This window comes from Microvirga pudoricolor, assembly GCF_016892705.1.
Classification (GTDB): Bacteria; Pseudomonadota; Alphaproteobacteria; order Rhizobiales; family Beijerinckiaceae; genus Microvirga; species Microvirga pudoricolor.
The window spans coordinates 957,275-1,072,617 of the sequence record NZ_JAFEMB010000001.1 but is presented as its reverse complement, the minus strand read 5'-3'; the positions used below and the strand labels follow the sequence as shown (position 1 = coordinate 1,072,617).

Sequence of the window (115,343 nt, the reverse complement as noted above, 5' to 3'; positions counted from 1 at the left end):
ACGAGGACGTGCTGCTGAGCCGGAACGCGGACTACTTCGCGCGCCGGTTCCGAGAGAGCTGGCCCAGCCTGACGGTCGCGTCCGACGAGGGATGGATTCTGGGTTTCTGCCTGCTGACGGACGGCCATGTCGACATGCTGTTCCTGGCCCCGGAGGCGACGGGGCGCGGCGTCGGGGCCCTGCTCCTGAAACACGCGGAAAAAAACGGCGCGAAAAGCCTCGAGTGCTTCCGCGACAACCGCCGCGCCCGTGCCTTCTACGAGCGCGAGGGTTGGACGCTCGCCCGCAGCTACGAGCGGGACTTCGCGGGAAAGCCGCATGCCTTCGTGTTCTACGAGAAACCGCGCTGAGATCGGCTTGCCGATTCAGGCCGCCCGGCCACCGATCCAGGTGCCGTGGACCTGCAGATCGTCATCCAGCAAAACGAGATCGGCGCGGTAGCCGGGCGCGATGCGGCCGAGCTCACGGTCCAGTCCCAGGAAGGCGGCGGGAGTCAGGGACGCCATGCGCAGGGCATCCCGCAGGGGCAGGCCCAAGCGCCCGACGGCGTTGCGCACGGTGCTGGCCATGTCGATGTCGGAACCCGCCAGGGTGCCGTCGGCGGTCGTGAGCCGGCCCTCGGCCCGATAGACCGTGCGGCCCATCAGGTCGAAGCGGGTCATGTCCGAGCCCACCGACGACATGGCGTCCGTGACCAGCATGATGCGGTCCGCACCCTTCGCCGCGATGGCCACCCGCAGGGATGCGTCGTTCACGTGATGTCCGTCCACGATGATGCCGCACCACGCATCCGCCGCGTCGAGAGCGGCCCCGACGGGCCCCGGCTCGCGTCCAGCCATGGGCGGCATGGCGTTGAACAGATGCGTGAATCCGCGCAGTCCGTTGCGGTATGCCTCCATGATCGTGGCATGGTCGCCCGCCGTGTGGCCCGCGCTCACGAGGATTCCGGCGGCCGCGAGCTTCGCCACGGCCTCGATGCCCGTCCATTCGGGCGCCACCGTGACGAGGGTTTTGCCCTGCGTGAGGGACGTCATGATGGCGTGATCCTCGTCCTCGATCCGGCGCATGTGAGCGGGATCGTGGACGCCCTTACGCTCGGGGTTGATGAAGGGGCCCTCGAGATGGATGCCGAGCACGCCCGGCACGCGCTCCCGCAACGCCTCTCCGGCCGCCCGGAAGGCCTCGGCCATGCGCTCGCGGGTATCGGTGATGAAGGTGGGCAGGAACCCGGTCGTGCCGAAGCGGCGATGGGCCTCGCCGATGGCGCGGATGCCCGCGACGCTGCGCTCGTCGTTGAACAGGACGCCGCCGCCGCCGTTCACCTGCGTATCGATGAAGCCGGGCGCGAGCAGGCCCTCGACGTGCTTCGTCTCGATCCCGACGCCGAGGTCCTTCTGGTCCGGAACACCGGCAATGCGCCCGCCGTCAATCACGACGGCACGGCCGTCGATCATGTGATCGCCGTCGAAGACTCTTGCGCCGACGAGAGCGAACGCCATCAGACCGTCTCCGTCACTTTGCGCAGGCGGGGCGGGCTGTCCGGATTGCGGCCGCGAGCGAGCGCAATGGCATTCACGAGGGGATAGAAGCTCTGGATCATGGCGATGGGCGCCAGGTAGGGATGCACGTCCTCCAGGGAGGGCAGCATCGCCGTGGCGGGGCCGTCGGCCGCGCCGGCCACGACGACGGGAACGCCCTGGTCTCGGAGCTTCGACACAAGGTCGGTGACGCCGCCCAGCGTCTCGTCGCGCTGGCTCAGCACGAGTACCGGGAAATGATCGCCCGCGAGCGTCCAGGGGCCGTGCATGAGTTCGGCGGCGCTCATCGCCTCCGCGTGGACCCCGGAGGTCTCCTTCAGCTTGAGAGCCGCTTCCTGAGCGACGGCAAAGCCCACGCCGCGTCCGACCACGAAGAGATTGTCCGACCCCGACAGCAAGGGCAGAGCCGGCGAACAATCGAGATGAGAGGCCCGGGACAGAACATCCGGCAGGCGGTCGAGGGCGTCCAGCAGGGCCCGGTCCTGCGACCAGTGCGCGATGAGCTGGACACCCGCCGCCAGAGCCGCGATGAAGGATTTCGTCGCCGCGACGCTCTTCTCCGGTCCGGCATGAAGCGGCAGGACGATCTCGCAGGTGGAGGCGAGAGGAGAGGTGGTGTCGTTGACGAGGGCGACCGTCAGGGCTCCGTCATCGCGCCCGGCCTGAGCCAGATGCAGGATGTCGGGACTGCGGCCCGACTGCGAGACGGCCAGGAACAGGGCATCGCGCATGCGCGGCCGGGCCGCGTAGACGGAGGTCACCGAGGGTCCGACGGAGGCCGTCACCAGGCCCGAATGAATCTCCAGCAGGTATTTGGCGAACGTCGCGGCGTTGTCGGAACTGCCGCGCGCGCACGTCACCGCGAATGGAGGCGGGGATGCGCGCAGCCGCTTGCCCAGATCGGCGCAGAGTTTTCCGTTGGCGCCGAGCAGGCGCGCCACGACCTCGGGCGCTTCCCGGGCCTCTCGCAGCATGGCGGTGGTGGCATTCGTGTCGGGGTGGTTCATGGCGTGTCCGTTTGCGGCTGGCCGATGGTCAGCTCGGCGACGAAATCGTAGGCGTCGCCGCGATAATAGGAGGAGGTGAACTCGACGGCCTCGCCCGCCGTCGTGAAGGATCGCCGTTCGATGTAGAGCGCTGGGGTGAGCGGCGGGACCTTCAGGAGCTGGGCCTGTTCGTCGCTGAGCAGGACCGCGTGCAGCCTCTGAAGGGCCCGGACCGGCATGTAGCCCCCCTCGTGCAGCACGGCGTACAGCGATTGCTTCACGAGCGAGGGATCGGGCAGATACCGGGTCGGTACCACCGCGTGCTCGATGGCGAGGGGTGTGCCGTCCGCCATGCGCAGGCGGTTGACCCGGCTGACGGTCTCACCGGGAGAAAGCCCCAGCGCCATCAACTCGTCGGTCGAGGCGACGCCGACCGAGCGGCTAAGCAGAACCGCCGAGGATTGCATCCCGCGGGCCGACATGTCGTCGGTGAAGCTCGAGAGGCGCGACAGGGGCTGCTCCAGGCGCATCTGCTGCGCCACGAACGTGCCGGACCCCCAGCGCTGGATCAGCACGCCCTTCTTCACGAGGCCCATGATGGCCTTGCGCACCGTGACGCGGGAAATGCCGAGCTGCTTGGCGAGGTCGCGCTCCCCCGGCAGGGCCGCATCCATCTTCAGGGAGCCGTTGCGCACGGCCTCTTCGATGAAATGCTGGAGCTGGAGATAGAGCGGCGTGGGGTTCGCCTCATCCAGGGTGCCGAACGGCGGAAGGGCAGCGGCTTGATCGGTCATGGGTCACATCCGCTGGTCGGCTTGGCGCGCGAGGAGAATGGCGCCGTCCATCGCGTCCGCGGCAGGCGGCGCGATGGCGTCGCGGACGACCGGCGGCAGCCAGGGCCGCAGGGGTTCCGACAAGCCGCCGAACAGACAGATCGCGGGCGCCCCGAGATCCAGGAGCCGGAGCGCGATGCGGCCGAGCCCCGACGCAGCCTCCTCCATGAGGGCGATGGCGAGGGGATCGCGGCTTCGGGCATGGCTCAGCACGGCCGGCGCGAAGCGCGCGTAGTCGCTGGGGCGCGCCTGCCCGACCCAGTCCACCAGAACCTCGGGGTCGCCCTTGAACTCGGCCCAGACCTCGTTCGACAGGGCCGTGCCCGCGATGCGGCCGTCATGAGCCCAGATCAGGCGGCGCAGCAGGTCCCGGCCGATGGCCGCCCCGCTGCCCTCGTCCGAGATTTCATAGCCCCAGCCTCCCACATAGATGAGGCGGTCCCCCACGAAGCCGTAGCCGCAGGAGCCCGTTCCCACGATCAGGATCGCGCCGTCCCGCCCCCCGAAAGCGCCGAGCCAGGCCGTATGGGCATCGGTCTCGACCTGGAACGACGCAAAGGGGTGCGGCCGAGCCAGGAGACGCTCCACGGCGCTGCTCTGCCCGGCGCCCGCCGCTCCCAGGCCCGCACGAACGCGTTTCAGGTCGATCTCCGAGAGGCCGCCTTCCGCAACGGCCATGCGGGCGGCCGTCAGGATGGACGACCAGACGAGATCCGGATCCAGGCGGATATTCGCCGAACCTCCCACGCCCTCGCCTAAAAGCCGCCCCTCGCCATCGCGCAGGCGCGCACGGCATTTCGTGCCGCCGCCATCGATGCCGAGATACAGGAATTCGCTCATGAAGGATCGTCGGGTTGACTTGGGCGGGATTGCGCTTGTCGGACCGGTACAATGCCACTTAATAGCCACTTCGTGAAGGGCCTTGCCCGGTGCCCGCTCGCACGCAGCGGGCACTCGGTCTCTGCGCCTCTGACGCGAAGTGCCGGGAAGAGGTGGCGGAGAGGCCGGGGACAGGGTCGGTTCCCGGACATACCAGTATAAGGTCACTTGCCGGACGATTCGGTCCCGGATGCTCAGGCCGACGAGGGCGCGGGATCGGGCAGCCGCAGGCGCTCCCGCCCGAGATACTCCACCACCGCCTCGGCCCTGAGCGGGAGCGAGTAGAGGTTGCCCTGGACGAAGGGGCAGCCATGGTCCCGCAGGAAGAGAGCCTGCTCCACGGTCTCGACCCCTTCGGCGATCACGTCCATGCAAAGACTCTTGCCCAGGTCGATCACCGCCACCACGATGGCGGCGCTCTCGCTGTCCCGGTCCACGTCCCGAATGAAGCTCTGGTCGATCTTGATGTCGTCGACCGGAAACTGCTTGAGATGGATGAGGGAGGCGTAGCCGGTGCCGAAATCGTCGAGAGCGATGCGGATGCCGTGTTCGTGGAACTGCTGCAAGGCCGTCATGACGTGGACGGACGCCCGGCCGAGAAAGACCGTTTCGGTGATTTCCACGTCGAGGTAATGCGGCGGAACGCCCGCCGCTTCGAGGATGTCGAGGAAGCGCCTGGAGAGGCCGATCCAACTGAACTGGGACGTGGACAGGTTGACGGCGACGCGCCCGCACTTCACGCCCTGGTCCAGCCAGCGGCGAATGTCGGCCGCGACCTGGCGCACGATGTGCTCGCCCATGAGGGCCGACAGCTCCGGATCGTTGAAGGCGAGGGGGAAGGCGGAGGGCGACAGCAGGCCCTGCTGGGGATGGTCCCACCGCGCCAATGCCTCGAAGCCGATGACCTCTCCGGTCACCAGATTCACCTTCGGCTGGTAGAAGGGAACGATCTGTCCCTCCTGCAGGGCCTCCTGAATGTCCCGCGTCATGGTCGCGCGATGCTCGACGAGGTTGCGCATGTCCGGCGAGAAGAGAACCGCCCGGTTGCGGCCCTGGGCCTTGGCCGAATAGAGGGCGAGGTCCGCGTCCTTCATCAGCTCGGCGGGCTTGCTGTCGTGATCGGGATAGACCGCGATGCCGATGCTGGCGCCGCTTTCGATCGGCTCTCCCTTGAAGACGAAGGGGCGGCGCATCTCGTCCAGGATCCGGTTCGCGAGGGCGCCCGCGTGCTCCATGCGCAGGGGCGGGCCGACGATCACCACGAACTCGTCGCCGCCCAGCCGGGCGACGGTGTCCTCGTCGCGCATCATGCGGCGCAGGCGCTCGGCCATTTCCTGGAGCAGGGCGTCGCCGGCGTCGTGCCCTCTCGTGTCGTTGATGGCCTTGAAGTCGTCGAGGTCGATCAGGAACAGGGTGAGGGTGTTGCCGGTATGGTTCGCGTCCGCCAGGGCGAGCTCGAACCGGCTCTGGAACAGGGCGCGGTTGGGTAGGTCGGTGAGCGGGTCGTGGCTCGCCGCGCGCCAGATCCGCTCCTCGGCGGCCTTGCGGTCCGTGATGTCGATGACGGCGGAAATCACCGCGTCGGCGCCTTCGACCTCGACGAGGGTAGCCGCGACGAGAACGTTGCGGATGGACCCGTCGGCCAGGCGCACCATGGTCTCGAAATCGTTCACCCGGCCCTCGCGCTTGAGGGCCGTGATCAGGTCGACCCGGTCTTCCGGATGAATGTAGATCTCGTCCACGGAGCGAATGCCGAGGACGTCGCGGTTCGCCCCGAAGAACGTCACGGCGGCATCGTTCGTGTCCAGGATTCCGCCATCGGTCTTGACCACCACGAGGGGCAGCGGAACGGTTCTGAACAGGCGCTCGAACATCGCCCGGCTTCGGGTCAGCTCCTCCTTGGCGCGGCGCTCCGCCTGCGTGGCGGCCCATTCCAGGCGCCGCAGGCGGTTGGACCGCGTCACCACCAGGACGAGGGCGAAGTTGAGCACCAGGACCGCGAGGACGAGACCGGTGGCTGTCGCCCGCGTGTCGTCCCCGGACAGGTAGCCCACGAGCATCAGGATGCTGCACCCGGCGCCGGATATGACGGTCCACCGGAACGGATTGGGGACCACGAGGTAATAGATCGACGGCAGCATCACGACGACGAATAGGGCGAGATCGCTGTGGGAGCTGACCAGCGCGCCGACCGCCAGCGCGGTCACCCACTGCCAGACCAGCATCGTGGCCTGGGCCTGGCGGAACGTAGCCACGCGGGAGATGGCCAACCAGCACCCCAGGGACACCGCGACGACCACCGCGCGGGCCGGGAATGCGACGAGAAAGTGCGGCTGGCCGTAGAAACGCCAGTCGCTGATGAAGAAGAGCGTGTTCAGGAGGGCCGAGAGGAGGAACAGAAGGCGGAGGTGGCGAACCGTCTCCGGCATGCGCTCCGCCTGGAAGGCCCTCTCGCGCTCGGAATCGATGAACTCACCGCCGATCGCCGAGAGTCGCTGTGTGGATGGGTCGGTCATTGGGCCTGGGAAGCAGCTTAAGCTTCACTCAACGACATTCCGGGGCGGGATGGCAAGCCGTGCGGCGCGAGAAAACCGCGCGGGCGGACGATCCTCCCCCGGCAACGCTCCATGACGGCCCGGACCCCGGCCTCCTCGGCTAGTGACAGGGTGTGATCGGCGGCGGCAGGTGTGGGGCCAGTACAGGGGGCACCAGGCGATCGCCCACCCATGGCTCCCGGGCCTCCTCGAGCTTTCGGCTGAGCTTCTCGAGGACGGTGTCGGGCTCGCCTGCCGCAGGACCTCCTGCACCGTGGGCGATGGACTGGAGGCAAGATCCGGCCTTGTCCACCGCGAGGCCGGCGAGGTTGGCGCTGCTCGCCGCCCGCCCGGCGGATCCAGGCCCGTCCGCGGACCCGGCGCGCTCCACGAGACGGCGCGCCGTCTCAACCGCCACAGCGGCCTCGCCGAGCCGGGCCAGCCGGTGTGGATCGTGCTCCTGGCCCACGGCTCTCTGGTGCTCGCTCAACTCCTCGAGCACGCTCTCGATCAGGCCCAGATGCACCGCAGCCGATCCTCGGATCGATGCCGACAGGACAGGGTCGAGGCCGTTCGGAGGCAGGATGCCCACCAGATCCCCGGCGGACAGCCTGACATCCGCCAGGCTGATGCGAGCGGCCCCCTCCCGGCGCTCGACGGGCTGGCGGATCAGCCGCCACGGCGAGATCAGCACGATCTCGCCCGATCGGACGCGGGCCGCCGCCAGGGGGCGGTTCACAAGGCTCGATCCCGTGGCGCAGAACCCAGGGCCCTCGACGATGGTGTCGCTCCCCTGACGGGTCGTCACCAGCGTATCGGGGCAATCCTCCAGGTGCCAGAAGCCGAAGAGCTGTCCCGCCCGCACATCCACGGCGAGCTGCTCGGTCTGCTCGCGGGTGCCGTGGGCGCAGATCAGATGGATGACGTTGACGTGGTGATCGTAGAGCCGTCCGAGGGCGAGACTTCCCGAGCCCAGAAGACGCAGGATGGCGCAAAGCCGGCTGCCGGCCTCGGCCGGCAGGCCCAGACCGACGCCGCCCAGGGCCCGGGGCAAGGGAGCGGCCAGCAGGCCGCTGCGGCGCAGGGATCCCACCGCGTCAGCGAGGGTCCTGTCGGAAGGCGAAACGTCGTTTTCGGGGGCGGCGCGACGGGCCGTCGCGTTGGCGGCCGCCAGTAGGCCGTCCGTGCGGCAGGATTGCCTGAGGGATTTGACACCTGCCATCTCCCGCCTCCCTCGTCCCCGGAGACCGCGATGTCACGGCCCAGCTTCCCGAGAGGGAACAACCGCTAAGGCCCGATAAGGTTCAGCCGGTTCCACAAAAAGCGCCAATGCGGGGGTCGTCGTATTGTCGCAGGACCCTCCCCGGCGGGCCGGAGGCGATGACGGACCCATCGGCCACGAAGGCCATCTGGTCCGCGACCTCCATGACGTCCTCGGGCGTATGAATCGTCATCACGACTGTGATGCGCCTGCGGCGGCGCAGGGCGTCCACCAGTCCGATCATGCCCCGGCGCAGGCCCGGGTCGAGGCTGCTGAAAGGCTCGTCCAGGAGGATGAGCGGGCGGTGAGACACGAGGGCCCGCGCCAAGGCCACGCGCTGGCGCTGGCCCCCGGACATCTCGCCCGGCTTGCGCGCCTCGAGCCCGTCCAGCTCGACCGCATCGAGCGCCTCGGCCACGGCGGTCCTCTCGGCGTCCGTGAGGCGCAGGGACGGGCGCAGCCCCAGGGCGACGTTCTGGGCGGCGGTGAGGTGCGGAAACAGGTTGTGGTCCTGGAACACGATGGCCACCGGCCGCCGCGCCGGCGGAAGGGGCAGGAGGCTGCGCCCGTCCAGGGTCAGGGCGCCGCTCTCGGGCTGTTCGAAGCCGGCGATCATATGCAGCAGGGTGGTCTTGCCTCCACCGGACGGACCCACCACGGCGCACAGGGCGCCGGTCTCCACGGCCAGGGTGTACTCCGCCCGGAAATCGGGCCAGGTCAGGCGGCATCGGTCAATCAGCAGCATGGGACAGGCGACCCGACAGGAGGGCGAGGACGAAGGACACCAGGACGATGAGCAGGCCGATGGAGGAGGCTTCCTCCAGCCGGTAGGCTCCCAGTCTTTCGTAGAGCAGATAGGGCAGGGTCTGAAGCTCCGTGCCGCCGAACAGCGCCACGACGCCGAAGTCGCCGAACGACAGCGCCATGGCAAGGGCGAAGGCCGCCCCGAGGGGCCGGGCGAGGATGGGCCAGTCCATGATCTTGAGGCGGTCGAGCCCCCTCAGGCCGAGGGAGGCCGACAGGCGGCCGTATCGCTCGCCCGCGATCATGATCCTCGGTCCGATGAACCGGTAGGCGAAGGGCAGGGCGCCCAGGCCATTGATCAGAGGCAGGAGGATGTATCCCGCCGTGGCAGGGTCGACGAAGGGGCGGATAGCGAGAAACAGGCCCGCCGTCAGGGCGAAGGGCGGGACCGCCAGGAGCGTGTTCGGCAGGGCGTCGTAGAGCGCCGCCAGCCGGGGCATCCTGGCGGCGAGGCGAAAGCGCCGCGCCGCACCGCCGAGCGCCAGGGCCATCAGGCAGGCCATGAGGGCCGCCAGGGCCGCGATGACGATGCTGGTGGCGAAGGCGCGGGCGAAATCCGCGTCCAGCACGGCCGCCACGTGGGCGAGACCGGCCAGCACGCTCAGGAAAGGCGGTGCCAGGAACAGGAGGCCCAAGACGAGCACGAGGCTGTCCCAGGCCAAAAGGCCCCGGTCGGTGCGATCCGGCCGAACCGCGAGCGCCCGAACGGTCTGGGCGGCCGGCGGGCGGGCGATGGCCCAGTTCAGCGCAAGGGTGAGGGCAAGGCACAAAGCCGTCTGGATGAAGGCCAGCCACGCGGCGCGCCCGAAATCGAGATCGATCTTCAGGGCCTCGTAGATCGCGACCTCCAAGGTCGCGCGGGCCGGGCCGCCACCGAGCGCCAACACGATGGCGAAACTTTTGAAGCAGACCAGGAACACGAGCCCTGCCAGGCCCGGCACCTCGCCCCGCAGGGCGGGCCAATCGAGGTGGCGGAGAATCTGGGCGGGCGAGAATCCCAGCGTCTGCGCCAGCCGCCACTGTTCGGCCGGAACCGTATTGAGGGCGTCGAGCATGATCCGCGCCACGAAGGGAGCGTTCAGGAACACATGGGCGATGAGAATGCCCGGATAGCCGAAGATGCTGATCTCGACCGGGATCCCGATCCCGTGCAGGCCGGCGGCGAGCCAGCCCGAGCGGCCGTAGACCGCCAGCACGGCGAAGACCGCCACGATGGTGGGCATCACCATGGTGAGGCCGAGCGCCGACACGACGAGATTGCGCCCCGGAAACCGCCGCCGCGCCAGGGCGAGCGCGAGGGCGGCTCCGAAGACCAGGGAGAGCAGGCTGGAGAGCGCAGCCTGGACCGTGGAGAAGATCAGGACGCGGACGAGGTAGGGCCCGATCGCCAGGAGCGCCGGCTTCTCGCCCCCGGCCAGCACCAGGGTGGCGAAGCCGCCCACCACGAGAGCCAAGATGGCCAGGGCCACGAGGCTCCCGGGATGGGACAGGCTTCGCATGGGGCGTCTAAAGCATCGGACCAAAAAGTGGACTTGCACTTTTTGGATCGGTTCCGATGCTTTCTCTATGAACCAGAGCATCGTTCGCGCGCAAAACCGGGTCCACTTTTGCGTACGATGCTCTAGCGGGAGGTGGCGTTGAGCCATCCGTCCGTGAAGGCGCGGCGGTTCTCCAGCACCTCTTCGGGCGTGAAGATCAGCGCCTTCGAGGGCTGCACCATGTCCTTGAAGATCGCCGGCGTGCCCGAGGCCGGGTTCTTGGCCGGATACATCCAGTTGGTTTCGGGGATCGCCGACTGGAAGGGCTCGGTGAGCACGAAGTCGAGGAAGCTCTTGGCCAGCTCCGGCTGCTTCGTGGTGCGGGTCCGGCCCGCCAGCTCCACATGCAAGTAATGGCCTTCCGAGAAAGCGGCGGCCCGGTAATTGTCCTTTTTCTCGGCCACGACGTGGTACGCGGGCGAGGTGGTGTAGGACATCACCATGTCGGCCTCGCCCTTGAGGAACAGGCCATAAGCCTCCGACCAGCCTTTGGTGAAGGTGACGACGCGCGGCTTGAGCTGCGCCCAGGCCGCGTCGGCCCCGTCGCCGTAGACCTTGCGCATCCACAACAGGAAGCCCAGGCCCGGCGCGCTGGTGCGCGGATCCTGCAGCACGACCTTGGGACCGTTGGGGTTCTCGACCAGTTCCTTCAGGCTCGCGGGCGGGGTCTTGAGCTTGTTGGAATCGTACACGAAGGCGAGATAGCCCCAGTCGAAGGGAATGAAGGTGTCGTCCTCCCACTCGACCGGCACCGCGACACCCTTGGTGTCGACCCCGTGCGGCGCGAAGAGCTTCAGGTTCCGGGCCTCCGCCGCGAGGTTCATGTCGAGGCCCACGACCACATCGGCCTTGGTGCTCTCGCCCTCCAGGCGCAGGCGACCCACGAGGCTTCCGGCATCCTCCGCCGTGACCCATTGCAGGTCGCAGTTGCAGGTCGCCTCGAACCGCTCCTCGATGGTCTTGGCGGGTCCGTATTTTCCCGAGAAGGAACTGTAGGTGTAGACCGTCAGGACGGGCTTCGACTGTGCCAGGGCGGCGCCCGTCGCCAATCCGAGGGACAGGAGGGTGAGACCCAAACGTTTGAACATCAGCGGCGCTCCCATGCGCAGGGCAGGGTGGACCGGCGTCGCAAATCGCACGGCGCGCAGCATTGTGGGCTGAATCGCATGCTCATTCCCTCCGCCGGCATGACCCGGATCAGGTTCGACGGGTCGATGGCCCCATGCCATCTCTCAGCCCTGTGCGGGCCCCCCGTGAGACGGCTTCCCTTCTAGGACAGAACCGGGGACGTAACAAGCAGGATCCGCTCGCCCGGGCGGCCACAAATCCGTATGGTGGCCCCTGCACATGGAGTGAACCGATGGCTGACACACCCTCTTCCTGCGACGTCGCCGTGATCGGCCTGGGCGCCATGGGGGCGGCGGCCCTCTATCAATTGGCGCGCCGGGGCGTGAAGGCCGTCGGCATCGACCGGTTCTCGCCGCCCCACGATCAAGGGTCGACCCATGGCGAGACGCGGATCACCCGGCAGGGCATCGGTGAGGGGGCGCAATATTCGCCGCTCGCGTTGCGGTCCCACGAGGTCTGGCGCGAACTGGAGGCCGAGACGGGGCGCAGCCTTCTCGTCGCCTGCGGCTGCCTGGTGGTCGCCTCCAAGGAATTCGCGCGCCCCACGGGCCTGCGCGCCGATTTCCTGACGCAAACCCGCCAGGCTGCCGAGCGATACGGCATCGCCCACGAGATGCTGAGCGCGGACGAGATCCGCCGCCGCTTCCCGCATTTCGCCCCGCGCGACCACGAGATCGGCTATTTCGAACCCGGCGGCGGCTATGCGCGGCCGGAGGAATGCATCGCGGCGCAGCTCGATGTCGCCGGGAGGATGGGAGCGCGCACGATCCTGGGCACCGTGGTGCGCGAGGTTCGCCCCGAGGGCGGAAGCGTCCGGATCGTCACCGACCGGGGCGAGATTCTCGCCGGACAGGCCATCGTGGCCGCCGGGGCCTGGGCCCCGGGCCTGATGGGCGAGGCCTTCGAGAAGGTGCTCACGCCCATGCGCCAGGTCATGCATTGGTACGCCCTCGACCCTGCTTGGGAGAACGCCTGGGAGAGGGGCCCGGTCTTCATCTGGCAGCACGGCAAGGGCGCAGGCCAGAGCTTCTACGGCTTCCCGTCCATCCCTGGCAGCCACACCATGAAGACCGCCACCGAGCAATATGAGGCGAGCGTCGATCCCGACCGGGTGGAGCGGGCCATTGATCCGGAGGAGCCCCGTCTGATGTACGAGCGCCACGTGGCCGGACGCTTCAACGGCGTGCGGCCGGAATCCGCAAAATCCCTGACCTGCCTTTATACTGTCACGCCCGATTCCGACTTCGTCATCGACCGCCACCCGGATCACGACCGGATCCTGGTCGTGTCGCCCTGTTCCGGACACGGCTTCAAGCATTCCGCCGCCATCGGCGAATCCGCTGCGGAGGTGGTGGCGGAGGGCCGAAGCCGGATCGACCTGTCGGGCTTTGCGATGAAGCGCTTCGATAGCTTGGCTCTGGCCGGCGGCGTCTTCAATCCGGCTATGCAGGCCTGACGACGAACCCTCGGACCGAACCCCTCCCTGAGCCCATTGTCCCAAGGGATCACGGGAATGGAACGACGCGCCTCCCACTTTAGAAAGGTTTCACTTTAGAAAAGATATAAGTTATTGAATTCGTTAATCTTTTATCTTGCTCGTCCTTCGGAAATCCGCGATAGCACGCTAGCGTGACAACGCGGGTTTCAAGAGCGTAAGGACGGGACATGATCGAGGCGTCGACGGCAAGCGAAGCACGGGGACGGGATACGAAGGGGCGGTCCCCCGGATCCTCGAAACGGGCGCGGGCCTTCCTCAACCTGATGCTGGTGAGCACGGGCCTGAGCTCCGGGCTGGTCCTGCCGGCCCTCGCGCAGACCGCGCCGGCAGCCAATGGCGCGACGCAGCTCGAGACGATCACGGTCGAGGGGCAGGGCGAGACCGCAACCGGACCCGTCAACGGCTACGTGGCGACCCGCAGCGCCAGCGGCTCCAAGACCGACACGCCGGTCATCGAGACCCCGCAGGCGATCTCGGTCGTGGGACGCCAGCAGATCGAGGACCAGAGGGCGCAATCCGTGGTGGAGGCGACCCGCTATTCCCCCGGCATCCGGTCCGAGAGCTTCGGGTCGGACCCGCGCAACGACTGGTTCCTGATCCGCGGCTTCCCGGCCCAGACCTCGGGCTACTATCTTGACGGCCTGCAGCTCTATTCGACCTCGTTCGCCACCTTCAAGCTCGAGCCCTGGGGGCTGGAGCGCATCGAGGTCCTGCGCGGTCCGTCCTCGGTTCTCTACGGCGGCGGCAATCCGGGCGGCCTCATCAACGCCATCAGCAAGAAACCCACCACCACGCCGCAGGGCATGGTCGAGTTCGGCATCAACAATTACGGCAACGCCTACGGGGCCTTCGACGTCAGCGGCCCCCTGGCGGTCGGCGCGGGCGGCAACCAGCTGTTCTACCGCGTCCTCGGCCTCGGCCGGGTCGGCGGCACGCAGACCGAGTATACCGATGAGGACCGCGCCTTCATCGCGCCGAGCCTGACCTGGAAGCCCAACGACGACACGACGCTGACGATCCTGGGCTCGTATCAGCGCGACAAGACTAACGGCCAGAACTTCCTGCCTTACGTGGGTACGGTGGTGCCGGCCCCGTTCGGCCGCATCCCGACGAAGCTCTTCACCAGCAATCCGGGCTTCGACAAGTTCGAGCGTGAGCAGGCCATGATCGGCTATCAGCTCGAGCACCGGGTGAACGATGCTTGGACCGTGCGCCAGAACCTGCGCTACAATTACCTCAGCGTCGACTTCAACACGCTCTACGGCCTGGGCTACGCCTCGCCGCCGACCGCCTCAGAGGCGCTGCTCTCGCGCGGAAACTTCGTCACGACGCCCCGCGTGGGCCAGTTCACGGTGGACAACCAAGCCGAGGTGAAGTTCTCGACCGGCCCGCTGCAGCACACCATGCTGTTCGGCCTCGACTACAAGCGCTACCGGATCGACGACGAGCAGGGCTTCGAGATGGGCCCGTCGCTCAACCTCGTCTACCCCATCTACACGCCCGCTTTCCCGACGCTGTCGCGCTATACCTTGAGCAACATCGTCCAGAACCAGCTCGGCGCCTATGTGCAGGACCAGATCCGGTTCGACCGCTTCACCCTCGTGCTCAGCGGCCGTCATGACTGGGTGAACACCGACTCGAAGAACTATCTCTTCCCGGCGAGCAGCTTCGACGGCGACGAGCGCAAGTTCAGCGGCCGCGTCGGACTCATCTACAACACCGATTTCGGCCTGGCGCCGTACGTAGCCTATTCGAAGTCGTTCGATCCGCAGATCGGCCTCAACAGCGCCACCCAGCAGCCGCTGGCACCCGAGACCGGCGAGCAGATCGAGGCGGGCTTGAAGTACCAGCCTGTGGGCATGCGCAGCTTCGTCAGCGCCTCGGTGTTCAACCTGAAGCGCCAGAACGTCCTGACCACGGATCCGGCCAACATCCTCAACCAGATCCAGACCGGCGAGGTCCGCTCGCAGGGCATCGAACTCGAGGCGAACGCCAACCTTCTCGACGGCCTCGACCTCGTGGGGGCCTACACGGTCTACGACCTGGAAACCACGAAGGACCTGAACGTCGCCAATATCGGCAAGGTGCCGGTGGGCGTGCCGGAAAGCTTCGGGTCCCTGTGGCTGAACTATACGGTGCAGGACGGCACCCTGAAGGGCTTCGGCGTCGGCGCGGGCGTGCGCTTCGTCGGCCGTTCCTTCGCGGACCAGGCCAACACGTATCGCGTTCCGGGCTACACGGTGGCGGACGCGACGATTCACTACGAGCGCGACAATTGGCGCGCGGCCCTCAACGTGTCGAACCTGTTCGACGAGGTCTATGTCGGGTCGTGCTCGTCCACGAGCGCCTGCTTCTACGGCGACCGCCGCAAGGCGACCGTCAGCGTGAGCTATAAGTGGTAGCCGACACCGCGACATATCATGACGCGAAGCAGGACAGGCGGGGGCGCGATGCCCCCGCCGATCCTGTTTTCGAGGTGCGTGATGCAAGCTTTTCCATCGAAGGACGCACGCTCCTCGCGCCCACGAATCTCACCCTGGCGCGCGGCCGGGTCTACGGCATCATCGGCCATAACGGATCGGGCAAGTCGACCCTCCTGAAGCTCCTGGCGCGCCAGATGGCGCCCACCACCGGCCACATCGCGTTCGGCGGGTTGCCGCTGGACCGGCAGGGCGCGCGGGCCTTCGCCCGTCAGGTCGCGTACCTGCCGCAGACCGTCCCGGCCGCCACGGGCCTCACCGTGCGCGAGCTCGTGGGCTTCGGGCGCTATCCCTGGCACGGACCCTTGGGCAGGATGGGGCCGGAGGACCGGGCCCAGGTCAAGGAAGCCCTGCGCCTGTCCCAGGTCGAACCCCTCGCGGATCGCCTTGTCGACACCCTGTCGGGCGGTGAGCGCCAGCGCGCCTGGATCGCCATGCTGGTCGCCCAGAACAGCGCGTTCATCCTGCTCGATGAGCCGACCTCGGCCCTCGACCTCGCCCACCAGATCGATGTGCTGCGCTTACTGCGCGATCTCAGCCGCGAGCGGCGTCTGGGCGTCGTCGCGATCCTGCACGACATCAACATGGCGGCCCGGTTCTGCGACGAGCTGATCGCGCTGCATTCGGGTCGGATCCGGGCTCAGGGAGCACCGGACGACATCATGCACGGCGAGGTGCTGGAGCGGATCTACGGCATTCCCATGGGGGTTTTTCCCAACCCCGAGACCGGCGCTCCGATCGGCTACGCGCGATGACGGCAACCCGGCGCGGCATCCTCGGGGCGGCCCTGGCGCTTCCGGTCCTGATCGGGCGCGCCGGCGCGCAAGGCGCCGTTCCCACACGCGTCGCCGTGGTGGATTGGGGCCTGGCCTCGACCATGGTGAGTCTCGGGCTCGTCCCGGCCGGCGTCACGGAGATCGACCTCTACAACCGGTGGGTCTCCGAGCCCAAGCTCCCGGCAGGCGTCCAGGATCTGGGCCTGCGCACGGAGCCCAATATGGAGGCACTGGCGTCCCTGCGGCCCGACCTCATCGTCACCACGCCGTTCAGCGCGTCCGTCATCCCCATGATGGAGCGCATCGCCCCGACCCTGTCGCTCGGCACCTTCATGCCGGGCGCCGAGCCGCTGGAGCGCTCGCGTGTGGTGACGCGCGAACTGGCCAAGCGACTTGGGGCCGAAGCCCAGGCCGGGAGCCTTCTCGACCGGATCGAAGGCTCCTTCGATTCCTTGCGCCGCCGCCTCGGCGACCGGCCCCGCAGGCCGATCCTGCTCGCGACCTTCTCGGATGCGCGCCATGCCCGCGTCTACGGGACGAACAGCCTTTTCGGCAACGTGCTGGCGCGGCTCGGCCTCTCCAATGCATGGCAGCGCCCCACCACGTTCTGGGGCTTTTCGGTGGCCGACACCGAGGCCGTCGCGGCCTACCCGGAGGCTCAGCTCTTCTATCACGATCCGACGTCGCCCGATGTCCTGCGCGGGTTCGCGGGGGATGGCCTGCTCGGGCATCTGCCCATCGTGCGGGCCGGCCGCGCATACCGCCTGCCGGCCGTATGGGCCTACGGCGACGTGGTGGCGGCGGAGCGGTTCGCAACCGTCCTCGTCGATGCGCTCGTGGCACGGGACGGCTCCCATGCAGGCTGAGTTGCGTGCGCATCGCGCCGTGCTGCTCACCGGCGCCGTCATGGCGCTGGCGGTCGGGCTCGTGCTCGTTCGCGCCGCCGGGTATCTTCCGCCCTCGTCCTGGTTCGCCGCGGCGTTTCATCCGAACGCCGAGAATGTGCGCGAACTGATCTTCCACTACAGCAGCCTGCCGCGTCTCGTGACGGCGCTTCTGTGCGGGATGGGGCTCGGCCTCGCCGGCGCCTTGTTCCAGCACATCCTGCGCAATCCCCTCGCGTCGCCCACGACGCTCGGCGTGGAGGCGGGCGCACAACTCGCGCTGACGATCGCCACGGTCTGGGCGCCCTTCCTCCTGGGCGGCGGTCGCGAGATGGTGGCTCTCGCGGGCGGTCTCGCGAGCACGGGGGTGATTTTCGCGGTCGCTTGGGCGCGGGGTTTCTCATCCCTGTCCCTCGTGCTGACCGGTCTCATCACGGGGCTCTTCTGCGGCTCGCTGACGGTGGCGATCCGGCTCCTGAACCAGGAATACATCACGTCCCTATTCATCTGGGGCGCCGGGTCCCTGTCGCAGCAGGACTGGTCCGTGGTGCTCTACCTGCTGCCGCGGGTCGCCGCCGCGATGGCGGTCACGGCTTTGATCGCCCGGCCGCTGAACCTCCTGACCCTCGACGACACCAGCGCCGGGAGCCTTGGAGTGTCGCTGCCGCTGTTGCGGGGCGGAGGGCTCCTGCTCGCCGTGTTCCTTACCTCCACGGTCACGTCGGCGGTCGGCGTCATCGGGTTCATCGGCCTTGCGGCTCCCCAGGTGGCGCGCCTGTCCGGCGCCCGGCGTCTGCGCGACCGGCTGATCCTTTCGCCCCTCATCGGCGGGTTCCTGCTGGTGATCGTCGATCAATGCGTACAGGCCGCGAGCGGCGAATTCGCGGAGCTCCTGCCCACCGGCGCCGTGACGGCCCTGTTCGGCGCGCCCCTTCTTCTCTGGCTCCTGCCCCGCCTTCGCCTGGCAGGCGCCGGGTGGCTCGCCGAAAGAGCCACCGCCCCGGCGCGCAGGGCGCGGCAGACGCCCCTGTTCGCCATATTGAGCGGCCTCCTCATCCTGGCCGTCATCGTGGCGGCGGTCGTCGGGCGCGGGCCGGATGGCTTTGCCGTTGCGGACGCGGACACGTTCGCGCTTCTGGCGCCCTGGCGCCTGCCCCGGGTGGCCGTGGCGCTCATGGCGGGCGCCATGCTGGCGGTCGCCGGGGTGCTGATCCAGCGGCTGACGCAGAACCCCATGGCGAGCCCCGAGATCCTGGGGATCGGAACGGGCGTCGCCCTGGGGCTCATTGTGGCCATGATCCTGAGCCCGGCGCCAAGTCGGAGCTTGCAATTCGCCACAGGGTCGGCGGGCGCGCTCGCCGTGCTGGCGCTGCTGCTGTGGAGCGGCGTCCGGTCCCGGTTCTCGCCCGATTTCCTTCTGCTCACCGGCATCGCGCTCAGCGCCTTCATGGACGCGCTGGTGGTCAGCTTCCTCGCGGTGGGCGATCCCCGGGCTTCGCAGCTCCTGGCCTGGATCGCGGGCTCGACCTATCGGGCCGATGACGGCTCGGCCGGGATGACGCTGGCGGTGGCCATGCCGCTCCTGGCCGCTGCCCCGCTCCTGTCGCGCTGGCTCGACATCCTACCCCTCGGCGAGGATGCGGCGCGGGGTCTCGGGGTCGACCTGCGCTTGGCGCGCTTTTCCCTGATGCTGCTCGCGGCGCTTCTCACGGCGGCGGCGGTCCTGGTCACGGGACCGTTGAGCTTCGTCGGACTCGTCGGCCCTCACCTGGCCCGCATGCTCGGCCTGAACCGGGCGCTGCCACAGCTCGCCGCCGCCGCTCTGATCGGCGCCGTCCTCATGGTGAGCGCGGATTGGGTCGGACGGCTCGTCATCTACCCGCTCCAACTCCCCGCCGGCGTCGTCGCGGCGCTGATCGGGGTTCCATACCTCATCTGGCATCTCATGCGCCGCGAGAGGTGACGGTCATGTTTCGAGGATATTTGCCATGTCACGCGTGAAGTCCGCCCCCGCCCGCAAGCTCGATCTGCTGGTGCTGCACGTCCTGCGCGTGCGCGACCTGACGCCGAACATGCGTCGCGTCGTGCTGGGCGGCGAAGGCTTGGCCCGGTTCGACGTGCCCCGGAATGCCCTCGGGCCCTACGTGAAGCTGCTGATCCCGCCCAGGGGGCTGGACACGCCGGCTTGGCCGATCCTGGAGGCGGACGGCCGCCTCACCTGGCCGGAACCGGACCGACGCCCGGTCATGCGAACCTACACCGTTCGCCACCTCGACCCATCCACCCGCGAGCTGCACATCGATTTCGTTCTCCACGGCGATTCCGGGATCGGCTCCCGCTGGGCCGCCGACGCCGCACCGGGTACGCCGGTGGGGATCTGGGGGCCGGGCTGCGTGACGGCGCAGAACATCGACTGGTACTTGCTGGCAGGCGATCACACGGCGCTTCCCGCCATCGGGTTCATTCTTGAGAACCTGCCCCCGGACGCCAAGGGGCAGGCCTTCATTCAGGTGCCGAGCCGCGCGGACGAACTGCCCCTGGTCGGCCCGAAGGGGCTTTCCGTGACCTGGCTTCACGGCCATGGGCGCGGCGAGGCCCAAAGCCTGCTCGATGCCGTGCGGTCGGCCGCCTGGCCCGAGGGGCGCCCGCTGGTCTGGGCCGGAGCCGAGGCGTCGCTGGCCCGGGCGATCCGCCTCTATGCCCGCAAGGAACGCAGGCTCGACCGGGATCAGTGCCACATCCTGAATTACTGGAAGAGCGGCGCCCCGGAGGGGTCATTCGACTATGGGGGCTGAACCCCGGCCGCCGGCTCTCGAGGTCTCAGGAACACAGGCCTCTCCCGTCCGTTTCCAGGAGCGAATTTTCGGGAGCAAGGCTTGTCTGACCTACGGCACGGACCTCTTTCATCCAGCACCATCCACCTGTGCGTCGACATGCAGAAGCTGTTTTCCTCGGAGGGGCCCTGGCCGGCTCCCTGGATGGAGCGCGTGCTGCCGACGGTGACGAGGATCGCCGAGCGCTACGCGGACCGGACCGTCTTCACGCGGTTCATCCCGCCCGAGAAGCCGGAGGACATGCCGGGCCAATGGCGGGCCTATTACGAGCACTGGCGTCAGGCCACACGGGCCGTTCTCGATCCGGACCTGCTCAACCTCATGCCGTCCCTGGCGCGTCTCACGCCGCCGGCCGCGGTGCTCGACAAGCCGGTCTACTCGCCCTTCACGGGCCACAGGCTCCTGAATCTCCTGCGGTCCCAGGGCACGGACACCCTGGTGATCACCGGCTCGGAGACCGACATGTGCGTGCTCGCGACCGCTTTGGGCGCGGTGGATCACGGGTACCGGGTCGTACTGGTCTCGGATGCCCTGTGCAGCTCGTCCGACGAAGGGCACGATAGCCTGCTCAGCCTGTATTCCAAGCGGTTCAGCCACCAGATCGAGACCCTCGACAGCGAGCGGCTGTTCTCCGAATGGAGGGCCTGAGCCGTCAGGCCTCCGACGCCTCCGTCGCGACCACCCGGTTGCGGCCCTGGTTCTTGGCCTCGTAGAGCATCTCGTCGGCCCGCGCGATGACCGGCGTGATGGCGGTCTCGCCGGGTTGCTGAATGGCTACGCCGAAGCTGGCCGTCACGGTGCCCTTCGCCAGGGGCGAGACGCTCAGGGCCGCGATCCCGCTCCTCAGCTTCGAGGCGATTTCGGTGGCCTCGGTCAGGTTGATGTTCGGCAGTACAATGCAGAACTCCTCGCCGCCGGTGCGGGCAAAGCTGCAGGCGGACGGGATCGCCTCCCGCACGTGCCGGGCGACCGAGATCAGGGCCGCGTCCCCGACGGCGTGGCCCCAGTGATCGTTGATCGATTTGAAGCGGTCGAGGTCGAACAGGATGACGGAGAGCGGCTCTCCCGTTTTCGCGGCGCGCCCCAGGTGCTCGTTGGACCGGTTCATGAGCCACCGACGGTTGCCGATCCCCGTCAGCGCGTCGGTGTCGGCCGCGCGGGCGAGGTTGTAGATGGCCTTGTCGAGATCGACGAGAGTGTCCTGAACCTGCGCGAGCATCACCCCGGCCTCGTCCGTGAACCCCGTGGGGAGCGCCGGAAGCGACCGCTGCTCGCGATAGGATCGGAGCGCCGAAGATGTCAGACGAAGCGGCGCCAGCATCCCATGGACCAGGTAGAGGGTCATCCCCGTGCCCGCCAACGTTGCCAGCAAGAGGATCAGCAGCTCGATCCAGAACGTCTGGTCGAAGCTTCCTCGGACGAAGAGCATGAAGACGCAGAACGCGATCAGCGGAACATGCGTGCCGACGAAGCAAATCAGCAGGATCCGCCCCCGATAGCCGCGCGGCCACGGCAAGCGGTTCATCAGGGAATAAATCTGGAGCGATGGGCGATTGGGTGCAAACATATCGAAAGCTCGGGAGACGGAAACGCCATTACCAAAACTCAAAGGAAAAGTCAGTGCAAAAGAAATGACTCACGGGATACAGCAAAGTGATCGACATATACTGAGTTTTGTTATAACATACGATATATTTATATCGAAATTGCTCTGATCTTGTGTCGAAAGCCGAAATAAGACTTGGCAGAGGTCGCTTCGAGACGAGTGTAAGCCTTCAGGCAAATGAAGTTACATCCGGGCCGATGAATGCTAAGACAGGTGGGATAAACCTGGCCCAACCGAGACAGCGGAAGACGGACGACAAGAGATGGTGCGCAGGCTCTCCCTCCGGTCCCAGATTACCATCCTGGTCGGTCTCCTGTGCTTCGGCCTGGCCTGCGCGCTCGCGCTCAGCTCGGCTTATATCGCGCGCGAACGGGCGATCGGGCGGATCACGCAAGCGTCGACCGTGGCCGCCCAGACCCTCGCCAACATCCTGGATCAGGGGATGGCCGAGCGATACCGGGAGGTGCGCAACATCGCCCAGCTCCTGCCGCTGCGGGAGATCTGGAACCGGGACCCGGCGGAGATCCGTCCGGTCCTGGAGCAACTGAAGGTCTCGTTTCCGGCCTATGCCTGGATCGGCTTCGCCAGGCCCGACGGCACGGTCCATGCCGCCACCTACCGGATGCTGGAGGGCCAATCCGTGGCGGCCCGTCCCTGGTTTCAGGACGGTCTGCATGGTCCCGCCGTGGGCGATGTCCACGAGGCCAAACTGCTGGCGGGCATCCTGGGTCCCTCTCCGGACAACGAGCCGTTCCGTTTCGTGGATGTGGCGGCACCCGTCCATAACCGGGACGGTACCTTGGCGGGGGTCCTCGGCGCCCATCTGAGTTGGAGCTGGGCAAGCGAGATGCGAGGCGACCTGTTGAACCAGTCGCGCAACCCGGATCAGGAGATCTGGATCCTGTCCGGGGACGGCACCGTGCTTCTGGGACCCAAAACCGGCACCAAGCCCTTCACCGAACCTCAGGTGCGGGCCATGCTCCGCCAGACGTCGGGTGCCTTCGAGGACACCCGGGACGGCCAGGTCTTCCTGACGGGCTACGCCGTGGCGGACGGGTACCGGGATTATCCCGGATTCAACTGGATCATTCTATCCCGGCAGCCGAAGCAGGTGGCCTTCGCCTACGCCCAGCAGATTGCCGCCACCATCCTGGCCCTCGGCTTCGCGGTGGCGCTTATGGGGATCCTCGCGACGTCTCTGATCGCCGCAAAACTGGTCAAGCCTCTGCAGATTCTGACCGATGCGGCCGACCGGATCGGCCGCGATCCGAGCGTGCGCGCGTTCCCACGGGTGGGTGGATCGCGGGAGGTCGCCCGTCTGGCCTCGTCCCTGCGCTCTCTGATGCGGCGGGCGGGCCTCGCCGAGCGGCGCGTGCTGGAAACCGAGCAGCGGTCGCAAGCCGCGCACGCCCAGCACGAGAAGGATCTGACGGCGCTGCGCAGCTTGGCCGAGACCGACGCATTGTCGGGACTTCTCAACCGTCGTGGCTTCGACCTTTTCAGCCAGGATGCCGTGGACCAGTTCCAGCGGTACGGCCGGAACTTCGCGGTCCTCATGGCCGACATCGATTTCTTCAAGAAGGTGAACGACACCTACGGTCACGCGGCCGGCGACGAGGCGATCCGCGCCATTGCCCGCACCTTGAGCGAGCACCTGCGCCCCACCGACAAGGTCGCTCGCTTCGGAGGCGAGGAGTTCGTGGTCCTGATCCGCGAGATCGGCCAGGAGGGGGTTCTGACGGTCGCCCAGAACCTGCGCCGGGCCGTGGAGCTGCAGGATATCGTGTCCGGCGAGCATCGTTTTTCCGTAACGATCAGCATTGGCGGAGCGTTGATCGGCCCCGCCGACCGCGATGTCCAAGACCTGATCGAGCGGGCTGACGTAGCCCTCTACGGGGCCAAGACCAGCGGCCGGAACCGGGTCGTGATCGATGGGCTCGGGCCTCGGCTGGCGAGCTCTGCCGCCTGACGCCAGATCCGCTTCTGCAACAATTTCATGCAGCCTCATTATTAGGCATCAGCCGTTTTTGTAGCCGATGAGCCTGCGCCCACGCTGCTTTCCGGCCTAGGCCATACTGGCCGGCAGGCTCGCACGCCGCCTCCGCGGCGCCAGCCGAGCCCAGCTGGCACGGGCCTTGCATCGTCTCCTGCGCCGCACTGGGGGCAGCCCAGGCAAGGGGAGACATCAGGATGTCGATGTTAGGCAAGGCAGTGAAAGGCGCGCGGTGGCTCGCGGCCTCGGCGTTGATCGCCGGAACCATGGCCGGCGCCGCGCAGGCGCAGGAGACCATCAAGGTTGGAATTCTTCATTCGCTCTCGGGCACCATGGCGATCAGCGAGACCACGCTGAAGGACGCCATGCTGATGCTCATCGAAGAGCAGAACAAGAAGGGCGGAATCCTCGGCAAGAAGCTTGAGGCGGTCGTCGTCGACCCGGCCTCCAACTGGCCGCTCTTTGCCGAAAAGGCCCGCGAGCTCATCAGCAAGGACAAGGTCGTGGCCGTGTTCGGCTGCTGGACGTCGGTGTCCCGCAAGTCCGTGCTGCCGGTGTTCAAGGAGCTGAACAGCATCCTGTTCTACCCGGTCCAGTACGAGGGCGAGGAGAGCGAGCGGAACGTGTTCTACACGGGCGCGGCTCCCAACCAGCAGGCCATCCCGGCGGTCGACTACCTCGCCAAGGAGGAAGGCGTCCAGCGTTGGGTGCTCGCGGGCACGGACTATGTCTATCCGCGCACGACCAACAAGATCCTTGAGGCCTATCTCCTGGCCAAGGGCGTGAAGCCCGAGGACATCATGATCAACTACACGCCGTTTGGTCATTCCGACTGGCAGACCATCGTGGCCGACATCAAGAAGTTTGGCTCGGCGGGCAAGAAGACCGCCGTGGTGTCCACCATCAACGGCGACGCCAACGTGCCGTTCTACAAGGAACTCGGCAACCAGGGCGTCAAGGCGACCGACATCCCGGTCGTGGCCTTCTCGGTGGGCGAGGAAGAACTCGCCGGCATCGACACCAAGCCCCTCGTCGGCCACCTTGCCGCCTGGAACTACTTCCAGTCCGTCGATACGCCGGACAACAAGGCCTTCATCGAGAAGTGGAAGGCCTTCACGAAGAACGACAAGCGCGTCACCAACGATCCGATGGAAGCGCATGTGATCGGCTTCAACATGTGGGTCAAGGCCGTCGAGAAGGCCGGCACCACCGAGCCCGACAAGGTCATCGACTCCATCGTGGGCATCCAGGTCCCGAACCTGACTGGCGGCGTGTCGGAGATGCTCCCCAACCACCACATCACCAAGCCCGTCCTCATCGGCGAGATCAAGGACAACGGCCAGTTCGACGTGGTGTGGAAGACCGAAGGTCTCGTTCCGGGCGACGCCTGGTCGAAGGAGCTCGATGGTTCCAAGGACCTCGTGGCCGACTGGAAGACCCTCAAGTGCGGTAACTACAACACCGTCACGAAGAAGTGCGGCGGCGCTTAAAATCGCCTGATGACCGAGGGCGGCATTTGCCGCCCTCGTTCCCTGTCTCATTAAAGTTCATGTCATGATGATCTTACGCGACAGCCTGCGGGCCCTTCTCGTGCTCCTCGCCCTGTCCTGGGCCTCTGTCGCCATGGCGGGTCCTTACGAAGACGCGCTGCAGAAATTCACCACCGACAGCTACGCCGACACGGACACGGCCATCGTGGGCGTCGCATCGAGCGGCAACCCTCAGGCCTTGGCCGTGGTCGAGGCCCTGCGCGACGGCCGGTTGTTGGCCGGGGCAGGGCGCGTCGTCATCCGTGATGCCTCCGGCGCCATGACCGATGCGGCGACCGGACAAGCGATCGCCGGGGCCGCGCCCGCCGACCTCAAGCCCGTGCGGGTCAACAACCGGGTGCGCCGGGCGATCGAGGCGGCGCTCGGCAGCATGACCCTGATGAGCCCCGATGCGGGCAAGCGCCTCGATGCGGCCAGGGCCGTCTTCCGCTCGAAGGACGCCGCCGCGCTCCCGATCCTCGATCAGGCGCTTGCGCAGGAAAAGGACGCAACCGTCAAGACGATCCTCGAAGAGGCGCGCGCCGCCATTCTTCTGAGCGCTCCCGACATTTCATCCGCAGACCGGATCGCCGCCATCGGCGTGCTCAAGGCCCGGGGCAACCAGGATGCGCTGGCACTCCTGTCGTCCGTCACCGGCGCGCCCGAGGTTGTCGAGGCGGCTCAAGCCGCCGCCGCCGGTATCCGCTCACGGCTCGAATTGTGGAACGCCCTGCAGAATGTCTGGTACGGCATTTCGCTCGGATCGGTTCTGTTGCTGGCCGCCATCGGGCTTGCCATCACGTTCGGAACGATGGGCGTCATCAACATGGCCCATGGCGAGATGGTCATGATCGGCGCCTACACCACCTTCGTGGTGCAGGAGATCATCCGCACCCAGATGCCGGGGTTGTTCGGCGCTTCGCTGTTCATCGCGCTTCCCCTGGCCTTCGTGGTTGCGGGCGGCATCGGCATTCTCATCGAGCGCACGGTGATCCGTTTCCTCTACGGTCGCCCGCTGGAGACGCTGCTCGCCACTTGGGGCCTCTCGCTCATGCTGCAGCAGGCGGTGCGCTCCATCTTCGGGCCGACGAACCGGGAGGTCGGGACCCCGGCCTGGATGAGCGGCGCGCTCGAACTCGGGGGCTTGAGCCTCACCTATAACCGCATCGCCATCGTGATCTTCGCCTTCGGGGTTTTCGCGGCGCTGCTCCTCGTGATGCGCTACACCTCGCTCGGCCTCTTCGTGCGCGCCGTGACGCAGAACCGCCGGATGGCGGGCTCGATGGGCATCCGCACCAACCGTATCGACGCGCTCGCCTTCGGCCTGGGCTCCGGCGTCGCGGGGATTGCCGGCGTGGCGCTCTCCCAGATCGACAATGTGAGCCCCAATCTCGGCCAGGGTTACATCATCGACAGCTTCATGGTGGTGGTGTTCGGCGGCGTGGGCAATCTCTGGGGCACATTGGTGGGCGCCATGACGCTCGGCATCGCCAACAAGCTGCTGGAGCCTTATGCGGGTGCGGTTCTGGGCAAGATCGTGCTGCTCATTGCCATCATCCTGTTCATCCAGAGACGGCCGCGAGGGCTCTTCGCCCTCAAGGGAAGGGCGGTGGAAGCATGAGCCAGGTTTTCGACCGCCGCACCATCGTGGTTCTCGTGCTGCTCGCCGCTGCCGCGATCCTCGTGCCCGCCATGAACATGCTGGCGGCGCCGGGGTCGGCCTTCCATCTGTCCGATCACCTCGTGCCCCTGCTCGGCAAGTATCTCGCCTTCGCGTTGCTGGCGCTCTCCGTGGATCTCGTGTGGGGCTATTGCGGCATCCTCTCCCTCGGCCACGGCGCGTTCTTCGCGCTCGGCGGCTATGCCATGGGCATGTATCTCATGCGCCAGATCGGTGCGCGGGGCGTCTATGCCAACCCGACCCTGCCGGACTTCATGGTGTTCCTGAACTGGAAGGAACTGCCCTGGTTCTGGTACGGCTTCGACTGGTTTCCCTTCGCGATGCTCATGGTTCTCCTGGTGCCGGGGCTGCTCGCCTTCGTGTTCGGCTGGTTCGCGTTTCGCTCCCGCGTCACGGGCGTGTATCTGTCCATCATCACCCAGGCCATGACCTTCGCGCTCATGCTGGCCTTCTTCCGGAATGACATGGGGTTTGGTGGCAATAACGGCCTCACCGATTTCAAGGACATCCTGGGTTTTCCGATCCAGGCCGCCTCGACGCGGGTCGTCCTGTTCGTCGCATCGGCGGTGGCGCTCGCGGGCGGCTACCTGCTCTGCCGCTGGATCGTCACCTCCAAGCTCGGCAAAGTGCTGGTGGCCGTGCGCGATGCGGAAAGCCGGACCCGCTTCCTCGGCTACCGGGTCGAGCATTACAAGCTGGCGGTCTTCACCCTGTCGGCCATGCTGGCGGGCGTGGCGGGCGCCCTCTACGTGCCCCAAGTCGGCATCATCAACCCGGGCGAGTTCGCCCCCGCCAATTCCATCGAGGTCGTGATCTGGGTGGCGGTCGGCGGGCGTGGCACCCTGGCAGGCGCGATCCTGGGAGCTCTCGTTGTGAATGCGGGCAAGACGTGGTTCACCGGTGCGTTGCCGGAACTTTGGCTCTTCGCGCTCGGCGGCCTTTTCGTCTTCGTCACGCTCCTGATGCCCAAGGGCATCCTCGGCACGGCGGAGGAATGGTGGGAGCGCGCACGGCGGAAACCGAAGGCCGGGGTTGCTCCCGATGCGCTTCCGAGCGCGGCGGAGTAGGGTCATGAACGCACCTGTCACCCCCACGCTGCTCTATCTCGACAACGTCACGGTCTCGTTCGACGGCTTTCGCGCCCTAAACGCCTTGTCGCTGGCCATCGACCACGCGGAGATGCGCGCGATCATCGGTCCGAACGGCGCCGGCAAGACCACCATGATGGACGTGATCACGGGCAAGACCCGTCCCAATGAAGGCACGGCGCTCTTTGAGGGATCCTACGATCTCACGAGCCTGGACGAGGCCGACATCGCCCAGCTCGGCATCGGCCGCAAGTTCCAGACGCCCACGGTCTTCGACATGCATTCCGTCGAGGACAACATCCTGCTGGCGCTCAAGGACGACCGCAGGCCGTTCCCGACCCTGTTCTCGCGCCGAACCAGGCTGGAACGTGAGCGGATCGATGCTCTGTTGGAGCGGGTGCGCCTCACGGGACATCGGCACCGCAAGGCATCCGAGTTGTCCCACGGACAGAAGCAATGGCTCGAGATCGGCATGCTGCTGGCGCAGGAGCCTAAGCTCCTGCTCGTGGACGAGCCCGCGGCCGGGATGACGGATCAGGAAACCGCCGATACCGCCGATCTTCTGCGTGACATCGCCAAAACGCGCGCTGTGGTCGTTGTTGAACACGACATGACCTTCGTGCGGGACCTGGGCGTGAAGGTCACGTGCCTGCACGAAGGCTCGGTCCTGGCGGAAGGGTCGCTCGACGCGGTGAGCGCGGATGAGCGCGTAATCGAGGTGTATCTGGGCCGATGACAGCTCTCTCCGTCGAAAACATCTCTCTCTATTACGGTGCGGCCCAGGCGCTTCGCGGCGTGTCCGTAGGCGCCGAGATCGGTGAGGTCACCTGCGTGCTGGGACGCAACGGGGTCGGCAAGACGTCGCTCCTGCGCGCCATTGCGGGTCATCGCCCTATCGCGGGCGGCGCAATCCGTTTCGAGGGCCACGACATCACGAAGCTCAAGCCCTTCGAACGCGCCGCGCTCGGCATCGCGTACGTGCCGCAGGGGCGGGAAATTTTCCCATTGCTGACCGTGAAGGAAAACCTGGAAACAGGTTTCGCGCCGCTCAAGCGAGGGGAGAAGACGATTCCCGAAGAGATTTTCGAGCTGTTCCCGGTCCTGAAATCCATGCTCGGACGGCGCGGGGGCGATCTTTCGGGTGGGCAGCAGCAGCAACTCGCCATTGGGCGCGCCCTCGTGACGCGGCCCCGCCTTCTCGTGCTCGACGAGCCGACGGAAGGCATTCAGCCGTCCATCATCAAGGATATCGGCCGGGCGATCACCTACTTGCGCGAGCGCAAGGATATGGCCATCCTGCTGGTCGAGCAGTATTTCGATTTCGCGCGGGATCTGGCCGACCGCTTCGTGGTGATGGAGCGCGGCGAGATCGTCCACCAGGGCGACCGCGCGGCGCTTGAGGGGGACGATGTACGTCAGCGCCTGGCCTTCTGACGGCCTTGCCCGCACGACGAGCCTGACCCGGCAACGGGCGATCGGCCGCGTCGCGTTCAGCGCCCAATATTTCAGCGGATACACCAAGCCCGGACGGATCTCCGAGAGCGGATCCATGCGCGTGCGCATGCCCCGCCATGACGGGAAGGGGTTGGAGGCGGTTCTCGTCAACACGGCGGGCGGCATCGCCTGCGGCGACCATTTCTCCATCGCGGTCGCGGCCGGTCCTGACGCCTTCGTGACGGTCGCGACGCCCGCCGCCGAGAAGGTCTATCGCTCGGATGGGCCCGTGGCCGAAGTATCGGTCGACCTGACGCTGGGCCCTGGCTCCCGCATGGACTGGATGCCGCAAGAGACGCTTCTGTTCGATCAGGCGCGTCTGGCGCGCAAGCTTTGCGCCGCCATGCCGGACGACGCTTCCCTGTCGGTGTTCGAGGCCGTCGTCTTCGGCCGCGCGGCGCGACGGGAGGTCATCACGGACGGCCTATTCGAGGATCGCTGGCGCATCCAGCGCGGCGGGCGGCTGATCTACGCCGATACCTTGAAGCTCAGCGGCCCGATCTCCGAACTCCTCGCCCGGCCGAGCGTCGCGGGCGGGCGGCATGCCCTCGCCACCTTCCTCCACGTGGCGCCCGATGCGGAGGCGCGGCTGGAGGAGGCCCGGCAATATCTTGTCTCCACGGATGAATGCGAGGCGGCCGCCAGCGCCTGGAACGGCATGCTGGCCGTGCGCTTCTGCGCCGCTGGCGTTGAGGCCTTGCGCCGATCCGCCTGCCCGTTTCTTGTCTCCTTCCGCCATGCGCCCCTGCCGCGCGTGTGGCTCAGCTAAGGCTCGCCCATGAATTTGACGCCCCGAGAGAAAGACAAGCTGCTCGTCGCCATGGCCGCCATGGTGGCCCGCCGCCGCCTGGAGCGCGGCGTGAAGCTCAACCACCCGGAGGCTGTGGCCCTCATCACCGACACGGTGGTGGAGGGCGCGCGGGATGGGCGCTCGGTGGCGGATCTCATGGAGGCCGGCGCGCATGTGATCTCCGCCGACCAGGTGATGGAGGGCGTTGCCGAGATGATCCACGACATCCAGGTGGAGGCGACGTTCCCGGACGGCACGAAGCTCGTCACGGTGCATCATCCGATCCGAGGGCGGCCATCGGCCGATATCCCGGGCGAGGTGATCACGCCGGAGGGCGAGATTGTGTTCAATGAGGGCGCTGATCGCACCGTTCTCACGGTGGCGAATACGGGCGATCGGCCGATCCAGGTCGGCAGCCATTACCATTTCTTCGAAACCAACCCAGCGCTTGCCTTCGAGCGGGATAAGGCGCGCGGCATGCGCCTCGATATCGCGCCCGGCACGGCGGTGCGGTTCGAGCCCGGCGCCACGCGGGAGGTCGCCCTGGTGCCGCTGTCGGGCAAGCGCGAGGTCTACGGTTTCCGCCAGGACGTGATGGGAGCGCTCTGATGCAAAACGACCGCAAGCCCTCGTCGCTTCCACGCGCCGCCTATGCGGGCATGTTCGGCCCCACCAAAGGCGACAAGGTGCGCCTCGCCGATACGTCCCTCGTCATCGAGGTCGAGCGCGACTTCACCACCTATGGCGAGGAGGTGAAGTTCGGCGGCGGCAAGGTAATCCGCGACGGCATGGGGCAGAGCCAGGTGTCCCGCCGGGAAGGTGCCGTCGACACCGTGATCACCAACGCGGTCATTCTCGACCATTGGGGGGTCGTGAAGGCCGATATCGGCATCCGGGACGGGCGTATCCTGGCTATCGGCAAGGCCGGCAATCCGGATGTGCAGCCGGGCGTCGACATCATCATCGGTCCGGGCACGGAGGTGATCGCGGGCGAGGGCAAGATCATCACGGCGGGCGGATTCGATTCGCATATCCACTTCATCTGCCCGCAGCAGATCGAGGAGGCGCTGGTGTCCGGCGTCACCACCATGCTCGGCGGCGGCACGGGCCCGGCGACGGGCACCTTCGCCACCACCTGCACGCCCGGCCCCTGGCACATGGCCCGGATGATCGAGGCGGCGGAGGCCTTCCCGATGAATCTTGCCTTTTCGGGCAAGGGGAATGCGTCCAAGCCGGCAGCCCTCGAGGAGATGATCCTCGCCGGAGCCTGCGCGCTGAAGCTGCACGAGGATTGGGGCACCACCCCCGCCGCCATCGATTGCTGCCTCGGCGTCGCCGACGAATACGACATCCAGGTGATGATCCACACGGATACGCTCAACGAATCCGGTTTCGTGGAAGATACCATCGCGGCCTTCAAGGGCCGCACCATCCATGCCTTCCACACGGAGGGCGCGGGCGGCGGCCATGCGCCGGACATCATCAAGGTGGCGGGGCTGCCCAACGTGCTGCCGTCCTCCACCAACCCGACGCGGCCCTACACAATCAACACCATCGACGAGCATCTCGACATGCTCATGGTGTGCCACCATCTATCGCCCTCGATCCCGGAGGATCTGGCTTTCGCCGAGAGTCGCATCCGCAAGGAGACCATCGCGGCGGAGGACATTCTCCACGATATCGGCGCGCTCTCCATGATGTCGTCCGACAGCCAGGCCATGGGCCGGGTCGGCGAGGTGGTGATCCGCACCTGGCAAACCGCCCACAAGATGAAGGTGCAGCGCGGCCCGCTGCCCGGCGAGACCGGCGACAACGACAACCTGCGCGCCCGCCGCTATATCGCCAAATACACCATAAACCCGGCCATCGCCCACGGCATCTCGGCCCATGTGGGCTCGGTCGAGAAGGGCAAACTTGCCGATCTCGTGGTGTGGACGCCCGCCTTCTTCGGGGTGAAGCCCGATCTCGTGATCAAGGGCGGAGCCATCGCGGCGGCGCCCATGGGCGATCCCAACGCCTCGATCCCGACCCCGCAGCCGGTGCATTATAGGCCCATGTTCGGCGCCTTCGGCCGGGCACTCGCCACCACGTCCGTCACCTTCGTGTCGAAGGCCTCCATCGATGCGGGGCTCGCGGCGAAACTCCATGTGCAGAAGCCCTTAATCGGTGTCGAGAACGTGCGCGGCGGCATCGGCAAGAAGGACATGGTGCTCAACAACGCGACCCCGCATATCGAGGTCGATCCCGAAACCTACGACGTGCGCGCCGACGGGGAGCTTCTGGTCTGCGAGCCCGCCCAATCCCTGCCCATGGCGCAGCGCTATTTCCTGTTCTGAGATGATCCGCGCCACCACCATCCTTCGTCACGATGCTGTCGAGCCCGACCGCATCGTCGATGTCATCACCCTCGATCACGGCGACCGGCACCGCCGTCGCATCGCACTCACGGCCGATGGCGGAACACGCTTCCTGCTCGACCTCGACCGTGCCGATGTGCTGGAGGACGGCGACGCCATCGCGCTCGACACCGGCTGGCTCGTGGAGGTGAGGGCCGCGCCTGAGAAGCTCGTGGAGATCACGAGCGCCGATCCTCTGCACCTGCTCACCCTCGCCTGGCATATCGGCAACCGCCACGTGCCCGCCGAGATCGGCCGCGACGCGATCCATATCGGCTATGATCATGTCCTGGTGGAGATGCTGGAGGGTCTCGGCGCGACGGTGAGGATCGTGGAGCGGCCCTTCCGCCCCGTGCGCGGCGCCTATCACCATCACGAGTCCGGTGGCCATCACGATCATGGCCACCATCACCAGGGGCACGGCCATGGCTGACCGGTCCTCTGATCTCCAAGCCGTGCTACCACTCTTCGCGTGGCTGTCGCCGTCCTACCCCGTGGGGTCGTTCGCCTACTCGCACACCTTGGAGTGGGCCGTTGAGGTCGGCGACGTGACCCGGGACGACTCGCTCATCGCGTGGCTGACCGATTTCATGACTCTCGGCGCGGGCCGCACCGATGCCATCCTCCTCTGCCATGCCTGGCGCGCGTCCGCCATGGGCGACAGGACGATGCTGCGGGAGGTCAACGACCTCGCCCTTGCGCTGTCGCCTTCCGCCGAGCTGCATCTCGAAACCAGCCAACAGGGCCGTTCCTTTCTCGATGCCACGCTCGCGGCTTGGCCCACCCCCGGGCTCATGGACATCGAAAGCGAGGTTGCCTTCCCTGTTTCTGTCGGTATGGCCGCTGCGGCTCACGGCATTCCATTGCCCGTCACGGTGCAGGCTTACCTGTTCGCTCTCGTACAGACGCTCGTTTCCGCCGCGATTCGCCTCGCGCCCATCGGCCAGACGGCGGGGACTCGCGTCACCGCCGCCATGGGGGCGGTCGTACGGGAGGTCGCGGGCGTGGCCGAGCGCCTGTCCCTCGACGATGTCGGCGGCGCAACCTTCCGGGCCGATCTCGGCTCCTTCCACCACGAAAACCAGTACACGAGGCTTTTTCGCTCATGACCTCCTCCACCGGACCACTCCGCGTCGGCATCGGCGGGCCTGTCGGCTCGGGCAAGACGGCACTCATGGAAGCCCTGTGCAAGGCCTTCCGCCAGCGCTACGACATCTGCGCTATCACCAACGACATCTACACCAAGGAGGACGCGCGCCTGCTCACGGTGGCCGAAGCGCTGCCCGAGGAGCGCATCATGGGCGTGGAGACCGGCGGCTGCCCGCACACAGCCATCCGCGAGGACGCGTCAATCAACCTGGCCGCCATCGCCACCATGCGCAAGCGCTTCCCCGCCCTCGACATCGTGCTGGTGGAATCCGGCGGCGACAACCTCGCGGCGACTTTCTCGCCCGAACTCGCGGATCTCACGATCTATGTCATCGATGTAGCGGGCGGCGAGAAAATTCCCCGCAAAGGAGGTCCCGGCATCACGCGGTCCGACCTGCTCGTAGTCAACAAGATCGATCTCGCCCCCTATGTAGGCGCGGATCTCTCCGTTATGGAAGAGGATACCCGGCGCATGCGCGGGCAGCGTCCTTACGTGTTCAGTAACGTGCGCGGCGGCATCGGGGTCGATGCGGTCGCTCAATTCATCGAGGAGGCAGGCGGCCTGAAAGCCGCCGCTTGAGAGGAAACCCCATGAAGCGCATCGTTCTTTCAGCCGCATTGTCGTTCGCAGCCGCTCCCGCCTTCGCCCATACGGACGTCGGCACGGTATCCGACTTCGCCCACGGTTTCCTGCATCCCATTGGCGGGCTCGACCACGTGCTCGCCATGGTGACGGTGGGCTTGTTGGCGGCACTGCTCGGTGGGCGCGCCCTGTGGGCCGTGCCCTTGAGCTTTGTCGGCATGATGATCGTCGGCGGCGCGCTCGGCTTCATGGGCGTCGAGGTGCCGGCGGTCGAAACCGGCATCCTGGCCTCCATCGTCATCCTCGGCGCGGTCGTCGCCCTCGGCAGGCCGCTACCGGTCGGGCTCGCCATGGCCCTCGTCGGCGTCTTCGCGATCTTCCATGGCTATGCGCACGGAGCCGAGATGCCGATGGAATCCGGCGCCATCGGCTACAGCATCGGCTTCGCGCTCGCGACGGCATTGCTGCACGGCGCGGGCATCCTGGCGGGGCTTGCAGCCTTCGGTCACCGCAGCCTCATCCGCTTCGCGGGCGGCGCGGTGGCGGCGACCGGGCTAGTGTTGGCTTTGGTTTGACTCGCGTTCATCCTCCCCTCAAAGATCGGGTTTGCCCGATCTTCGCTTCCAGGTGCGCAAGTCGAGAACACCCGACTTGCGGTGGGGGAGGATCGGCCAACGGCCGAGGTGGGGTGAAATCACAACGCTGATCGATGCCGCGCTTCCCACCCCATCCAGCCGCTTTCGCGGCGACCTTCCCCCTCGAGGGGAAGGTGTTGTGGTGGTGCTACCTTTTCTTCCCAGCATCCATGCCCGCCTTGCGGAACGCGTCCGCGAAGGCGTTGCCGCCCGATGCGCCGCCTTTCGCAGGAGCGCTCTTCGGCGCGGCGCGCGAAAGATCCTTGCCCGTGCCGCGCCCGTCCTTGGCCGCCATCGCGGCCTGCCGGTTCGTCGGATCATCCAGGCGCATGGTGAGCGCGATGCGCTTGCGGGGCTTGTCGACTTCCAGCACCTTCACCTTCACGATGTCGCCGGGCTTCACCACGGTGCGCGGGTCCTTCACGAAGGTGTTGGACAAGGCCGAGATGTGCACGAGGCCGTCCTGGTGTACGCCCACATCCACAAAGGCCCCGAAGGCAGCGACGTTCGTCACGACGCCTTCCAGGAGCATCCCGGCGCGCAGGTCGTCGATCTTCTCCACGCCGTCCTTGAAGGTCGCGGTCTTGAATTCCGGACGCGGGTCGCGGCCCGGCTTTTCGAGTTCGCTCAGGATGTCCTTGACGGTCGGCACACCGAACTTGTCGTCCGTGAACTGCTCCGGCCGCAAGGGTTTGATGAGGCTGCCGTTTCCGATCAGCACCTTGATGTCGCTCTTCGTGGCCTCGATGATCCGCCGCACCACCGGATAGGCTTCCGGGTGCACGCCGGAGGAATCGAGCGGATCGTCGCCGTTGGGGATGCGCAGGAAGCCCGCCGCCTGCTCGAAGGTCTTGGGGCCGAGGCCGGTGACGGCCGAGAGGCCTTTGCGAGTCTTGAACGGGCCATTGCTGTCCCGGTGGGACACGATGTTTTGCGCGACCCAGTCGCTGAGGCCCGACACGCGGGAGAGCAGCGGCGCGGAGGCGGTGTTGAGGTCGACGCCCACGGCGTTCACGCAATCCTCCACCACGGCGTCCAGGGAGCGCGAGAGCTTGTGCTCGGCCAGATCGTGCTGATACTGCCCGACGCCGATGGATTTCGGGTCGATCTTCACGAGCTCCGCCAGGGGATCCTGCAGGCGGCGCGCGATGGAGACCGCGCCGCGCAAGGAAACGTCGAGGCCCGGAAGTTCCTGGCTCGCGAAAGCTGAGGCCGAATAGACCGAGGCGCCCGCCTCCGACACCATCACCTTCGTGAGCTTGAGGTCAGGGTTCTTCTCCACCAGTTCGGCCGCGAGCTTGTCGGTCTCGCGGGAGGCGGTGCCGTTGCCGATGGCGATCAGCTCCACCTTGTGCACGCGGCACAGGCGCGAGAGCGCGTTCAGCGAATCGTCCCACTGGCGCTTCGGCTCGTGCGGATAAATCGTGTCCGTGGCCACGACCTTGCCGGTGGAATCCACCACCGCCACCTTCACGCCGGTGCGGTAGCCGGGATCGAGACCCAGCGTCGCGCGGGTGCCGGCGGGGGCGGCCAGCAGCAGGTCGCGCAGGTTCCCGGCGAACACCTTCACGGCCTCGTCCTCGGCGAGCTGCCAGAGCTTCATCTTCATGTCGAGTTCGGTGGAGAAGCGCAGCTTCGTGCGCCAGGCCCAGCGCACCGTGTCCATCAGCCACCTGTCGCCGGGGCGGCCCTTGTCTGTGACGCCCGCCGCCAGCGCGATGCGGCCTTCATAGGGGCTGATGTAGCCCGGCTCGGCGCTGTCCTTGTCCTCTTCCATCTTCAGGTCGAGGATTTCCTCTTTTTCCCCCCGGAAAAGCGCCAGGATCCGGTGTGAGGGTAGTTTGGGAAGCGGCTCGGCGAAATCGAAGTAGTCGGCGAACTTGGCGCCGTCCGTCTTCTTGCCGTCGCGCACCTTGGAGGTCAGGCGGCCGCGCTGCCAATAGCTGTCGCGCAGCGCGCCTAAAAGCTCCGCATTCTCGGCGAAGCGCTCGACCAGGATCGAGCGAGCGCCCTCCAGCGCCGCCTCCGGCGTCGCCACGTCCTTGTCGGGATTCACGAAGGCGGCGGCCTGTTCCTTGGGATCACGCTCCGGTGACGCCAGGAGCGCGTCGGCCAGGGGCTCGAGCCCGGCTTCCCGGGCGATCTGAGCCTTGGTGCGGCGCTTGGGCTTGTAGGGCAGGTAGAGGTCTTCCAGGCGGGCCTTCGTGTCCGCCTGATTGATCTGGGCCGCGAGCTCGTCCGAGAGCTTGCCCTGCTCCCGGATGGAATCAAGTACGGTCTTGCGGCGGTCCTCCAGCTCGCGGAGATAGCGCAGGCGCTCCTCCAGGGTACGCAGCTGGGTGTCGTCCAGGGTGCCGGTCACTTCCTTCCGGTAGCGGGCGATGAAGGGCACCGTGGAGCCGCCGTCCAGGAGATCGATGGCGGCCTTGACCTGCCACTCCTGGGCGTTCAGCTCGCCCGCAATGCGTTGACCGATGGATAGCATGACAAACCTCGCCTCACGTCCGGGCGGCGCTTCTACGGTGCGCTTCGGGGTCGGGTCAATCGCGGGGGCGGGATCGCAGCGCCGCACGGGCGCGATTCCTGGGATTTCCGGGCGTGGCCGGGCAGGGGCTTGGCGCGGCGGCCTCGACCCTATAGACCGTCCGGCCCCCGCCCGCCCTGATTCTCCCAGCATTTTTCCAAGGATCCGCCATGCCGTCCCGCGCGAACGACATATCCATCGGCATCGACTTCGGCACCAGCAACACGGTGGTGGCGGTCGCCGACGGGTCGGGGCGGGTCGAGGCCATCACCTTCGACCATGCCGGTGAGCGCCTGAAGGTCTTCGTCACGGCCCTGTGCTTCTGGGACGAGCGCCACGGCGGCAGCCTGCGGACGCGGGTGGAGGGTGGGCCCTGGGCGATCGAGCAGTTCCTGGAGGGGCTGACGGCGCACCGGTTCATCCAGTCCTTCAAAAGCTTCGCGGCGAGCGCCAGCTTCCAGGAGACCCGGATCTTCCGGGAGCGCTTCCGCTTCGAGGACCTGCTGAGCACGTTCCTGCGCACCCTCCGCCGCCACGCGGGCGATGCCCTGGACTTCCAGGCTCCCAACATCGTGGTGGGCCGCCCGGTCGCCTTCGCGGGGTCCAACCCCAACGACGCTCTTGCCATGGAGCGCTACCGCACCGCCTTCGGCAAGCTTGGCGCGGATCGGGCGCATTACGTCTACGAGCCGGTGGGCGCGGCGTTCTTCTACGCCCGCACACTGAACCGCGACGCTACCGTCCTGGTGGCCGATTTCGGCGGCGGCACGAGCGATTTCTCCGTGATGCGCTTTTCCCGGGACAGCGGGACCTTACGGGCGGAGCCCCTGGGACATGCGGGCGTGGGGGTGGCCGGCGACGCCTTCGATTACCGGATCGTGGACCACGTGGTCTCGCCGCGGCTGGGCAAGGGCGGCTCCTACCGCTCCATGGGCAAGGTGCTGTCGATTCCCAATCACTACTATGCGAATTTTGCCCGCTGGAACCACCTTGCCCTGATGAAGGGCAGCGGCGACCTCAAGGAGCTGCGCGAACTCGCCAGGGCGGCCCTCGACCCGGCACCCCTGGAGACCTTCATCGAGATCGTGGATCTCGATCTGGGCTTTGCCCTCTACCGGGCCATCTCGGCCGCGAAGGTCGAGCTGTCCTCGAAGGACGAGACCCTGTTCCGATTCGAGGAGGACGGCATCCGCATTGAGGCGCCGATCCGGCGGCGCGATTTCGAGGCCTGGATCGCCCCGGACGTGGCCCGCATCGAAGGAGCGCTGGACGAGGCGATCGCAAAGGCCGGGGTGAAACCGAACGAAATCGAGAAGGTCTTCCTCACCGGCGGCACCTCCTTCGTGCCCGCTATCCGGCGGCTGTTCACCGACCGGTTCGGGGAGGAGCGCCTGACCTCAGCCGACCAGTTCGAGTCCATCGCCTACGGACTGGCCCTCATCGGCCAGACCGGCGAACCAGCCCGCTGGAGCGCCTGAGGTCCGAAAGCGGCTTGCAAGGTGCCGGGATCGGGTCTTTATTCGCAGGTGCAACATATTTCAGTCAGAGCCCCGCCGTGACCGCCATCAGCCTCGAGACACCGGACAAGGACCTGCCCCTGCGTGACGATATCCGGCTGCTGGGCCGGCTCCTGGGCGATACGATCCGCGCCCAGGAGGGCGAGGCGGTGTTCGACATCGTCGAGCGCATCCGCCAGACTTCGATCCGCTTCCACCGGGACGAGGACGAGATCGCCCGCAAGGAGCTGGAGACCACCCTCAACAGCCTGTCGCGGGGACGCTCCAACCAGATCATTCGGGCGTTCAGCTATTTTTCCCACCTGGCCAACATCGCGGAGGACAGCCACCACGTCCGCCGCTCCCGCGCGCACGCCATGGCCGAATCCGCGCCCCGCGAGGGCACCATCGCCCGGGCGCTGAAGCTCGCCGGAGAGGCCGGAATCTCGCAAGCAGACCTGCAGGCTTTCTTCGCCCGCGCCCTCATTTGCCCAGTGCTTACCGCCCATCCGACGGAGGTTCGGCGCAAGAGCACCATCGACCGAGAGATGGAGATCTCCCAGCTCCTCGCCCTGCGCGACCGGCAGCGGCTGGTTCCGGTCGAACTCTCGGAGAGCGAGGAGGCCCTGCGGCGGGCGGTGCTGACCCTCTGGCAGACCAGCATCCTGCGGCGCAACCGGCTCAAGGTCATCGACGAGGTCAATAACGGCCTGTCCTATTACGACTATACGTTCTTCAAGGAGCTGCCTCGGGTCTATGCGGCGCTGGAGGACCAGCTCATCGCCATCGACCCGTCCTGGGAGACCCTGGAACTGCCGCCCTTCCTGCGCATGGGAAGCTGGATCGGCGGCGACCGGGACGGCAATCCGTTCGTGACGGCGGATGCGCTGCGCCAGGCGCTCTCCCTCCAGAGCGCGCGGGCGCTGAGCCATTACCTGGACGAGCTGCATTGCCTGGGCGCCGAGCTGTCCCTGGATGGGCGCTACGTCAATATTTCCGACGAGGCCCAGGCCCTGGCGGATGCCTCGCCGGACCACTCGCCCCACCGGCAGGACGAGCCCTATCGCCGGGCCATCGTGGGCATGTATGCGCGCCTTGCCGCCACCGCGTCGGCCTTCGGCCATCATGACATCGCCCGTCACCAGGTCGGCGAGGCGTCGCCCTACACGGATCCGGAGGAGCTGAGCGGCGATCTCGCGATCATTCACCGCTCCCTCTTGTCCAACGGATCCGGCGCCCTGGCGCGGGGCCGCCTGCGGCGTCTGCGCCGGGCCGTGAGCGTGTTCGGGTTCCACCTGGCCAGCATCGACCTGCGCCAGAATTCGGACGTGCATGACCGGGTGGTGGCGGAGCTCTTCGAGAAGGCCAGCCCGGGCACCGACTACACGGCCCTTTCGGAGGAGGAGCGCGTCGCCCTCCTTTTGGAGGAGCTGCGCACGCCGCGCCTTCTGACCACGCCCTATCTCGCCTATTCCAAGGAGACCGAGTCGGAACTCGCCATCGTGCGCGAGGCGGCGGCCGCGCGAAAACGCTATGGCCGCGCAGCCGTTCCGAACTACGTCATCTCCAAGGCGAGCGATCCCTCCGACATCCTGGAAGTGGCGTTGCTCTTGAAGGAGGCCGGGCTCCTGCGGCCGCGCGAGGGCGAGATGGACGTCAACATCGTCCCGCTTTTCGAGACCATCGGCGACCTGCGCAATGCCAGCCGCGTGATGGGCGACCTCTTCGGCCTGCCCGATTACATGCGCCTCCTGCGCAGTCGTGGCCAACAGCAGGAGGTGATGCTCGGCTACTCGGACAGCAACAAGGACGGGGGCTTCCTCACCTCGGGTTGGGAACTCTACAAGGCCGAGATCAAGCTGGTGGAGCTGTTCGCCGAGCACGGCGTGATGCTGCGCCTGTTCCACGGCCGGGGCGGGTCCGTGGGCCGGGGCGGCGGACCGAGTTTCCAGGCGATCCTGGCCCAGCCCGGCGGTGCCGTGCAGGGCGCGATCCGCATCACCGAACAGGGCGAGGTGATCGCGGGCAAATACTCGAACCCCGATCTCGGCCGCCGCAACCTGGAGATCATCGCGGCGGCGACCCTGGAGGCCTCGCTCCTTCACACGGGCCAGCCGGCCCCGCGCCCCGAATATCTCGACACCATGGAAGAGCTGTCCGACAGCGCCTTCCGGGCCTACCGCAACCTCGTCTACGAGACCGAGGGCTTCGAGCGCTATTTCTGGGACTCGACCGTGATCGGCGAGATCGCGAACCTCAACATCGGCAGTCGCCCGGCCTCCCGCACCAACTCGCGCCGCATCGAGGACCTGCGCGCCATCCCTTGGGTGTTCGGCTGGGCCCAGTGCCGCCTCATGCTGCCGGGCTGGTTCGGCTTCGGCACGGCGATCCGCGAGTATCTGGAGAAGCATCCTGGTGACGGCCTGAAACGGCTGCAGGAGATGTACCGCGAATGGCCCTTCTTCGAGGCATTGCTCTCGAACATGGACATGGTGCTGGCCAAGAGCAACATCGCCATCGCGTCGCGCTACGCCAACCTCGTGGAGGACGAGGAGCTTCGCAGCGCCATCTTCCCGCGCATCCGCCGGGAGTGGGAGGAGACGATCCGCCAGCTTCTCGACATCACGCAGCAGGACACACTCCTCGACCGCAACCCTCTCCTTGCGCGGTCGATCCGCAACCGCTTCCCGTATCTCGATCCTTTGAACCACCTGCAGATCGAACTGCTGAAGCGCCACCGCGCCGGAGATGCGGATGAGCGGGTGGTGCAGGGCATTCATCTCACCATCAACGGTGTCGCGGCAGGCTTGCGCAACAGCGGCTGAGGACGGCGCGATGTGCCCGGAACAACGCCCTACCGGTCCGGTTGTCGAGGGGTAGACGGTTTCCATCGGAAGGCGCGTCTCGCGCGGTGGGAACGGTCCCTCAGCAGGTCCATCGGACAGGAGTGCACGTCATGCCGCGCGGAGATAAATCAGCGTATACGGACAAGCAGAAGAGGAAAGCGGATCACATCGAGGAATCCTACGAGGATCGCGGTGTTCCCGAGAAGGAGGCCGAACGCCGGGCCTGGGCGACAGTGAACAAGGAATCCGGCGGCGGCAACAAGAGCGGATCGGGGCGGGGCAAGGCCGACACGAAGGTCTCATCGAAGAAGGGTGGCGACCTTGGCGGTTCGGCTTCCGCATCGCGTCCGGCCTCGGCGCGTTCGGCCTCCGCCAGGAAGGCGGCTGCGAGCCGGTCGCCGGCGGCCCGCTCGGCGTCCGCCAAGAAGGCCGCAGCCACCCGCAAGCGCAACGCAAGCTGACACCAAGATTGCAGGAACGCGGCCGGACCGTGAAACCCAGGCCGCGCACTCCTGTTTTCTAGAGTCATTCCAGGAACCGGAGCCTTCCGCTCCGGTTAACGTCCGGCGAGGGTCGGAGCCGACCGGTCGGAGGTCGCTCATGGCCCTGGCTTCCCCGCCTCGTTCCACCAGCTCTCGGGGACTCGGGATGGATACCTTCTCACCACTCAAAACGACGCCCGCTGCCCACCGCACGGGCGGCCTCGATGTGACCTTGTCCGTCAATGGGCGCGACCACCATCTCACCCTCGATCCCCGGGTGACATTGCTCGATGCCCTGCGGGAGCATCTCGGCCTGACCGGCTCCAAGAAGGGCTGCGACCAGGGGCAATGCGGGGCCTGCACGGTTCATGTGGACGGAGAGCGGCATCTGGCCTGCCTGACCCTCGCGGCGTCGGCCGAAGGCAAGAGCATCACCACCATCGAGGGGCTGGCACCGGAGGAGGGCAGCCTCCATCCGATGCAGCAAGCCTTCATGGATCACGACGCCTTCCAGTGCGGGTATTGCACGCCGGGCCAGATCATGTCTGCAGTTGCCTGCATCCGTGAGGGGCACGCTCGAACGGACGACGACATCCGTGAATACATGAGCGGCAATCTCTGCCGCTGCGCCGCCTATCCCAACATCGTCGCGGCCATCAAGCAGGCCCGGGACCAAATGGAAGGAGCGCGCGGATGAGACCCTTCTCGTACGAGCGCGCCGCCGACATGGCCGGGGCCATCGAGGCGGCATCCGTCGCGTCCGACGCCCACATCCGCGCACCCGTCCAATTCCTGGCCGGCGGAACGACCCTTCTCGATCTCATGAAGATCGACGTGATGCGGCCCGAGCGCCTCGTCGACATCAACCCGCTCGCGCCCGCCCTATCCGGCATCTCGGTGCGTGAGGACGGCCTGCGTCTCGGGGCCCTGACGAAGATGAGCGCGGCGGCGGACCACCCTGACGTAATCCGGAACTATCCGGTGCTCGCCCAATCGCTCAAGCTTGCCGCCAGTGCGCAACTGCGCAACATGGCGAGCCTGTCCGGAAACGTCCTCCAGCGCACGCGCTGCCTGTACTTTCGCGACGTGGCCTGGGAGGCCTGCAACAAGCGCAATCCGGGCAGCGGATGCGCCGCTCTCGAGGGCAATACCCGCAAGCACGCGATTCTCGGGGTCAGCCCCCATTGCATTGCCGCCTATCCGGGCGACTTCGCGCAGGCCCTTCTGGTTCTCGACGCGACTGTCGCCATCGCCGGACGCGACGGCGAGCGCACGATCCCGTTCCACCAGCTCCATCGCCTCCCCGGCGATACGCCCCAGGCCGAGACGAATCTCGCCCCCGGCGAGATCATCACGCATTTCGATATCCCCAGCCGACCATGGACCCGGCGCTCGCTCTACCTCAAGGTTCGCGACCGCGAATCCTATGAATTCGCCGTCGCCTCCGCGGCGGTGGCCCTCGACATGCAGGGCGGGCACGTGAGGGACGCCCGCATTGCCCTCGGCGGGGTTGCTACCATCCCATGGCGCGCCTCGGGCGCCGAGGAAGCCCTGAAGGGTGGGACTCTGGACGAGAGCAGCGCCAAAGCGGCGGCGCAGGCTGCCTTCGAACCGGCCCGGGCGCAGGGCGACAATCACTTCAAGATCGAATTGGGGCAGGCCACGCTCGTGCGCGCGCTCCTCGATGCCGCTTCCCTGGAGATCCGGTCATGAATGCTCCCTCCCGCATCGACGGCGGCATGATCGGCAGGTCCGTGCCTCGCATCGACGGTCGTCTGAAGGTCACCGGGGCTGCCTGCTACCCCTCGGACGTCGGCGTGGAGGACGCGGCTCACGCGTTCCTGGTCACGAGCACCATCGCCCGTGGAAGGATCAAGCAGTTCCATCTCGAAGACGCGCAGGCCGTCGAGGGCGTGCTCGACATCCTCACCTACGAGAACACCCGTGGCAAGGTCGGCAAGGCCCGGTTCTTCGCAGGCGGCGGCTACACCTCCACCACCATCATGCCGATGGATTCGCCCAAGATTTGGCATGACGGCCAGATCGTCGCCATGGTGGTCGCCGAGACCTTCGAGGCGGCGCGCGAGGCCGCCCACAAGGTGCGGGTCGACTACGACGTGCGGGAGGCGGTCGCCGGCTTCGGCGACACCCGACCCCAGCCGCGGCAGATGTCGAATCCGCTGTCGGGCTCCGACCCGAAGACGGGCGACGCCGAGAAGGCCTTCCGGGAGGCCGAGGTTCAGGTCGATGCCTATTACGCGACGCCGACGCAGCATCACAATCCCATCGAGCTCTTCACGACCACCTGCGTCTGGTCGGGCGATACGCTGACCGTCTATGAGCCGAGCCAGTTCGTTCATGGCCTCAAGAACGGCTTGGCTCAGCAACTCAACATGAGCGCCGACAAGATCCGGGTCGTGTCGCCTTTCGTGGGCGGCGCCTTCGGGTCCAAGGCCGCCCTGACGCCCCGCACGGCCTTCGTGGCCCTGGCGGCGAAGCGACTCAACCGGCCGGTCAAGCTTGTCTCGACCCGCGCTCAAGCCTTCACGGTGTCCACCTACCGGGCCGAGACCGAGCATCACGTCAAGCTCGGCGCGGATCGGTCGGGGCGCCTGACCTCGTTGTCGCACGAGGGCTGGGAAGTCTCCTCGCGGCCCGACAATTACAAGGTCGCCGGGACAGAAACCACGTCGCTTCTCTACGCCTGCCCGAACATCTACACCAAGGTGAACATCGTGCACGCCGACCGGGGCACGCCCGGCTTCATGCGCTCCCCCGCCGAGGTGCCCTATGTGTACGCGCTCGAATGCGCGATGGACGAGTTGGCCGTGGCCCTGACCATGGATCCGGTCGAACTGCGCCGCATCAACGACACGCAGGTCAATCCCATCGACGGGAAACCCTATTCGAGCCGGGCCCTCATGCAGTGCTACGACCGGGCCGCAGAGGCTTTCGGGTGGTCGAAGCGCAACCCGCTGCCTGGCTCCATGACCGACGGCGACTGGCTGATCGGCTGGGGCTGCGCCACGGCCTGCTACCCCAGCAACGTGGCGCCCGCCGAGGCGCGCGTGACGGTCGCGCCCAACGGCACGGTGCGCGTTCAGACCGCCGGCCACGACATCGGGACGGGCGCCTACACGGCCATCGCTCTCACGGCCGCCGACCTGCTCGGCGTGCCTCTCGAACAGGTCAGCGTCGAATTGGGCGACAGCACCCTGCCGCCGGCGCCCGTGGCGGGAGGATCGAATGCCACCGCGAGCATCTGCAACGCGGTCGCTCAGGCCTGCGAGGACATCCGCGACCGGCTCGCGCAGGCCGCGAGCCACGCGGATGGGCCGCTCGGCGGGGCCGATCACGGGGCGATGCGTCTTCGCGATGGCCGGCTCGTGACCCCCGACGGCCGCAGCGAGCCGCTCAAGGACGCCCTGACGCGCATCGATTTCGGCCCCATGGAATCCTACGTCAAGTACACGCCCGAGATCGCTTCCGGCACCGTGAAGGTCATGGGCCACAAGATGCTGGAAAGCGGCTTGCCGGCCATGACGTCCGGCAGCGCTGCGGGGGATCATATCCAATATGCCTTCGGGGCGGAGTTTCTTGAGGTTCGGATCCACAGGCGCACCCGGGAGATCCGCGTGCCCCGCATCGTCGGCGCCTTCGCGGCCGGCCGCATCATCAGCCCGACCACGGCTCGCAGCCAGCTGCTGGGCGGGATGATCTGGGGCATCGGATCGGCGCTGCACGAGGCCACGGACATCGACCGGCGCGCCGCCCGCTACCTCAACGACGATCTCGCCGAGTATCTGATCCCCGTCAACGCCGACATCCGGGACGTTGACGTGATCTTCGTGCCGGAGGAGGATTACCAGGTGAACGCACTCGGCATCAAAGGTCTGGGCGAACTGGGCAACGTGGGAACGGCCGCTGCCGTTTCCAACGCGGTGTTCCATGCCACGGGTCGCCGCATCCGCGACCTGCCGATCCGCATCGAGGATCTGCTTTGAGGAGCCGCCATGGCTGCTGCTGATGCCGTCAAGGCGGATTGGCCGCTCTTCGGTTTGACGGACGATATCCGGCCCGCGCTGGAAAAGGCCCTGGCGGACCGGGAGCCCTCCGCCCTTGTGACGCTCTACGCGGCCACCGGCGGGTCGCCGCGAGGAATCGGCGCCCAGATGATCGTCACGCAAAACGACGTGTCGGGCTACGTTTCGGGTGGATGCGTCGAGGCCGATGTGGTCCGGCACGCCCTGGACTGCCTCGACGATCACGAGCCTCGGCGCCTGGTTTACGGCCAGGGCGGCCCCATCGACATCCAGCTTCCCTGCGGCGGTCGGATCGAGCTTCTGGTCGAGCGGGTCGCGCCCGGCAACGCCGCCGCCCGGAACCTCGTGGAGGCGGGACGTCATCGTGTCGTCTGGGCGAGCGACGGCCGGGAGAGCACCTGTCTTCCAGCCACGGCGGCCCAAGGCCTTGCAGCCGGCGGCGGCCGGGCAGGCCTGTGTGCCGACGGCGCGAGAATCTACCGCATCCACGACCCCCGGACGCGCCTCATCGTCGTGGGAAGCGACCCCTCAGCCCTCGCCATGGCCATGATGGCCGGGCAGGTCGGATGGGAGGTACACCTCATCCGCCCCAAGGGGCCCGCCACTCCCCCGCCTGTCCAAGGCATCCGCTATTGGCGTGATGCACCGGGGACGGCGCTCGCGGCCATAGGGCTCGATCCCTGGAGTGCCGTCGCGGTGGCGACCCACCAGGAGGAGGACGATCACGACGCTCTCTGCGCAGCCCTGCAGTCGAGCGCCGGCTATGTGGGTCTGCTCGGCTCCACGCGCAAACTGCCGGCCAAGCGAGCGCGCCTTCTGGCCGCCGGCGTCTCGCCGGATCGCTTCGACGCCCTGAGAGCACCGATCGGCCTGCCGTCCGGCCCCCGCTCACCTTGGGGGATCGCGACCGGCGTCATCGCGGAGGTCGGCCAGACCCTGGAGGCCGCAGCCCGCGCACCGGCTCCGGCCTTGCACACCGTCGCGGCCGCTTGAAATCCGTGAGCACCCTCCATGCCCTGGTTCTCGCCGCTGGGGCGGGCAGCCGCTTCGGCGGCCGCAAGCTCCTGGCTCCCTGGCGGGGCGCCCCGCTGATCTACGCCGCCCTCGACGCGGCCGCCACCGCGCCCGTCCGCGGGGTCATCGTGGTCACGGGCTTCGATGCGGGCGAGGTGTCAGCGGCCGTGCGGGGCTGGATGCAGGACCGGAGCGCGCCGATGCCGGTCCTGGTTCAGGCCAGCGATTACCGCCAGGGCCTATCGGCGTCCCTGCGGGCAGGCATCCGCGCCCTCCCCGACGAGGCCGAGGGTGCCTTCGTGTTCCTGGGCGACATGCCCTGCATTCCCCCGGACGTGCCGAACCGCCTGCGGCTTGCCCTGGCGGGCCGTCACGCGGCGGCCGTTCCGGTTTTTCGCGGCAGGCGCGGTCACCCGGTTCTCCTCACGCGCGGCCTTTTTGAGGAGGTCGAGGCCCTATCAGGCGATTTCGGTGCCGGAAAACTCCTGGATCGCCTCGGGAACAGGCTCGCGAGGGTCGAGGTGGAGGAGGATGGGGTCCTGTTCGACGTGGACGAGAAACGGGATCTCGAGGCACAACCCGGCCCGGGAACCCGATAACGAAAGAGTTTTCCGGCCCGAGGGAACGCCAGACGCGCCCGTGGGTTTGCCGCAGGTTGCGTCCCTCACGAAACCCTCCCCATGACACTTCACGTCAGTCTTGCCGACGAGGCTCTCCTCAAAGCCTCGTTGGACGAAGCCCTTCGACGGGCCCCCTTTCCGGTCGCGCACGCGGACATCTGGCTTTTCGTCTACGGCGCCCTGGCGGCCGATCCGCCCTTCCGGCCCGCGGAGCGGCGGGTTGCGACGCTTGCGGGCTACAGCCGGTGCTTCAACATCGCGGATCCTCTCAACCGGGGAACGGCCGAAGCGCCTGGCCTTGTTCTCGGCCTGGAGCGATCCGGCGCCTGCGACGGGCTGGCGTACCGGATCGAGCCCGGCTGCCTCGAGAGGGACCTGATGACCGTCTGGCGCCAGGAGATGCGCCTGCCGGCCTACGTTCCCGTCTGGACCGAGGCCCATGCGAATCTTGGTCCGCTCCCGGTCCTTGTCTTCGATACCCGGCGCGAAGGACCGCTTTACCGCCCTGGCCTTACGGATGCGGCGATTGCCGAATGGATCGCCGGCTCCGCCGGGCAGGCCGGGGCGAATGTCGAGTATTGGCGCGACACCGTCGAGGCCTTCCGACGGGACGGTATCCACGATCCTCACCTCACGGCCGTCGGAGCGCTGATCTAAGGGCCAGCACCGGCCGGATGTGCGCCGCCAGCGTCTTTTCCTGTCGTCGGAACGGCCCGGCCGCTATATGAAGGGCCCACGACGGAGGCGGGCCAATCTCGCGCCCGTCGCAGCTGGTGAGGGCCATGGATCAATTCACTTCTCCAAACCGTATCAAATCCGTCCTGCCGTCGGACGGGCTCAAGGGGGCTCTGGCGGGTCGCGCGTGGCGTCCGGGCATCGGTCCGTCCGTGGTGGCGATTCGGGACGAGGGCGTCTTCGACATTTCGTCCGTCTGCTCCACCGTGAGCGCGCTCGCGGCATCCGCCGACCCCGCCCGGACCCTGCGGGATGCACGGGGAGAGCGCATCGGCGATCTCGACGCTCTCCTGGCGAATGCGGATTCCGAGACCCGCGATCCGTCCAAGCCCTGGCTCCTGGCGCCGGTCGACCTTCAGGTCGTCAAGGCCGCCGGTGTGACCTTCGCGGTCTCCATGCTGGAGAGGGTGATCGAAGAGCGGGCCCGGGGCGACGCCAGCGCGGCTGCCGCCATCCGGGCCGAAGTGACCCGGCTGGTGGGTGACGACCTGAGCCGCCTCAAGCCCGGCTCGCCGGAGGCCATGCACCTCAAGAAGGTGCTCATGGACCAGAATGCCTGGAGCCAGTATCTCGAGGTCGGCATCGGCCCGGACGCCGAGATCTTCACCAAGGCGCCGACGCTCTCATCCATCGGGGCCTTCATGAATGCGGGCTACCATCCCAAGTCCACCTGGAACAACCCGGAGCCGGAGGTCGTGGTGGTGGTGTCGGGGGAGGGCCGCATCGTCGGCGCGACGCTCGGCAACGACGTGAACCTGCGCGACTTCGAGGGCCGCTCGGCGCTGCTCCTGTCCAAGGCGAAGGACAACAACGCCTCCTGCTCGGTCGGACCGTTCATTCGCTTCTTCGACGAGACCTTCTCCCTGGACGACGTGCGCCAAACCACCGTCACGCTGACGGTCGAGGGCGAGGACGGCTTCAAGCTCGAAGGCTCCTCGTCGATCTCCAAGATCAGCCGCGACCCGGAGGATCTGGTCGCCCAGACCATCAACCGCAACCATCAATATCCGGACGGCTTCGTACTGTTCATGGGCACGATGTTCGCGCCGACCCAGGACCGGGACGAGGCGGGGCAGGGCTTCACGCACAAGCCCGGCGACATCGTCACCATCGCGACCCCGCAACTGGGCGCGCTGGTCAACCGCATGCGCACCAGCGCCGAATGTGAGCCCTGGACCTACGGCATCGGCGCCCTCATGGCCAATCTGGCCGGACGCAACCTCATCCAACCGAATCGGGAAGGCTGACCATGACCAAGAATTACATCGCAGGCGAATGGGTGAACGCCACGGAGGCGTCCCCCGACATCAACCCCTCCAACACGGGCGACGTGGTGGGCGAGTTCGCCCGCGCTTCCGCGGCCGAGGCCGAAGCCGCGATCGCGGCCGCCCACGACGCCTTCCCGGCCTGGTCGCGCTCCTCGATCCAGCTGCGCCACGACATTCTCAAGAAGGTCGGCGACGAGATCATCGCCCGCAAGGACGAGCTCGGCCGCCTGCTCTCCCGCGAGGAGGGCAAGACCCTGCCGGAGGGCATCGGCGAGGTGACCCGCGCCGGGCAGATCTTCCAGTTCTTCGCGGGCGAGTGCCTGCGCATGGCGGGCGAGAAGCTGCCCTCCGTGCGCCCCGCCATCGACGTGGAGATCACCCGCGAGCCCGTGGGCGTCATCGGCCTCATCACGCCCTGGAACTTCCCCATCGCGATCCCGGCCTGGAAGATCGCGCCGGCGCTGGCCTACGGCAACACGGTGGTGTTCAAGCCCGCCGAACTGGTGCCGGGCTCGGCTCATGCGTTGTCCGAGATCATCATCAAGGCGGGGATCCCGGCGGGCGTGTTCAACCTCGTTATGGGGCGCGGCTCCATCGTGGGTGAAGCGATGCTGAAGAGCCCGAAGGTGTCGGCCATTTCCTTCACGGGTTCCGTCTCCACGGGCCGCCAAGTGGCGATGAAGTGCGTCACGGGCGACCCGATGAAGAAGGTGCAGCTCGAGATGGGCGGCAAGAACCCCATGGTGGTTCTGGACGATGCCGATCTCAACGTCGCGGTGGAATGCGGCATTAACAGCGCGTTCTTCTCCACCGGCCAGCGCTGCACGGCGTCCTCGCGCATCATCGTGACGGACGGCATCCACGACCGTTTCGTGCAGGCCATGACGGAGCGCATGCGGGGTCTCGTGGTGGACGACGCCCTCAAGAGCGGCACGCATATCGGCCCGGTGGTCGACCAGAGCCAACTCGACCAGGACCTGAACTACATCCGCATCGGCAAGGACGAAGGCGCGACGCTGGCCCAGGGCGGCGAATTGCTCAAGCGCGACACGCCCGGCTTCTACCTGGAGCCGGCCTTGTTCACGAACGTGGACAATTCCATGCGCATCGCGCGGGAGGAAATCTTCGGCCCCGTGGCGACGGTCATCCGCGCCCGTGATTACGAGGAGGCCCTGGATATCGCCAACGACACGCCCTTCGGCCTGTCCTCGGGCATCTGCACCACGAGCCTGAAGCATGCCTCGCACTTCAAGCGCAATGCGGAGGCCGGCATGGTGATGGTGAACCTGCCGACGGCGGGCGTGGATTACCACGTGCCGTTCGGCGGCCGAAAGGGTTCGTCCTACGGCCCGCGCGAACAGGGCCGCTATGCGGAGGAGTTCTACACCACCGTCAAGACGGCCTACACCTTCGACGGCAACGGCCCCTACGTGCCCAAGACCAAGGGCAGCGAATAAGGCCTGATGTCCTTCGGGGGACATCGTGAACCGCGAGAGCCGAAGTCGCTTGGCGATCCTTCGGCTCTCGAGATCCGCCGAGGGCTTCTGGGTGAACCGCACATGGTGCCGCTCGGGGCCTTCGTGCGGGATATCCGGGCCCGGCACGGCTCCGCGCCCGACATGGACCCCCCTCGACGGGGGCATCCGGGCGCGGCTCCTCCTCCTGCTCGAGACGCCGGGACCGCAGGTCTTCAAGACCGCCTTCGTGTCCCGGGATAACCCGACGGGTACCGCCTCCAACCTCTTCCGATACCTGAGCGAGGCTGGCATCCCCAGGCGCGAGACCCTGATCTGGAACGCCGTGCCCTGGGTGATTCAGGTGCCGGGAGCCCGCAACCGGTCGCCCCGCGCGAGCGAGGCCAGGGCCGCAATCCGGGAATTGCCGCCCCTCCTGGATCCCCTGCCCCGGTTGCAGGGGATTCTGCTCGCCGGCCGGGTCGCGGGATTCGCGCAGGACACGATCCGCACCCTCCGCCCGGAGGTCGCGGTGATCGCGATCCCCCACCCAAGCCCGGCCAACGTCTGCACGAGCCCACTCGTGGCCGAAAGGATCCGGGACGGCCTGCGCCGGGCCCGCGGACTCCTCGGGCTCGATCCGGCATAGGACGCGAGGGGCACCCTCATGCGCTTCCAATTCCTCAACAATTCGTGATGGCCGGAATGGTCCTCCTAAAGAGCCACCCGTCTCCCGCTAATGGGACCAAGCCGTTTCCGCCCCTGGCAGGCTAGAATCGATCCCCATCGACCCATTGCGCCAAGTGGCGGCGCAGGGGCTTCGCGAAAGGCTCCGCCGAGCCCTGCACGCGGGCCCGCAGAAGAAGCCGGACAGCGGCGTGGAGGATCATATGACGGACACCGACTTGGAGCGCAGGATCAACTTCTTGCGCCTGCTCCTGATTATCGGGCTTGTGTTCCTTCATTACGGCGCGTTCCCGGGATCCGACCGCTCGCCGTTCCGGGGTTATGGCGATACGGCAACGCCCATCGCGACGTTCGTCAATTCTTTTTTCCTGTTCCTGTTCTTCAGCGCCGTTCCGGTCCTGAGCGCCATCTCGGGTTACCTCTTCTTCAAGAGCATGAACCCGACGCCGGGCTTCTACCTGAAGCGCTATCGCAGCCGGGTCCACTCGGTTCTGCTGCCGATGCTGTCCTGGAATGCCTTCGTGGTTGTTCTCTTCATCGGGATCGCGGCCCTGTGGCCCGATTCTCCGCTGCAATCCATCATCACCTACGATGTCGAGAAGCTCGGCATCGGCTCGACCCTCAACGCTCTCGTAGGCATCACCCGCCACCCGGTCAATTTCCAGTTCTGGTTCCTGCACGACCTGCTGCTCACGGTTCTGATCTCGCCGCTTCTGGGGCTTCTGATCCGCAAGGCGCCCTATGTGGGCCTCGTCGGCATCGGCGCGGCCTGGCTCGTCGATTATGACTTCGTCATCTTCTTCCGGCCCGACGTGCTGTTCTTCTTCTATCTGGGCGGCATGGCCCGGCTGCGGTACTGGAACCTCGACTTCGTGAGCGCCCGCAACGGCGTCGTCCTGATGGCGATCTACGTGGTCCTGATCGGGTTGCGAACCCTCGCGCCCGCCTTCATCCCCGAGGACGGCACGCTGGGCGAGTTCCTCTACGGCCCCGGCACGCGGCTGCTTCGCGTTCTCGGCGTCGCGGCCTTCTGGGGCTGCGCTCCACTCCTGATGAATACCTTCTGGGGGCGCCGGGTGACGGCCTTGGGCGCCGTCGCGTTCTTCCTGCACTCGATTCACTGGCCCCTCAACCAGTTCATCAAGGAAGGCCTGGCGCGGGTCATTCCCGGGAACGGCGATGCGGCCCTTCTCCTGAACTACTTCGCCACCATCGCGATCACGCTCGCCGTGGCGCTGCTGATCGCCAAGCTGATGACGACCTTCACGCCGCGCCTGTTCTCGCATCTCAGCGGCGGGCGCTCCATCAACTGGTCGGCAGCCTCCGAGGCGTCGAAGCGCCGGGATGCCGTCACGCCCGCGATCGGCGGAGCCAGAACTCCCGTTGCGGAAGGGTGAGCATCCTGCCGCAATTTTGAGCAGCACCACGAAGCCCCGCCGCGGTGCCGGCACTCTAGTCTGAAAGTCGTGTTGCCTCACCCCGGAATTCCGGCGACGAGTCGTCATTCGTGGAGAGTTGCCTGTCGCGTCGCGGATGCTCTTGACAGTTCCTCCGCGCGCGGCATGAAGTGAAACTTCATAACGAACCGATCCAGGATGGGAACACGATGAAGCGGCCTTACATGACCTTCGCCGGGCTGGCGGCGGGACTTCTGATTGCCGGCGCGGCCTCGGCGGCCGATCTCAAGATCGCCCTGATCGCCGGAAAGACCGGCGCGCTCGAGGCCTACGCCAAGCAGAGCGAAACCGGCTTCATGATGGGCCTGGAATACCTGACCAAGGGCACGATGACCTGGCAGGGCCGCAAGGTCAGCGTGATCGTCAAGGACGACCAGTTGAAGGCCGACCTCGCCAAGACCCTGCTGGAGCAGGCCTATAACGACGATGGGGTCGACATCGCCGTGGGAACGACATCCTCCGCGGCGGCGCTGGCGATGCTGCCGGTGGCCGAAGAGAGCGGCAAGGTCCTCATCGTCGAGCCGGCGGTGGCCGATGCCATCACGGGCGACAAGTGGAACCGCTTCATCTTCCGCACCGCCCGCAACTCGACCCAGGACGCCTATGCGGCCGCGGCCGCCGTTCCGGACAGCGGGGAGGTCACCATCGCGACGCTGGCGCAGGACTACGCCTTCGGCCGCGACGGCGTTGCGGCCCTCAAGACGGCGCTCGCCTCTATCCGGCCGAACGCCAAGGTGGTGTTCGAGGAATACACCCCCCAGAACGCGACCGATTTCACGGCTTCCGCCCAGCGCATCTTCGATGCCCTGAAGGACAAGCCCGGCCGTAAGATCATCGAGATCATCTGGGCAGGCCCGCATCCGCTGCCGAAGATCGCCGACCTGAAGCCCGAGCGCTACGGCATCGAAATCGCGCCCGGCGGCAACATCCTGCCGGTCATGAAGCTCTACAAGAACTATCCCGGCATGGAAGGCGCGGTTTACTACTATTACGCCTTCCCCAAGAACCCGATGAACGACTGGTTCGTCGCCGAGCATCAGAAGCGCTACGGCACGCCGCCGGACTTCTTCACGGCCGGCGGCTTCGCGGCCGCCTCCGCAGCCCTCACGGCGGTCGAAAAGGCGGGCGGGACCGACACCGAAAAGCTGATCGCCGCCATGGAAGGCATGACCTTCGAGACGCCGAAAGGTCCTATGACCTTCCGCAAGGAGGACCATCAGGCCCTGCAGCCCATGTATCACTTCAAGGTCAAGGCGAACGGCCGGGACGACACGGATCTGCTCGATCTCGTGGCCACCATTCCGGCCGACAAGCTGCCGATTCCGGTACGCAACAAGCGCTGACACCACTCCCTGCCCGAGAGTGTGATCGTGGTTTCGTCCACACCCCCCAAGCCCGCGCTGGAAACGCGCGGGCTCACCATTCGCTTCGGCGGGCACGTGGCCGTCGACGACGTCACATGCAGCTTCATGCCGGGCACGCTGACGGCCATCGTGGGCCCGAACGGAGCCGGCAAGACCACCTATTTCAACCTGATCTCCGGCCAGTTGAAAGCGAGCGCCGGCTCCGTGTGGGTCGACGGGCAGGACATCACGGGAGCGTCCGCCTCCGCCCGCACTCACAAGGGCCTCGGCCGCGCCTTCCAGCTGACGAACCTCTTCCCGCAATTGACCGCCCTGGAGAATGTGCGCCTGGCAGTGCAGAGCCGGGCCGGAGCCGGATGGTCGCTCCTGCGAACCTGGAACACCCGGCGCGACCTCATCGAAAAGGCCGAGTCGGTTCTGGAAACGGTGCATCTCGCCGACAAGCGCCACCTCTCGCCCAAAACCTTGTCTCACGGGGACCAACGCAAGCTCGAAGTCGCGCTGCTGCTCGCCCTGGAGCCGAAGATTTTCATGTTCGACGAGCCGACCGCCGGGATGAGCGTGGACGAGGTGCCCACCGTGCTGGAACTGATCCAGGAGATTAGGGAGCGGGGCGACCGCACGATCCTGCTGGTGGAGCACAAGATGGATGTGGTCCGCTCGCTGGCCGACCGCATCGTCGTGCTGCACCATGGGGCGCTGGTGGCGGAGGGCGACCCCGCCGCCGTGATCGCATCGCCCATCGTGCAGGAGGCCTATCTCGGAATCGAGACGACCCGTCCGGAGGCCGCCCATGGCTGAGGCGATCCTGACGCTCGAGGGCGTCCACACCCATATCGGCCCCTATCACATCCTCCAAGGCGTCTCCTTCGGGATCGCGCGGGGTGAGCTCACGATGCTGCTGGGCCGCAACGGCGCGGGCAAGACGACGACGCTGCGCACCATCATGGGCCTTTGGCAGGCGTCATCCGGCCGCATCACGTTCGACGGACGCGAGATCACGGCCAGCGCCACGCCGGACATCGCGCGCTCCGGCATCGCCTACGTGCCGGAGAGCATGGGGATCTTCACGGGGCTGACCGTGCGCGAGAACATCGTGCTGGCGGCCCGCAGCGGCCCGGTCGATCCCGCGCGGCTCGACTGGATCCTGGGCCTGTTCCCGGCGCTCAGGCGCTTCTGGGACCTTCCGGCCGGCAACCTGTCGGGGGGCCAGAAGCAAATGCTGGCGATCGCCCGCGCCATCGCGGAGCCGCGGCGTCTTCTGCTGGTGGACGAGCCCACCAAGGGCCTCGCGCCGGTGATGATCCGCAGCATGATCGAGGCCTTCCAGGCCCTCAAGGCAGCGGGCGAGACCATCCTGCTGGTGGAGCAGAATTTTCACGCCGCCTCCGTTTTGGGCGACCGGGCTGTGGTGATCGACGACGGCCGCGTGGCCCATCAGGGCCCCATGAGCGAGCTCGTCGCCGACACGGATCTCCAGCAAAGGCTGCTCGGATTGAGCATGGATACGCACCAATGAGTTCGAGCGTCGCCGATACCAAGCCGGGTGACCTTCCCCGCACGCCGCGGGACTGGGTGCCCCTGCTGCTCGTCCCGGCCCTGATGGTCCTGGCCGCGCCCCTGTTCGGAAATGTATCGTCCTGGGTGACGCTCACCACGGCCGGGCTTGCCATGGGCATGATGATCTTCCTGATGGCGTCGGGCCTCACTCTCGTCTTCGGCCTTATGGACGTGATCAACTTCGGCCACGGCGTGTTCATATCGCTCGGCGCCTACGCGACGCTCCTGGTGCTAGGCCCCCTGGCCGCGTGGGGCGAGGCGGATTCGCTGGTGCTCAACCTCAGCCTTCTGGGTCTGTGCATCCTGGCCGCCATGGCGGTCACGGCAGCGGTCGGCATGCTTTTCGAGCGGGTGATCGTCCGGCCGGTCTATGGCAGCCATCTCAAGCAGATCCTGGTAACCGTGGGCGGCCTGATCGTAGCCGAGCAGTTCATCCATGCGATCTGGGGCGCCTCGCCGATCACGGTGGCGCTGCCGCAGACGTTGCGCGGGGCCTTCGTGTTCGGCGATGTGGCCATCGAGCGTTACCGCGTGATCGCCGTGGTGATCGGCCTGGCGGTGTTCGGCCTGATGCACCTCGTCCTCAACCGCACCCGCATCGGGCTCCTCATCCGGGCGGGCGTCGAGAATGCCGAGATGGTGGAGTCCCTGGGCTACCGCATCCGGCGCCTGTTCGTGAGCGTTTTCGTGGCGGGCTCCGCGTTGGCCGGACTCGGCGGCGTCATGTGGGCGTTCTACCGCCAGACGCTGACGGCCGGGATGGGCATGGACGTGATGGTGCTGGTCTTCATCGTCATCATCATCGGTGGCCTCGGCTCCATCGGCGGCTGCTTTGTGGGCTCGCTCCTCATCGCCCTCACGGCCAATTATGTCGGCTTCCTGGCCCCGAAGCTGGCGCTCGTGTCCAACATTCTGGTGATGGCGCTGGTACTGATCTGGCGCCCGCAAGGCCTGTTTCCGGTGAACCGCCAATGACGCTCGCCATGTCCTCCGCTGCCGGTACGCCGCCTGCTCGAAACGGCATCCTGCTCGGGCTCCTGTCGGCCGATCCGCCCCGCTCGCGAGTGCTGTCGCTGCTGCTTGTCGCCATCCTGGCGACGCTCGTCGCCACGCCGTTCCTGATCCCGGGCAGCCAGCCCATCGGGACGGCGGCGAAGATCTGCATCTTCATCCTGCTCGCCGCCAGCTTCGACCTGCTCCTGGGCTATACCGGCATCGTGTCCTTCGCCCACACCATGTTCTTCGGCATCGGCGGCTACGGCATCGCCATCGCGTTGAACCGCCTGGGTGCCACCTGGACCTCCGTCGCCATCGGTCTCGCGGCCGCGCTCGCCCTGTCGGCGGTGCTTGCCTTCATCATCGGGCTCGTGTCATTGCGGGTGCGGGCCATCTTCTTTTCCATGATCACACTCGCGGTCGCGTCGGCCATGCTGGTCCTGGCCTCGCAGCTCTCGGGCTTCACGGGCGGAGAGGATGGGTTGTCGTTCCAGTTGCCGCCGGAGCTGCGCCCCGCCTTCCGGGTGCTGGCGGATCCCGTCATGGGCATTGCGATCAACGGACGCCTGCTCGCCTATTACCTGATCCTGTTCGTGTCGCTGGGCATGTTCCTGCTGCTCCTGCGGATCGTGAACTCACCCTTCGGGCGCGTGCTCCAAGCCATCCGCGAGAACGAGTTCCGGGCCGAGGCCTTAGGCTATCGGGTGGTGGCCTACCGGATTGCGGCCTCCGTCATCGCGGCTTTGGCCGCGACGGTTGCGGGTGCGCTGCTCGCCCTATGGCTGCGCTATAACGGGCCGGACACGACCCTGTCCTTCAGCATCATGATCGATGTGCTCCTCATGGTGGTCATCGGCGGCATGGGCACCCTCTACGGCTCCGTCATCGGCGCGACCCTCTTCGTCTTGGCGCAAAGCTACCTGCAGGTGCTCATGGGAACGGTGAGCGGATCGCTGGCGGCTGTCCCGCTCCTGGCCAGCATCACCCATCCGGATCGCTGGCTGCTTTGGCTCGGCATCCTGTTCGTGACCAGCGTCTATGCGTTCCCGGGTGGGATCGTCGGACGCCTGCGCCGCGAGTAGGCCCTAGACGAGCCCGGGATCGATCCTGCCGGCGCGCTCGATCCAGGCCGGAACCGGCAGGCCCTTGGAGCGCAGGAAATCCGGGTTGAACAGCTTGGACTGGTAGCGCGTGCCGTAATCGCACAGCACCGTCACGATCGTGTGGCCCGGTCCCATCTGCCGCGCCAGACGGATGGCCCCCGCCACGTTGACGCCGGACGACCCGCCCAGGCACAGGCCCTCGTGTTCGAGCAGGTCGAAGATCACCGGCACGGCTTCCTCGTCCGGCACCTGGTACGCCACGTCGATGGGGGCGTCCTCGAGGTTCTTGGTGATGCGTCCTTGGCCGATGCCTTCCGTGATGGACGATCCGGCAGATTTCAATTCGCCGCTCGTGTAATAGCTGTAGAGGGTTGCCCCCATCGGGTCGGCCAGCGCGATCGTCACACCCGGAGCGCGCTCCTTGAGCGCCATGCCGATGCCCGCCAGGGTGCCGCCGGTGCCGACCGCACACACGAAGCCGTCGATGCGCCCGCCGGTCTGCTCCCAGATCTCAGGGCCCGTGGTTTCGATGTGACCCTGCCGGTTGGCGACGTTGTCGAACTGATTCGCCCAGATCGCTCCATCGGGCTCCGAGGCGGCCAACCGGTCCGCGAGCCGACCCGAGACCTTCACGTAGTTGTTAGGGTTGGCATAAGGCACGGCCGGAACCTCGATGAGTTCGGCCCCTGCCAGCCGCAGCATGTCCTTCTTCTCCTGGCTTTGAGTGTCCGGGATCACGATGATGGTGCGAAAGCCCAGGGCGTTGCCGACCAGGGCTAGCCCGATGCCGGTATTGCCCGCGGTGCCCTCGACGATGGCGCCGCCCGGCCGCAGGGTGCCGCGCCGGATCGCGTCCTGCACGATGAACAAGGCCGCCCGGTCCTTGACCGACTGGCCCGGATTCATGAATTCGGCCTTGCCGAGGATCGTGCACCCCGTCATGTCCGAGGCGCGGCGAAGTTTGATCAAGGGCGTGTTGCCGATGGCGGACAGGACGTCGGGCTTGATGCTCATGGGGATCTCGGGACATCAGAAGGATTGCGCCTGACTTGTACAGGCACATCGCGCGGCCATCCAGGCCATGCCGGACGCCCGTATGGCTCTCCATCGACCTCTTTCCAGCGAAAGACCGCAGAGAGAACGCTTTTGGGAAAAATTTTGGGGTCAGATCTTACGAAGCGAGAAAACTCTTGTTCTCATATCTTTGAAATGGAAAGATTATTCTGTGGGAAATGACGCAAGGTCAAAGAATTTAGATGAATTCTAAACCGAACGTTAAGAGAATCATGCCTATATTTTAGTGCTCGCATGCCCAGAATTTCAGCACAGAATCTATTGAGCAGGCAAAATACTTCCATCGGAAAATACCAAATCATAGGAAGTAGAGTTTTCTGATTTAGGCTGGATTGTTGAGTTCAAAGATTTATGATTTTTATTGGAACAAATCCTCCGCTTGGTAGTTTCTAAGGCGGCCAGTCTCGAGCGCAGTCTGGCTGATGGGGAGCGCGCTCTATTGTATCATCATGTCCAATAGCACAGGTTCGTCGCCTGAAGTTGCCGCGATTTCCTTGTCTCGCCAGGGAAAACCGGAGTCGCTCGATTCACCTCCAGTCCCGCGAAATCGATCGATTTCCAGCGCTCGACAGAGCATCCTCTACGTCACGTCGGAGATGTCGGATTATGTGAAGGCCGGTGGGCTCGGCGAGGTTTCGGCCGCCCTTCCGCGGGCCCTGCGCCAACATTACGACGTGCGCGTTCTCATTCCAGGATACCGGGAGCTCCTGTCCAGGATCGGGACCGTCGAGGTCGTCGGGCGGCTGCCGGGAATGTTCGGGGTGCCGGCCTGCGATCTCGGGCGCACCCGCACCCGCGACGGTTTGACGATCTACGTGATCCTCTGCCCGGAACTGTACAACCGTGAAGGAACGCCCTACGGCGATGCCCGCGGGATCGACTGGGCCGACAACGATATCCGGTTCGCCCGGCTCGGCATGGCGGCGGCCGACCTCGCCATGGGGGCGGGCGATCCCACATGGCAGGCGGATCTCCTGCACCTGAACGACTGGCCTTCGGGTCTTGCGGCCGCTTATCTGCAATGGCGGGGCGTGCCGATCCCGAGCATCCTCACGATCCACAACCTGGCCTATCAGGGCCTGTTCGACCGGACGCGCCTGCCGCATCTCGGCATTCCGGAGGCGGCGTTCCAGGTCGAAGGCGTCGAGTTCTACGGCAAGCTCTCCTTCCTCAAGGCCGGCATCTTCTACGCCTCGCACATCACGACGGTGAGCTCGACCTACGCGAACGAGATCACCAAGCCCGAATATGGCTGCGGCCTCGACGGCCTTCTGCGGGCCCGCGCCGATCAGGGGCACCTCGAGGGCATCATCAACGGGATCGACGAGAGCTGGGATCCGAGCACGGATCCCTATCTCGCAAGCCCCTTCACGCCAGACGACTGGACCGGCAAAAGGGTGAACGCCGACACGGTGCGCAAGACCTTCGGTCTTGCCGTATCGCGCGGCCCGCTTTTCGCGGTCGTCTCCCGCCTGGTGCATCAGAAGGGCGTGGACCTCGCCATCTCGGCGGCCGAGGCCATCGTCTCCCAGGGTGGCCAGGTGGCCGTGACGGGGCGTGGTGAAATGCGTTTCGAGCGCGCGCTCGAGGCGCTGGCCCGACGCCATCCGGGCTCGGTGGGGGTTCGCATCGGCTATGACGAGACGGACGCGCGCCGCATGTATGCGGGCAGTGACTTCCTGCTCATGCCGTCCCGGTTCGAGCCCTGCGGGCTCAGCCAGATGTATGCCCAGAAATTCGGCTCCCTGCCCATCGCGCACAGAACCGGCGGCCTCGCGGACACGATCGAGGACGGTGTCACGGGCTTCCTGTTCGGGGAGATGTCCTTGCACGCATTCCTGGACGCCATCAGGCGCGGGGTCGACACGTTCAAGTCCCGGTCCCGCCTGAGCAACATGCGCCGGGCGGCCATGAGCCGGCCGAAGGGCTGGAGTCATTCGGCGAACAAGTACCGGGACGTCTACGGCCGCGCCTGGCAGGCGGTGGCCTGACGCCCGGGTCCACCGCCTGCCGGCGGCGGATTTCCTATCTGTTCAGCACCAGGAACACCGTTCCCAGGGGCGGCAGGGTCAACGGCAGCGAATAAGGCTGGCCATGGCTCGGGATCGCCTCGGCGTCCTTGCCGCCCATGTTGCCGGTATTCGTCCCGCCATAGGATTCCGCATCCGTGTTGACGGCCTCCACATAGAAGCCCGGAAGGGGCACGCCGATCCGGTACTCGTCGCGCGGGACCGGCGTGAAGTTCGACACCACGACCACGATCTGGCCGTCGGTATCGCCGCGCCGCATCCAGGCGATCACGCTGTTCTGGCTGTCGTCCGACAGGAGCCATTGGAATCCGGTCGCCTCGGTATCGCGCTCGTAGAGGGCCGGCGTGCGCTTGTAGAACCCGTTGAGGTCGCGGATCAGGTTCCGCATTCCCGCGTGGAGGGGGTCGTCCAACAGATGCCAGTCGAGGCTCGCATCGTGGTTCCACTCCCGCTCCTGCGCGAACTCTCCGCCCATGAACAGGAGCTTCTTGCCGGGATGGCCCCACATGAAGCCGAAATAGGCGCGCAGGTTGGCGAATTTCTGCCACCGATCCCCTGGCATCCGGCTCAGAAGCGAGCCCTTCCCGTGCACCACCTCGTCATGGCTCAACGGCAGGACGAAGTTTTCCGTGAAGGCGTAGAGAAGCCCGAAGGTCAGGTCGCTGTGGTGAAAGCGGCGATGGATCGGATCCTTGCCGATGTAGCGCAAGGTGTCGTGCATCCACCCCATGTTCCACTTGAAGCCGAAGCCCAGGCCTCCCGTGTAGGTGGGGTGCGACACCCCCGGCCATGCCGTCGACTCCTCCGCGATGGTGACGACGCCGGGCGCGTGCGCGTAGGCGGCCTCGTTCATGCGGCGCATGAAATCGATGGCCTCGAGGTTCTCGTTGCCGCCGTAGCGGTTGGGCACCCACTCGCCCGGATTGCGGGAATAGTCGAGGTAGAGCATCGACGCGACCGCATCGACCCGCAATCCGTCGAGGTGATAATGCTCGAGCCAGAAGCGGGCGTTCGAGACCAGGAAGGCCGCTACCTCCTGGCGCCCGTAATTGTAGATGTAGGTGCCCCAGTCCTGGTGAAAGCCCTGGCGGGGATCCGCGTGCTCGTAGAGATGCGTGCCGTCGAAATGCCCGAGCCCATGCGGGTCGTTGGGGAAATGGCCCGGCACCCAGTCGAGGATGATGCCGATTCCGGCCTCGTGCGCGGCCTCCACGAAGAAGGCGAAGTCCTCCGCCGAACCGAAGCGGCTCGTGGGCGCGAACAGCGAGACGGGCTGGTAGCCCCAGGATCCGTCGAACGGAAATTCGGTGATGGGCAGGAGCTCGATATGGGTGAAGCCCAGGTCCTTGACGTAGGGGATCAGCCGGGCCGCCAATTCACGATAGGTGAGGAAGCGGTCGCCTTCCTCCGGAACCCGCGCCCAGGAACCGAGATGGCACTCGTAGATGGACATGGGCGACTTGCGGGCCTCGGCCTTGTTGCGGCTCTCCATCCAGGCGCCATCGCTCCAGGTCAGTTCCGGCAGGCCGGTGGCCACGGACGCGGTCGCGGGCGGGCGCTCGGCCGCGAACGCGACCGGATCGGCCCGCGGCGGCAGCAGATGCCCGTTCGAGCCCCTGATCTCGAACTTGTAGCGGGATTGCGGCAGGAGCTCGGGGATGAAAAGCTCCCAGATGCCGCCGTCGTGGCGCAGCCGCATGGGATGGGCGCGCCCGTCCCAGTCGTTGAACTCCCCGATGATGCTCACCTGCCGGGCGTTCGGGGCCCAGACGGCGAACAGAAAGCCCTCGATGCCGCCCAGCACCCGGCGATGGGCGCCCAGGATGCGGTAATGCGCGTCGCTGCCCACATCGCGGATGTGGGTCAGTTCGGGATTGGTCAGGATGGGAAGGTAGGCATAGGGATCGTAGCGCAGCTCCCAGCCGTGGGGCGTGAGCACGTGAAGGCGGTACCAGGGCCGATCCTCGGACTCGACCGTGGCGGTGAAGAAGCCGGCCTGATGGCGCCGGTCCATGGACAGAAGCACGGCCGACCCGTCCGGCGCCACGAGGTCGATGGCCTCCGCGCCCGGCACCATGACGCGAATTTCCCAGCGCCCCTGACCCACCGGATGAGGCCCGAGAACCGAGAACGGGTCCCGGTGACTGGCGTTGACGATCGCATGGATGGCCTCGGGCTGGACATGGCCCGATTGGACATGACCCGATTTTCGGTCATCGGAACGGTTGCGATCGACGGCGTTCCTGGCGGCGATCTTGATTTCCGTGGTCATCCCTGTCCTTGCAGCGCGTGTCGAGAGGTAACGGTCCAGACCCCTAATCTAGAGCATCCCGGCCGAAGAGGGATACCCGGCCGGGGGCTCAACCGCGCAATACGGCGAACGGCACGGTGGCGAACAGGCTCGCGACATCGAGGCCGTCCGGCGGGCCGTCGATCTCCCGCCCCGTCAGAACCTCGCGCCACGCTCCCCCGCGCACGGGGAGCCGGGTCTGGGCCCATGCGGGCCCGACCGGGAGCGACCCGTCCGCCGCGAGCGCTTGCGTCAGGCGCGGCACGGCGACGACGAGGCGCTCGCCCCGCCAAACGCGCTCGAATGCCACGATGCGGTCCCCAAAGGATCCCGAGGCGGCAAGCGGGACATACCCACCACGAGCATAGAGATCCGGCGCCGCCGCCCGGTCTGCCAGGAGACGGGACAGAACGCGCTGCTTGATCCGGCCGTCAGGCCATTCCTCAAGGAGCTTCTCGATCGGCGCGGTGGCGGAGATCGCCACCATCCGGGCCTTGTAGTCCACGGGCCGCCTGTTGTCCGGGTCGACCAGGGAATAGTCCCAGAATTCCGTTCCCTGGTAGATGTCCGGCACGCCCGGCACCGTGCATTTCAGGATCGTGCGGGACAGGCTCGCCAGCGCGCCCGCCTGGGTCAGCCGCTGGGCGAGCGGCCGGAATTCCTTGAGGAACGAGCTCTTGCCGCCGAGAAGCGTCTGGAGCAGGCCGAGGGACGCCTCCTCATAGGCGTCGTTGGTGCGGAGCCAGCTCGTGTGGCGCTTGGATTCACGCAAGGCCTTGGCGAGATAGGCCTCCATCCGCTCCCGGAAGGATGAGAGCGCCGCGCCGCTCATCCGATCCCTCATGAGTTCGGCCGGCCAGGCTCCGAGGATCGCCTGGAACATCATGTAGCGGTCGTTGCGGTCCGGCTGCTCTCCGTCCAGCAGGAGCGGCGCCACAAGGGCCTCCCAGCGCTGGAGCGCATCCTCCCAGACCTCGGGAATCTCCGACAGGGCGCTCAGGCGGGACCGGGCGTCCTCGCCGCGCTTGGTGTCATGGGTGGCGGTCGCCACCATGGCGTGGGGCCAGGCCTCGACCCGGTCCCGGTTGGAGCAGTGGAATGCGTCCGGCGTGACGCCGAAATGGTCGGGCGCGCCGCCGACCTCGTTCAGGGACAGAAGCCTGACGTAGCGGTAGAAGAGCGTGTCCTCCAGGCTCTTGGCCATGATCGGGCCGGTGAGCTGCTGGAAGCGGCGGCGGAACTGGCGTGACAGGCCGTCGCTTGCGCCGTCGAGGAGCCGCTCGGCGATGAAATCGTGCGTGCTGCCGTCGGGCAGGGCGGTCGCGGCCTTGGCGGCCTCCACCGTCTCGCCGATCAGCCGGCGGTCCTCCGGGGCCGGCTCGCCCTCGATATAGCTCCGGTAGACCGGAAACCCCGTGATGATGTCGGAGAGCGCCTGATGGAGCGCCGCCGTGGTGATGTCCCGGTTCGTCAGATCCCGGTCGGCGAGACGCTTGAGGTCCGAGACCAGCACGCCGAGTTCGCTGACGAAGCTCTTTTGCAGGATCTCGGACTTCGCCTCCTGCAGGAGCGCCTCGTAGGAGCCTTCCAGGCCCGTGGCGGCGCGATAGATCGCTTCGAACCGGGCGCGGGCTTCGGTGTCCACGAAGATCCCGTCGAGCCAGTTCAGGGCGTCGTATCCGCTCGTGCCCGCGATGGGCCAGGGCCGAAGGCGTTCCTCGCGCTCCAGGATTTTCTCGACCACGATGTAGAAGCCGGGCCCGACAGCCTTCTGCAGGGCTTTCGCATAGCCCTCCGGATCGGCCAGCCCATCGATATGGTCGATGCGCAGGCCCTGGATCCGGCCCTCGCGGACCAACCGGAAGATCAACGCATGGCTCCGTGCGAAGATGTCCTCGTCTTCGACCCGCAGGCCCCCCAAGGTGTTGATGTCGAAGAAGCGGCGATAGTTGATGTCGCTGGAGGCCACGCGCCAGTGTGCGAGCCGGTAGGATTGAGCCTCCAGCAGGCGATGCAGGGCCGCGAACGAGCCGTTCTGGCCCGGCGATCCGTTGATGAACGAGACGGCGGCCTCGATGGCCTTGCGAAGGGCGGACGATCCGCGCGCCAGTTCCGCCAACCCGCGCTTGAGAGCCTCGGCGTCCTCCACCACGGAGAAGTGTCCCTGGGGATCCTCGGCCATCGCCCGCAGGCGGTCGGCCATGTCCTGCACGGCGCTGCGCTCCTGGGACGCCTTGGCGGGAAGGTGGCTCAGGACGATCTCGAGGATCGCCGGATAGGTGAGGGGGCAGGCCGGAAAGCGGTGCTCCCAATGCCAGATGCTGAAACCGCCCTCGTCGGCCTCGAAGGCGAGTTTCAGCTCACCCCTCTCGAGCGCTTCGCCGTAGCGGCTGCCCAGGAAGGGAAGGATGAGCTTGCCGTCGGCCCCGATGCGTTCCCGGTCGATGTCGAAGGCGTTTGCGACCGGCGAGAGAGGGCCCCATTCGATGGTCGAGAGCCACCAGCGGTTATCGGCCGCGCCGACGCCCATGTGGTTCGGCACGATGTCGAGCACCAGGCCGAGGCCGTTGGCTTGAAGCGCATCGCTGAACCGCCGGAAGGCCTCCTCGCCGCCGAGTTCCGGGTTGATGCTCCCGTGGTCGATGACGTCGTAGCCGTGCGTCGACCCGGCCCGGGCCGTTTGGATCGGGGAGGCGTAGACGTGGCTGACGCCCAGTTCCGCCAAATAGGGAAGGATGCGGTTCGCGGCGTCGAAGGTGAACTCCTTGTGAAACTGCAGCCGGTAGGTGGCCCGCGGAGGAGGCGCCGCGAGCGGGCTCGCGGCGCCCTCCGCGTCCCGCCCCTCGCGGGTCATCACGCTGGCGAGCCGGGCCAGCGGTCCGCCGGGCGCCACGAGATCGGCGACGTCCGTGGAGAGCCGCCGCTGCCAGTTGGGATGGCCTCCGTCGAGCCCTGGGATGTTGGCCTGATTGAGCTCGCCGGCGGCATCCTCCAATTGCAGGCCGACCAGACAGGAGGGCGTGCGGGCCAGATAGGCGAGGGCCGCCGGGAGAGGCGGCTCCATGGGAGGGCGTGCATCCGGCAAGAGGTTCTGTTCCGCCAGAGCCTCGCAGAAGCGTTCGATCTCGTGGCGGCGCGCGGTGCGCTCATGTTCCGCCTTGGCGGGATCGAAGATCCCGAGGGTCTGGCGCAGGTCCACGTCGAGGCCCCGCCACCAGCCCTTGAAGGTGGGAAGGTCATGGGTGCTGGTCACCGCGAGCGCCGAACGGGGATAAGCCTCGGGCGGCCGGAAGCCGCCATCGTCCCGGCGCTCGAAGGGCAGGACGCGGTAGCTGAGGATGCCCGAACCCATGATGGCGTCGGAGAATCCCTCGGGTCCGGTGCCGAGGTCCTCGGCGATCACGAGACATCCCGCCCGGTGGCTCTCGAGCCGCAGCACCGCCAGCATCGCCTCGAACGGGTAGGACAGGTAGGCCCCCTGCGAGGACGCCATGCCGCCCGGGATCAGGAAGAGGCGTTCGAGCTGGAAGGCATGGTCGATGCGGATCGCGCCCGCATGGCGCATGTTCGACGAGACGAGCGCCCGGAAGGCGGCCAGCCCCTGCTCCTCCAGGGTGAGGGGGTTGAAGGGCGGTAGGCCCCAGTTCTGGCCTTGCGGCCCCAACGGATCGGGCGGCGCGCCGACGGCCAAGCGTGGAGCGAAGCGCTCGGGATGGGACCACACCTCCGAGCCGCCCGCATCGGACCCGACCGCGAGGTCGCGGTAGAGCCCGAGGCTCATGCCCGTGGCGCGGGCGCGCTGGTTCGCGGCGGCGAGCTGGCGGTCCGCCAGCCATTGGAGCCAGGCATGGAAGGCGACGCGCTCGCCGTTTTCCGCCTGAAAGGCCCGCACGTCCGCCGAGTGCACGTCCCGGAACGCCTCGGGCCATTCGCCGGACCAATGGCGTCCCTGGGCCGTGAAATGCTCCGAGAGGGCCTCGAACGTGGCATGGGCCTCGAGGGCTTGGCCACCGTCCCGGCGAAAGGCCGCGAAGGCCTCGTCCTCGCCCCGGTCGCGAAAGTTCCTCCAGAGCGCGTCGAGCAGCGGGCGCTTGAGGTCCCAGACGCCGCGATGGTTCACCAGCGATCCGGCTTTCAGCGCGGCGAGGCGGTCCTGCATGTCCGGCGCGTCGAACGCAGCCTGCGCCTCGCTGCCCGCGAAGCCGTCCACCGCCATCGGGTCGATGAAGATCGGGTCGACGAACAGGCGCGAGGACGGCGAGTAGGGGGAGATCTTGCTTCGATCCGCCGCGAAAAGCGCATGGACCGGGCTCAGGCCGAGGAAGGAGCCGCCGCAGCGCCCCACGCCCTCCGCCGCCGTGGCGACGTCCGAAAAATCGCCGATGCCGAGATTGTGCCGCGAGTTGAGGGAATAGACCTGCGCCGACGCGCCCCAAAGCCGCGCGCCGGCAGCGAATGCCTCCGGTTCCCAGCAGCGCAGTGGCGCCGCGATCACGGTGGCGTCGTGGCGCCGGTCGCCGGTCTCGACGCTCAGGCCGTGATAGCCCATGGGCAAGGCAGGCAATTGGATCGTGCGGCCCTTCGCGCGCCCCTCGAGGCTCGTCCCGTCTTCCCGGGTCAGCCGCCAAGCCACCCCGGTGTTGCGCCCCTTGAGCGAAACGGCCATGGGCGCATCCGCCTCGACCACGACGATCCGGGGCAGCGGGCCTGTCCTGAGCTGCTCCAGCCGCTCCAGGGTCGCCTTGGCCTCGCCGGGGCTCGACACCCCGAGACCCAAGCCTTCCAGGATGGCGATCTTGGTCTCGGACGGCGTCGGGATCGTCACCCCGTCGAGGTCCACGTAGGATGGAGCGATCCCGGCGAGGGCGGCGATCCGGTCGATCGGAGAATCCTGTCGGGCCATCAGCCGGTGACTTTCTCGAAGAAACCTGTCCAGGGGGCGAGGTCGACCGTCCGGCCGTCGGCGGCGGCCGTCCGGCTGATCCAGATGATCTCGCCCTCCGGCACCTCGAGGCTCACGGGGACATCGCTGAAATTCGCCGCGAACCGTAGCGTGCCGCCCGAGAACTTCCACAGGACGGAGAGCACGTCCCGCTCGATCTCGGCATGGGAGCCGCCGCGGAACGCGGTGCCGATCAGGGGCACCACATGGGTGCGGCGCAACGCCAGCAGGCGCTTGGTGTCGGCCAGCACCTCCCGGTGAGGCGAGCGCGCGATCTCGTCCCAATCCAGGCGCGAGGCCGTGAAGGTGTCCTCCACGGTCGGATCCGGGATGGGCCTCTCGTCCGCCCGCTCGGAAAACGACTTGAACTGGCCGAACTCCCGCGCCCGCCCCTCCCGCACGGCCTTCGACAGCGCCTCGTCGTCCGCAAAGTCGACGAAGTACAGGAAAGGCGCCGACGCGCTCCACTCCTCGCCCATGTAGAGCATGGGGATCTGCGGGGACAGCAGAAGGCCCGCGCGGGCGAGGTCCAGCCGCTCCGGCGTCACGAGATCCGACAGGCGCTCGCCGAACGCCCGGTTGCCGATCTGGTCGTGGTTCTGCACGAAGGCCACGAAGGCGGTGGGCGGAAGATGCCCGGAGGGTTCGCCCCGGGTCTCGCCCCCGCGATGCTCGGACGGATCGCCCTGATAGACGAACCCCTCCGCCAGGGCGCGACCGAGTTTCTCGACCGGCTTCACGGCATAGTCGACGTAATAACCGTCCGCTTCGCCGGTCAGCAGGGTGTGCCAGCAATGATGCAGGTCGTCGTTCCACTGCGCCGTGTGCAGGCCGGGGCGCCCGTCGTCGTCGCGGGGCAGCCAGCGGGCCTGGTTGGCGTCGTTTTCCAGGATCAGGTGCACCTCGCGGTCAGGCAGCATCCTGCGGGCATGGGCGGCGATCTCGGCGATGATGTTGTTCTCGCTGTCGTCCAGGATCGCATGGACGGCGTCGAAGCGCAGTCCGTCGGCGTGAAACTCCTTCAGCCAGTAGAGGGCGTTGTGGATGAAGAAATCCCGTACCGGACGGGCATCCTTGCCGTCGAAGTTGATGCCCGCGCCCCAGGGCGTCTGGTGACGCTCGGTGAAGAACGATTTCGCATAGGCGTGCAGGTAGTTTCCGGTCGGGCCGAAATGGTTGTAGACCACGTCGATGAAGACCATGAGGCCCAGCGCATGGGCGCGGTCGATCAGGCGCTTCAGGTCGTCTGGCGTGCCGTAGGCGGCGTCGGGTGCGAAGTGCAGGACTCCGTCGTAGCCCCAGTTGCGCGATCCGGCAAAGTCCGCGAGCGGCATCAGCTCGATGGCCGTGATGCCCACCGCTTTCAGGTCTTCGAGCCTGTTCATCAGGCCCGCATAGGTCCCCTCGGGCGTGACGGTGCCCACATGAAGCTCATAGATCACCGCCTCTTCCCAGGGGCGGCCCCTCCAGTCGCCGTCCGTCCACTCGAAGGAAGCGGGATCGACGATCACGCTCTCCTTGTGCACGTCGTCGGGCTGGAAGCGGGAGGCCGGATCGGGCACGGTCAGGCTGCCGTCGATGCGGAAGGCGTAGCGCCGGCCCGCGCCCGCGTTCGCCACCGTGGTGCGGTACCACCCGCCGTCCTGCGCTTCCATGGGCGTCTCCGCGCCGTCCAGAACGAGGGCGACCGAGCGGGCCGTGGGCGCCCAGAGCGCGAAGCGGGTGCCCGCCTCCGTGACCTCCGCCCCGAAGGGCATCTGGTGTGCTCGCCGGGTCATGGCGCGTCCCCCTTACGATGCTGAAACAGCACCAGCGAACGGGAATCGAGATGGAATGTTCCGCCCGGCGCGAGGGTGGCGGCGTCCTTGCGGACCAGTCCCTCCGGCAGGCCGGTGTCGAAGACCTGCACCCAGTCACCCTGGGGGAAATCCGCAGGCAGGCGAAACTCGACGGGCACGGGTGCCGCGTTCAGGAGCACCAGGAAGCGCTCGCCGTCCTTCGCATCGTTGCCGATCTGCATGCCGAAGGTGCGGCGCAGGCCGTCGCCCCAATCCTCGGTGGTCATCTCCCGGCCTTCGGGCGCGAGCCAATAGACGTCCTTGAGGCCGTTCGACTCCATCGTGGCGCCGGTCAGGTAGGCGCGGCGGCGGAAGGCGTCGTGATCGCGGCGCAGGGCGATCAGGTGGCAGGAGAATTCGAAAAGATCCGGGTCGGTCTTCTGGGCCTCATCCCAGTTGAACCAGCTAATCTCGTTGTCCTGCGCATAGGCGTTGTTGTTGCCACCCTGGCTGCGGGACATCTCGTCGCCCATGAGCAGCATCGGAACGCCCTGGGAGAGGAAGACGGTGGCCAGGAAGTTTCGCTTCTGCCGGGCCCGCAGGGCCAGGATCTCGGGATCGTCCGTCTCGCCCTCCGCTCCGCAGTTCCAGGACAGGTTATGGCTGTGGCCGTCGTTGTTGTCCTCGCCGTTGGCCTCGTTGTGGCGATCGTTGTAGCTGACGAGGTCCTGCAGGGTGAAGCCGTCATGGGCCGCGATGAAGTTGATGGAGGCCCAGGGGTGGCGGCCCGACGGCTCGTAGATCTCGCGGGAGCCGGTCATCACCTGGGTGAGCTTCGGCAGCTGGTCCGGATCGCCGCGCCAGAAGGCCCGCACCGTGTCGCGGAACTGGTCGTTCCATTCGCTCCAGCCCGGCGGGAAGCCGCCGACCCGGTATCCGCCCTCGCCCACGTCCCAGGGCTCCGCGATGAGCTTCACCTTGCTCAGGACCGGATCCTGGCCGACCGCCCGCAGGAAGCCCGCCCGGTTCGAGAACTGGTAGGGCTCGCGCGCGAGCGTCGAGGCCAGGTCGAACCGGAACCCGTCGATGTGGTAGTCCTCGACCCAGTGGCGCAGGGAATCCATCACCATCTGGAGCACGCGGATGTTGTCGAGGTCGAGCGTGTTGCCGGTGCCGGTGGCGTCCCAGCAGAAGCGCGGATTGTCGGGCGTGAGCTTGTAATAGCTCGCGTTGTCGATGCCCCGGAAGGAGAGCGTCGGCCCGAGATGATTGCCTTCGGCGGTGTGGTTGTAGACCACGTCGAGGATGACCTCGATGCCCGCATCGTGCAGGGAGCGGATCGCCTGCTTGAACCCGAGCGCGCCCGCCTCGCCGAGATATTTCGGCTCCGGCGCGAAGAACGCCAGGGTCGAGTAACCCCAATAGTTGCGCAGGCCCTTCTCGACCAGGAAACGGTCGTCGGAGAAGGCGTGGACCGGCATCAGCTCGATGGTGGTGATGCCGAGCTTCACAAGGTGGTCGATCACCGCCGGATGGCCCAGCGCCGCGAAGGATCCGCGGTTCTGGGGCGGCACGTCCGGGTGCAGGGCCGTCAGGCCCTTCACATGGGCCTCGTAGATGGTCGTGTCGATCCAGTTGTTGCGGGGGGCGCGGTCGTCGCCCCAGTGATAGGCCGGGTCCTCCACCACGCATTTGGGCATCATCGGGGCGCTGTCGCGCCGGTCGAAAGTGAGGTCGCCGCGCTGCGAGCCGAGACGGTAGCCGAAGAGGGCATCGTGCCAGCGGATGCGGCCCTGGAGCTGACCCGCATAGGGGTCGATCAGGAGCTTGTGGGGATTGAACCGGTGCCCGTTGCGCGGATCGTAAGGCCCATGCACCCGATAGCCGTAGAGCTGTCCCGGCCGCAGACCTTCGATATGACCGTGCCAGACCTGATCCGTGCGCTCCGGCAGGGAGAGGCGTTCGAGTTCCCGACGCCCGAGCGGATCGAAAAGGCAAAGCTCCACCTTCGTGGCATGAGCCGAGAACAGGGCGAAGTTGACGCCCTTTCCATCCCAGCTCGCTCCGAGTGGCAACGGGGAACCTTCGGTGATCCTGTACATGCTGGCTGTCGATCCAAGGAAGCGGGGTGAGGATGGGGTGAGGGCGCCTTTGCCGGGAAGGGCGGCATGGAGGCGAGTCATGGTGGGAACGAGCGATTTCTCAACACTCAAGCTTGCGCCGTGTTCCACCGGTTGCGCAAATCTTGATGCAGGCGCGAACGACCCGTGCGATGATTCTCCAACCCTGGCTATTCCCGACGATGGAACTCTCCCTAAATCCGTCACGGACAAGCTCCCGCACCGATCCGTACCCTACCGCAGCGCCGCTTGAGGATAAGAGATGACCAGAAGCCTTGAAGACAAGATCCGCGAGAGGGCCTACGAGCTCTGGGAGCAGGACGGCCGGGTCCACGGCAGGGCCGACGAACATTGGCTGAAGGCCAGCCTCGAGGTCATCGGAGCGATGGCGGGCGGCGAACTGGCGTCCTCGGCGCCCGCTTCTTCGGGCCCGGCCTCGCCCTCGATCCACGAGGAAACGCAGACTGCGGTCGACGCCGCCGGGATGGTTGCCCCGAAGGTGGGCCGCGCCGCCAAGAAGCCGGCCGGGAAGGGTCCGGCCGGAAAGGGACCGGCATCCAAGAAGCCCGGGGGCCGCAAGCCCGCTCCCCAGGAACTGGCCCCGATCCCGAAGACACCGGTCGATGAATCTCCCGTGGCCAAAGCCCCTGCCGGGCGCAAGCGCACCCCATCGGGCGAGTGATCCGCCGAGGAGCAACCGCTTTCCGATCGGGCCGGTGCCTACCCGGCCATGAAGCGCTCGAAGGCGTCCTTGAAATCGGGGTGCCAGCGCGAGAGGGCGGGCCTGTTCCTGATGATGTCGTCGACGGCCCATTGCATCCGCCGCTCGTCGGTGGCGCGGGACACGTCGTTGTCCGGACAGAGAATGTAGAAGTCGCCCTCCGACAGCCGCTCCAGCATGAAGCCGACGACCTGGTCCGCCGTCCAGGCCGCGTCCGGCTTCTCGGACGTGCCCGTCAGGCCCGTATGGGTGAAGCCCGGGATCAGGAGATGGGCGGCCAGCCGGGAGCCGGGGGTGTTGCGCAGCTCGTGCGCCAGCGCCTCCGTGTAGGCTTTCACGCCCGCCTTCGAGACGTTGTAGGCCGCGTTGCCGGGCGGGGTGGTGATGCCTTGCTTCGAACCCGTATTCACGATCAGGCCCGGCGTCCCCTGAGCCAGCATGGCGGGCACGAAGGCGTGGACGCCGTGGATCACGCCCCAGAGATTGACGTCGAGCAGGGTGCGCCACCCGTCGAGGTTCTTGAAGGTCGAGCCCGGATTGGGCTGGATGCCCGCATTGTTCATGAGGACGTGAACGGCCCCGAACGCGTCGTAGGCCTCCTGCCGCAGCCGCTCCAAGGTCTCGAAACGCGAGACGTCGGTGGGCACGGCGCGGATGTCGGCGACCCCGCCCCGCGCCCGGCCGGAGACCGCCTCGGCGGCCTCCTGCAGCGCCGGCCCCGGAAGGTCCGCCAGCACGACCTTCAGGCCCATCCCGGCGAACCGCAGGGCCGCCGCCCTGCCGATGCCGCTCGCCGCTCCCGTGATGACGGCCACCTGGCCGGGCGCGAGGGCGGGATGAGCGGGGGAGGTGTGGTCGGTCATCGTGGTTTTCCGTAGGGAAGGGCCTGGGGCCGAGATAGGACGCGTGCGCCCGTCCGCCAGGGGCGGAGGGACAAGCGCGACGCCCCTTCCATGGCGGCGCCCTACATCGTCGCCCCAACCTGCCAGGGCACGAATTCCGCGTCGCCGTAGCCCAGCTCCTCCGATTTGGAGCGCTCGCCCGAGGCGACCCGCAGGATCACGTCGAAGATCTCCCGGCCCTTCTCCTCGATCGACACGCCCTCGAGGATGTCGCCGCAATTGATGTCCATGTCGTCGATCATGCGGCGGTACATCTCGCTGTTGGTGGCGAGCTTGATGGAAGGCGTGGGCTTGCAGCCATAGGCCGAGCCGCGCCCCGTGGTGAAGCACAGCACGTTGGAGCCGCCCGCCACCTGGCCCGTGGCAGCCACGGGGTCGTAGCCGGGGGTATCCATGAACACGAAGCCCTTCTCGGTCACGGGCTCGGCGTAGTGGTAGACGCCCGTCATCGTGGTGGTGCCGCCCTTGGCGGCCGCGCCCAGGGACTTCTCCAGGATGGTGGTCAGCCCGCCCGCCTTGTTGCCGGGAGAGGGGTTGTTGTTCATCTCGCCGTGGTTGCGGGCGGTGTAATCCTCCCACCACTTGATCATGCCCACGAGCTTCTCGCCCACCTCGCGGGTGGCGGCCCGGCGGGTAAGCAGGTGCTCGGCGCCGTAGATCTCCGGGGTCTCGGACAGGACCGCGGTGCCGCCGTGCTTCACCAGGAGGTCGACGGCCGCGCCCAAAGCCGGGTTGGCCGTAATGCCGGAATAGCCGTCCGAGCCGCCGCATTGCAGCGCCAGCATCAGCTCGGAGGCCGGCACCGTCTCGCGGGTGAACCGGTTGGCGGCCGGCAGCATGTCGCGGATGGCCGCGATGCCCGCCTCCACGGTCTTCTTCGTGCCGCCCGTGTCCTGGATCGTCATGGACCGGAAGGTATCGCTCTCGGCGATGTTGTAGGCTTCCTTCCAGCGCCCGATCTGGAACACCTCGCAGCCGAGGCCCACCATGAGCACGCCCGCCATGTTGGGGTTGGCCGCATAGCCCCATTGGGTGCGCTTGAGGATCTCGTATCCCTCGCCCTTGTTGTCCATGGCGCAGCCCGTGCCGTGCACCAGCGGGATGACGCCGTCGATGTTGGGATAATCGTCCAGCATGCCCGAGCGCTCGATCTCGCGGGCGATGATGCGCGCGACCGTGGCGGAGCAGTTCACGGAGGTCAGCACCGCCAGATAATTGCGGGTGCCCACCTTGCCGTTCTGGCGGCGGAAGCCCTCGAAGGTGGCGCGGGCTTCCAGGGGAAGAATCTCTTCCGGCTTGGAATCCTCGGCGAAGTGGTAGTCGCGGGCGAAGTCGTGCATCACCACGTTGTGCTCGTGCAGCCAATCCCCAGGCGGAATTGCCTTCGCGGCGAAGCCGATGATTTGGCCGAACTTCAGGATGGGCTCGCCCTCGGCGATCGGCGCCGTCGCCATCTTGTGGCCGCGCGGCACCCGGGCGAGAGCCGTGACGCCTCCCACGACGGAGCCGGGGTTGATCGGATCGACCGCCACCACGAGGTTATCGGCCGCGTGGAGGCGGACGACGCGGGGATTGAGATTGGGCTTGTCCAACATGTCCATTTCCTACCTGCCGGGAAGGCGTCGCCCGGCTTGCCCCCGAGAGGCCGGGGGCGCGTTCGTTCAGGCGCTCAGGGCCGCAGGTTCCGGCTCCGGTTCGAAGAGATCGGGATGCTGCAAGGCCAGCTGCGGCAGAGAGCGCAGGATTTCGCTCAAATGTTGGCGCATGGCGGCCTCGGCCGCTCCCGGGTCGCGGGCCTTGATGGCCTCCACGATTACCACATGCTGCGCCAGCACGATGTGGCGGGGCGTGGCCTGGGTCATGTCGAGGAAGCGCACCCGGTCCATTTGGGGCTTGGCGTCCTGGATCATCTCCCAGGCGGCCGGCCGGCCCGCCGTCTCCGAGAGCAGGCGGTGGAACTCCTCGTCCAGCGCCAGGAACGCGTTGCTGGAATGGTCGCGCTGGCCCCGCTTCTGGCGCGCGAGGCTGTCGCTGAGGGCCGCGATCATGGTGGGCGTCGCCCGCTGGGCCGCCTCCCGCACCACGGCGCATTCCACGGCCTCGCGGATGAAGCGGGCGTCTTCCACGGCGGCGCGCGAGATCTTGACCACCTGGGTGCCTCGCTGGGGCAGGACCCGCACCAGCCCGGCTTGGCTCAGTTTGATGAACGCCTCCCGCACTGGCGACCGGCTCACGCCGAGCCGCGTGGCGAGGTCCTGCTCAGACAGCATCTCGCCCGGCCGCAGCTGCATCTCGACGATGGCTTGGCGCAGCGCGTCGGTCACGCGTCGGGCCATGGGCTCGCTGGTCTGCTGCAATCGGACGAGGGGCTTCTCAGTCATAAGTGGTACTCTACCATACTAGTCTACTGTTGCAAAGAAAGGATCGGATCTCTAAGGTCTTCGACAATGGCATTAGATGCCGTCCAAACAAAGATGCATGGCCCGGAATGAGCCGCCAGGGAGTTTCGCCACGATGCTGATCCACGAGGACAGGCTCTTCCCCGTTGATCGGGACACCCGCGCGGTGGCGCGCCGCCTGTACGAGCGCGTGCGCGATCTGCCCCTGGTGTCGCCCCACGGTCATACGGATCCCCGCTGGTACGCCGAGAACGAGGCGTTCCCGGACCCCGCGACCCTGTTCGTGATCCCGGACCATTACATCTTCCGCATGCTCTACAGCCAGGGAGTCCAGCTGGAGGATCTCGGCATCCCGACCCGGGACGGCAGCGCTGTGGAGCGCGACCCGCGCAAGATCTGGCGCCTTTTCGCGTCCCATTACCACCTGTTTCGCGGCACCCCGACCCGGTCCTGGCTCGACCACACCTTCGCGACCCTGTTCGGCTTCGAGGAGCGCCTGTCGGCCGTCACGGCGGACGCCTATTACGACCGGATCGACGCGGCCCTGCGCACGCCTGACTTCCGTCCCCGCGCCCTGTTCGATCGTTTCAACATCGAGGTGATCGCCACGACGGAGAGCCCGCTCGACGAGCTGAAGTCGCACGAGACGATCCGGCAATCGGGGTGGGGCGGGCGCGTGGTCACGGCCTACCGGCCCGATCCTGTGGTCGATCCCGACTTCCAGGGTTTTCGCGACAATCTCGTCCGCTTCGGCGCGCTGACCGGCTGCGAAACCGCAACCTGGGACGGGTACCTGGAGGCGCATCGCAAGCGGCGGGCGTTCTTCCGATCCTACGGCGCCACCTCCACCGATCACGGCCACCCGACCGCGCGCACGGCGGACCTGCCCCGGCACGAGGCCGAGGCCCTGTTCGGGCGGGTGTCGAAGGGCGAGGCGAGCGCGGCCGACGCGGAGCTGTTCCGGGCCCAGATGCTCACCGAGATGGCTGCCATGAGCGTCGAGGACGGCATGGTGATGCAGATCCATCCCGGATCGTCCCGCAACCACAACCGCTTCATCGTCGAGCGCTTCGGCCGCGACATGGGCGCCGACATCCCGTCGCAGACCGAGTATGTCGGAGCCCTCAAGCCGCTGCTCGACCGGTTCGGCAACGAGCGCGACCTGACGGTCATTCTCTTCACCCTGGACGAGACGAGCTATTCCCGCGAACTCGCGCCGCTGGCGGGCCATTACCCGGCGCTCAAGCTCGGTCCCGCCTGGTGGTTCTTCGACGCCCCGGAGGGCATGAAGCGCTTCCGCGAGCTGACCACGGAGACGGCGGGCTTCTACAACACCGTCGGCTTCAACGACGATACCCGCGCCTACCTGTCCATTCCGGCCCGTCACGACGTCGCGCGCCGGGTCGACTGCGCCTATCTGGCGGGCCTTGTGACAACCCATCGCCTCGACGAAGATGAGGCGCACGAGGTGGCCTACGATCTCGCCTATCGCCTCGCCAAAGAGGCCTACAAGCTTTGATCCCCGGCGCGTGCACCAGAAGCCGCGCCGCAGGGAATTTGAGGGAGGATATCATGACGAACATCACCAGACGCACCTTCGTGGGCGGTGCCGCCGGCGCCGCGGGCTTCGCGGCTCTCGGCGGCCCGAGCTTCGCGCAGCTGGCCCTTCCGAAGGAGCCCGTCGCGCTCAGCGTGATCGACGTGGCCGGCAACCTGGCCCTGACCCAGAAGGCCATCGAGAACTACCGCAAGGCCAAGCCCAATCTCGTCTCGCGCATCACTTTCACCAAGGCTCCGGCGCCGGAACTCGCCGGCAAGCTGAAAGCCCAGCAGGATGCGGGCCGCGTCGACATCGACCTCGTCCTGACCGGCACGGACGCGCTGTCGGCCGGGCTCGAGCAGAAGCTCTGGGTCGAGCTGCTGCCGAACCATGCGGGCGCGCTGCCGAAGCTCGACGACATCTACCTTCCGGCCGCCGCCAAGATGCAGACCCTGGCCAAGGGGCAGGGCGTGGTGGTGACCTATTACCCGTCCGGGCCGCTCTTGGAGTACATGCCCGACAAGGTGAAGACCGTTCCGACCACCGCCGAGGAGCTCCTGGCCTGGGCCAAGGCCAACCCGAACCGCCTCATCTATGCGCGCCCGGCCAATTCCGGCCCCGGCCGTACCTTCATCATGGGCCTTCCCTACATCCTGGGCGATTCCAACCCGCAGGATCCCGCCAAGGGCTGGGACAAGACCTGGGCCTACCTGAAGGAGCTGGGCCAATACATCGAGTACTACCCGTCCGGCACGGGCGCCGTCATGAAGGAGCTCGGCGAGGGTTCCCGCGACATGACGGTCTCGACCACGGGCTGGGACATCAACCCGCGCGTGCTCGGCGTGGTGCCGAAGGAAGCCAAGATCGCGGCGCTCAAGGGCTTCCACTGGGTGGCGGACGCTCACTACATGTGCGTGCCCAAGGGCCTGCCGAACGAGAAGCTCGCCGTTCTGCTCGACCTGATGAGCTTCCTTCTCACCAAGGAGCAGCAGGCCTACACCTACGACGAGGGCTATTTCTATCCGGGCCCGGCCGTGAAGGACGTTCCGCTCTCCATGGCCCCGAAGGAAAGCCAGGACGCCATCAACGAGTTCGGCCGCCCCGAATACGCGGATCTCATCGCGAACAATCCCATCGAGATGCCGCTCCAGCCGGACCAGATGGTCGTTGCCTTCCGTCTCTGGGACGAGCAGGTCGGCGGCTCCAAGCGCAAGTAAGTTCAGTTCAAGCAAGAGGCCCGCGATGACCATCGCTCTTTCCAAGTTCGACGAAGTCCGACTCGACCGCGTGAGCCGCGACTTCGGCGCGCTCAATGCCTTGCGCGAGGTCAACCTGACGATCAAGCGGCGCGAGTTCATCGCGCTGCTCGGCCCGTCCGGTTGCGGCAAGTCCACGACGCTCAACTGCATCGCGGGCCTCCTGCCTGTCACCGGCGGAGCCATCTGGCTCGACAAGCATCGCGTCGACACCCTCAAGCCCGAGGAGCGCGGGTTCGGCATGGTGTTCCAGAACTATGCGCTCTTTCCCCACCTCAACGTGCGCCAGAACATCGGCTTCGGGCTCAAGATGCGCGGCACGCCCAGGGCCGAGATCGACCGCAAGGTCAACGAGGCCATCGGGCTCGTGCGCCTGCAGGGCCAGGAGAACAAGCTGCCGGGCCAGCTCTCGGGCGGCCAGCAGCAGCGCGTGGCGATCGCGCGCGCCATCGTGATCGAGCCGCCGCTCGTCCTCATGGACGAGCCGCTCTCCAACCTCGACGCCAAGCTGCGCCTCGAGATGCGCGCCGAGATCCGCCGCATCCACAACGAACTCGGCGCCACCACGATCTACGTGACCCACGACCAGGACGAGGCCCTGTCGCTCGCCGACCGGATCGTCGTCCTGAAAGATGGCATCGTCCGGCAGGTCGGCACGCCCAAGGAGCTCTACGAGGCTCCCGCCCACCTCGACGTGGCGGACTTCATGGGGTTCCGCAACCGGCTTAAGGGCAAGGTCGTGTCCCACGAGAACGGCCACGCGGTGATCGACGTGGAGGGCGCGCGGTTCAAGGGCGTCGCCCGCGACGCGCTCGCCCCCGGAGCCGCCGCCGTGGTGGCGGTTCGCCCCGACGACATGGTGGCGAGCGACGAGGGCCCCCATGCCCTGAAGGCCGTGGTCGACACCATCGAGTATCGCGGCCGCGAGTTCGTGGGCACCGCGCACTCGGCGCAAGGGTCCGACCTGGTGTTCCGCTCCGACCACACGGTGGAGCCCGGCAGCACCGTCCACCTGACGGCGGATGAGCGCGTGCTCATCTTCCCCGGCCAGAACTAGGAGGGGCCGATGACCGCCTCCGTCACCACCACGCCCGCCCGGGACGCCTATGGCCCGAACCTGCGCCAGCGCCTCGCCGCGCGGGGCCTGGATGCGGTCACGCTGCTCGCCGTGCCCGCCGCGCTCTTCAGTCTGGCGCTGTTCGTCTATCCCTTCGCCTTCGGCCTTGTCCTGTCCTTCGAGCCCAAGGCCGGCGGCTGGCTGTCGAACTACCAGCGCTTCTTCGCCGATCCGTTCCTGTACGAGACCATCGGCAAGACCCTCTGGCTCTCGCTGCCGGTCACCCTGCTCAATCTCTTCCTGGCCGTCCCGATCGCGTTCCGGGTGCGGCTCATGCGCAACCAGCGCCTGCTCACCGCGATCCTCGTTCTGCCGATCACGCTGGGCACGGTGCTCGTGGCGGAAGGCCTTCTGAACTATCTCGGGCCCCAGGGTTGGTTCAACCGCACGCTCATGACCTTCGGGCTCATCTCGCAGCCCTTGAAGCTCGTTCACAATTACTGGGGCGTCTTCGCGTCGCTCCTGATCACGGGCTTCCCGTTCACGTTCCTGCTCACCCTGTCCTACGTCACCGGCATCGATCCGGCCCTGGAGCAGGCGGCGGCGACGCTCGGCGCCAATGCGTGGCAGCGGTTCCGGCACGTCTACCTGCCGCTGCTGATGCCGGGCTTCGCGATCACGTTCTGCCTGTCCTTCGTGCAGGCCTTCTCGGTCTTCCCGTCCGCCGTGCTGCTCGGCGCTCCCGCCGGGCCGACCCGCGTGATCTCGATCGCGGCCTATCAGGCGGCGTTCGAGGAATACGACTATTCCATGGCCTCCGCGGTCGCGATGATCATGGGTGTCGTCCAGCTTGCCATCGTGGTCGCCGTGCTGGCGTCGCGCGGGCTGTTCTACCGTGGCCCCGCATCCGGCGCGAAAGGGTAACGCCCATGATCCGCGACACCACTCTCGGCGCGAAGCTCTGGGCCACGGCGGTCTGGGCCTTCGTGATCTTCTTCGTGCTCAACCTCTTCGCCATGATCGGCACGGTGGTGACGAGCTCGTTCGCCACCCGCTGGCTCGGCACCTGGCTACCGGCGGGCTGGACGACGCGCTGGTACTACTCGGCCTGGAGCGAGTTCCAGCTCGGCGACGTGCTCCTCGTCACCTTCCAGGTGGTCGGTCTCGTGGTGCTGATCTCCGGAGTCCTGGGAGTCACGGCCGCTTACGCGCTCGCCCGGCGCGACTTCCCGGGCAAGCGCCTCCTGATGCTGCTGTTCCTGCTGCCGCTGCTGATCCCGCCGATCACCTTCGGCATCCCGCTGGCGACCGTCCTCTACCAGACGGGGCTGGCCGGGACGTTCTGGGGCGTGGTGGCCGCCAACCTCGTGCCCACGGTGCCGTTCGTGATCCTGGTGATGATCCCCTTCATCGAGCAGATCGACCCCAAGCTGGAGGCGGCCGCGCGGGTGTTCGGGGCCAACACCTTCAAGCTGTTCATCCACGTGCTCCTGCCGCTGCTGCTCCCGGGCATCCTGGCCGCGCTGCTGCTCGTGCTGGTGCGCACCATCGCGATGTTCGAGCTCACCTTCCTGGTGGCGGGCCCGACCAGCCAGACCCTCGTGGTGGCCCTCTACTACGCGGTCTTCGCGGCCGGCGTGCGCGCGGTGCAGTCCATCGACGCCATGGCGGTGGTCTACATGGTCACGACCCTGATCTGGCTCGTGGTCGCCCTGCGCTTCGTCAACCCGGCGCAGATCGTCACCCGCGCCAAGCAGCAGCCCGCGCATTGAGGATACGATGACGAAACGTCTGAACGACGCCTTCCTCGGGACGCTCCCCGAGGACATCCGGCGGCCTGCCTATGACCGTTCCACGATCACGACCGGGATTGTGCATCTGGGCGTCGGCGCCTTCCACCGGGCCCATCAGGCCGTCTATACGGATGACGTGCTGGCGGAGGATCTCCGCTGGGGCATCGTCGCCGCCAGCCTGCGCAGCCCCGATACTTACGACGCCCTCGAACCCCAGGATGGGCTGTACACCCTGTCGGTCCGCTCCCAGGACGGCGAACGTCTCCGGGTCATCGGTTCGATCTCCCGGGTCATCGTCGCGCCCGAGGCCATCGAGAGCCTGCTGAAGGTCATGGCGAGCCCGGATGTGCGGATCGTCTCCCTCACGGTCACCGAGAAGGGCTATTGCCACGACCCGGCGACGGGCGCCCTCAACGAGGCGCATCCCGATGTCGTTCACGACCTGGCCGAGCCCCATCGGCCGAGGTCGGCTCCCGGCTTCCTGGTCGAGGCCCTGCGCCTGCGCCGCGCCGCGGGCGTCGCGCCCTTCACGGTGCTCACCTGCGACAATCTTCCGTCCAACGGCCGGACGGTGAAGCGGGTGCTGACCCGGTTCGCCGAACTGCGGGATCCGGACCTCGGCGCCTTCGTGGCCCGGGAGGTGGCTTGCCCATCGACCATGGTCGACCGGATCGTGCCCGCCACCACGGACGACGACCGCGCCCGCATCGGGCAGGCGCTGGGCGTCGCCGATGCCTGGCCCGTGGTGACCGAGCCGTTCACCCAATGGGTGATCGAGGACGACTTTCCGCAAGGCCGCCCGGCCTGGGAAAGGGTCGGGGCCGAGTTCGTCGCGGATGTCGAACCCTACGAGCACATGAAGCTCCGTCTCCTCAACGGCAGCCACTCGACCCTGGCCTATCTCGGCTACCTGGCGGGCTATGAGACGGTCTCCGATACCATGGCGGATCCAGCCTTCGAAAGGCTCGTCCAGGGCTTGATGGACGAGGAGGTCACGTCGACCCTCCATATGCCCCCCGGGGCCGATCTCGATTCCTACAAGCGGGCGCTGATCGAGCGCTTCAAGAACCCGGCCCTGAAGCACCGCACCTGGCAGATCGCCATGGACGGCTCGCAGAAGCTGCCCCAGCGCCTGCTCGGCACGGTGCGGGACCGCCTGAGCCAAGGCGCTTCCATCGATCGGCTCGCCCTCGGCGTCGCCGCCTGGATGCGCTACGTGACCGGCACCGACGAGAGGGGGCAGCCCATCGACGTCCGCGACCCGATGGCCGCCCGGCTCAAGGCGCTGGCGGATGGGACTAACGGGGATCCGGCCCAGCTGGCGCCGGCCCTGTTCGGGGTCTCCGAGATCTTCGGCGACGACCTCCCGGCCGACCCACGGTTCACACAGGCTGTGACGGGCGCCCTCACGCTCCTTTACGCCAACGGGGCCAAGCGGACCGTGGCCGAACGGGCCTGAAGCGTCCGGGGTGCGGTGCGCCGCACCTCGGTCTGCCTTTGATTTGGGCAGACTGGCGCGAGAAACGCCCTGATTTGCCGGCGCGGTTCGGCTACCCTTAAAGTCCCGGACCCCGAAGGGACCGGGATTTAGGGTGGAGACATGACGGTTCTGTCCGTCCGACACATTACGACCTACCGCTATGCCAGGCTCGTGTCCTTCGGCGAGCACAGGATCATGTTCCGTCCTCGTGACAGCTATGATCAGCGCCTGATCGAGGCCCGCATCGACATCGATCCGAAGCCCTCCTCGCTGCGCTGGATCCACGACGTGTTCGGCAACTGCGTCGCTCTCGCCCGCTTCTCCCGGCAGGCCTCCGAACTCCGTTTCGAAAGCAACATCCGTCTCGACCACACGCCTGCCAACACGCCCGATTTCCAGATCGAGGACTATGCCCGCACCTATCCGTTCTCCTACTCGGCCGAGGAGATGCCGGATCTGGCCCGCCTGATCGAGCGCCAGTATCTCGATCCGGAGCATCAGGTTCTGCGCTGGGCCAAGCGGTTCATCAAGCAGGGACGCCCGACCGACACCGGCGAGCTTCTCATGACGATGACCTTTGCCATCAAGGAAGGCTTCACCTATGCGCGCCGTTCCGAGAAGGGCACGCAGGATCCTATCACGACCCTGACGCTCGGGCGCGGCACATGCCGGGACTTCGCCGTTTTGATGATGGAGGCCGTGCGGGCGCTGGGCCTCGCGGCCCGCTTCGTCTCGGGCTACATCTATATCCCCGACCGGGACGGGGAGGGCCATGTGGGCGGCGGCTCCACGCACGCCTGGTGCCAAGTCTACCTGCCGGGGGCCGGATGGATCGAGTTCGACCCCACGAACGGCATCATCGGCAACCGGGACCTCATCCGCATCGCCGTCGCGCGCGATCCGCGCCAGGCAATCCCGCTGTCCGGGACTTGGACCGGGCAAGCCGCCGACAGCCTCGGGATGTCGGTCGAGGTGGATGTGCGTTCGTTCGAAAGCGCTCTGAGGGAACCAGCTTGACAAGAGCGGCTTGAGTTACCGATTCCCCTTGCCGGAAAGGCCAGTGATGAGGATCCACGCAGGTTACGATATCGCCTTCGAGTGCCCGCAACCCACCCCGATGATGTTCATGCTCAATGTGCATCCGTCGCGGGAGCCAGACCTGGTCACGCCGGATCGCCTCACGGTCGATCGTCCCTTGGGAACCCATGTATACCGTGACGGCTTCGGGAACGTCTGCACGCGCTTGGTTCTTCCACCCGGCCTCACCCATCTCTCGGCCGATTTCCTGATCGAGGATTCCGGGCTCCCGGACGAGGTCGCGCCCGGTGCGGGGCAGATGTCCGTCGAAAGCCTGCCCGACGATGTGCTCGTCTACCTCTTGGGAAGCCGCTACTGCGACACGGATCGCCTCTCCGACATCGCATGGCAGCTCTTCGGGGAGGTGCCGAGCGGTTGGGCGAGGGTGCAGGCGATCTGCGACTACGTGCATGATCGCATCACCTTCGGGTACGAGCACGCCAGCGCCACCCGCACGGCCTGGGACGGGCACAACGACCAGCGGGGCGTCTGCCGGGACTTCGCCCATCTGGCCATCACCCTGTGCCGGTGCATGAACATCCCGGCGCGGTACTGCACGGGATATCTAGGCGATATCGGCATACCGCCGGTGGACGCCCCCATGGACTTCAGCGCTTGGTTCCAGGTCTTCCTGGACGGGCGATGGTACACCTTCGACGCGAGGCACAACGTGCCGCGCATCGGCAGGATTCTCATGGGGATCGGCCGGGACGCGACGGACGTCGCTATCTCCACGAGCTTCGGACGGTCCACGCTCACGAAGTTCGAGGTCGTCACCGACGAGGTCGTCGCGGCCTGATGGGCCGCGACGCGAGTCACGCGAGACGCGTAAGCCTTCGCACTCAGCGGGTCGTGGAGGATTTCACATCCGCGGCCGTGTCGGAGCCGGCCTTCGAAGCGGTCATCTTGAGCATCGCTTCGTCGAAGATCTCCCAGGCGGTCACATGGTTGGGCTCCGGTAACCCGAGGCGCCGTCGCGCATCGAACGTATGCCAGAGGCCGAAGTCGCCCCTGGCGCGCACGCGCGCATGGGGCGACTGGATGGTCGGGTAGATGTTCACGTCGGTGAAGACGGGGCTTCCATCGGGCCGCCTCAGGAAGTCAACCGCGAAGTATTGCAGGTCCAGCGCCTGGGCGATCTTCCCGAGCTGCTCGGTTTCCAGGTCGGTGAGGGCGAAGTTATACTCGAGCTTCACGCTGTGCTTGAGGCAGGAGTTCCAGTGGTCCGACAGGAGAACCTCGCTGGGCCGCGCCCTGCCGAAGAGGTAGTGGGCACGGTAGCGCGCGAACGTCCCGTCCGGCCGCACGGAATCGATGAACTCGAACGGCGCCATCCCGTCGCGGGGGCCGGAGTAAAGGTCGAGAAACTTGTCGCCGCCCTGTTGGGCGACGGTTTTGTAGACCACGTGCGTGCGACCGATATCCGATTCGTCGAACACCGAGCGCGGGACGGATACCCCCGCGGCTTCGAGCAGCGCGAAAGCGTCCGGCCGATGAAACGCGTTATAGGACCTGGGCGGGTTGACGATGACGGCCTGTGGCTTCGCATGGCGCGCGATCATGGCCTCGAGCCGCTGGCGCATTTGCGGCAGGATCGGGTCCTGCATGTACACCCAAATCACGTCCGCGTGCTCCAGACCCTCGTTCAGGGAGGCCGAGCAGGTGCGGCTGTTCTGGTTGATGGCCCACGCGGTGAGGGGGCCGAATGGCAGGCCCGAGTGATCCAGCGACAGCAGGCACACGTGCAGCGGCTTGGCTTGCGACCGGGCGCGGTACTGCCGCATCCAGGTCAGTGGCCCTCTGCCGAACCCGACCCGGTCGGCCTCGACCCCCGTTGCGAACCACAGCCACTGAAGCCAGGCATCGCGCCAAATATCGCGCTCGAAATAGGCCCGGAGCCGCAATCCGCGCATGCTATGCGCCACGGTCCCATGGAACTTGTGCCGGAATTCGGTCCAGCTCTGCTGCGAGAAAACGCGGTGCAACCCTTGAGCATAGTCCTGCCCCAGAGGATGCAGTACGGCAGCGGGATCCTCCTGATTCAACATTGTGGTTTCGATCCCCGATCGTATATGGGCCGACTTCTTGATCTCAATTCTCGCAGAAACCCGACGCGAACGAGGCTGCGATATGGGATAGACTGTCTAACCAGAAGGATTAGCGGTTTTTCTCGGCCGGCTATACAGGCCCGGTTGCGTCATCCGGACGAAAGTCCGCTTCAGTAGATGTCCCGATGGCGAAGCAGCGCGCCGACCGTCATGAAAAGAGTCCTGACGTCGAGCCAGAAGCTCCAATTCGCCACGTACCAGAGATCATGCTCGACACGGCGTTCCATGAGGTCGATGGTGGGGGTCTCGCCACGGAAGCCGTTGACCTGAGCCCATCCGGTGATGCCGGGCTTCACGTGCTGGCGATAGGCATAGGTCGCGATCGCCTTCTCGTAGTAGTCGTCGTGAGCCAAAGCGTGGGGACGGGGTCCCACGAGCGACATCTGCCCGAACACGACATTGAGGAGCTGCGGCATCTCGTCGATGCTGCTGCTGCGCAGCCAACGCCCGATGCGGGTCACGCGCAGGTCGCCGCGGGTGGCTTGCTGGACCACCGGCCCGTCATCCATGGTGGACATCGTCCGGAACTTGTAGATCTTGAAAGTCCGGCCGCTGAAGCCTGCCCGCGTCTGACGGAAGAAGATCGGCCCTCTGCTGTCGAGCTTGATCAGGATCGCCACCACGACGAAAAGGGGAAGCAGGGCGACCAGCGCCGCCGAGGCCGACACGATGTCGAACGTTCTCTTGATGGTCTGCTCGGCATCGCTCAGGGGGCGTCGCTGAAGCTCGGCTCCACAGATCGACCCGAACTGGGTCAGGGGTTTCCGAAGGAGGTTGCGAATATTGTCGTCGGGGATCAGGTAGATCGGCAGCGGCAGGACCCGCACACGTTCCAGCACGTGCCGAACGAGTTGCTCGTCCGACCAGGGCAGCGCCAGAAGCACCTTGTCCACCTCATGGCTGCGCGCGAAGGCCACGAGACGGCGCAGGGAACCATCGAGTTCCTGTTCGAAGATTTGGCGCCCGCTCTCCTTTTCGGACACGTGGAAGGTCGCCAGAACCCTAGCGCCTTCCATGCTCAGGGCATCCTGCGTTCCCGCATCAGCCCAATGGCGCGTGTCACCCACGATGACAAGCTTGTGGCCCTGGAGGCTCCCGGTGGAGATGGCGCGCCTCAGAAGGGGGCGCAGGCAGATCCTGAGGGCGATGATCGCGACGAGGCCAAGGCTGTAGAAGGACAGCATGGACCCGCGAGAGAAATCGCCGCCGACCTTGAGAGTGAAGGCGACCGCCGAGAAAAACAGAAAGACCAGGGTCCACATCAGGAACGGCCGGAAAATCTCCAGCCGGTCGCTCGCCAGCGTCATGAGCCGATAAGATCCGTAAGGTCTGAGGAGCGCGGCGTTCAGGGCCGCCATCGCGAGCCCGAGACCGGCCAGGGACTGAATTTCGATCGGACGGTTGGCAAAGTCGAAGGATTGATAAACGAGCGCGTGATAGGCGGCATCGCTGCCGATGCAGACAAGGGTGAGAACCAGAATTTCGAGGGCCACGAAGGCCGGTGTGACGCTGGCCTGCCGGAGAGCCGGCTTGCTACTGGGTTCCGACCAAACGCGGTCCCGGGCCGTGTCGTAAGCCTCGGGCTGATAACGTGATGTCATACGTCATTCTCCGTGAGTCGGCCTGAGGACGCGCAGATTGTCTCTGACGTAAAATGGGGCGTTCTGGTCCGGCAAGAGATCCGGGTCGGGCGGTTCAAGTACCGATCGAGTGGCTAACGCATGCCAGAATCCGCCTCATTCGATGCATGCCGAGAAGTTTAGGATAGGTCGGTATAATGTCAATGTAGCTCATAAGTAATAACCAATATAAGCTTAGGTTGTACTTCGATTAACATTCGTTTGTTCAAAATTAACAAATGATATCTCGCAAGTGATACCAGAAAGTCCTTCCGTTTGCAGTGCAGAAAGTATATTTATATTGGATAGCGCCTGCTTCGGTCTCGTGCGGTCTGTCGACCGAAAGTAAGGGTGCCCTCAAGGCCGTGCCAACGGTGGTCTCCTCGCTCGAAGGAGGCGCGTTGCAAGCCATGTCCTCGCTTTGATCGCGGCGCAAGCCGCACCATTCATAGGGGCGGCGATGCTGAACCGGGTCGACAACAAGCTGGAATCCACCGGAATGATCGTAGGCCACGGCGGCCACGACAAAATCATGCCCTTCGACATCGGCGCCGCGTTCCGGACCCTGCGCCGGCATTACATCCTCATCGGAAGTATAACGCTCGGTTTTCTGGTGGCCGGCCTGGTATATATTCTCACGACGCCTCCAAGCTATACTGCCACGGCCACAGTCTTGATCGACGCGCAAAGGCTGAAACTCTTCCGCGACGACGCTCTGTTCGAAGGGTCGCTCCTCAACAACTCGGTCGTGGAGAGCGAGATCCAGATCCTGAGTTCCCGCAAGGTGACCGAAGACGTCGTGCGGACGCTCAACCTGATGGAGAACGAAACGTTCATGCGGCCTCCGCGCGGATTGCTGGAATCCGCCATCGCGCACGTGTCGGGTTTCATCAGCAACCTGACCCAGGGCAAGCGGGAGAAGACCGGTGATCTGATGGACACCGCCTCGGACCGGCTGCGTGACAACACCAAGGCCCTGCGGGCCGGAATGAGCTACGTCCTCCAGGTCAGCTACACGTCGCACAGCCCCGCGCTGGCTGCCGAGATCGCCAATACGATCGCCAAGACCTACATGGCGGATCAGATCGGCTCGAAGGTCGATGCGACCGAGAAGGCGAGCGAGTGGCTCCAGACCCGCGTCGTCGAGCTGCGGGAGAAGGCCACGGAAGCCGACCGCGCGGTCCAGACCTTCAAGGCCGAGAACACGCTGATCAATGCGGGTCAGGGCGAGCTGCTGAACGAGCGGCAGGTGAGCGAGATCAATACCCAGCTTCTGAGGGCCAAGGACGAAAGCAGTCAAGCCAAGGCGCGCTTCGACCGGATCCGCGAGATCAACAAGGCGGATGTTCCCGATGCCGCCGTCGCCGAGATGCTGAACAGCGACCTGATCCGCAGCCTCCGTCAGCAATATGTCGATCTCTCGACCCGTGAGCGCGAGGCCTCCGAGCGCTACGGTGCCCAGCACGCGTCCACCGTTAGCCTGCGGAACCAGATGCTGGCCATCCGGCGCTCGATTTCGACCGAACTCAAGCAGCTGGAAGAGATCGCCAAGAGCAATGTCGAGATCGCCGACGCGCGGGTTGCCACCCTGGAGAGAACCCTGGACGGCCTCGTCCTGAAGTCCGGTGACGTTCTGCAGTCCCAAGTGAAGCTGCGGGAGCTCGAGAGCGCCGCTCAAGCCTACCGCACGCTGCACGACAGCTTCCTGCAGCGCTACGTCCAGGCCGTTCAGCAGCAATCCTTCCCGATCAGCGACTCGCGCCTGATCACGCCTGCAGTGGCGCCGGATCAGAAGAGCGCTCCCAAGGGCTCACTGATCCTGCCGCTCTCCCTCGTGCTCGGGCTGGCTGTCGGCGTCGGCGCCGCCCTGTCGCGGGAATGGCTCCAGAAGGGCGTCCGGACGTCGCGGCAACTCGAGACCGTCACGGATGCCCCGTGCCTCGGCATTCTGCCGCAGATCCAGCCGCCGCCGCAGGGAACGCAGCGGGCGATGCAGAGAGCCTGGGCCGAGCGGAAGTCCGAGAATGGCGGGCGGCTGATCCGATGCGAGGATTACAAGCTGTCCGTCGTGCTGGATCAGCCTTTCTCTCACTTCTCCGAGACGATCCGCAGCATCAAGGTCGCGGCCGACATTCAGGAAGCCGTCGAGCGGGCCCAGGTCATGGCCGTCACGTCGGCCGTGGCTCAGGAAGGTAAGAGCGTGGCCAGCGCCAATCTGGCCCGCCTGACGGCCCATGCCGGCAAGCGGACGCTTCTGATCGATTGCGACCTGCGCAACCCGTCACTCACGAGAGCCCTGGCGCCCCTCGCGAAGGTCGGTCTGTCGGATATCCTGAAGAAGCGCGTCAGCCTGGAGGAGGCGGTGTTCCTCGACCCGCTGACCGATCTCCACTTCCTGCCAGCCAGCCTGAACGCGAACATCGCCTACAGCAACGAGTTCATTGCATCCCAGGCCATGGTTCGCCTGATCGAAGAGTGCCGGAGCCGGTACAGCCGGATCATCATCGACTTCCCGCCGGTCCTGCCCGTCGTGGACGTTCGCGCCGGTGCGCACCTGCCTGACGCCTTCCTCATGGTGGTCGACTGGACGACGACGCCGAGCGAGGTCGTCCAAAGCGCGCTCCAGGGCACTCCCGTGATGCACCAGAAGCTGGTGGGCGCAGTGCTGAACAAGGTCGACATCAAGACACTCGGCCTCTATGAGCCCGTGCGCGAGGTTTATTACCGCGGAACAGCCGCCGCCTGAACCGGGGTCTTCGGTCTCTTTCCACCACGTCTCACGCCCGCGATGACATTCCCGTCATCGCGGGCGTCGTCGTTCTGGGCCATCGTTCGCGAACGTGTCCCCAAACCAGCTGGGGCGGGCGCCCAAAAGCATGGGGCCATGACGTTGTCATGGCCCCATGCTGTATTGAGGTGACTGAGATGGTTGGTCGAGCGCGCTACTCCGCCGCGATGCTCTGGTAGTTGGACCAATCGAGGCCATCGGGACGTCCGATGCTGTGATATTGGAATCCGTTTTGTTTCATGTCGTCGGGGCGGTAGACGTTGCGCAGGTCGACGATGACGGGCGCCTTGAGCAGGCTCTTCAACCGGGTCAGGTCGAGCGCCCGGAACATGTCCCACTCGGTCACGATCACCAAAGCGTCCGCGCCCTCGGCACACGCATACGGGTCGCCCGCATACCCCACCCCCGACAGCAGCGCCTTGGCCGCCTCCATCCCTTCAGGATCATAGGCCCGGATCTCGGCTCCGCCATCCTGCAGTGCCCCGATCACCGAAAGCGAGGGCGCATCGCGCATGTCGTCGGTGTTGGGCTTGAACGTCAGGCCCAAGATGGCGATCCGCTTGCCCCGCACGCTCCCGCCGCAGGCCGCAATCACCTTGCGGCCCATCGCGCGCTTTCTCTGCTCGTTGACCGACGCCACCGTCTCCACCAGCCGGATCGGCGCCGCGTAATCCTGCGCCGTCTTGATCAGCGCCAGCGTATCCTTGGGAAAGCACGAGCCGCCATAGCCCGGCCCCGCATGCAGGAACTTCGACCCGATGCGGTTGTCCAGCCCGATGCCGCGCGCCACGTCCTGCACGTTGGCGCCCACCCGCTCGCACAGGTCGGCGATCTCGTTGATGAAGGTGATCTTGGTGGCCAGAAAGGCGTTGGCGGCATACTTGGTCAGCTCGGCCGTGCGGCGCGAGGTGACGAGCAGCGGGGCCTGGTTGAGATAAAGCGGACGGTAGAGCGCTGTCATCACGTCCACGGCCGGCTCGCTCTCGGCCCCGATCACGATGCGGTCGGGGCGCTTGAAGTCGGCGATGGCCGCGCCTTCGCGCAGGAACTCGGGGTTGGAGGCCACGTCGAAGCGGGCGTCAGGCCGGGCCTCGCGGATGATGCGCTCGACCTCGTCGCCGGTGCCCACGGGCACGGTGGATTTGGTGACCACGACGGTGTAGCCGCGCAGGGCCGCGGCGATGTCGCGGGCGGCCTGGTGGACGTAGGACAGATCCGCATGGCCGTCGCCGCGGCGCGAGGGGGTGCCGACCGCGATGAACACCGCATCGGCGCAAGCCACCGGCTCGGCCAGGGCGGTGGTGAAGGTCAGGCGGCCTTCGCGCACGTTCTTGGCCACCAGCTCGGCCAGGCCGGGCTCGTAGATTGGCATGCGGCCGGCCTGGAGCGCCGCGATCTTGGCCGGGTCCACGTCCACGCAGCACACCTCGTGCCCGAAATCCGCAAAACACGCCCCCGACACAAGACCAACATACCCAGACCCTATCATCGCTACGCGCATGGTGGGTTCCTATTCCCAGAATGAGTGAAGTCCACATGCTCCTGCAAACGGACTCGCAGAAGTCTTTCGAGTAAGACCATCGCCAAGTCTATCATTCGACCCAACATCATTTGTTTCGAGCTGCCTTCAAAACAGGTTAGATCAGGATAAACTTAGTATTATTCTTTTCCTCCAAGCATAACTTGACCCACTGAGAGGGAGGAATAGGGCTACGCCCACGCGCGAAACCGCTCCGCTCGGAAAGTTCCATCGGTCTCGCTCGATGATGACGGCTGCCCTAGACGTCGCCGCGTCTGGGGGAATGGCCCACGATAGCGGCAGAAGACGAAATTCTATAAGAATTTCAGGTTCTTGTTAGTGACTGCGGCCTTGTGCCGGCTGCCCTACCAAGTGTCTAGACAGGCCCGCACTAACACTTCCGATATATCTGTGCTAATACCTCTGATCCGATGAGGGACCCAGAATGGCTTGGCTGTTGGATCGAAACCGCTTTCGCCCCACGTCAGGGCTCCGGGCAGATGCCAGCATCAACCGCAGAGTTATACTAGCATGATCATGACGCTCTGCCTCTTGGCCGTCGCGGGATTCGGGCTGGGCCTGACCGTTCGCTGGCCGATCCTTGCCCTCGTCGCCTTCTTGGTGCTGATCGGGGTTGCTGGAGCGCTGGCTTGGACAGGGCATGGAGTGCTCGCCTCCATCGGCTGGGCATTCGCCAGTCTTCTCGTGCTCGAGCTCGGATTCCTGGCCGGCAGTGTCCTGACGGAACGCGATGGGTTGGAGAGCGGGTCGGCGCAGCCGGCGCCTGCCCACGAAGCTTGGAACAGGGACCCCCTGTCGGGTGGCAAAGACCTCGGCTGAAGGATCCCTTTCGGTCTCAGACCGCCGCAGCGGCAAGCGGACCCGCAGGCGCTTCCGCAGGCCTGCTTCCGGGACCGACGCTCTCCAGGAGACGCGAAATCACTTCGTCCCAGCTTGAAACGCGGCTTCGGTCGATCGAAGAGCGGTCGTATGTCAGCGCCGTCCGAAGCGCCGCCTTAATGGATTCCGGAGCGGCCGGGTCGTAGCCGATGACGTGGGCGCGCCCAGCCTTGGCGAAATGAGGAGCGACGACGGGCAGCTGACAATAGGTGTATTGGATCAGTTTCAGGCTCGATTCCGCGAGATAGTGCGCCTCCGCGCGGTCGAGGTAGGGGGCCAGGCCGACATCCGCATGATGGAGGTAGTTGACCAGCGTCGCGAAGGCCACTTCCCCATAGGCCCGTAGATTGGGGCGCGTTTCCAGGCCGTCCAGCTTCAAATGCCCGAACGCATGGAACGTCACCTCCGGAAAGGCATCCAGAAGCACGCTGACGGCGTGATGGTCGAACAGCATCTCGCCTGCGACGACGACATGGGGACCAGGGCCGTCGAACGGCGATTCCCCCTTGCCGGAGAACGCTTCCTTATCGATGCCGTGTGGGATGAAGGAGACCTGAGATCCCTTCGGGAAGTCGCCCAACATCGCCTGCGCCGGTACCCTGAGCAGATCGTATCGCGGGGCGGTGCGCTCCAGCGTGGCGGCCAGCATCGGATGCATGCCGACGGTGCCGAGACGGTCGCTGGCGCAGTAGACGAAGCGCGCGTGCTTCGGCGCGATGGCTCGCAACCGATCAAAGAGAAGCACCGCCGAACAGCTCTCGATCACCACGAGATCCGCCCGGCTGACCACGTCTCGGACCGCGGCCGGCAGGAAGTAGGGATAAAGCGAGTAGACGGCCGCAGCCGCCCGATCGAGGAGCTTATTCTTGAAGCTCGCGGGATGGACCGGCGCGACCCAGACAAAGCCCGACAGGTTCTCGCCGCGAGGGCGCCATGTGTTCAGGTCGCCCTCGGGCACGCGCTTCAGCCGCGGTGAGCCCGCAAGCTTCGAGAGAAGGCTGAGCTGAACCGTGACCGCGTAGGTGTCGAAGCCGCGCTTCGCGAGGGTTTCGGCCCAGAAGACCATGCCGGTCTTGCGGGTGTTGAGGCCGACGAACTGCTGGGTGAACAGGACTGCTACGGGGCGGCCGGACATGGAAATATCCCCTCAGGACTGGTGATTTCAGGCGCGGGCGAGATGGGTCGGGATGCGGGTTGGTCCGATGCCGGAACGACCCGGTTCGAGCGGCGAGGTCCGGTGCGCGCCCTGACCCTGCTCCAAGTAGGTTCGCCCGCGCACATAGCCATAGAGAAACCAGAGCGGGGCGGCGGTCTTGATCGAGAACAGCGAGAAGCTCACCATCAGGTTGAGCGCGAGGTAGAAGCAGATCCCGTGCATGAGCGCCACCGCGCGGTGGCTCGTCGCCGGCTGGAAGAAGCACAGGGCGGCCCAGATCGCGGCCACGCCGAGGATCGACTGCGTCAGGATGAAATAGACGATCCCGCTGTCGGCCCCCTTGCCGATGAGGCGCATGTCATAGCCCAGCAGCGCGCCGAGATCCATGCTGGACAAAGCGTTCATGCTGTAGGCGATCCGGCCCGAGAACGTGTCTCCGTCGTGCTCCATCCCCAAAGCCAGGACGAGAATGAGGGCGGAGCAGACGATGCCCGGCAGGTACAGGAAATAGGAGTAGCGCGGCAGCCGAGCCAGGAGCGGCGTGATGGCCATGATCAGGCAGTTGACCGTCGCGAGCCGCCCGTCCGATCCGACCAGAACCATCAGGTTGCTGACGACGAGAAACAGCCGGGCCTTGTTGGGCAGGTCACGCCAGAAGGCGGCCGTGAAAAGCGTGATGACGATGCACCAGTTGCCGAGAGACACGGGCTCGAGGAAGACGGACGACAGGCGGTGGATCCCAAGGCCCGGCAGCAGAAATCGCTCGCCGGGGCGCAGGGCGCTCATGAAAAGGTTGGAGCCGGCGTTCCAGAACGATTCCTGCTTGAAATCCCTCGTATTGACGTAATAGCTCACGATGTTGAAAACGTTGCCGAAGGCCTGGGGCGCCACGGCTTCGAAAATCATGATAGCCAGAACGATCGCCTGGAGCCCGCACATGATGCGGACGATATTGGCCCTGCAGGCGGCGATCCCGAGCATGATGAAGATGGGGATGAGCAGGACGTCACGGATATACTTCGGATCGACGGCCTGTCTGAGCAGGCTCAGGAGCAGGAAGATCACGCCCAGCATCCAGATGACACCGAGCCACGGACGCATCAGAGGCGACCAGTAGCGGAAACAGAATGCGAAGGTTGCCGCAACGATCGCCAATTCGCCGAGAATGACGTGCGTGCGCCCGATCGCCATCCCGTTGGCGTTGATGAAGGCGAGGCCGAAATTGAACAGGACCGCCGCGTAAAGGATGAGGGCCGCGACGGCGTCCCGGGTCATGAGAGCAGCAAGCCAGCTGCCGCCTCGTCTGGACCTCTGCGTCCGGGACAGGGCAAATGACGCAGGCAGGGCCCTCGGTCCCCGAGGTGAGAACGCCGTCATGAAGCGCTTCTTTCCCGATCGTGCAGGAGGGCCATCGTGAAGAAGCGAGCCATGCCGACCGTATAGCGGCCCAGCAGCCGCCTGGGCTCGAGCGCGAGCCTGTGGGCCCATTCCAGCTTGAGCCGGCGCACCAGCGCGGGCGCCCTCGGCTTCTCGCCTGCAATGAAGTTGAAGAGCGCCCCGACACCGATCATGAGACAGCCCGGGAACCGGTCGCGGTGCGCCAGCATCCACTCCTCCTGCAAGGGATTGCCGAAGGCGACGAGGATCACGTCGGGCTTGGCCTCCGCGATCCGGGCCGCAACCTCTTCCTGCCGATCCCAGATCGTGTACCCGTCCACATAGCCTGCGACCCGGACGTGAGGCTCTCGATCGATCTTGTGGGCCACCTTCTTCACGACCTCGGCAGTGCCGCCGATCAGGAACACGCGAGCCGGATGGTCGAGATTCCGCAGGAAAGCGGGGGTGAAGTCGGTGCCGTTCATGTTCTCCCGGAAGGTCGAACGGAACTTCATCCAGCATGCGGCGTCCAAGGCGATCCCGTCGTTGAGAACGTAAAGGTCCGGTGTCTGCCGTATGGTTTCACGCAGATGGGCGCAACGGGTGATCAAGTTGGCATTGGCAAAGATCACGCTGGTGGTCTTCTTCTGCCTCAGGCGCTTGTTGAGGAACCGCGTGAAAACCGGAGACGTGGTGTTGCAGATCGAGTATCCCGCGATGTCGCGTCGCTGAGGCATCAAAGCGTTCCTCGTTCGTCGGGTTCGAACCAAATCCGCCCCAGTCCCGACTCGCCCGAAGGAGAGTCGCGCGAGAAGCGGTCGCGGCGGTAATCCAGTGTCGTTTCTCTCATAAATCTTACCGGCGCGATCTAACAAAGGTTAAGAGAGTAAAATGAACAAGCTGATATTCAAGTAAAGACGCTCGGCATTTCCTAGTTTCAGCGCTTTTTGACGAGAACGGAGTACGCCTAATGATCGATTTAAGGAAAAAGCTCCTCCTTGCGAGCGCTGTTCTTGCTCTATCCAGTCTAACTCCGGCGCTGTCGGAGCCGTTACGCTTCGTCGGAGTCAATCTAGCGGGCGCTGAGTTCCGTGGAAATCGCATCCCCGGAGCGCTGAACAAGGACTACATCTATCCCTCGTCCAAGGATGTGGACTACTTCATGTCGCAGGGCATGAACACCTTTCGGGTTCCCTTCCGATGGGAGCGGATGCAGCTCAACCTAGGCTGGGAGCTGGAGGACGACGAGCTGGAACAGCTCGACAAGACGGTCCGGTACATCACGGACAAGGGCGGTTATACCCTCCTCGACCCTCACAATTACGGCCGCTATTACGGCAAACTCATCGGCTCGAAGCAGGTTCCGGCTTCCGCCCTAGCCGATTTCTGGCGCGTCCTCGCCCTGCGGTACAAGGATAACGACAAGGTCATCTTCGGCCTCATGAACGAGCCGCACGGCATTTCGGCGAGCGACTGGCGCGAGATCGCGGAGGTGTCCATCACGGCGATCCGAGACACGGGCGCCAAGAATCTCATTCTGGTTCCCGGCACGAACTGGACGGGCGCCCACAGCTGGATGACCTCTCGCGGGAAGCCATCCAACGGCGAGGTGTTCCGGGACCTGAAGGATCCCGCCAACAACATGATGTTCGAGGTTCACCAATACCTGGACGGAGACTATTCCGGCACCAAGGACTTCTGTCAGAGCGAGGATATCGGCGTCGAGAAGCTGACGTCGTTCACCAAGTGGCTGCGCGAGAACAACCAACGCGGATTTCTGGGAGAGTTCGGCGTCGGTTCATCGCCGGTTTGCCTGGAAGCCCTCAACAGGATGCTCAAATACGTGTCCGACAACGCCGACGTGTGGGGCGGCTGGACGTATTGGGCGGCGGGCCCCTGGTGGGGCAACTATCCGTTCAGCATCCAACCGTCCCCGGAGGGCGACAGGCCTCAGATGAAGGTCTTGCAGGACCGGATCGGGCGCCCGTGACGCCTATTCGGCGGCGACACGGGGTGGATGAGCGCTCGACAGGTCCAGCGGCGACACATCATGAAGCATCTTGATGTGGTCCGCCAGGCGGGCCGCAAGGGCCACGAGGTTCAGGGTCGGCATGTTGGCGCCGCCCGTCGAGAAAACGGAACTGCCGGCGATGTAGAGGTTGCCGATGCCGTGAACCTTGCAGTTCTCATCGACCACCCCGAGCTTCGGGTCGGGATTCATGCGGGTTGTGCCCATATGATGCCAGGTCGACTGCACCCGGTCGCTCCAGCTGTCGTCCCAGGGGTCGCCGTCGATCTCCAGCCGGCCCAGTCCCTGTTCCTCCACCTGCTGCCGGATCAGCTCGACGGCTCGGCGATGGGTGCGCTTCTCGAGGTCGCCGACCCGCCAGGTCAAGCGGACGCGTGGAAGCCCGAATTCATCGCGTTGATCGGACAGGGTCACCCGGCTGTTGGGGTCCGGCACCGGCTCCAGGATGCTCTCGAGAGTATAATGCTTGACCAGCCTGCGCATGCGGGTCGAGCGTGTCAGGAAAGCGGCCGTCGCGGCCGGGATGCCGGGGACCATGCGGGCGATATCGCTCAGGTCGACATGCTCATGGCGCTTGAAGGCGGCGTAAACCCGTTTGCAGTGATCGACGGCCTGTCGACTCTCGCCGACGTAGCTTCCGAACAGCGTGGTATGGCATTGCAGAAGCTGTTCCCTGCGCTGGACCTCCTCGGAGAGCCCGATGGTGGCCCCGGCACGCGTTCCGCTGACCGCAAAGCTGTTGTTCTTGTAGTGATAGGTGACGTCATAGAACCGACTGTAGGAAACCGGATTGTTGAACGTCAGACGGCCGAGGCGGATCCGGGGATGATCCATGAAATAGCGGCCGACGAGATCGTTCTGATTGCCGAGTCCGGTCTTCTGAACGCCGTTCGAGAGGAGCAGAAGCCGCGCATTCTCGATCCCGCCGGCGGCCACGATGACAAATCGGGCATTGACGGTCATCGTCGTGCCGGTCGGCATCTTGACGACCACCCCTTTCGCCTGATGCGAGATGTCGTCCGTCAGAATGTTCGAGGCGGTGGCATGAAGAATGATCTTCGTCGAATGGCTTCCTTCCAGTTCGGCCCTGCGGGACTGCCCGAGGCGAGCCGGCGGACTGAAATGGGCCACGACCGTCCTCAGGAGGTCTGCCTGGAAGGGCAGAAGCTGCACATTGGACTCGCGCACATGATCGATCCAGAACTTCGCCTCCAGCGGAAGCTCGGACAATTGTAGGACCTCGCGGGCCCGCGCGTAATAGGGAGCGAAAGCCTCGGTACCGATCGTCCAGCCGCTGTTGGGGATCCAATCCCGCTTGGAAAGATCCATCTCCGTGAAGGGCCAGCACCAGCCGCTCCAACAGTTGGAACTGCCGCCGAGATATCGGGTGCGTGTGGAGAGCAGGTCGTAATCCAGCCCTTCGGCGACTTCGCCGGCATAGAGGGCTTGAGACCGTCGGCTGTAATTCGTGCCGCCTGCCTCCAGGACGCAGGTCGGAATGTTCCACCGGCCGAACTCGAGAGCTAGCGTGATTCCGGCGGCGCCTCCGCCGATGATGACGATCTCCGTATCGAGCGAGGAGCCGTCGGGCAGGCTGCGTCCATCGATCAGCATGGGAGCGCTCCCCGACGAGGAGCCGGTGTCGCCCTGTCCGGGCCGCATCGGTTAAAGGGAGGGCTGCGATGCCCCCTCGCGTTTATGGGTTCGTGCGTGATCTCCAAATCATGTGGCATTGGCCCCTCGCTATACGCATTGGCTGCTCACGGCCGGTCGTTGTTCGACAGCTCACTTGTTATGGTCTCTTCAAAGGTGCGTTCTGAACGGTCAGGAAGGTCGGAATGCGCTCGGCTCCGGATGCCCGGGCCGGTTCGGCGATGGGCGACTCGACCTCGAGCGGACGTTGGACCTTGATGATGTCGCCAGGCAGGACCTCTGCGCTCTCGGCGACGATTTTCTCTTCGTCCTTGCCGTTGACCTTGCGCACGAGCGCATAGATCGGGCGGTTTTCCTTGATGGCCTTCATGCGGTCTTCCATCGCCTGAGGCGCGATGACCTCCGTCTCGAAGAGCAGGCGATCGGCCGTTGCCAGCTTCTGGTTGACCTCTTCCATGCGGGACTGCACTTCCCGCATCTCCATGACGATCTCGTTCCGTCGCTGGTGCTGCAGGTCGGCCGTATCCCGTTCCGCCCGGTTCAGATCCTGCTGGGCTTTCAGGACGGCCGTTTCCATCTCCAGACGGCGGCCTTCGATCTCGACGGCGGTGCGCTCCAGGACGAGCTGTCGAGGCGCGACGGCGAGGCCCTTCTCGACCAGGGACGTGACGCTCTTCAGTTCTTTCTGGACCATTCCGTACTGGCGGTCCTGGGTCTCGATCCGCGCCGTCAGGGACACGATGGTCTGTTGCAGGAGTGCCTTCAGCCGGTCCAGCGCCGACATCTGCGTTTGCACGGTGTTGCGACGGGATTCGAAGATGAGATTCTCTTCCCGCATCATCTGACCGATCGCCGGGTCGTCCTTGCGGTCGGCCCATCCGGCCGGGAAGGTGATTGCTTCGCTTCCCTGCTCCTCCGCCTGCAGCCGCGCCATTCGGGCCAGGAAAGTGTTTTTCTGCAGATTGAGAACCGTCAGGTTGCCGCGTCCCGTGATGGCCTCGCGGTCGAGCCTGCCGTTGGCGTCCTCCGTCGCGCGGGAGAAACCTCCGGCCACGCTCACGGCCTGGAGCACGGTCAGGCCCGTCCGGTAGGGGTATTCGCCCGGCCTCTCGACGCTGCCGATGATATAGAACGGGCGGGCTTGGACGATCTCGACGGATGTGTCGGGCAATTCCACGAGCCCGACGCGCCGTTTGAGCCCTTCGGAAATGTTCTTGGAGAGGCCCGACAGGCTCACCCCCGATGCATCCACTTCACCGATGAGCGGCAGGAAGACACGGCCTTCGGCGTTGACCGTATATTCGCCCGTCAGAGCCGCCCATTCGTAGGTCTCGCCGATCGAGGCGCGCCACTCGATGACCTTGACCCGGACGCGGTCCTGCGGCCCGAGCTTGTATTCAGACGCCAGAGCGCCCCAGGAGGAGCCCATGAGCGCGATCGCCAGCAGGCCGGTCAAAGCCTTGCGGGCGCCCGCAGCGATGCCGCCGCGCGTGGTCTGCCCGTCACGCCCCCGCGACGCCTCTTCGGCGAAGCGCTGAGGGCCGGTCTTGCGAAGCCGGAGAGGCAGCCTGAGCATGTTTCAATCTTCCTGATAAAACGGGCCCTAAGTATTATGCACTCAGAGGAACCCAATCTTAGGTTTACGACAATGTCATATGTTATTTTTTCGACAGCGCAGGCAGTACTTCCCGAGGTAAGACGGATTATCCGGGAACAATTGATCTGAGCTGTTGCAGTTGTGCTGTCATCCGCTCACGGAACCGTAGTAATTCTCATAGACATCACACACGGAATTCCAAGATTGCCGGTGAGCGAAGGCTGCCGCATCCTCACGATCCTGGCGCCGGATCCGCGGGAGCCATTCCACGAAGTCGCGCGCCGCCGCTTCCGGTTCGTCGAAATTGGTGAGCCGTCCGGCCCCCGAGAGGGCATGGGTTTCCTGGAAGGCGGCATTCTCGTGCATGAAGGGGAGGAGACCGATCGACATGCCTTCCACGACGGACAGTCCGAAGCCCTCGTAGCGTGAGGCCGACACGGTAAATCCGCAAGTTTTGGCGAGATCGGAAAGCTCGTCGTTGTCGAGAAAGCCGTGATAGAAGACGTTGTCCTCCAGTCTCCTCTGCCGCACCTGTCCGGCGAGTTCGGGCCAGAGGTTCTCCATGTCGCTGCCGACGAGATGGAGCTTGATGGCCGGATGAGTCTTCTTGAGGTGCCCCATGAACTCGATGAGGGCATCGATCCGCTTGTTGGTGGAGAGCCTTCCCACGTACAGGAGGTCGTTGCCCTCGCAAATGAAATTACCGAGCGGCACGATGGGGTTGCGCAGAAGCACGGAATCGACGCCGACCGTTTTGAGCGTTTTCGCATCGTTGCCGCTGACCGCGAACACGGCTCGGTGGTGGCCGAGACTCCAGCGCGTGATCGTATTGAGGTAGATCTTCTTGATCTCGGCCAGGTTCTCCGTGTGGAAGAACAGGCCATGCGTGGTCATGAAAAGTTTCGCGCTGGAGCTGACGTTCATCAGCGCCAGGATGTCCAGCAGCTGATCGGCGGCATGAATGTGAACGATGTCGTATTGCTTGACGAAACTGCGACTGACCATCGGGAGAAACAGGCGACGCCATCCGATGAAGGGGACGCGGTGGATGCGAACCTTGCCCTGGCGGTCGGTTTGCGGAAGCCGTTCCTTGGACCCGAAAACCCTGTCCAAGGTGAGAACGGCGACATCGTGCTTCTCGGACTGACGCTGACTGAGTTCCTGGACGTAGTTCTCAAGTCCACCCGTGGATGGGGGATACTGCCTGACGACGTGGAGCACTTTCAAACGTGTCTCAGGCACTTCACGATCTCCCGCATTGCCGATGGTGCCCAAACACCCATGGTGGCCTGAATAGTGGACGCTCGCGCAAGGCTTGCGAACAACATATGATGCATTCCAAACGCATCGTCATCAAATAAAGGAGAGTCCACGCAGTCTTACTCCGTCCGCCGATGCGATAGATGGAGTATTTCCAGATTTTGGGAAGTCTATCAACTCGGGAATGCGAGAGCATCTTGTATTCCGGTCTGCCTACATCTTGACTTTTCTGTGGTACGCCGCAGGAAGATCCGCTTCTCGGCGCGCCCCGCTGGGTAGTCCGATCGCGACGGCCGGATTCTTTGGGGTAGCGGTAAATTTCAGGACGTTCCCTCGAACTGGTCGGATGCTCCCGCCCACCGTCCGCCCATCTCTCGGACCGAACGGGATGGGTCCGCCCAATTGTTCCCATGATGCGATTGCAAAATATGGAGTTTTTGGCTCGGCACGTGGGGTACCACCAATGGGCATGCCGAATGCGGCCAGATTTAAAGTAAGATTTGTTTGTATTGGCGAGTGTTCGGCGAAGCTGGGCACTGCACGAAAGTTATCTCAGCCGTCATCCTAATCCATCGGTTGGTCAGGTTTTGGTTGGCGTTAGCTGGAAATTCGCATCTCCATGCAACCTTAAGGGGGACAAATGCTGGAAACTCTCATTCGCAAACTTGAGCGCTTTGTCCCGCTATCTCTGGAAGACAAGAGAATGCTGGAGCGGGCCACGGCCAAGGTTCAGCAAGTGGGGGCCCGCGAGGACTTCATCTGTGAGGGCGAGGTCTCGAACGATCTTCACCTGGTGCTCAACGGGTTTGCCTGCCGTTATAAGATCCTGCGCGACGGCCAGCGGCAGATCATGGCCTATCTCCTGCCCGGCGACTTCTGCGACCTCCACGTGACGATGACCGGCGGACTGGACCATTCCATCGGAACCTTGACGGCCTGCACCATCGTGAGCATCCCCCGCTACGCGATGGTCGACCTGACCCGGCGCTATCCGGCGATCAACCGGGCCTTGTGGTGGGCGACCCTGGTGGACGAGGGCACCTTGCGGGAGTGGGTGGTCAACCTCGGCCGCCGCCCCGCCGACAAGCGGATGGCGCATCTCCTGTGCGAACTGCTCGTTCGCCTCGAGATGATCGGTCTGGCGAACGGCGGGCGCTACGAGCTGCCGCTCAAGCAGAGCGAACTCGCCGACACGCTCGGGCTGTCCGTCGTGCATGTGAACCGGATCCTGCAGCAATTGCGCCGCGACGGGTTGATCACGTTGAAGCGCAAGGTGCTTTCGATCCACGACGTGGAGCGCCTGAAGGACTTCGCGGAATTCAGCCCCAGCTACCTCCACGTGGAGCAGGCCGAGTCCGACGGGATGGACAGCCAACGCGCCATGATGCGCCGCTACGAAGCCCCGCCGCTCGAAGACATGCGGGTCTACTGACGCCGCGTCATCGGCGAGCCGGCCCCGCCTCGGCTCGCCGACGCCTGCGGGGCTTGACAGACATCGCGGCCTCGGGCGCAAAAGGGTGTTGCGACATTCCGTGCCCGGCCCATGACCAGCGTTCAAGACAAGTTGCAAGCGATCCTCGACCGCCTCGCGCGAAGGTCGTCCGAGGAGCGCGTTTTTCTGGCCGTGTACGCGGACGCAGCCCGCGCCGAAGCCCATGCCGCGGATGAACGCCGCCGGGCCGGGCTGGCTCTTGGCCCTCTCGACGGGGTTATCGTCTCGATCAAGGATCTGTTCGACGTCGCCGGCGAAGTGACGCGTGCGGGCTCCCTGGCGCTGCGGGAGCGGGCGCCGGCGCCGGTGGATGCCGTGGCCGTGCAGAGGCTGCGGCGCGCCGGGGCCGTCATCGTCGGGAAAACCAACATGGTCGAGTTCGCCTTTTCGGGGCTCGGCCTCAACGCGCATTTCGGCGCCCCTGGCAATGCCCATGACGCGGACCGTATTCCGGGCGGGTCATCCTCCGGCGCGGGCGTGTCGGTCGCGGAAGGCACGAGCGACATCGCCATCGGAAGCGATACCGGCGGGTCCGTGCGGATCCCGGCCGCCATGAACGGTGTCGTGGGCTTCAAGCCGACGGCGCGCCGGGTGCCCCTAGATGGGGTCTTTCCTCTCTCGCCGAGCCTCGACTCGGTCGGCCCCCTCGCCAGGACCGTCCAGGACTGCGCCTTCGCGGACGCCGTCATGGCCGGGGAGCGGCCCCGGCTTCTCGTCCCCCTCGGCCTGCCCGGACTAACGATCGGGGTGCCCCGCGGCCGGCTGCTGCGGGGCCTCGAGCCCATGGTCGAGGAGGCCTTCGCGAGATCGCTGCGCCGCCTGGAGCACGCCGGAGCCCGGATCGTCGACCATCCTCTGGAGGATCTGCTCGACCGGATGGCCGAGGCGACGTCGACGGCTTCGATCGCGTCGGTCGAGGCCGCGGAGGTTCACAAGGAGTGGATCGACGCGAAGGCGCATTTGATCGATCCGCGGATCCGGGCGCCCATCGCCCGCAGCGGACGCCTGCCGGCATCCGCCCATCGCCGGATGATGCGGGAGCGCGCTGCCCTGGCCGCGGCGATGGATGAGCGGCTGAGGCCCGTGGATGTGCTGGCCCTGCCCACCACTCCGATCTCGGCGCCGCTCATCGCGCCCCTCGAGGAGGACGACGACCTCTATGACCGAACGGACTGGCTCGTCCTCAGGAATACCATGGTGGCCAATCAGTTCGACCTGACCTCCATCACCCTGCCGGCCTCGGACGTCGTCCGACCCGTCGGTTTCATGCTGGTGGCCCGACACGGCCAGGACCATCGCCTCCTGGATATCGCCGCCGGCATCGAGGCGGCCTTGCGGGACTCTTCGGGGTCAGGTTGACGCGGCAGCGTCCCTCTGTTCGGCTGGGCCATCATGCATACTTAATAGGGATGCGTTGCCTGACGGAGGAGTTCCTGGATGCAATCACCCGATGAGTGGCAGATACCCCTGAGGTACCAGCCCAACCAGGAGGCCCTGTCCTACGACCTATCATCGGTCCTGGGAGCGGTCGTCTCGCTGCGGGCCCGCGTGCCGAGCGATGCCTTCACGGCTGAGACCCTTGGCGTGGAGCGCGCCGGGCAAGGTGTGGTCATCCGTTCGGATGGGCTCGTCCTCACCATAGGCTATCTCATCGCCGAGGCGGACGAGGTCTGGCTCACGACGAATGACGGACGTGTGGTGCAGGGCCATGCGCTGGCTTACGATTATGCCAGCGGGTTTGGGCTTGTTCAGGCCCTCGGGACGCTCGATTGCCCGGTCCTGCCCTTGGGCGATTCGCGCCGTCTGGCGCCGGGCGAGCATGTGGTGATCGGGGGCGCGGGCGGGCGTGTCCACTCGCTCAGCGCCCAGGTCGTCGCCCGCCAGGAATTCGCCGGATACTGGGAGTACCTACTCGACGACGCCATCTTCACCGCCCCGGCTCATCCCAATTGGGGCGGCACGGCCCTGATCGGGTCCAAGGGAGACCTTCTCGGCATCGGCTCGCTGCAACTTCAGCATCTGGGCCAAGGGGGTCAGGTCGTGCCCTTGAACATGGTGGTGCCCATCGACCTCCTGAAACCCATCCTGGACGATCTGCTCACCCATGGACGGGTCAACCGGCCGGCGCGGCCCTGGCTTGGTCTCTATGCGCAGGAGGACGAGGACGACCAAGTGGTGATCGTGGGGCTCGCGGGCGACGGCCCGGCCCAGCGGGCAGGCCTCAAGGCGAGCGACGTGGTCCGGGCCGTGGCGGGTGAGAGCGTTACGTCGCTGGCGGGGTTCTACCGGGCGATCTGGTCCCTGGGAAAAGCCGGTGTGGACGTGCCGTTCACCCTGGAGCGGGAGGGGGACCGGTTCGACGTGAGCGTGACGTCCGCCGATCGCGACCGCTTCATGCGCCCGCCGCGCTTCCAGTAGGGGCCGTTACCCCGTCGCGCGGGAGAGGGCGCCCGCGACGCGAGCCGCCAGGTCCGCATTGTTCTTCACCAGGGCGATGTTGGTTTCCAGGCTGCGGCCTTGCGTTTCCTCGAAGAGACGAGACAGCAGGAACGGCGTCACCGCTTTGGCCGTAACGCCCCGGCGCTGCGCCTCGCCGATGGCTTCGTCGATGAAGACCTTCATGACATCGGCCGGTATCTCGGCCTCTTCCGGAACGGGGTTGGCAACCAGAACGCCGCCTTCGAGGCCCAGCGCTCTCTTGGTGTCGACAAGGCCAGCGATCGCCTCCGGCGAGTCGAGGCGGAGCGGGGCCGGGAGTTCGCTCGCGCGGCTCCAGAAGGCGGGAAACCGGTCGGTTCGATACCCGACTACCGGCACGCCTCGCGTCTCCAGGTATTCCAGCGTGCGGGGCAGGTCCAGGATGGCCTTGGCGCCGGCGCACACCACGGTGACAGGGGTCCGGGCAAGCTCGTCGAGATCGGCCGAGATGTCCATCGTGGCCTCGACGCCCCGGTGCACGCCGCCGATCCCTCCGGTGGCGAACACCCGCACGCCCGCCATGGTCGCACAGATCATGGTGGCGGCCACGGTGGTGGCTCCGTGGCGCCCGGTCGACACGGCGTAGGGCAGGTCCGCGCGGCTGAGCTTCATCACATCCCTGGCTGTGCCGAGCCAGTCGAGGTCGGTCTCCGAGAGGCCGACCTTGATGCGGCCGCCGATGACCGCGATGGTGGCCGGCACGGCCCCGTTCTCGCGTACGATGCCTTCCACCGCGCGGGCCGTCTCCACATTCTGCGGGTAGGGCATGCCGTGCGTGATGATGGTGGATTCCAGGGCCACGACGGGCCCGGCCTGCGTCAGCGCCTCCTGCACCTCCGGTGCGATGTCGATGAAGCGGCTCAACGGGCTGTGGGTCATGGCGACGGGGCTTCCGGGAGGAGATGTTCAGAGATTCGCGCCTTCAATAGCGCAAGGGACAGGTCGGGTCGAACGCTGAACGGGCTTTCGACCGTCAGGGCCGCCGCGACGCTTCCCAGCCGGGCTGCTCCGGTGAGGTCGCACCCTGTGGCCAAGCCGTGGATCGTGGCCGCGATCAAGGCGTCGCCGGCCCCGGTCGCGTCGAGGATTGCGGCCTCCATGGGACGGAGGGCGGAGATCCCGCTTGCATCCGCCACGATGAACGCGTGCGGTCCCCGGGTCAGGACGACCCGCCCGGCGCCGCGATCCAGGAGCTGCGAGGCCAGGCCGGCAAGGTCGAGATCCGGGCCGGCGTCGATTTCCAGAAGGGCCGCGGCCTCGTCGCCGTTGAGGAAGAGAAGGCTGATGCCCGTCAGATCCTCGGGCAGTCGCCTGACTTTCGGGCCGGACACGGCATCCACGGCAAGGGAAAGAGAGTGGCTCCCAGCGTGACTGACCAGGGCATGGAGGCAGGGGGCGGGAAGGTTGCAATCGGCGAAGATCCAATCCCCCGCATCCGCATCCGCCAGAGGGGCCAGGACGGCATCCGGATGCAGCCCCTCGAAGATCCCCATATCGGCCAGTCCGACGGCCAGATCGCCGGTCGGCTGGAGGACGGCCACGTACTCGGCCGTCGACCGGTCCCGCGAGACCCGCATTCCACGGATGTCGACGCCCAGAGAGGTCAGGCCCGATTGTAGGAAGCGTCCGTTGTCGTCATCTCCCACGATGGACACGAGCGACACATGGGCGCCGAGGCGGGCCAGGTTCTCGGCCACATTGCGGGCGACCCCGCCCGGCGTCCGCTCGGTCGTGACGGGATTCGACGTCCCGAGCCTGACGGGGTCTTGCGCGCGGTACTTGCGGTCCACGGCCGCGCCGCCGATGCAGATGACCCGGGGAAATACGTTCATGACATCGGGCCTCCGTGGCGATCCGGGCGGATCCCCTTCCAATCAGACGGAGGCGAAAAAATCCAGGGCCGCGGCCATGGGGGATGGCTGCCGCGCCGGAAGGGTCGCTTCCGGCGCGGGGAGGGGCCTTACTTCAGCATGGTGCCGACATTGTCCTTCGTCACGCGGTCGATGCCCGCGTAGATGATGTCGTCCACCTTCTCGCCCTTCTTGAGCTTGAGAAGGATGTCCATGGCGCGTTCGCCCATCTCGTAGGGCCTTTGTCCCACGAGCGCGTTGGCGAAGCCGTCCCGAAGCAATTCGAGCTGCACCTTCAGCGTATCGGCCACCACGAGGGTGAACTTGCCCTGATCCATCGCGCTTTTGTTCTTGTTCACGAAGCTCTTGTAGGCCTCGGGCACGAACATTGGCCAGCCGCCGACAGGCACGATGGCGGCAAGGTCCGGATTGGCTGTCTTCAAGTCCTGCATCTGCTGCACGGCCAGGGCCAGATCGTCGTTGCAGTAGGTGGGCGAGCCGGAGACCTCGGTCCACTTCGACCCTTTCAGGGCATCGCGCACGCCTTCCACGCGGTCCTTGAGGTTTGCGGCCGCAGGCCCGCCGGACACCATGGCGTACTTGCCCCCGTCCGGGCGCATCTTCAGCAACTCCTCGCCCAGGGCCCGGCCCATGGCGCGGTTGTCCGTACCCACATGGGCTTGGCGGGCCGAGTTCGGCGCGTCCGCGTCGAAGGTGATGACCGGGATGCCCGCGTCGCGGGCCGCCTTGATCACGCGCACGGCCGCGGCCGCGTCCGAGACCGAGATCGCGATTCCGTCGACCTTCTGGCTGATCAGGTCCTGAATGATCTGGGCCTGGCTGGCGGGCTCGTGCTCGACCGGGCCCTTATAGATGCATTCCACGTTGCCGAGTTCCTTGGCACGCTTGATGCAGCCGTCGCGGGACAGATCGAAATAAGGGTTGTTCATCGCTTTCGGCACGATGGCGAAGCGATAGGTCTGCGCCGCCGCCGGAGCGGTGAGCGCTACGGCCGCGATAGCCGCAAGTAGCAGACGTTTCATGGTCTTCCTCCTAGTGAACGATGCCGCCCCGTTCGGGGTCTTGTTGCCAGCTTGGCGCGAGCCGATGGGCCGGGCCGGTTACGAGGCGATCCTCAGGGTGCGCACGCGGTCGACCAGGACCGCCAGGATGATGATTCCGCCCACGAGCACGATCTGCCAATAGGCATTGATGCCCGCGAGCACGAGGCCGTTGCGGATCACTTCGATGAGAAGGGCGCCGATCACGGCGCCCGCCGGACCGCCGACGCCGCCGGTCAGGTTGGCGCCGCCGATGACCGCCGCCGCGATGATGGTGAGCTCATAGCCCGTCGCGAGGTTGGCGGGGGCCGAGCCGAGCCAGCCGACCATGAGGATGCCCGCGAAACCCGCCGAGAGCGCGGACAGAACGTAGACGGCGATCTTGACCCGGTCGACCGCGATGCCGGTGAGCGCCGCCGCCTTCTCGTTGCCGCCGAGCGCGAAGACGTGGCGGCCGAAGGCGGTGTGGTGGAGGACGACGCCCATGATGACCGCGAGCACCAGAAGATAGATCACCGCGACGGGAACGCCGCCGAGATTGCCGTCCGTCAAGGCGTAGAAGAGGTCCACGTCGGATCCGGTCGGCGCCTGCCCGCGCCCCTCGGTGACCGCATAGGCAAGCCCGCGCACGATGGACAGCATGCCCAGCGTCGTCACGAAGGGAGACAGACCGAGTTTCGCGATGAGAAGGCCGTTCGCAAGACCAATCAGCAGCGCGGCGCCGAGGCCCGACAGGAGCGACAGCGTCATGGCCAGGAGCGGGATGCCCTCCACGGCCGTGCCCGCCAGGCGTTGCATGACGATGGCGCAGACGATGGCGGACAGCGCCATGGTCGACCCGACCGACAGGTCGATGCCGCCCGTGACGATCACCAGCGTGATGCCGAGGGTGACGATGCCCACGAACGAGAAGTTCTTGGCCACGTTGGCGAGGTTGCCCGCGCTGAGGAAGGCCGAGCTCAGCACCGACATCACGACCATGATGACGACGAGCGCCACCGCCACATAGGCGGTCTGGCTGGCGAAGAAGCCGCGCCGCCACCAGGGTGCGCGCCCCACATTGGAGAAATCGCTGGCGCCGGAGGCCTGGGTGATGTCGTTCATCAGGCGGCCTCCTTGGCGCCGGTGATCAGGGCCGTGACTTCCTCGGGGCTCGACTGGCTCACGGGCTTGTCGGCCACCTTCGTGCCCCGGCGCATGACGACCACGCGCTCGCACACGGAGAAGACGTCCGGCATGCGGTGCGAGATCAGGATAACGGCGATCCCCGCGTCGCGCAGCCGGCGGATCAGGTCGAGAACCTCGGCCACCTGCCGGACCGAGATGGCCGCGGTGGGCTCGTCCATCAGGATGAGCTTGGCCCGCGCCAGGCGCGTGCGGGCGATGGCCACCGCCTGCCGCTGGCCGCCCGACATGGCGCGCACCACGTCGTCGGGCCGCGTCTCGGACTTCAGCTCACGGAACAGTTCGCCGGTACGCCGGTTCATGGCCGCGTGATCCAGGAACGAGAACGGCCCGACCTTGCGCTTCAGCTCCCGGCCCAGGAACACGTTCGCGGCGGCCGTCAGGTTATCGGCCAGGGCCAAGTCCTGGTACACGACCTCGATGCCCACCGCCCGGGCATCGACCGGTTTCGCGAAATGAACCTCCTTGTCCTCGAACAGGACGCGGCCGTGCGAGGGCGGGAAGTTTCCGGCGATGATCTTGACCAGGGTCGACTTGCCGGCTCCGTTGTCGCCCATCAGGCCCACGACCTCGCCGGGCCGGATCGTCAGATTGACGTTCGACAGGGCCCGGATCGCTCCGAACTCCTTGCCGATATTGTCCAATACCAGGAGCGACACGCAAAACCCCTCCCTGAACCCGAACCCCTGGCAGACAAACTGGCGCGCCTCGAACGAGCGGTCTCCGGGAGCAAGAGGGTTTGTAACATGTCGCCTTCGCGAGGTTCGACCCCGACCAATGGATGAAGGTCAGCTCGGGCGGGCAGTGCGGGACTGGCGGACGCGACCGGGAGAGCCGATCACCACGACCCTCGTGCCGACCGGCGCATGGTTGTAGAGGTCGATCACATCCTGATTGATCATGCGGATGCATCCGGACGACACGCTCTTGCCGATGGTCCAGGGCTCGAAGGTCCCGTGGATGCGATAGAGGGTGTCCTTGTTGCCCTGCCACAGATACATGGCCCGCACGCCCAGCGGGTTGCCGGGCCCGCCGGGCATCCCGAGCCCGCTCTGCAGGTTTGTCATCTGCGCCATGAGATCCGGCTGGCGGTCCAGCATTTCCTTGGGAGGGTACCAGTCCGGCCACTCCTGCTTGGCCTCGATGCTGGCGGTGCCCGACCATCCGAAACCGGAGCGGCCGACGCCGACGCCGTAGCGCATGGCCGTGCCGTTGGGCTGCACGTGGTAGAGATAATGCGCCTGCGGGTCGACCACGATTGTTCCCGGCTCCTCCGCCGTCTCATAGGGGACGAGCCGCCGCAGGAAGGCCGGGTTGATCTGAGAGAGCCTCACCGCGGGGATCGCAAAGCGATCGTTGTCGACGGGCCCATAGATGCGCTGATAGACCGCCGGGATCTCGGACGATTGCGCGAGGGCGCGCGAGCCGCAGGATAGGCCCATGGCGGTGGCCGAAATTCCCCACAAGAGAGCACGACGGTCGAGATCCATCACTTAAACCTCCGATGCAGACCGCATAGGAATCTAGGTCACGCGAATCTCAGGTCCAGCTTCACCGATGGGGGTCTCCTAGTCCGGACGGTCTTCGACTTCAACAGCCTCCAGGAAAGGATACTCCAGAACGATCTCGCCACGGCCGTCCGTGACCTCGAAACGGCAGTCGCGCCAGCTTGACGGCTGCACGATCGCGGAGGCCATCAGGTCCCGTGCGGCCGCACGCGCGGCTTCCCAGGCGGCATCCGCGTCCGGAAAATCCTGCCCGTCCCGATCAGGAAGATAGTCGCTTTCCAACTGGATGTTGAAGAAATAGCGCATGCCGATTCTCCTGAGGCCGCCGATCTGTCATCGTCAGGCAACCATGGGACGGCGGCAGAAATGCGCCGCACCCGGCCGGAAGGAAAACGATGCCGCAACTCGACGCGATTCTGGAGACGGCTCTCTATGTCGACGACCTGCCGAGGTCCAGGCGCTTCTATGAAGCGCTGGGGCTGCGCATCCTGCGCGCGGACGAGCGCATGTGCGCCTTCGATGTCGGAGGCCGCAGCATTCTCCTGCTTTTCCTGCGGGGATCGACCCAAGGGACAGTGGTGATGCCGGGCGGAACCATTCCGCCTCACGATGGTCATGGTCCGCTGCACATTGCGTTCGCGGTCACGGCCGAGGATCTGGCGGCCTGGGAGAACGTTTTGCAAGACAGGAACATCGACATCGAGGGGCGCGCCGCTTGGTCCAGGGGCGGGCGCAGCGTCTATTTCCGCGATCCGGACGGACATCTGCTCGAGTTGGCGACGCCCGGCCTCTGGGAGACCTATTGAGATGCCGCTTCTCACCGAAGCCATCGCCGAAGCGGTGGGCGCCATCGATGCAGCCCTCCTGCGGCTCGACGAGGGTACCGATGCGGTCACGGGATTGAACGACGTGCGCTCTCATATCCTCAGCGTCCTGTGGCTCGTGGAACGCAATCCCGGCATCGAGGCGGCCGCCGACGATCTCTATCAGGCCGCCGCAGCTTTCGTCCGCGCCAAGGCCGATCCGAGTACGGGAAACCGCCACAAGCGCATCCTGAACGACGCCATGGCGCGTTTCCGGGAAAGACTAGCCATGGCCGTGCCGAGCGTCCAAGCCCAGCGTCTCGGCTTGGCGTGACGGACATGCGCCCACGCGATCCGCAATCGAGAAAACCCGGAACGGAGACTTGAGATGAGCGAACACGGCGATCATTCACATGATCACGACGGGGCCTGGAAGCATGACGGCGTGCGGGTGATCAAGGGCGATCAACTCGATCCGAACACCGCGCAGACGCCCGGCATGTTTCGACAGGCCGCGATCAACCATGCCCGCGTGGGGGCGCAAAAGATCTGGGCCGGCACCGTCTCCATCCAACCCAACGCCAAGACGGGCGTCCATCACCACGGCGAGCTGGAGAGCGTCATCTACGTGGTCCGTGGCCGCGCCCGGATGCGGTGGGGCGAGCATCTCGAATTCGTGGCCGAGGCCGGACCGGGCGATTTCATCTACGTGCCGCCCTTCGTGCCGCACCAGGAGATCAACGCCAACCCGGATCAGCCGCTGGAATGCGTGCTGGTGCGGTCGGACAACGAAGCCGTCGTGGTCAACATCACGGAGGTGGAGCCGGTGGAGCACCCGGAAGAGGTGTATTGGGTCGATCCGATCCACAAGCATCCCTGAGGGCGAATCCGCGCGTCGTCTCACGCCCCGGCCCTCGCAGGATCCTCCCGGACGCAGGTCATGGGCACGATCCGGATCCGCAGTTCGAGATCCGCGTCGCTCGAGCGCCGGGCCACCCAATGGGACCCATCCTCGCTGCGGCCGGCTTCGGCGTAATCGGCGAGCCATTGGCTGACCGCGAGGGCGGCAGCCGTGTAGTCGTCGTAAGCATCCTCGAGGCGCCCTCCATCGAGGAAGCGATCCTCTTGCCCGACCAATTGCCAAACGACGCGGTAAGTCATCCGCCCGCTCCGGACTTTTCGCGATCAAGACGGCTGCACGAACAGTATTCACGGCGCCGAGGCCAGCTCCAGCGCCGTCGGAGCGACGCCCGAACGAGGCATCGCTCAAACCAACATCTGGGGAGATGCTGGGTTCGGGCAAGCCCCACCCGGCGCCAGAAGTCCCAAACAACGCCGGGAACATGAGACCCCGCCGCAGGACACATTTCTTGTGGCGGGTCCGTCCCGGTCGATCAGTCGTCGTTCTCTGAGGTGAGCTGCTCCGGACGCAACCCTTCATCGACCTGGCCGCGCACGGCGCCCTGGCCGAGATCCTGGGACAGGACGGAGTGCACGATCTGCCGGATCGCGTCCTCGCGCGTGGCTGCCTCGCGATGCCGGACCCGCCAGGAATCCAGGGCCCGCAACTGCTCCGGCCCCAAGCGAACCTCGATGACGTCCGACCGGTCCTGCACCTTCATCGTGGCACCTCGTGCGTCGAGCCTACGGCTATGCTTGGGTTGACAACGATTTGGCGCGCCATCCGGTTCAACGGCGGCGGCGCTTCGGCGGCCTGGGCCGCGACGGCTCCTTCTCCTTGACGACCGCAGGCTTCGTCTTTTCCTTGGAAATCATGCTTTTCGGAAGCGGGCGGGTCATGCATTGGGCAACATGGGCGTTGCGCCTCTCGACGATGCGGCGGTAGGCGTCCGTGCCCGTCCGGCTTTTCGGTGCGATCCGATCCTTGGCCTCCTGCCGGCAGAACTCGCGCTTGGCCACCAGATCCTCGTCCGC

General features: G+C 66.2%; 96 protein-coding genes and 1 riboswitch (2 of these 97 running past the window's edge). Of the genes, 58 read left to right on the top strand and 38 right to left on the bottom strand.

The genetic code is table 11. The features are described from left to right. A protein-coding gene (locus ILT42_RS04935; protein ID WP_204214199.1) for a GNAT family N-acetyltransferase crosses the window boundary here: on the top strand, window positions 1-350 show its 3' portion. It extends 91 nt beyond the left edge of the window; the window shows 350 of its 441 coding nt (coding positions 92-441); its start codon lies beyond the left edge, outside the window; it ends in the stop codon at window positions 348-350. 15 nt (window positions 351-365) lie between these two features. On the opposite strand, the gene nagA is transcribed toward ILT42_RS04935, so the two are convergent. The 9 genes from nagA to thiB form a co-directional block, all read right to left on the bottom strand. Next, the gene (gene nagA / locus ILT42_RS04930) at window positions 366-1,499 is read right to left on the bottom strand and encodes an N-acetylglucosamine-6-phosphate deacetylase (protein ID WP_204214198.1); all 1,134 of its coding nucleotides are present in this window, start codon (window positions 1,497-1,499) and stop codon (window positions 366-368) included. Next, window positions 1,499-2,545, bottom strand: coding sequence for an SIS domain-containing protein (locus ILT42_RS04925; RefSeq protein ID WP_204214197.1), 1,047 nt, complete (start codon window positions 2,543-2,545; stop codon window positions 1,499-1,501). The genes nagA and ILT42_RS04925 overlap by 1 nt, the downstream gene beginning before the upstream one ends. After that, window positions 2,542-3,318 (bottom strand): GntR family transcriptional regulator, encoded by a 777-nt coding sequence (locus ILT42_RS04920; RefSeq protein WP_204214196.1) that lies wholly within the window; start codon window positions 3,316-3,318, stop codon window positions 2,542-2,544. Before ILT42_RS04920 ends, ILT42_RS04925 begins: the two co-directional genes overlap by 4 nt. 3 nt (window positions 3,319-3,321) lie before the next feature. Further along, on the bottom strand, window positions 3,322-4,197 hold the full coding sequence (locus ILT42_RS04915; RefSeq protein WP_204214195.1) for a BadF/BadG/BcrA/BcrD ATPase family protein: 876 nt from the start codon (window positions 4,195-4,197) through the stop codon (window positions 3,322-3,324). Window positions 4,198-4,430: 233 nt separating this feature from the next. Further along, the gene (locus tag ILT42_RS04910) at window positions 4,431-6,752 is read right to left on the bottom strand and encodes a putative bifunctional diguanylate cyclase/phosphodiesterase (RefSeq protein WP_204214194.1); all 2,322 of its coding nucleotides are present in this window, start codon (window positions 6,750-6,752) and stop codon (window positions 4,431-4,433) included. Window positions 6,753-6,891: 139 nt separating this feature from the next. After that, window positions 6,892-7,992, bottom strand: a complete 1,101-nt coding sequence (locus tag ILT42_RS04905) for an acyl-CoA dehydrogenase family protein (RefSeq protein WP_204214193.1) — start codon at window positions 7,990-7,992, stop codon at window positions 6,892-6,894. A gap of 82 nt (window positions 7,993-8,074) precedes the next feature. Then, entirely contained in the window at window positions 8,075-8,776 is a 702-nt protein-coding gene (locus ILT42_RS04900; RefSeq protein ID WP_204214192.1) for a thiamine ABC transporter ATP-binding protein, read from the bottom strand. After that, window positions 8,763-10,334, bottom strand: a complete 1,572-nt coding sequence (locus ILT42_RS04895) for an ABC transporter permease subunit (protein ID WP_204214191.1) — start codon at window positions 10,332-10,334, stop codon at window positions 8,763-8,765. Before ILT42_RS04895 ends, ILT42_RS04900 begins: the two co-directional genes overlap by 14 nt. A 122-nt stretch (window positions 10,335-10,456) precedes the next feature. Beyond that, a complete protein-coding gene (gene thiB, locus ILT42_RS04890) occupies window positions 10,457-11,461 on the bottom strand; it encodes a thiamine ABC transporter substrate binding subunit (RefSeq protein WP_204214190.1) in 1,005 nt (334 codons plus the stop codon). 68 nt (window positions 11,462-11,529) lie between these two features. Continuing rightward, window positions 11,530-11,637, bottom strand: a riboswitch (TPP riboswitch). Between the two features lie 96 nt (window positions 11,638-11,733). Here thiB and solA point away from each other — a divergent pair. The 7 genes from solA (at window position 11,734) to ILT42_RS04855 (ending at window position 20,621) form a co-directional block, all read left to right on the top strand. Continuing rightward, on the top strand, window positions 11,734-12,957 hold the full coding sequence (gene solA / locus ILT42_RS04885; protein ID WP_204214189.1) for an N-methyl-L-tryptophan oxidase: 1,224 nt from the start codon (window positions 11,734-11,736) through the stop codon (window positions 12,955-12,957). 209 nt (window positions 12,958-13,166) lie between these two features. Beyond that, window positions 13,167-15,401 carry a TonB-dependent siderophore receptor gene (locus ILT42_RS04880; RefSeq protein ID WP_204214188.1) on the top strand — a complete coding sequence of 745 codons (2,235 nt, stop codon included), beginning with the start codon at window positions 13,167-13,169 and terminating at the stop codon, window positions 15,399-15,401. Next, window positions 15,395-16,234: an ATP-binding cassette domain-containing protein gene (locus ILT42_RS04875; RefSeq protein WP_204214187.1), complete on the top strand. Its 840-nt coding sequence runs from the start codon at window positions 15,395-15,397 to the stop codon at window positions 16,232-16,234. The genes ILT42_RS04880 and ILT42_RS04875 overlap by 7 nt, the downstream gene beginning before the upstream one ends. Beyond that, window positions 16,231-17,121 carry an ABC transporter substrate-binding protein gene (locus tag ILT42_RS04870; RefSeq protein ID WP_204214186.1) on the top strand — a complete coding sequence of 297 codons (891 nt, stop codon included), beginning with the start codon at window positions 16,231-16,233 and terminating at the stop codon, window positions 17,119-17,121. The genes ILT42_RS04875 and ILT42_RS04870 overlap by 4 nt, the downstream gene beginning before the upstream one ends. Then, on the top strand, window positions 17,111-19,102 hold the full coding sequence (gene fhuB, locus ILT42_RS04865; protein WP_204214185.1) for a Fe(3+)-hydroxamate ABC transporter permease FhuB: 1,992 nt from the start codon (window positions 17,111-17,113) through the stop codon (window positions 19,100-19,102). The genes ILT42_RS04870 and fhuB overlap by 11 nt, the downstream gene beginning before the upstream one ends. Window positions 19,103-19,127: 25 nt before the next feature. Further along, window positions 19,128-19,934 (top strand): siderophore-interacting protein, encoded by an 807-nt coding sequence (locus ILT42_RS04860; protein ID WP_204214184.1) that lies wholly within the window; start codon window positions 19,128-19,130, stop codon window positions 19,932-19,934. 81 nt (window positions 19,935-20,015) lie between these two features. Next, window positions 20,016-20,621: a cysteine hydrolase family protein gene (locus ILT42_RS04855; protein ID WP_267874392.1), complete on the top strand. Its 606-nt coding sequence runs from the start codon at window positions 20,016-20,018 to the stop codon at window positions 20,619-20,621. Between the two features lie 4 nt (window positions 20,622-20,625). Here ILT42_RS04855 and ILT42_RS04850 read toward each other — a convergent pair whose 3' ends face one another. Next, window positions 20,626-21,498 (bottom strand): GGDEF domain-containing protein, encoded by an 873-nt coding sequence (locus ILT42_RS04850; RefSeq protein ID WP_204214183.1) that lies wholly within the window; start codon window positions 21,496-21,498, stop codon window positions 20,626-20,628. 343 nt (window positions 21,499-21,841) lie between these two features. Here ILT42_RS04850 and ILT42_RS04845 point away from each other — a divergent pair, with 343 nt between their 5' ends. The 13 genes from ILT42_RS04845 (at window position 21,842) to ILT42_RS04785 (ending at window position 34,857) form a co-directional block, all read left to right on the top strand. Next, window positions 21,842-23,548 carry a sensor domain-containing diguanylate cyclase gene (locus tag ILT42_RS04845; protein WP_204214182.1) on the top strand — a complete coding sequence of 569 codons (1,707 nt, stop codon included), beginning with the start codon at window positions 21,842-21,844 and terminating at the stop codon, window positions 23,546-23,548. 221 nt (window positions 23,549-23,769) lie between these two features. Continuing rightward, a complete protein-coding gene (gene urtA / locus ILT42_RS04840) occupies window positions 23,770-25,062 on the top strand; it encodes an urea ABC transporter substrate-binding protein (RefSeq protein ID WP_407664498.1) in 1,293 nt (430 codons plus the stop codon). Window positions 25,063-25,126: 64 nt separating this feature from the next. Continuing rightward, window positions 25,127-26,722 carry an urea ABC transporter permease subunit UrtB gene (urtB, locus tag ILT42_RS04835; protein ID WP_204214181.1) on the top strand — a complete coding sequence of 532 codons (1,596 nt, stop codon included), beginning with the start codon at window positions 25,127-25,129 and terminating at the stop codon, window positions 26,720-26,722. Further along, the gene (gene urtC, locus ILT42_RS04830; protein WP_204214180.1) at window positions 26,719-27,849 is read left to right on the top strand and encodes an urea ABC transporter permease subunit UrtC; all 1,131 of its coding nucleotides are present in this window, start codon (window positions 26,719-26,721) and stop codon (window positions 27,847-27,849) included. Before urtB ends, urtC begins: the two co-directional genes overlap by 4 nt. 4 nt (window positions 27,850-27,853) lie before the next feature. Further along, window positions 27,854-28,606, top strand: coding sequence for an urea ABC transporter ATP-binding protein UrtD (gene urtD / locus ILT42_RS04825; protein ID WP_204214179.1), 753 nt, complete (start codon window positions 27,854-27,856; stop codon window positions 28,604-28,606). Next, window positions 28,603-29,304, top strand: coding sequence for an urea ABC transporter ATP-binding subunit UrtE (gene urtE, locus ILT42_RS04820; protein WP_204214178.1), 702 nt, complete (start codon window positions 28,603-28,605; stop codon window positions 29,302-29,304). Before urtD ends, urtE begins: the two co-directional genes overlap by 4 nt. Then, the gene (locus ILT42_RS04815; RefSeq protein ID WP_204214177.1) at window positions 29,279-30,133 is read left to right on the top strand and encodes an urease accessory protein UreD; all 855 of its coding nucleotides are present in this window, start codon (window positions 29,279-29,281) and stop codon (window positions 30,131-30,133) included. Before urtE ends, ILT42_RS04815 begins: the two co-directional genes overlap by 26 nt. A 9-nt stretch (window positions 30,134-30,142) precedes the next feature. After that, window positions 30,143-30,763: an urease subunit gamma gene (locus ILT42_RS04810; protein ID WP_204214176.1), complete on the top strand. Its 621-nt coding sequence runs from the start codon at window positions 30,143-30,145 to the stop codon at window positions 30,761-30,763. Then, window positions 30,763-32,490, top strand: coding sequence for an urease subunit alpha (ureC, locus tag ILT42_RS04805; protein ID WP_204214175.1), 1,728 nt, complete (start codon window positions 30,763-30,765; stop codon window positions 32,488-32,490). Before ILT42_RS04810 ends, ureC begins: the two co-directional genes overlap by 1 nt. A 1-nt stretch (window position 32,491) precedes the next feature. Then, the gene (locus tag ILT42_RS04800) at window positions 32,492-32,983 is read left to right on the top strand and encodes an urease accessory protein UreE (protein ID WP_204214174.1); all 492 of its coding nucleotides are present in this window, start codon (window positions 32,492-32,494) and stop codon (window positions 32,981-32,983) included. Then, complete coding sequence (locus ILT42_RS04795; protein WP_204214173.1) at window positions 32,976-33,659, top strand: urease accessory protein UreF; 684 nt, start codon at window positions 32,976-32,978, stop codon at window positions 33,657-33,659. The genes ILT42_RS04800 and ILT42_RS04795 overlap by 8 nt, the downstream gene beginning before the upstream one ends. Beyond that, on the top strand, window positions 33,656-34,279 hold the full coding sequence (gene ureG / locus ILT42_RS04790) for an urease accessory protein UreG (protein WP_204214172.1): 624 nt from the start codon (window positions 33,656-33,658) through the stop codon (window positions 34,277-34,279). The genes ILT42_RS04795 and ureG overlap by 4 nt, the downstream gene beginning before the upstream one ends. 11 nt (window positions 34,280-34,290) lie before the next feature. Beyond that, window positions 34,291-34,857, top strand: coding sequence for a HupE/UreJ family protein (locus tag ILT42_RS04785; RefSeq protein ID WP_204214171.1), 567 nt, complete (start codon window positions 34,291-34,293; stop codon window positions 34,855-34,857). A gap of 208 nt (window positions 34,858-35,065) precedes the next feature. Here ILT42_RS04785 and ILT42_RS04780 read toward each other — a convergent pair whose 3' ends face one another. Continuing rightward, window positions 35,066-37,402: a Tex family protein gene (locus tag ILT42_RS04780; protein WP_204214170.1), complete on the bottom strand. Its 2,337-nt coding sequence runs from the start codon at window positions 37,400-37,402 to the stop codon at window positions 35,066-35,068. A gap of 209 nt (window positions 37,403-37,611) precedes the next feature. Between ILT42_RS04780 and ILT42_RS04775 the strand changes: the two genes are divergently transcribed. From ILT42_RS04775 to ILT42_RS04690, 18 genes are all read left to right on the top strand, one after another. Then, complete coding sequence (locus ILT42_RS04775) at window positions 37,612-38,919, top strand: Hsp70 family protein (protein WP_204214169.1); 1,308 nt, start codon at window positions 37,612-37,614, stop codon at window positions 38,917-38,919. A 77-nt stretch (window positions 38,920-38,996) separates the two neighbouring features. Next, window positions 38,997-41,762 (top strand): phosphoenolpyruvate carboxylase, encoded by a 2,766-nt coding sequence (gene ppc / locus ILT42_RS04770; RefSeq protein ID WP_204214168.1) that lies wholly within the window; start codon window positions 38,997-38,999, stop codon window positions 41,760-41,762. Window positions 41,763-41,893: 131 nt separating this feature from the next. Further along, on the top strand, window positions 41,894-42,244 hold the full coding sequence (locus ILT42_RS04765) for a hypothetical protein (RefSeq protein ID WP_204214167.1): 351 nt from the start codon (window positions 41,894-41,896) through the stop codon (window positions 42,242-42,244). A 187-nt stretch (window positions 42,245-42,431) separates the two neighbouring features. Next, entirely contained in the window at window positions 42,432-42,962 is a 531-nt protein-coding gene (locus tag ILT42_RS04760; RefSeq protein WP_204214166.1) for a (2Fe-2S)-binding protein, read from the top strand. Beyond that, a complete protein-coding gene (locus ILT42_RS04755; protein WP_204214165.1) occupies window positions 42,959-43,978 on the top strand; it encodes an FAD binding domain-containing protein in 1,020 nt (339 codons plus the stop codon). Before ILT42_RS04760 ends, ILT42_RS04755 begins: the two co-directional genes overlap by 4 nt. Further along, entirely contained in the window at window positions 43,975-46,269 is a 2,295-nt protein-coding gene (locus tag ILT42_RS04750; protein WP_204214164.1) for a xanthine dehydrogenase family protein molybdopterin-binding subunit, read from the top strand. The genes ILT42_RS04755 and ILT42_RS04750 overlap by 4 nt, the downstream gene beginning before the upstream one ends. A 9-nt stretch (window positions 46,270-46,278) precedes the next feature. After that, window positions 46,279-47,301, top strand: a complete 1,023-nt coding sequence (locus ILT42_RS04745) for an XdhC family protein (RefSeq protein ID WP_204214163.1) — start codon at window positions 46,279-46,281, stop codon at window positions 47,299-47,301. 5 nt (window positions 47,302-47,306) lie between these two features. Continuing rightward, window positions 47,307-47,921: a nucleotidyltransferase family protein gene (locus ILT42_RS04740; protein ID WP_204214162.1), complete on the top strand. Its 615-nt coding sequence runs from the start codon at window positions 47,307-47,309 to the stop codon at window positions 47,919-47,921. Between the two features lie 81 nt (window positions 47,922-48,002). Then, window positions 48,003-48,599, top strand: a complete 597-nt coding sequence (locus tag ILT42_RS04735) for a gamma-glutamylcyclotransferase (RefSeq protein WP_204214161.1) — start codon at window positions 48,003-48,005, stop codon at window positions 48,597-48,599. A 125-nt stretch (window positions 48,600-48,724) separates the two neighbouring features. Continuing rightward, entirely contained in the window at window positions 48,725-49,924 is a 1,200-nt protein-coding gene (locus ILT42_RS04730; protein ID WP_204214160.1) for a fumarylacetoacetate hydrolase family protein, read from the top strand. A 2-nt stretch (window positions 49,925-49,926) separates the two neighbouring features. Then, entirely contained in the window at window positions 49,927-51,402 is a 1,476-nt protein-coding gene (locus ILT42_RS04725) for an aldehyde dehydrogenase family protein (RefSeq protein ID WP_204214159.1), read from the top strand. A gap of 91 nt (window positions 51,403-51,493) precedes the next feature. After that, window positions 51,494-52,048 carry a uracil-DNA glycosylase gene (locus ILT42_RS04720; RefSeq protein ID WP_204214158.1) on the top strand — a complete coding sequence of 185 codons (555 nt, stop codon included), beginning with the start codon at window positions 51,494-51,496 and terminating at the stop codon, window positions 52,046-52,048. A 241-nt stretch (window positions 52,049-52,289) separates the two neighbouring features. Then, entirely contained in the window at window positions 52,290-53,483 is a 1,194-nt protein-coding gene (locus ILT42_RS04715; protein WP_204214157.1) for an acyltransferase family protein, read from the top strand. A gap of 209 nt (window positions 53,484-53,692) precedes the next feature. After that, a complete protein-coding gene (locus tag ILT42_RS04710) occupies window positions 53,693-54,886 on the top strand; it encodes a substrate-binding domain-containing protein (RefSeq protein ID WP_204214156.1) in 1,194 nt (397 codons plus the stop codon). A gap of 27 nt (window positions 54,887-54,913) precedes the next feature. Then, window positions 54,914-55,708 (top strand): ABC transporter ATP-binding protein, encoded by a 795-nt coding sequence (locus ILT42_RS04705; protein ID WP_204214155.1) that lies wholly within the window; start codon window positions 54,914-54,916, stop codon window positions 55,706-55,708. Then, entirely contained in the window at window positions 55,701-56,426 is a 726-nt protein-coding gene (locus ILT42_RS04700) for an ABC transporter ATP-binding protein (RefSeq protein WP_204214154.1), read from the top strand. The genes ILT42_RS04705 and ILT42_RS04700 overlap by 8 nt, the downstream gene beginning before the upstream one ends. Further along, window positions 56,423-57,442: a branched-chain amino acid ABC transporter permease gene (locus ILT42_RS04695; protein WP_204214153.1), complete on the top strand. Its 1,020-nt coding sequence runs from the start codon at window positions 56,423-56,425 to the stop codon at window positions 57,440-57,442. Before ILT42_RS04700 ends, ILT42_RS04695 begins: the two co-directional genes overlap by 4 nt. 8 nt (window positions 57,443-57,450) lie before the next feature. Continuing rightward, window positions 57,451-58,545, top strand: coding sequence for a branched-chain amino acid ABC transporter permease (locus tag ILT42_RS04690; RefSeq protein ID WP_204214152.1), 1,095 nt, complete (start codon window positions 57,451-57,453; stop codon window positions 58,543-58,545). A 3-nt stretch (window positions 58,546-58,548) separates the two neighbouring features. Here the strand turns inward: ILT42_RS04690 and ILT42_RS04685 are convergent, their stop codons facing one another. Continuing rightward, the gene (locus ILT42_RS04685; protein ID WP_204214151.1) at window positions 58,549-59,580 is read right to left on the bottom strand and encodes a cysteine synthase A; all 1,032 of its coding nucleotides are present in this window, start codon (window positions 59,578-59,580) and stop codon (window positions 58,549-58,551) included. 509 nt (window positions 59,581-60,089) lie between these two features. On the opposite strand from ILT42_RS04685, the gene glgA reads away from it, so the two are divergent. Further along, window positions 60,090-61,631 carry a glycogen synthase GlgA gene (glgA, locus tag ILT42_RS04680; protein WP_267874388.1) on the top strand — a complete coding sequence of 514 codons (1,542 nt, stop codon included), beginning with the start codon at window positions 60,090-60,092 and terminating at the stop codon, window positions 61,629-61,631. A 34-nt stretch (window positions 61,632-61,665) separates the two neighbouring features. Here glgA and glgB read toward each other — a convergent pair whose 3' ends face one another. From glgB to glgX, 4 genes are all read right to left on the bottom strand, one after another. Next, window positions 61,666-63,942, bottom strand: a complete 2,277-nt coding sequence (glgB, locus tag ILT42_RS04675) for a 1,4-alpha-glucan branching protein GlgB (RefSeq protein ID WP_204214149.1) — start codon at window positions 63,940-63,942, stop codon at window positions 61,666-61,668. A gap of 88 nt (window positions 63,943-64,030) precedes the next feature. Continuing rightward, window positions 64,031-68,863 (bottom strand): malto-oligosyltrehalose synthase, encoded by a 4,833-nt coding sequence (gene treY, locus ILT42_RS04670; protein ID WP_204214148.1) that lies wholly within the window; start codon window positions 68,861-68,863, stop codon window positions 64,031-64,033. After that, window positions 68,863-70,680, bottom strand: coding sequence for a malto-oligosyltrehalose trehalohydrolase (gene treZ / locus ILT42_RS04665; protein ID WP_204214147.1), 1,818 nt, complete (start codon window positions 70,678-70,680; stop codon window positions 68,863-68,865). The genes treY and treZ overlap by 1 nt, the downstream gene beginning before the upstream one ends. Beyond that, window positions 70,677-72,782 carry a glycogen debranching protein GlgX gene (gene glgX, locus ILT42_RS04660; RefSeq protein ID WP_229428345.1) on the bottom strand — a complete coding sequence of 702 codons (2,106 nt, stop codon included), beginning with the start codon at window positions 72,780-72,782 and terminating at the stop codon, window positions 70,677-70,679. The genes treZ and glgX overlap by 4 nt, the downstream gene beginning before the upstream one ends. Before the next feature lie 280 nt (window positions 72,783-73,062). Between glgX and ILT42_RS04655 the strand changes: the two genes are divergently transcribed. Then, window positions 73,063-73,482 carry a DUF2934 domain-containing protein gene (locus ILT42_RS04655; protein WP_204214145.1) on the top strand — a complete coding sequence of 140 codons (420 nt, stop codon included), beginning with the start codon at window positions 73,063-73,065 and terminating at the stop codon, window positions 73,480-73,482. A gap of 38 nt (window positions 73,483-73,520) precedes the next feature. Here the strand turns inward: ILT42_RS04655 and ILT42_RS04650 are convergent, their stop codons facing one another. From ILT42_RS04650 to ILT42_RS04640, 3 genes are all read right to left on the bottom strand, one after another. Beyond that, window positions 73,521-74,384 (bottom strand): SDR family NAD(P)-dependent oxidoreductase, encoded by an 864-nt coding sequence (locus ILT42_RS04650; protein WP_204214144.1) that lies wholly within the window; start codon window positions 74,382-74,384, stop codon window positions 73,521-73,523. Window positions 74,385-74,485: 101 nt separating this feature from the next. Continuing rightward, the gene (locus tag ILT42_RS04645; RefSeq protein ID WP_204214143.1) at window positions 74,486-76,018 is read right to left on the bottom strand and encodes a UxaA family hydrolase; all 1,533 of its coding nucleotides are present in this window, start codon (window positions 76,016-76,018) and stop codon (window positions 74,486-74,488) included. Between the two features lie 66 nt (window positions 76,019-76,084). After that, window positions 76,085-76,804, bottom strand: coding sequence for a GntR family transcriptional regulator (locus tag ILT42_RS04640; protein ID WP_204214142.1), 720 nt, complete (start codon window positions 76,802-76,804; stop codon window positions 76,085-76,087). 133 nt (window positions 76,805-76,937) lie between these two features. On the opposite strand from ILT42_RS04640, the gene uxaC reads away from it, so the two are divergent. From uxaC to ILT42_RS04600, 8 genes are all read left to right on the top strand, one after another. Further along, window positions 76,938-78,341, top strand: a complete 1,404-nt coding sequence (uxaC, locus tag ILT42_RS04635) for a glucuronate isomerase (protein ID WP_204214141.1) — start codon at window positions 76,938-76,940, stop codon at window positions 78,339-78,341. Between the two features lie 53 nt (window positions 78,342-78,394). Further along, window positions 78,395-79,579, top strand: coding sequence for an ABC transporter substrate-binding protein (locus ILT42_RS04630; protein WP_204214140.1), 1,185 nt, complete (start codon window positions 78,395-78,397; stop codon window positions 79,577-79,579). A 25-nt stretch (window positions 79,580-79,604) separates the two neighbouring features. Then, a complete protein-coding gene (locus ILT42_RS04625; protein ID WP_204214139.1) occupies window positions 79,605-80,675 on the top strand; it encodes an ABC transporter ATP-binding protein in 1,071 nt (356 codons plus the stop codon). A gap of 9 nt (window positions 80,676-80,684) precedes the next feature. Then, window positions 80,685-81,599 (top strand): ABC transporter permease, encoded by a 915-nt coding sequence (locus ILT42_RS04620; RefSeq protein WP_204214138.1) that lies wholly within the window; start codon window positions 80,685-80,687, stop codon window positions 81,597-81,599. Window positions 81,600-81,604: 5 nt separating this feature from the next. Continuing rightward, the gene (locus ILT42_RS04615) at window positions 81,605-82,447 is read left to right on the top strand and encodes an ABC transporter permease (RefSeq protein WP_204214137.1); all 843 of its coding nucleotides are present in this window, start codon (window positions 81,605-81,607) and stop codon (window positions 82,445-82,447) included. A gap of 7 nt (window positions 82,448-82,454) precedes the next feature. After that, window positions 82,455-83,927 (top strand): mannitol dehydrogenase family protein, encoded by a 1,473-nt coding sequence (locus tag ILT42_RS04610; protein WP_204214136.1) that lies wholly within the window; start codon window positions 82,455-82,457, stop codon window positions 83,925-83,927. 141 nt (window positions 83,928-84,068) lie between these two features. After that, on the top strand, window positions 84,069-84,965 hold the full coding sequence (locus ILT42_RS04605) for a transglutaminase family protein (RefSeq protein WP_204214135.1): 897 nt from the start codon (window positions 84,069-84,071) through the stop codon (window positions 84,963-84,965). Between the two features lie 46 nt (window positions 84,966-85,011). Then, window positions 85,012-85,824 (top strand): transglutaminase-like domain-containing protein, encoded by an 813-nt coding sequence (locus ILT42_RS04600; RefSeq protein WP_204214134.1) that lies wholly within the window; start codon window positions 85,012-85,014, stop codon window positions 85,822-85,824. 43 nt (window positions 85,825-85,867) lie between these two features. Here the strand turns inward: ILT42_RS04600 and ILT42_RS04595 are convergent, their stop codons facing one another. Together ILT42_RS04595 and ILT42_RS04590 are read right to left on the bottom strand one after the other, a co-directional pair. Then, window positions 85,868-87,073 carry an ATP-grasp domain-containing protein gene (locus tag ILT42_RS04595; RefSeq protein WP_204214133.1) on the bottom strand — a complete coding sequence of 402 codons (1,206 nt, stop codon included), beginning with the start codon at window positions 87,071-87,073 and terminating at the stop codon, window positions 85,868-85,870. A gap of 170 nt (window positions 87,074-87,243) precedes the next feature. Continuing rightward, window positions 87,244-88,734: an undecaprenyl-phosphate glucose phosphotransferase gene (locus ILT42_RS04590; protein ID WP_204214132.1), complete on the bottom strand. Its 1,491-nt coding sequence runs from the start codon at window positions 88,732-88,734 to the stop codon at window positions 87,244-87,246. A gap of 478 nt (window positions 88,735-89,212) precedes the next feature. Here ILT42_RS04590 and ILT42_RS04585 point away from each other — a divergent pair, with 478 nt between their 5' ends. After that, entirely contained in the window at window positions 89,213-91,498 is a 2,286-nt protein-coding gene (locus tag ILT42_RS04585; RefSeq protein ID WP_204214131.1) for a Wzz/FepE/Etk N-terminal domain-containing protein, read from the top strand. 196 nt (window positions 91,499-91,694) lie between these two features. Here ILT42_RS04585 and ILT42_RS04580 read toward each other — a convergent pair whose 3' ends face one another. Continuing rightward, window positions 91,695-93,041, bottom strand: a complete 1,347-nt coding sequence (locus ILT42_RS04580; protein WP_204214130.1) for a UDP-glucose dehydrogenase family protein — start codon at window positions 93,039-93,041, stop codon at window positions 91,695-91,697. 549 nt (window positions 93,042-93,590) lie between these two features. On the opposite strand from ILT42_RS04580, the gene ILT42_RS04575 reads away from it, so the two are divergent. Continuing rightward, the gene (locus ILT42_RS04575) at window positions 93,591-93,899 is read left to right on the top strand and encodes a hypothetical protein (RefSeq protein WP_204214129.1); all 309 of its coding nucleotides are present in this window, start codon (window positions 93,591-93,593) and stop codon (window positions 93,897-93,899) included. 16 nt (window positions 93,900-93,915) lie between these two features. On the opposite strand, the gene ILT42_RS04570 is transcribed toward ILT42_RS04575, so the two are convergent. From ILT42_RS04570 to ILT42_RS04560, 3 genes are all read right to left on the bottom strand, one after another. Next, the gene (locus ILT42_RS04570) at window positions 93,916-95,094 is read right to left on the bottom strand and encodes a GumK N-terminal domain-containing glycosyltransferase (RefSeq protein ID WP_204214128.1); all 1,179 of its coding nucleotides are present in this window, start codon (window positions 95,092-95,094) and stop codon (window positions 93,916-93,918) included. A 27-nt stretch (window positions 95,095-95,121) separates the two neighbouring features. Further along, window positions 95,122-96,390 carry a hypothetical protein gene (locus ILT42_RS04565; protein ID WP_204214127.1) on the bottom strand — a complete coding sequence of 423 codons (1,269 nt, stop codon included), beginning with the start codon at window positions 96,388-96,390 and terminating at the stop codon, window positions 95,122-95,124. A 98-nt stretch (window positions 96,391-96,488) separates the two neighbouring features. Then, window positions 96,489-97,229, bottom strand: a complete 741-nt coding sequence (locus ILT42_RS04560; RefSeq protein ID WP_204214126.1) for a WecB/TagA/CpsF family glycosyltransferase — start codon at window positions 97,227-97,229, stop codon at window positions 96,489-96,491. A gap of 233 nt (window positions 97,230-97,462) precedes the next feature. Here ILT42_RS04560 and ILT42_RS04555 point away from each other — a divergent pair, with 233 nt between their 5' ends. Then, window positions 97,463-98,482, top strand: a complete 1,020-nt coding sequence (locus tag ILT42_RS04555) for a glycoside hydrolase family 5 protein (protein ID WP_204214125.1) — start codon at window positions 97,463-97,465, stop codon at window positions 98,480-98,482. A 3-nt stretch (window positions 98,483-98,485) separates the two neighbouring features. Here the strand turns inward: ILT42_RS04555 and ILT42_RS04550 are convergent, their stop codons facing one another. The 3 genes from ILT42_RS04550 to ILT42_RS04540 all read right to left on the bottom strand — a co-directional run bounded on the left by ILT42_RS04550 (window position 98,486) and on the right by ILT42_RS04540 (window position 103,013). Next, complete coding sequence (locus ILT42_RS04550; RefSeq protein WP_204214124.1) at window positions 98,486-100,135, bottom strand: GMC oxidoreductase; 1,650 nt, start codon at window positions 100,133-100,135, stop codon at window positions 98,486-98,488. A 178-nt stretch (window positions 100,136-100,313) separates the two neighbouring features. Continuing rightward, window positions 100,314-101,750 (bottom strand): polysaccharide biosynthesis/export family protein, encoded by a 1,437-nt coding sequence (locus ILT42_RS04545; RefSeq protein WP_204214123.1) that lies wholly within the window; start codon window positions 101,748-101,750, stop codon window positions 100,314-100,316. A gap of 168 nt (window positions 101,751-101,918) precedes the next feature. Then, entirely contained in the window at window positions 101,919-103,013 is a 1,095-nt protein-coding gene (locus tag ILT42_RS04540; RefSeq protein WP_204214122.1) for a glycosyltransferase family 4 protein, read from the bottom strand. Window positions 103,014-103,734: 721 nt separating this feature from the next. Between ILT42_RS04540 and ILT42_RS04535 the strand changes: the two genes are divergently transcribed. From ILT42_RS04535 to ILT42_RS04525, 3 genes are all read left to right on the top strand, one after another. Continuing rightward, window positions 103,735-104,463 (top strand): Crp/Fnr family transcriptional regulator, encoded by a 729-nt coding sequence (locus ILT42_RS04535; RefSeq protein WP_204214121.1) that lies wholly within the window; start codon window positions 103,735-103,737, stop codon window positions 104,461-104,463. 111 nt (window positions 104,464-104,574) lie between these two features. Continuing rightward, the gene (locus tag ILT42_RS04530) at window positions 104,575-105,882 is read left to right on the top strand and encodes an amidase (RefSeq protein WP_204214120.1); all 1,308 of its coding nucleotides are present in this window, start codon (window positions 104,575-104,577) and stop codon (window positions 105,880-105,882) included. 78 nt (window positions 105,883-105,960) lie between these two features. Beyond that, a complete protein-coding gene (locus ILT42_RS04525; RefSeq protein ID WP_204214119.1) occupies window positions 105,961-106,941 on the top strand; it encodes a S1C family serine protease in 981 nt (326 codons plus the stop codon). Window positions 106,942-106,947: 6 nt separating this feature from the next. Here ILT42_RS04525 and ILT42_RS04520 read toward each other — a convergent pair whose 3' ends face one another. From ILT42_RS04520 to ILT42_RS04490, 7 genes are all read right to left on the bottom strand, one after another. After that, on the bottom strand, window positions 106,948-107,880 hold the full coding sequence (locus ILT42_RS04520; RefSeq protein WP_204214118.1) for a pseudouridine-5'-phosphate glycosidase: 933 nt from the start codon (window positions 107,878-107,880) through the stop codon (window positions 106,948-106,950). After that, window positions 107,877-108,833, bottom strand: a complete 957-nt coding sequence (locus ILT42_RS04515; protein ID WP_204214117.1) for a carbohydrate kinase family protein — start codon at window positions 108,831-108,833, stop codon at window positions 107,877-107,879. The genes ILT42_RS04520 and ILT42_RS04515 overlap by 4 nt, the downstream gene beginning before the upstream one ends. A gap of 128 nt (window positions 108,834-108,961) precedes the next feature. Beyond that, window positions 108,962-109,894 (bottom strand): sugar-binding protein, encoded by a 933-nt coding sequence (locus ILT42_RS04510; RefSeq protein ID WP_204214116.1) that lies wholly within the window; start codon window positions 109,892-109,894, stop codon window positions 108,962-108,964. Between the two features lie 78 nt (window positions 109,895-109,972). Beyond that, entirely contained in the window at window positions 109,973-111,016 is a 1,044-nt protein-coding gene (locus ILT42_RS04505) for an ABC transporter permease (RefSeq protein WP_204214115.1), read from the bottom strand. Then, complete coding sequence (locus ILT42_RS04500; RefSeq protein WP_204214114.1) at window positions 111,016-111,756, bottom strand: ATP-binding cassette domain-containing protein; 741 nt, start codon at window positions 111,754-111,756, stop codon at window positions 111,016-111,018. The genes ILT42_RS04505 and ILT42_RS04500 overlap by 1 nt, the downstream gene beginning before the upstream one ends. Before the next feature lie 129 nt (window positions 111,757-111,885). Beyond that, window positions 111,886-112,587 carry a L,D-transpeptidase gene (locus ILT42_RS04495; RefSeq protein ID WP_229428343.1) on the bottom strand — a complete coding sequence of 234 codons (702 nt, stop codon included), beginning with the start codon at window positions 112,585-112,587 and terminating at the stop codon, window positions 111,886-111,888. A 78-nt stretch (window positions 112,588-112,665) separates the two neighbouring features. Continuing rightward, window positions 112,666-112,911, bottom strand: coding sequence for a DUF6894 family protein (locus ILT42_RS04490; protein ID WP_204214113.1), 246 nt, complete (start codon window positions 112,909-112,911; stop codon window positions 112,666-112,668). An 89-nt stretch (window positions 112,912-113,000) separates the two neighbouring features. Here ILT42_RS04490 and ILT42_RS04485 point away from each other — a divergent pair, with 89 nt between their 5' ends. Genes ILT42_RS04485 through ILT42_RS04475 form a run of 3 tightly spaced genes read left to right on the top strand, consistent with a single transcriptional unit; the run spans window position 113,001 to window position 114,288 of the window. Then, window positions 113,001-113,411: a VOC family protein gene (locus tag ILT42_RS04485; protein WP_204214112.1), complete on the top strand. Its 411-nt coding sequence runs from the start codon at window positions 113,001-113,003 to the stop codon at window positions 113,409-113,411. Between the two features lies 1 nt (window position 113,412). Continuing rightward, window positions 113,413-113,742 carry a hypothetical protein gene (locus ILT42_RS04480; RefSeq protein ID WP_204214111.1) on the top strand — a complete coding sequence of 110 codons (330 nt, stop codon included), beginning with the start codon at window positions 113,413-113,415 and terminating at the stop codon, window positions 113,740-113,742. Window positions 113,743-113,796: 54 nt separating this feature from the next. Further along, window positions 113,797-114,288: a cupin domain-containing protein gene (locus tag ILT42_RS04475; protein WP_204214110.1), complete on the top strand. Its 492-nt coding sequence runs from the start codon at window positions 113,797-113,799 to the stop codon at window positions 114,286-114,288. Between the two features lie 20 nt (window positions 114,289-114,308). Here ILT42_RS04475 and ILT42_RS04470 read toward each other — a convergent pair whose 3' ends face one another. The 3 genes from ILT42_RS04470 to ILT42_RS04460 all read right to left on the bottom strand — a co-directional run. After that, window positions 114,309-114,569 carry a hypothetical protein gene (locus tag ILT42_RS04470; RefSeq protein WP_204214109.1) on the bottom strand — a complete coding sequence of 87 codons (261 nt, stop codon included), beginning with the start codon at window positions 114,567-114,569 and terminating at the stop codon, window positions 114,309-114,311. A gap of 233 nt (window positions 114,570-114,802) precedes the next feature. After that, window positions 114,803-115,030: a hypothetical protein gene (locus ILT42_RS04465; protein ID WP_204214108.1), complete on the bottom strand. Its 228-nt coding sequence runs from the start codon at window positions 115,028-115,030 to the stop codon at window positions 114,803-114,805. 67 nt (window positions 115,031-115,097) lie between these two features. After that, on the bottom strand, window positions 115,098-115,343 hold the 3' portion of the coding sequence (locus tag ILT42_RS04460; RefSeq protein ID WP_204214107.1) for a hypothetical protein. Its footprint extends 60 nt past the window's final position; only the last 246 of its 306 coding nucleotides appear in the window; its start codon lies beyond the right edge, outside the window; the stop codon is at window positions 115,098-115,100.

Coding starts and splice junctions, on each gene's coding strand:
- ILT42_RS04775 (WP_204214169.1), top strand. CDS start 37,612: ATGCCGTCCCGCGCGAACGACATATCCATCGGCATCGACTTCGGCACC.
- ILT42_RS04570 (WP_204214128.1), bottom strand. CDS start 95,094: ATGTCCGGCCGCCCCGTAGCAGTCCTGTTCACCCAGCAGTTCGTCGGC.
- uxaC (WP_204214141.1), top strand. CDS start 76,938: ATGCTGATCCACGAGGACAGGCTCTTCCCCGTTGATCGGGACACCCGC.
- ILT42_RS04590 (WP_204214132.1), bottom strand. CDS start 88,734: ATGACATCACGTTATCAGCCCGAGGCTTACGACACGGCCCGGGACCGC.
- ILT42_RS04735 (WP_204214161.1), top strand. CDS start 48,003: ATGACACTTCACGTCAGTCTTGCCGACGAGGCTCTCCTCAAAGCCTCG.
- ILT42_RS04915 (WP_204214195.1), bottom strand. CDS start 4,197: ATGAGCGAATTCCTGTATCTCGGCATCGATGGCGGCGGCACGAAATGC.
- ILT42_RS04780 (WP_204214170.1), bottom strand. CDS start 37,402: ATGCTATCCATCGGTCAACGCATTGCGGGCGAGCTGAACGCCCAGGAG.
- ILT42_RS04475 (WP_204214110.1), top strand. CDS start 113,797: ATGAGCGAACACGGCGATCATTCACATGATCACGACGGGGCCTGGAAG.
- ILT42_RS04515 (WP_204214117.1), bottom strand. CDS start 108,833: ATGAACGTATTTCCCCGGGTCATCTGCATCGGCGGCGCGGCCGTGGAC.
- ILT42_RS04490 (WP_204214113.1), bottom strand. CDS start 112,911: ATGCGCTATTTCTTCAACATCCAGTTGGAAAGCGACTATCTTCCTGAT.
- ILT42_RS04615 (WP_204214137.1), top strand. CDS start 81,605: ATGATCCGCGACACCACTCTCGGCGCGAAGCTCTGGGCCACGGCGGTC.
- ILT42_RS04800 (WP_204214174.1), top strand. CDS start 32,492: ATGATCCGCGCCACCACCATCCTTCGTCACGATGCTGTCGAGCCCGAC.
- ILT42_RS04605 (WP_204214135.1), top strand. CDS start 84,069: ATGACGGTTCTGTCCGTCCGACACATTACGACCTACCGCTATGCCAGG.
- ILT42_RS04520 (WP_204214118.1), bottom strand. CDS start 107,880: ATGACCCACAGCCCGTTGAGCCGCTTCATCGACATCGCACCGGAGGTG.
- ILT42_RS04810 (WP_204214176.1), top strand. CDS start 30,143: ATGAATTTGACGCCCCGAGAGAAAGACAAGCTGCTCGTCGCCATGGCC.
- ILT42_RS04495 (WP_229428343.1), bottom strand. CDS start 112,587: ATGGATCTCGACCGTCGTGCTCTCTTGTGGGGAATTTCGGCCACCGCC.
- ILT42_RS04745 (WP_204214163.1), top strand. CDS start 46,279: ATGGCTGCTGCTGATGCCGTCAAGGCGGATTGGCCGCTCTTCGGTTTG.
- ILT42_RS04785 (WP_204214171.1), top strand. CDS start 34,291: ATGAAGCGCATCGTTCTTTCAGCCGCATTGTCGTTCGCAGCCGCTCCC.
- ILT42_RS04565 (WP_204214127.1), bottom strand. CDS start 96,390: ATGACCCGGGACGCCGTCGCGGCCCTCATCCTTTACGCGGCGGTCCTG.
- ureG (WP_204214172.1), top strand. CDS start 33,656: ATGACCTCCTCCACCGGACCACTCCGCGTCGGCATCGGCGGGCCTGTC.
- urtE (WP_204214178.1), top strand. CDS start 28,603: ATGACAGCTCTCTCCGTCGAAAACATCTCTCTCTATTACGGTGCGGCC.
- ILT42_RS04880 (WP_204214188.1), top strand. CDS start 13,167: ATGATCGAGGCGTCGACGGCAAGCGAAGCACGGGGACGGGATACGAAG.
- ILT42_RS04925 (WP_204214197.1), bottom strand. CDS start 2,545: ATGAACCACCCCGACACGAATGCCACCACCGCCATGCTGCGAGAGGCC.
- ILT42_RS04560 (WP_204214126.1), bottom strand. CDS start 97,229: ATGCCTCAGCGACGCGACATCGCGGGATACTCGATCTGCAACACCACG.
- ILT42_RS04695 (WP_204214153.1), top strand. CDS start 56,423: ATGAGTTCGAGCGTCGCCGATACCAAGCCGGGTGACCTTCCCCGCACG.
- ILT42_RS04685 (WP_204214151.1), bottom strand. CDS start 59,580: ATGAGCATCAAGCCCGACGTCCTGTCCGCCATCGGCAACACGCCCTTG.
- ILT42_RS04575 (WP_204214129.1), top strand. CDS start 93,591: ATGATCATGACGCTCTGCCTCTTGGCCGTCGCGGGATTCGGGCTGGGC.
- ILT42_RS04845 (WP_204214182.1), top strand. CDS start 21,842: ATGGTGCGCAGGCTCTCCCTCCGGTCCCAGATTACCATCCTGGTCGGT.
- ILT42_RS04900 (WP_204214192.1), bottom strand. CDS start 8,776: ATGCTGCTGATTGACCGATGCCGCCTGACCTGGCCCGATTTCCGGGCG.
- ILT42_RS04920 (WP_204214196.1), bottom strand. CDS start 3,318: ATGACCGATCAAGCCGCTGCCCTTCCGCCGTTCGGCACCCTGGATGAG.
- ILT42_RS04610 (WP_204214136.1), top strand. CDS start 82,455: ATGACGAAACGTCTGAACGACGCCTTCCTCGGGACGCTCCCCGAGGAC.
- ILT42_RS04815 (WP_204214177.1), top strand. CDS start 29,279: ATGTACGTCAGCGCCTGGCCTTCTGACGGCCTTGCCCGCACGACGAGC.
- ILT42_RS04625 (WP_204214139.1), top strand. CDS start 79,605: ATGACCATCGCTCTTTCCAAGTTCGACGAAGTCCGACTCGACCGCGTG.
- ILT42_RS04860 (WP_204214184.1), top strand. CDS start 19,128: ATGTCACGCGTGAAGTCCGCCCCCGCCCGCAAGCTCGATCTGCTGGTG.
- ILT42_RS04870 (WP_204214186.1), top strand. CDS start 16,231: ATGACGGCAACCCGGCGCGGCATCCTCGGGGCGGCCCTGGCGCTTCCG.
- urtD (WP_204214179.1), top strand. CDS start 27,854: ATGAACGCACCTGTCACCCCCACGCTGCTCTATCTCGACAACGTCACG.
- ILT42_RS04465 (WP_204214108.1), bottom strand. CDS start 115,030: ATGAAGGTGCAGGACCGGTCGGACGTCATCGAGGTTCGCTTGGGGCCG.
- solA (WP_204214189.1), top strand. CDS start 11,734: ATGGCTGACACACCCTCTTCCTGCGACGTCGCCGTGATCGGCCTGGGC.
- glgX (WP_229428345.1), bottom strand. CDS start 72,782: ATGTACAGGATCACCGAAGGTTCCCCGTTGCCACTCGGAGCGAGCTGG.
- nagA (WP_204214198.1), bottom strand. CDS start 1,499: ATGGCGTTCGCTCTCGTCGGCGCAAGAGTCTTCGACGGCGATCACATG.
- ILT42_RS04895 (WP_204214191.1), bottom strand. CDS start 10,334: ATGCGAAGCCTGTCCCATCCCGGGAGCCTCGTGGCCCTGGCCATCTTG.
- ILT42_RS04620 (WP_204214138.1), top strand. CDS start 80,685: ATGACCGCCTCCGTCACCACCACGCCCGCCCGGGACGCCTATGGCCCG.
- ILT42_RS04910 (WP_204214194.1), bottom strand. CDS start 6,752: ATGACCGACCCATCCACACAGCGACTCTCGGCGATCGGCGGTGAGTTC.
- ILT42_RS04700 (WP_204214154.1), top strand. CDS start 55,701: ATGGCTGAGGCGATCCTGACGCTCGAGGGCGTCCACACCCATATCGGC.
- ILT42_RS04580 (WP_204214130.1), bottom strand. CDS start 93,041: ATGCGCGTAGCGATGATAGGGTCTGGGTATGTTGGTCTTGTGTCGGGG.
- ILT42_RS04505 (WP_204214115.1), bottom strand. CDS start 111,016: ATGAACGACATCACCCAGGCCTCCGGCGCCAGCGATTTCTCCAATGTG.
- ILT42_RS04755 (WP_204214165.1), top strand. CDS start 42,959: ATGAGACCCTTCTCGTACGAGCGCGCCGCCGACATGGCCGGGGCCATC.
- ILT42_RS04715 (WP_204214157.1), top strand. CDS start 52,290: ATGACGGACACCGACTTGGAGCGCAGGATCAACTTCTTGCGCCTGCTC.
- ILT42_RS04710 (WP_204214156.1), top strand. CDS start 53,693: ATGAAGCGGCCTTACATGACCTTCGCCGGGCTGGCGGCGGGACTTCTG.
- ILT42_RS04595 (WP_204214133.1), bottom strand. CDS start 87,073: ATGTTGAATCAGGAGGATCCCGCTGCCGTACTGCATCCTCTGGGGCAG.
- glgA (WP_267874388.1), top strand. CDS start 60,090: ATGTCCAATAGCACAGGTTCGTCGCCTGAAGTTGCCGCGATTTCCTTG.
- ILT42_RS04655 (WP_204214145.1), top strand. CDS start 73,063: ATGACCAGAAGCCTTGAAGACAAGATCCGCGAGAGGGCCTACGAGCTC.
- ILT42_RS04525 (WP_204214119.1), top strand. CDS start 105,961: ATGCAATCACCCGATGAGTGGCAGATACCCCTGAGGTACCAGCCCAAC.
- ILT42_RS04470 (WP_204214109.1), bottom strand. CDS start 114,569: ATGACTTACCGCGTCGTTTGGCAATTGGTCGGGCAAGAGGATCGCTTC.
- ILT42_RS04725 (WP_204214159.1), top strand. CDS start 49,927: ATGACCAAGAATTACATCGCAGGCGAATGGGTGAACGCCACGGAGGCG.
- urtA (WP_407664498.1), top strand. CDS start 23,770: ATGTCGATGTTAGGCAAGGCAGTGAAAGGCGCGCGGTGGCTCGCGGCC.
- ILT42_RS04480 (WP_204214111.1), top strand. CDS start 113,413: ATGCCGCTTCTCACCGAAGCCATCGCCGAAGCGGTGGGCGCCATCGAT.
- ILT42_RS04750 (WP_204214164.1), top strand. CDS start 43,975: ATGAATGCTCCCTCCCGCATCGACGGCGGCATGATCGGCAGGTCCGTG.
- ILT42_RS04555 (WP_204214125.1), top strand. CDS start 97,463: ATGATCGATTTAAGGAAAAAGCTCCTCCTTGCGAGCGCTGTTCTTGCT.
- ILT42_RS04645 (WP_204214143.1), bottom strand. CDS start 76,018: ATGTTGGACAAGCCCAATCTCAATCCCCGCGTCGTCCGCCTCCACGCG.
- ILT42_RS04850 (WP_204214183.1), bottom strand. CDS start 21,498: ATGAACCGCTTGCCGTGGCCGCGCGGCTATCGGGGGCGGATCCTGCTG.
- ILT42_RS04760 (WP_204214166.1), top strand. CDS start 42,432: ATGGATACCTTCTCACCACTCAAAACGACGCCCGCTGCCCACCGCACG.
- ILT42_RS04535 (WP_204214121.1), top strand. CDS start 103,735: ATGCTGGAGCGGGCCACGGCCAAGGTTCAGCAAGTGGGGGCCCGCGAG.
- ILT42_RS04690 (WP_204214152.1), top strand. CDS start 57,451: ATGTCCTCCGCTGCCGGTACGCCGCCTGCTCGAAACGGCATCCTGCTC.
- ILT42_RS04550 (WP_204214124.1), bottom strand. CDS start 100,135: ATGCTGATCGATGGACGCAGCCTGCCCGACGGCTCCTCGCTCGATACG.
- fhuB (WP_204214185.1), top strand. CDS start 17,111: ATGCAGGCTGAGTTGCGTGCGCATCGCGCCGTGCTGCTCACCGGCGCC.
- ILT42_RS04765 (WP_204214167.1), top strand. CDS start 41,894: ATGCCGCGCGGAGATAAATCAGCGTATACGGACAAGCAGAAGAGGAAA.
- ILT42_RS04530 (WP_204214120.1), top strand. CDS start 104,575: ATGACCAGCGTTCAAGACAAGTTGCAAGCGATCCTCGACCGCCTCGCG.
- ILT42_RS04650 (WP_204214144.1), bottom strand. CDS start 74,384: ATGACCGACCACACCTCCCCCGCTCATCCCGCCCTCGCGCCCGGCCAG.
- ILT42_RS04905 (WP_204214193.1), bottom strand. CDS start 7,992: ATGGCAGGTGTCAAATCCCTCAGGCAATCCTGCCGCACGGACGGCCTA.
- ILT42_RS04600 (WP_204214134.1), top strand. CDS start 85,012: ATGAGGATCCACGCAGGTTACGATATCGCCTTCGAGTGCCCGCAACCC.
- urtB (WP_204214181.1), top strand. CDS start 25,127: ATGATGATCTTACGCGACAGCCTGCGGGCCCTTCTCGTGCTCCTCGCC.
- thiB (WP_204214190.1), bottom strand. CDS start 11,461: ATGTTCAAACGTTTGGGTCTCACCCTCCTGTCCCTCGGATTGGCGACG.
- ILT42_RS04640 (WP_204214142.1), bottom strand. CDS start 76,804: ATGACTGAGAAGCCCCTCGTCCGATTGCAGCAGACCAGCGAGCCCATG.
- treY (WP_204214148.1), bottom strand. CDS start 68,863: ATGGCCCGACAGGATTCTCCGATCGACCGGATCGCCGCCCTCGCCGGG.
- ILT42_RS04585 (WP_204214131.1), top strand. CDS start 89,213: ATGCTGAACCGGGTCGACAACAAGCTGGAATCCACCGGAATGATCGTA.
- ILT42_RS04485 (WP_204214112.1), top strand. CDS start 113,001: ATGCCGCAACTCGACGCGATTCTGGAGACGGCTCTCTATGTCGACGAC.
- ILT42_RS04630 (WP_204214140.1), top strand. CDS start 78,395: ATGACGAACATCACCAGACGCACCTTCGTGGGCGGTGCCGCCGGCGCC.
- urtC (WP_204214180.1), top strand. CDS start 26,719: ATGAGCCAGGTTTTCGACCGCCGCACCATCGTGGTTCTCGTGCTGCTC.
- treZ (WP_204214147.1), bottom strand. CDS start 70,680: ATGACCCGGCGAGCACACCAGATGCCCTTCGGGGCGGAGGTCACGGAG.
- ILT42_RS04795 (WP_204214173.1), top strand. CDS start 32,976: ATGGCTGACCGGTCCTCTGATCTCCAAGCCGTGCTACCACTCTTCGCG.
- glgB (WP_204214149.1), bottom strand. CDS start 63,942: ATGACCACGGAAATCAAGATCGCCGCCAGGAACGCCGTCGATCGCAAC.
- ureC (WP_204214175.1), top strand. CDS start 30,763: ATGCAAAACGACCGCAAGCCCTCGTCGCTTCCACGCGCCGCCTATGCG.
- ILT42_RS04545 (WP_204214123.1), bottom strand. CDS start 101,750: ATGCTCAGGCTGCCTCTCCGGCTTCGCAAGACCGGCCCTCAGCGCTTC.
- ILT42_RS04730 (WP_204214160.1), top strand. CDS start 48,725: ATGGATCAATTCACTTCTCCAAACCGTATCAAATCCGTCCTGCCGTCG.
- ILT42_RS04510 (WP_204214116.1), bottom strand. CDS start 109,894: ATGAAACGTCTGCTACTTGCGGCTATCGCGGCCGTAGCGCTCACCGCT.